This is a genomic window from Niabella sp. (assembly GCF_030150205.1).
Classification (GTDB): domain Bacteria; phylum Bacteroidota; class Bacteroidia; order Chitinophagales; family Chitinophagaceae; genus Niabella.
This window is the reverse complement of the sequence record NZ_JASLGT010000002.1, coordinates 346,029-461,371: the sequence shown is the minus strand read 5'-3', so window position 1 is coordinate 461,371 and position 115,343 is coordinate 346,029. Positions and strand designations below refer to the sequence as shown.

Sequence of the window (115,343 nt, the reverse complement as noted above, 5' to 3'; positions counted from 1 at the left end):
TTCAAGCGGACGATAAAATGGCAGCTTAAGGGGCACTTCCGCTCTTTTAAAGTTATGAAACCCCAGTAATTGCGCTACAAGATTCTTTAGTTTACCGTTGTAATGAATTTTGTGTGGGTATTTATTAAACCGGAAGACAAGGATGATTAAACAAAAAAAACGCGCGAATAGCGCCTGTATAAATGTGGAATCCAATAATCGTTTTTCGGTTCCTTCTTTCCACAGGTAATATTTTCGCACCAGCCGGAAACATGCCGTATAATTGATCCGGTCGATTCTTTGGGTAAACTTTCTTGAACTCATTATATCCTTATTTCAGCAAGGCTGATATCAAATTTACTTTGACAAATCTGAATCAGCCTGGTTTAAAGCCCCAGATGCTTTTTTAAAACATTCAGATAGGCATACCCATGCAAGGTATCCGGCTCTACATAATTTCCTTCGGCCCATTCGTTCCAGGATTTAAGGATCACAAACCGGTCGCTCATTTCTCTGCTGTTTATATAATCGATGGCCCGGAGCACTTGCGTTTCAAATAACTGAGGGCTGGTGTTCGCTATCACCACTCCGTTTTTACCACTCCGGGGCGTATTATCCCAGTTGGGCATCACCATGGGATAAATATCGCCCTTACACTCCTCAAAGCGGATCGCTTTTACAAGTGCTTCCTGGTCGATGCAGGTAACGCCCCGGTAACGACGATCCCAAAAAATCCGGTAAAAAAAGCGGTGCAGTTTTTTATGTATCCGTCTTCTTGATTTCTTGATTAACCGGTATTGTTCCTTATGATAGGCATAGGATACCTTTCCGTCAAAACCCGCCTGCGCAAAATCCCATTTGTCAGTATTAATATTCGATGCCATAATGTATAAGCCTTCGAAGCCCCGCCTTACGGCTTCTGCCCTCAGCTTATCGGTATAGGCTTTGCTGTCGGGCAGGCCCAGGCCGTCAAAGATCATCAATAATGGACGCCCATCTATCTTTATATATCTTGGGTCGCTAAAAAGTTTTGTCAGGTAGTCAAAATGCAATGCAATATCCTCATCACCGGGATACTCCTGCTTAATTAATATTCTATCCGGCGCGCCATGCCATATACCGCTCCAGGTTTGATTGGCCCAACAGATGCAGAACGGGAAATCGGGGGTTCCGGAAGCCACTACTTCGTTTAACGGACGTTCCAGAAGCTGTTTGCCATTTCCAAACCAGTAATGATAGTAAATGAACCCGTGCACGCCATGCTGTTTTGCCATCTCCGCCTGCGCTTCCCTTACCTCAGGCACCCTTAAATCATAATACCCAAGATCTGCAGGAAATACGGGCTGGCGATGTCCTTTAAATAAGGGTGTAGCTTTGGTCACATTGGTCCACTCCGTAAATCCTTTTCCCCACCATTGATCATTTTCAGGTATGGGATGATATTGTGGGAGATAAAAGGCCAGGCATTTGATACCTGCGCTTCCATCCTTTTTTTCTATAGAATCCATACTGCCGTTTCACTTTTTAAGAGAATGCCTTTCGAATAATCCTCTTCTGATCAAATATATTTATTTCCGGATTTTTATTTTTAAAAAACCGCGAATACAGTTCTTTCAATAAAAAACGGTGAAAAAGTTAAAGCGACAGAAGCTTCTGCGTGATTGCAACGAGAAACAATTGCCCGGCTTCAATTTACTTTTATGTATTTTGGTACCAGTCTATTTTGGTGGTGTTACGGAACAACCGGCGATCAGGCCTCCACATACCCATTGGGCCGGTAGGTGTACTTAAACTGTACCGTTTCCCGGTAAATCAACTCATTCGGTACAAAATTGGCCCTGGAGCTTAGCGGATGAAAAATATGATACCCGATCGCCGCCATCTTTACGCGTTTCTTTTTTACGCCTACATTGATCAGCCGCTCTCCAAATTCATAATCTTCCCATCCCCATCCTTCAAACCCGCTGTAATACCCGTTTACTTTTACATAGTCACCCTTCCAAAAAGCCAGATTGCACCCCTTTACATTGTGGGAGCTATATGGATCTACCTTAAAAAAAGAGGAAAACAGGGGCATCCTTACAGCATTAAACCGGCTGTACAACCCTTTCATAAGCGGGTGAAGCCGGTTTATTTTTCTTGTTTTAAGCAGTAGCTTGCTTTTCCATTCGGTAAGCATGGTACGGCTTCCCTGCACAAAATACCCGGTTTTTGCTGCATTGATATGGTCAGCTATAAAATTGCGGTGCATGATAATGTCACCATCAATTTCAATAATATAATCCGACTCGATCTCTTTTATGGCCTTATTCAGGATCAGACTTTTACGAAAACCACGGTCTTCATGATACACATGCTTTACCGGTATGCTGTGGAGCTTTTTAAAATCCCCGATGCACCAGGCAGTACGTGTGTCATCTCCATCCTCTGCAATAATGATCTCATCCGGTTGCCGGCTCTGGTACAATACACTTTGCAATACAAGCTGCAAAGCCTCCGGCCATTTATAGGTTGAGATCAATAATGCGACCTTAAAAGGAGTTTTTTTCATATTTTTTCTGTCTTTCTGCTTTTTTGGGTTTAGACCGGCTTACTGATACGACCATCTCCCTCCAAAACAACGTAAAAAACCGTTGTTTCGCAACACTTTTGTCAGTTTGATTTATCCCGAATGCCAAATTTATCAATTCTTTTACAACTTACGGTTCGCTCCGGCACGAAAAGACGGAGGCGATAAACCTTTTTAAGCCTGCAACGTTTTCCTCTGTGAGTTTTTGTTTAGGCCGCAAAGATAGTTTTTTTACAATATCCCGGTACAGAAATCGCGGCTTCAGCCACTGAAAGGGACGCATCATTTATGAAACTATTATTAAATTTGTCACTTATTCATTGATTTTATGCAATTAACAGCCTTAGATAAATTCGATCATCTTAGCCCGGAAGATTTTAAAAAGAACTATTACCAGCAAAACAAACCGGTTGTGATCCGGGACCTGGCACGCCAATGGCCGGCGTTTTCCCGCTGGAACTGGGATTATTTTATAAACATTGTAGGCAATAAGGAAGTAGGTGTTTACAATAATGTAAAAAGCGACTCTTATACCCCAATCAATACAGCAGACGCCTACATGAAGTTTGGTGCATACCTGGAGATGGTGAAAAAAGGCCCTGTGGAACTGCGGATCTTTCTATTTAACATTTTCCAGCATGCCCCCCAGATCGTTTCCGATTTTTCCTGGCCCGATGCCTATATGAAAGGATTCGTGAAAAAATTCCCCATGTTGTTTGTAGGCGGCGAGGGATCCATAACCCATATGCACTTCGATATCGATCTCAGCCATATCCTTCACACGCAATTTATCGGAAGAAAAAGGGTGCTGCTCTTTCCGTTTGAAGAGCAGCACAAATTATACCGGAAACCCTGGGAGGTATTAAGCCTGGCGAATTTTGCATCGTATTATGAAAAGTTTGACTACGAAAAGTTCCCGGCTACAAAAAATGCCCGGGGGTACGAGGTGATCCTGGAGCATGGAGATACCCTGTTTATGCCTGCCGGATACTGGCACCATATGGAATATATAGATGCAGGCTTTGCCATGAGTCTCAGGGCTTTACAAAGCAGCGTTTCGGGCAAATTAAAAGGCGTATGGAACTTGTTCGGAATGCGGAATATCGATACGCTCATGAAAAAAACCGCTCCTAAATGGTGGTATGATCGTAAGGTGAAGCAGTTATATACGGACGCGGAACACACGATGAAGACAATGTGAAAATGTGGAAATGTGGGAATGTGCTGATTTGAAAATTTGAAAATGGGATGATTTGAAATGGCTTCTTGCCCTGGAACCGATATTCCCGCTCTAACGATCCATTCATATTCCAGCCCGGCTTTTCCTGATATTGGTTTGAAAATCCTATTCATTTTCAAATCTTCAAATTCACCAATTATCAAATTATTCCGCGTTCCAGATATTCCAGCTCAGCTCTGCCTGTCCTACCAGCATATCATAGCCGTTTTTGATCACTGCGCCCCGCTCCTGCCCCTCTTTTAAAAAAGCCGTCAGCGGCGGGTTGTACACAAGATCGTAGAGGTAGTGCCGGGGAGTGATGAGCGCATACGGCAGCTCCGGCTTCCCTTCCGTTTTGGGATAGCTGCCCAGCGGCGTGGTATTGATGATTAAAGGATAGGCTTCCATTGTGGCGGCATCGAGATCGTTATACCCCAGGTCATCCGGCCCCGGTGTGCGCGATACATACCGGTAAGCAATTCCCAGTTTTTCTAACGTATACCGTACGGCACGCGCAGCACCGCCGGTTCCCAGGATCAATGCCTGGGTATGATGCGGCTGCAGTTGTTGCAACAAAGTGGTTTCAAAAGCTGCGGCATCCGTATTGTATCCCTTTAACCGTCCATCACTGATCCGGATGCAATTACAGGCTCCGATGGAAGCCGCTTCCCCATCCAGTTCCTGCAAAAACGCCATCACATCCTGCTTGTAAGGAATGGTAACATTAAAGCCCGCCAGCTCCGGGTGCTGTTGCAGTAAGGCCGGCAGGTGCTCAATGGAAGGAATTTCAAAGGCTTCGTACCGGCAATTGCCGATCCCTTCTTTTTCAAACTTCTCCGTAAAATATCGTTTTGAAAAAGACTGACTCAGCGGAAATCCTATTAAACCAAACAGTCGCATTAAAACGCGGTTTTATTATCCAGGTATAAGCTAAAGGAATCGCCCCGCAGGCCAATACGCATGGCTTCCAGTGCAATAACCTCGTTGGGAGGAATATTTCCCAGGTTTACATTACAGCCGATCAGCTCCAGGAAATACAGCTGCTGGGCTTTTTGCGGTGCTTCCCAAATGATCTTTTCCGAAGGGATCTGGGTAAGAATCTCCTGAACCAGTCCTTCCCGTACTTCGCCGGTACCCCGGTAAATACCCACGTTTCCTGCTTCGCGGGCTTCCGCAATTACATAAGAGGACCCGGCTTCCAGCTCTGCCTTCATCAACTCGATCCATTTATAAGGGGGAATGATATGGGTGGCATCCTTGCTGCCTACCTCGCTCAAAACGGTGCCATGTTGTGTCAGCTTTTCGATGTAACCGCATTTCTCTGCATGGGGAATGCTGATGGAGCCATCGCTTACCTCCATGTAATCGATCCCAAAATGTTTACAGATGGCAATATAGTCATCTACCTGGTTCCTTACAAGATAGGCTTCAAACAACGTGCCTCCAAAATAAACCGGAATATCATAGGAGCGATACACCTCAATCTTTTTTTCCAGGTTGGGGGTTACTACCGCTGTACCAAATCCCAATTTCAATACATCTACATGGGGATAAGAAACACTCATAAAACTCTTTGCCTCATCGATACTCAATCCCTTATCCATTACCATTGTAATGCCGTTTGTACGTGGACGAACGTACCGTTCCGGCATCTGCGTCAAATTAAACTTCATTCGGTATCAGTTATTAATCGTCGCAAAAGTAACCATTTTGCGGAAGTTTGAGCCATTCATAAAATGAAGCCTCAGGAAAATGCATTGAAAATGAGGGATCAATTGATAAAACCGCCTTAAATTATCGATCGAATTTCCGTTTATCGGAAGGCATTTACTTATTTTTGGTACCAGATTTTATTATAAACAATTCAATGTCGTTTCCTTAAAGCCACAGATGTGCAGATTTGGTGCCGGCTTTAAATACAACACTGTCGCAGAAAAGCGCCGCAGGCGCAATCAGCGTATTTGCGGCAACCATAAAAATTGCCTAAGGAAACGGGATTGATAAACAATTTATCATTTATATATGAAGAAATCCGTTCGTATTTTTTGGCGAATTTTTTTCATTTTATTCGGAGCAGGTATTTTAACCGTGCTGTTGGCCAACTGGGGTGTATTTGGCAAAATGCCGTCACTGGCAGAACTGGAGAACCCTACCATTACGCAGGCTTCTGAAGTACTGGCGGCCGATGGCACCCTGATGGGTAAATATTACCTCCCGAACGGAAACCGATCCCTTGTAAAGTACCGCGATATTTCCCCGAATGTGATCAATGCCCTGATTGCAACGGAAGACAAGCGTTTTTACGATCATGCCGGTATTGATCTGAAGGGCACGCTGCGGGCCATCTTTTTACTGGGAAAAGAAGGGGGCGGCAGTACCATTACCCAACAGCTGGCACTGGCCCTGTTTAACCAGCGGGCGAGCAATAAAGCGCTGCGGGTGATCCAGAAATTAAAAGAATGGATCATTTCAGTAAAACTGGAGCGCAATTTTACCAAGGAAGAGATCGTTGCTTTATACCTCAACGCTGTTCCTTTCAGCGATAACGTATATGGCATCCGCAATGCAGCCCGTACCTGGTTTCAGAAAGAGCCGGATCGCCTGAGTGTGGATGAAGCAGCCTTACTGGTGGGGATGATCAACGGACCGGGGATCTATAACCCCCGGCGGAATCCCAAACTGGCCATCGACCGCCGCAACCTGGTGATTGCCCGTATGGTGGAAAACGGCAACCTGTCGTCTGCAGAAGGCGAACGGATGTCGGCCATGCCCATGAAGCTCAACTATAAAAAGATGGATGAAACCACCGGTTTTGCACCGTATTTCCGGGATGTACTGCGCGATGACCTAAAAACGATCCTGAAAGATCCGGGCCTGAAAAAACCGGATGGTTCTTCTTACAGTCTTTATGAAGATGGATTAAAAATTTATACCACCATCAATCCGCAGATGCAGCAATATGCAGAAGAAGCGGTGTATATGCAGGTACCCAACCTGCAGCGCGCCCTGGTACGCCAGTCGTTTATAAAAAACGGCGATGTATGGAAAGGCCGGGAAAATGTGCTGCTACGGGCCATGAAGGAAAGCGACCGCTGGCGGAATATGGCGGATGATGGTTTTTCCGATAAAGAGATCAAGGCCAGTTTTTACAAGAAAGTGCCCATGAAAATATTTGCCTGGGACGCCAAATATAAGGGCAAAGACACGGTAATGGCCCCTTATGATTCGATCAAGTATCACCGCACTATGGTACAGTCTGCCTTTATGGTAATGGACCCGGTAACCGGTGAGGTAAAAGCCTGGGTAGGCGGTATTGATTTTAAGACCTACAAATACGATCACGTAAACCTGAGAACCAAACGCCAGGTAGGATCTACCATTAAACCGCTGTTATACGCCGAAGCGATTGAAGAAAGAGGGATGACGCCGGAATCGATGGTGGAAGATGTGCAGCAGAATTTTGGCAATGGCCAGCTGGTACCGGCCACCGGAAGAACCTGTACCGGCCGCACCATGACGATGGCCTCTGCCCTGGCATGGTCCCGCAACTGTGCTACCGCGTATATCATGAAGATCGTGGGGCCGGCCCAATTCGCTAATTTTTTACAACGGATCAATATCCCCACAAAAGTAGCCCCCTTCCCTTCTATTGCCCTGGGTGCCTGCGAACTTTCGCTTTTTGAAATGCTTTGGGGGTATTCCATGTTCGGAGGACGGGGATTTTCCACCAAACCTTATTTTATCAGCCGTATTGAAGACCGCAACGGGAACGTGATCAAGCGGTTTGATTATAGTGTGAACCGTAAAGAAGCCATCAGCGAAGCCACCGCCTACACCATGAGCCGCATGATGCAGGGCATAGTAGATAAAGGTACCGCCGCCGGATTGCGTGCCCGCCTGGGTGCTGCTGAAATGGCCGGCAAAACCGGTACTACCAACGACAACAGTGATGCCTGGTTTATGGGCTTTACTCCCCAGTTGCTGGGTGGTGTTTGGGTTGGTTGCGACGACCGTTTTATCCGCAATGAAGGCAAGGGTGGTTTTGGTGGTGAAGCCGCACGCCCCATATGGGAAGCGTTCTTTAAAAAAGTATATGCCGATAAAGCCCTGGGCATTAATAAAGATGAAAAATTTGCAGAACCGGCCACCATGGAAAACGAAATGCTCAGCGCCGATCCTTCACAATATGTAACTTCAGAAAACCCGGAACCCACTGCTGAAGGTGCGGATGCCGGGCTGGGTACAGAGCAGGATTATATGCAAAATAACAACGAGTACATTGGTCCGGAATCTAAACCGGTTACCGATGAAAAAGGCCCGGTTAAGGATACCACTAAAAAAGAACCGTCGAAAGCCGTACAGGGCAAACCCATCGGATCCAGTGATGAGCCCAAAAAGAAAAAAGGGTTCCTGGGTGGTCTCTTTAAGAAAAAAGATAAAAATAAAAACCCCGAGCCGGAGAAGTAGCACTCAGCTATCAGCCATTAGCTTTCAGTAGACACAGCTGATGGCTAAAGGCTACCGGCTGATAGCTAACAGCTAATGGCTGATAGCTAACAGCTAATGGCTGATAGCTGACGCCTGACGCCTGAACTATCGTATATTTGCGCATTATTTTATTTAAAATCGAATCATTATATGGCAGACATTTTTGAGCGGCTATTAAAAAATTACGGACCCATTGGTCAACACCGGGAACGGGCACACGGTTATTTTGCGTTTCCAAAACTGGAGGGAGAGATTGGCAGTGTTATGAAATTCCGGGGTAACGACGTTATTGTATGGAGCCTGAATAACTACCTGGGACTGGCCAATCACCCTGAAATCAGGAAGGCCGATGCCGATGGCGCTGCTCAATATGGTCTTGCATTACCCATGGGTGCCCGCATGATGAGCGGAAACTCTAACCTGCACGAACAGCTGGAAGCGGAACTGGCCGCCTTTGTAAGTAAGGAAGATGCCGTACTACTGAATTTTGGCTACCAGGGTATGGTAAGCATCATTGATGTGCTGTGCAGCCGTCATGATGTGATCGTTTATGATGCCGAAAGTCATGCCTGCATCATCGACGGGTTAAGACTGCATCCGGGCCATCGTTTTGTTTTCAAACACAACAATATTGAAGACTTTGAAAAACAAATGGAACGGGCCACGGCGCTGATCGAAAAACAAAAATCAGGCGGTATCCTGGTAATCACCGAAGGCGTTTTTGGCATGGCCGGAGACCAGGGTAAACTGAAAGAAATTACGGCATTAAAAGGCAAATACGATTTCCGCCTGCTGGTGGATGATGCGCACGGGTTTGGTACCCTGGGTAAAACCGGTGCCGGTGCCGGTGAAGAGCAGGGCGTACAGGACCAGATCGATATTTATTTTTCCACCTTTGCAAAATCAATGGCCTCCATCGGTGCTTTTGTTGCCGGCGATCGCCAGATCATTGATTATATCCGTTACAATATCCGCAGCCAGATCTTTGCCAAAAGCCTGCCCATGCCGCTGGTAGTGGGCAACCTGAAACGGCTGGAGCTTTTGCGCACCCGTCCCGAATTAAAACAACAGCTTTGGGACAATGCGTTAAAACTGCAAAACGGTTTAAGAGAACGCGGCTTTGACATTGGTACTACCGACTCGGTGGTTACACCGATCTATATGAAAGGCGGTGTTGAAGAAGCTACAGCAATGGTAATGGACCTCCGGGAAAATTACCGCATCTTCTGCTCCATTGTAGTATACCCGGTCATTCCGAAAGGACATATTATTTACCGCCTCATTCCAACTGCCAGTCATACCGATGCGGATATTGAAGCTACTTTAGAAGCATTCTCTGCAGTAAAAGAAAAACTGGATATCGGCGCCTACAAAACAAACGCCATTCCGGATATGGCAGAGCGCTCGTAATACAGCCATCTTATTCAATCATAAAAAAATGAGCGGTTATTCTCAAAGAATGTCGCTCATTTTTTTTGCCCGTTATCATCTTTACCGAAATTCCTTTTCAAAAATTTGTGTCGCAAAGAAGAACGAGGTGATGATAAATCCCGCTATCGTCATCCTGACCGGAAAGATCTCATACTTGTCGGGCCGCTCACCAATACCCGGATGTTTAGTCTGCGCCTCAACATGACAAAACAATGATGGATCTTTAGAAGATAAAACACCTTACCATCAAGCATTTTTACGAGAACCTCAGCTTTGGCAAGGACTAAACGCGCTATCGTCATCCTGACCGAAGCAAAGCGGAGCGGAAGGATCTCATTTTTCTCGAGGCGCTCAGCTATACGGGTATGTTTCCCCGCCTACCAACCGCCGAGGGCTGTGCTGCAACTTTCCCAACCATCACAGGCCATTTGTTTTTACAAGGGGTTTATAAGATGAACGTGAATGCCGGTTCATGATGGCATAAAAAAGAGCCGTCCTTATGGACAGCTCCTGCGTTTTAACAACGATTATTTACTGGTTATTTTACTACCTCGTTTACAACAACCACTTCAACTGTTTTGGCAGATTTGCTGATGTTGTATACTTTAACGGTGTTATTCTTTACATCGCTTACTTCAAAAGTCAGCTTTACGTTTGCGGGTAACTGCGTATCGAACCGGTAGTTCCGTACGATCTTAGCACCTGAAACCGTTTCATTGTACAACAGCTCACCGGTTTCATCTTTAATAGCAACGGCATATGTACCCTTGTTCAGGTTGTTTAAACGCAGCTGGTAAATTGGAGACTCTGTATTTGCGTTGTTGATGTATTTTAACTCAACAGGAGCATCCACATTGTCGTTTGCGATTACATTGTTTGCAGCAATAGTAGTGGCCAAAACTGCAGCTAAAACGATTGATAATACTTTAATTTTCATGGTAATTGTTTTTATGATTTTTTATTAAGGTTCTAGTTTATAAATACATCTGCTATTTAATGTAGATGTTCTTTGTGGTAATGGTATTGGAAAATAAGATTCCCAACTGGTAGGCTGCATTTGCAGCTTTTGTTAATAAAGCTTTCATTTTACGTCTCCTTTTGTTTATTCTTTACAATAATTTCTTCTATGGTCAATATCGCCGGGCGGCAAACAAAAACGAGACAAGCGAATCCTGGTTGTTGAGCTCAATGGAGTGCGTTGTAATGCACTTTTTTTAAATTGATAACACAAAGCTACGGCCTGCAAAAGGCTGAATAAAACCAATATTTGATCGTTTATAGGGTGTGCAGCAACACCTGATTAACTATAAAAAGATAAAAATCAATTAGTTACAAAAATACTCATCATGATATCCAACCAAAAATAAAAGTCAGCAAATTACGGTCCTCACCTGCAAAAAGGGGCATTTTTCTGCTATATAACGCATAACCCTGCCCCGAATAAAAAGCCATTGCAGCTACTTAAAAGCCATTGACGCATCCATGACCAGGTGCGTTATACCGGCGGATATGGACAGAAAAGCGCACGTCCGCTTTTCATAGATTGTTTTTTTATCATGCGACGGATTTACCGTATCTTACGTCGCCGAAACGTATTCAGCCATGCTCAAACATAAAACCTCTGTGTTGTTTGTTAATAATTCTGGCAAGGAAAAAAAAGCGATCCAGGTTCCTACGGCCTTGCTGCTATCATGGCGGAAATATCTGATCGGCGGCATCATACTCATGCTTCTTTTATGCGCATCGCTTTGCTTTTTTATCTTTAAAAAAACAAGCCATTTTTATACCCTTGCTTATAAAAGCCGGCTGGAACAGGTGCATCGCATACAGGAAGCCGTCAATGTAGATAAAGTAAAGGCCACCTTCAAATCGATCGATCAGCGGATGCAGCAGATCAACCAGTTGCTTACAGACAGGGGATTATCGAAGCTGGTCGTGAAGAATGCCGGCGGCCCGGCAAACTTTGATATGACGGATATTGACGCGGTAGCCAGCTTCTACGATACGGAGCTGGTGAAGGCCGAAGAGGTGATCCGCCATACCCCTATCGGACGTCCTCATTTTGGAGAACAGACGTCGGGATTCGGACATCGCTACAATCCGTTCGGAACGGGCTCGGTAGAAGGCCACACCGGTCTTGATTTTAGCGGGGAGACCGGGGAAACCGTAAAAACGACCGCAGACGGCATCGTTGTCTTTGCGGGGGTAAAGGGCGGATATGGAAACTGTGTGATCGTGCAGCATCAGCACGGCTTTCAGACCTTATACGGACACTTATCAAAAATAAACGTAAAACAACAACAACAGATACGCTCCGGTGACAAGATTGGAGAAGTGGGCAGCACGGGTAGAAGTACCGGTCCGCATCTGCATTATGAGATCCTGATCAACGGGGTGCGAACAGATCCTTCGCCTTATACAAAACTGTAACGCTATGTTTCAAAAGAATACATCCAGGGATAAAAAAACAAATCTGGACAATATTGCCATCAACACGGTGATTGATGAAGGCATGCTTATTAAAGGCAATATATCCGGTGAAGGCGCCATCCGCATCGATGGGAAAGTAGAAGGGAATATTGAACTTAAGGAAGGCATTATTCTTGGAGAAAAATCGGAGATTAAAGGTTCCGTAACAAGCAATATTATAGTCGTGCACGGGAAGCTATATGGCAATATCCATTGCCGCTACCTGTATATTAAAAGCACCGGCCTGATCGACGGAGACATCGAAGTAGCGGCCTTTGAAGTAGAGCTGGGCGGCCAGTACAACGGCACGCTTAAAATGACCGGTCCGGAGCCGGCAAGTAACGGCGTGGCAAAACCTCAAAAGGCAGCAGTGGCCGGCTAAGAAACAAAGACCTTCATAATACCGGAACTTACTGCCGCCTGTGGCCCGCTCCAACAAATCCAGTTATTGTATTTCATCACAAAATAAAATCGTTTTAACAGGGTGTTTCCCTGCAGGATCCCCTATTTTTATCATCCATTTTTATAAAACAACGTTATGCATATCAAAACTCCGATCCTTCTTTCGGCTTCCTTCTTTCTTACCGGTGCAGCGGCTACAGCAGGCAACAAACCGTTTCTGATGCATCCTGCAGATACCCTGCCTGCTGTAGAAACCAAAGCGCCCAACAGCGATTACAAACCCGCGTTCAGCGGACAAACCCGGATAAAAGGTGTTAAAACCACTGCAAGCTACAAGGTGACAAAAATTGCGGAAAAAATAAGTGCCCCTTTTGCCATTGTAGCCATGCCTGATGGCCGGCTGATGGTTACGGTAAAATCGGGCCATATGGAAATACGCAATGGCGATGGAACCCTGGTAAAAACCATTACCGGTTTTCCGGCAGTTGACCTATCGGGCCAGGGCGGATTACTGGATGTGGCCTTTGACCCTAATTATGCCCGCAATAAAATGATTTACTGGACCTATGCTGAAAAACAGGGGAAGGGCAACTTAACCGCCGTAGCCAGGGGCAATTTGAATGAAGCCGCAGGGAAAGTGGAAAATGTATCCGTGATCTTCCGTGCCACACCGGCGTTGAACAGCAATCTGCACTTTGGCTCGCGCATCGTTTTTGATGCATCCGGGAACCTCCTGGTAGCGGTGGGCGAACGATCCATCCTTGAAGGCCGGGCACAGGCGCAGCTATTGCAGTCCGGGCTTGGAAAAATATTCAGGATCACTACCAGTGGTAAACCAGCGGCAGGCAATCCGTTCCTGAAGAAAGCGGATGCTATGCCGGAGATATACAGCTACGGGCATCGCAATCCCCAGGGATTGGATATAAATCCTGCAACGGGAGAAGCATGGGAGGCCGAATTTGGTCCCCGGGGCGGTGATGAGATCAATATCGTACGTGCCGGAAGAAATTATGGCTGGCCGGTGATCACCTATGGTATCGAATACAACGGTTCAAAAGTGGGCGACGCCCTGCAACAGCACAAAGGAATGGAACAGCCGGTTTATTACTGGGACCCGGTTATTTCGCCCAGCGGTATCTGTTTCTACCGGGGTAATGCGATCCCTGAATGGAAAAACAATTTGTTTGTGGCTTCCCTCAGCGGACAGCATGTTGACCGGCTGGTGATCAAAAACAATAAAGTGGTTGGCGAAGAGCGGTTACTGACCAACAGGGACGAGCGCTTCCGCGATATTGCCTGTGTAAATGGCACGCTTTATACCATTACGGATAAGGGAAATATTTACAGGATCGGCCGGTAATTTTACCCGGACAGATACCCGTTTGGATGCGGCGGCGCTCCCGGATCATTTTTCTTAACAGGCAGATTGGCCGGTTGCCGGGGCGTCACCGCCTTTAAAACCGGAATGGCAGCAGATGCCGTTCCGGTTTCGGGATCAGCTATCTCATTATTGGCGGCCTCCTTCTGTAGCCGGATCTTATGGGCTTCCAGCTCCAATATCACTGAGGACAGTTGCTCAAGGCTTACTTCCAGGCATTGCAGGCTCGTTTCTTTTTCTATCAACCGTTCCGGCTTTCGCTTTTCTCTACGTTCTTCCAGCAACAATATATCCAGCTGCAGCCGCGCCTGTTCATGTTCCCGTTTTTTCCGGGCCTTTTCCGGCAGGCCGTCGATACCCATGGAAACCCGCTGCAGGTCCACGCTTTTTCTATATAATAAGTCGTCTATTTCAGATACGGCATCCAAATGATGCTCTATCTGCAATTCGAGCCCCAGTTTCTTCCATAAAAAAGTCTTTTGCTTTCTATATGCCTGCTTCAATGAGGCTTCGCATGCCGAAAGATTGGTTACCTGGGAAAGGGACAGGGTTAACATAGCCGTTGTTTTGCTTAAAGGATATCCTAAGCTACAACCGCGGGAAGCCCTTTCGCTCAGCAAAAATATATTTATAATTTCTTTAACATTTAAACCTTCAGGCGTCCTTTCCATTCCTGTAAAAGATACACAGCAACACAATGTATATCAATTAATTCAATTAAACCAGGTATTAACCTAAGGAAGCTTCAGAAGCCCTTAAAACTCATTAAATTATTTTATAATTTATTTTTAGAGCGTAAACCGGGTACCTGCTCATGCAAACACGCGCAAGATTAACCCACGGCGGACAACCTGGCGCGCCTCGCGGTTAAAAATAAACCGCAAGGGACACAAGGAACACGCGAAGGACGCCATACCATCGGCCACCGGCTATTCCACTGCAATCTTTGCGGATACGTTGCGCGCCTCGCGGTTAAAACAAATCATGTAGACCATCAGCCTACTTGCTGCCCGTTAAAAAAAGCGCTACTTTCGCAGCCCCTGAAGAAAGCAGAAAAGCAATGAGCATAAACACAGCAGCGTTTCATACAGGCAGTAACTGTATTGAAGTAGAATATTTTTTTGAAGAAGCCACGCATTTAATGGATGCGCTGGTGCAGAATAAATGCGAGTATGAATTACTGGCGTTGGTACGGGAAGTAGCATCCCGTCTCAAATTGCGCGTTATCATTGAAACAGCACCGCTGCTGGAAAAGGGATTCAAACGGCGCTTTAGAGTAACATTAAAAAAAGAAACAAAAACGGCAGCGGCAGCCGTTACCATCGCTACGGCAGCCCTGGTGGCAGTAATTACTTCGCCATTGTCGGCTTCTGCAGGTGATAGTGCCCGCAAGCTGATTGAACAGCTGATGGAAACCGCAGCGTTTATGCCGGCCGATAACGAACGGCTGCGGCTGCAGATTGAAAAGCTGAAGCTGCAGTTGATCGCCAGTTGCGAAAACCTCGACACCAGCAATATCATTAAAAAGCGGCGGTCGAATTTCTTTGAACTGCTGACCCGGTATTCCAAAATTACCAGCGTGCGCTTTACAGCCCTGGAAGAGCATGAAGCTTCCGCCACACAGGAAAAAAGACTGACCCGGCATGAATTTGGCGCCTATATACTTACCACCAATAAGCTGGAACCCGAAGAAGTGGATGATGTGGATATCGAAATCATTTCACCGGTATTAAAAAAGAGCAGTTACAAATGGACCGGTATGTACCAGGGACGCCCCCGCTCCTTTACCATGCAATCTAAGGAATTTAAAAAACTGGTGCAATCCGGAAAAGTCCAGTTCAAAAACGGTACTGCCATCAACTGCCAGCTAACCATTCATAAAAAAATGAACAATGAAGGCACAGAACGGGTAACCGGCATTGATATTAACCGGGTAAACCATTATTTTGAAAATGACAAACCCGTTGAGACAGTAGAAGGCAAAAAACAAAAAAAGCAACCCGAAGCAGAGATCATGCAGCTGGCCCTGTTTATGTAAACATCCGGCCATTACACCCAACCGGTATCAACAATAGCTTTATCAATTTATGCACGGTCAGTGAGAATACTGCCCGCGGCACAAGTCATGATTTGTGTCTCCACAAACCTTTTAAGAGCACAACCATTTTAATAAATAGATACCAGTCTGTTATCAATGGATTATTAGCTTTAAAGTGCCGGCATCCCAGCCCCGCATCTGCGACCGGTTCCGTTTAATGACCTGGCATTCACTTCCTTTCATAGATAGATAATCGCGTAAAAAAGAATATCCTTCAAAACTTTCATGCCAACATGAAAGCTGAAGGATATTCCCATTAAAAGCAGTTAGTTCCGGAATACTTAACCGGCGCAAAGATACATTACAAATAAAATGCATCTTGTCATGAATAATCGTGACAGAGATTTATAAGATCCATTCCCCTTTAAAATAAAAATGCGCCCACAAAATTGTGAGCGCATCAAAAGCATAGCGCAGGATTGTATTAGTTTTTAACAACCGCTATAATTTTAGAATAGCTGTTGTGTCCATCTGCATCTACCTGTTCAATACGTATAAATGCTTTTCGGTTACCTGCTTCCGTATCCACCGCGGTGCCGCTTTTATTGCAGGAAATGGCAACCATTCCAATCAGCACATAACCCAATACTGCAGACATGAATAGTTTCCGGTTTCTGCGGGCCCCACCCAACGCCAGGGCAGCCACAGCCAGTGCAGAAAGGCCCAGTAATGCGGTATTGCCGTTTTTATCGATGCGCACCGCATAATTGGTAGCACCCGTAAACACCGTACCTGCATGCCTGGATTTTACAGTAGCGATGGTTTCGAAATCGGTACCATTCTCTGAAGCCTGTATATTAAAATGATCGTTATTGATTTCTTCCAGGGTGGTAAAGTTTACGGTTACATCATTGCCGTTTACAGTAGCCGCCACAGCTTCGAACTGTACCGGCAGTGATTGCATTAATGTGATCACTATACGTCCGTTACCGCCGTTGCCAGCAGTAGAGTTGGTGTTATTTCTGCGGCCACCGCCACCACCACCGGGCGCATTGCCATTAACGCCGTTACTGTTGCCGCTAATTGCACCATCGCCGCCGTTACCGCCACCGGCACCTTTTGTAGGGCCGCCTGTTGTACCAGTTCCGTTTTCCCCGGCTCCGTTGGCATCTGCCGCGCCGCCGCCACCGCCGCCGGTATTGTTGGTGCCATTGGCTCCGTTACCACCTGCGAAATTTTTGATCCCTGTTCCACTATTTGTGCTCCAGGTGCTGGTACTTGCCTGGGCAACTCCACCAGCAGCACCGGTGAGGGTCGTAGTGGAACTACCTCCATTCGCCGTAACCGTAAAGCTGGAATAGGGTGCTCGAGCAGGTACGGTAAAAGAAGAATTGCCTCCTGTTGAATTAGCAGTATTACCGCCTCCACCTACTACCAGGTTACAAACCCCATTTTTGGCCAGTGCAATAGTCACTTCGGAATAAGCGCCGCCGCCGCCGCCGCCGCTGCTATTTGCGCCATCTCCCCCTTGTCCACCGGCGCCCCAAACCTGTATTTTATATAAACCACTTGAGGATGGAGTAAAACTGGAGTTACCGGGGGTTGAATACGTTGTTTGTGCCGATGCCGTTGCCAGCAATAAGGATAAAGAACCAACAAGAGCAGACCGGATACCCGCTCTCTTTAAAAGCCAAGATTTCATTTTTTGTGCAGTTTTAGAAATTAAAATAATAGAATCAGTACCAGTGAATGACAGCTGGTAAAGAGGGGCATTAATATTCAAAAAGATCCGGCACACGAAGGGGGCTCAGCGATAGTTTTGAGTGGCAGTATCAGAGGATCATATCATAGAATCATTCTTCAAAGGGCCTTTGCCGAATGTATTGTTTTGTATATCCAATATGTTGGATTCTTCAGAGGGAGCACATGATCCGCAGCGGATCACTATCGGTTAGTTTGGAGGGTATATCAGTTGCTTTGTTTTCTAGAGTACCGATGCCGGCAAAAGTACAGCAACAACAAGCCTCCGTCAATACCGCTAATGGGGTATTTTTCGGAACAGCACATTTGTGGTTTCCCCGTAAGCATACCAAAAAAAAAGCTGCTTCTCTTTAAGAAGCAGCTCATCGCCGGTATTCGGTTTACATTTACGGCTAATAAATTGCAGTTTTATGTACAGGATATCCGTGCAGGTCTGCGACGCAGTCACCACTTCATAAAGGGCTGCCCTTGCAGACAGCCCCCCTGTCATCCTGGTTTTACTGCACCTTAATCATTAACTACCGTTATTACTTTTGAGTAAGCAGGGATATTGGAGTCCTTATCATATTGCGCGATACGGATATAGCCAACAGATCCTTTCTCCACATCTACTGATTTACCATCTTTCAAACAGGAAACAGCCGCCACTACAATTACCAGCAAGGCCAGTACTCTTGCCCACCGCGATCTTACAAGCGTAAGCATGAATAAACCACCCAGTCCCAGTGCAGCCATAGAAACCGGTAACCCGATCGTCAGGCTGTAATCCAGGGGCTCTGAAGAAATACCATTCACGGCTTTTGAATCTACCTTGCCAATAGCCGTCCAGCTCACATTGTCAGAGGAGCCTTCTACCACATATTCTTTGCTGTTGTTTTCCGAAGCTGTGGTAAAGTTCACCTGCAGCTGGTTGTTCTTTTTTAAAGCAGTGATGCTTTCGAACGTAACGGGCAGCGGGCCACCACCGATTACTACGGATGAATTGCCGCATTGTGCGGAACCGCAGGAACCGGTACGGGGTATAAATACAGCCTTTAAGGTATTCAAGCCCGTAGCACAGGTGGCTAGGGTATACGTCTTGGTACCAGTGCCGGATACCTGGAAACAGTCGGTAAGAATCACTGTATTGCCGCAATACACGGTTAGCTCCAGCGTTTTATTACCACTGGTAGTATAGTCCAGATCCAGCTCCCAGGAAGTACTGCTGAGACCACTCCCGGGATCGAGGTTTACAAACTTGGCATTGGTTAATTTAAGACAATTTTGCGCTGCGCCTGTAAAGACCATAAATGCGCCGATAATGAAGAGGAATAAATGTTTGTTCATTGTGTGCAGTTTTAAGAATTAAGAAATAAAAAATCAGTTACCAAATGACATCTGGTAAAGAGGGGTACGGGTATTCAAAAAAATGCAGGATACGCAGTTGGTGTATCGCAATAGTTTTGAGCGGGGTTAACGGCATTCATGCACATGTCAGATACACGAAGTCACAGCACGTATAACCATACGGTTTGCTTTCAAGGTCGGCGGTAACATCCGCAACGGATGTTGTCAATTGATTTGGAGGGAATAGGTACGAACGATTAGCCCGTAGAGGTAAGCTTATGAATACAAAATTATCACATATACCGTACCCGGAAAATCCCTGAAAATGGTGATGCCATAACACCGGTACGGATACCGTTATAGATTGGATGCATATTCAGGTAACACAGCGTTGGTCATTTTGAAGAAACCACAGTTAGTAAATTACGGCATTCTCATCAGGACGAAACCCGCGTCCTGTCTGACCTTCCGTCATACAACACCTGCATACGAACCTTACAGCAGCTATTTCATTCAAACATACTTATATATAATATATAAAACATACAAATTTCGCCGGATACCCTTTTTTTATCGGCAGATCCATTTCCAGGATGGATGAAATCAAAATAAAAAGGGCTGCCTTTTCAGACAGCCCGGTCATCCTGACTTTTACTGCACCTTAGTCATTAACTACCGTAATTACTTTTGAATACGCAGGAATATTAGAATCTTTATCATACTGTGCAATGCGGATATAGCCAACAGATCCTTTCTCCACATCTACTGATTTACCATCTTTCAAACAGGAAACAGCCGCCACTACAATCACCAGCAAGGCCAGTACTCTTGCCCACCGCGATCTTACCAGGGTAAGCATGAATAAACCACCCAATCCCAGTGCAGCCACAGAAACCGGTAACCCGATCGTCAGGCTGTAATCCAACGGCTCTGAAGAAATACCATTCACCGCTTTTGAATCCACCTTACCAATAGCTGTCCAGTTCACATTATCAGAGGAGCCTTCCACCACATATTCTTTGCTGTTGTTTTCCGAAGCAGTAGTCCAGTTGATCTGGATCTGGTTGTTCTTTTTTACAGCCGTTATACTTTCGAAAGTAACGGGCAGCGGTCCACCGCCTATCACCACTGAAGAGTTGCCGCATTGTGCCGATCCGCAGGAACCGGTACGGGGTATAAATACCGCTTTCATCGCAGATAACCCGGTTGCGCACATGAGGCCGGTATATTGTTTTGTGCCATTGCCATTACTTTGAAAACAGTCCTGGAAAATGAGCACATTATTACAATAGACGTAGACTTCAAGTGTTTTGTTACCACTGGCATTATAAGCCAGATCCAGCTGCCAGGTTTGACCATCATTACTGGGGTTTGAAAACTTAGCGCTGGTTAATTGAAGACAGTTTTGCGCCGTGCCTATAAAGACGATAAATGCGCCGATAATAGAGAGTAAAAAACGTTTGTTCATTGTGTGCAGTTTTAAGAATTAAGAAATAAAAAATCAGTTACCAAAATGACAGCTGGTAAAGAGGGTACGGTATTCAAAAAAATGCAGGATACGAATCAATGTATCGCAATAGTTTTGAGTGGGGTTCACAGTACGGGTGCACATCTATCACAACCAGGTAATGAAGTCAATAGAACAAGTCACAGCACATAAACCAATATTGTTTGCTTTCAAGGGTTGGCGGTAACATCCGCAACGGATGTTGTCAATTGATTTGGAGGGAATAGATACGAAGCGGTCAGGCAATAGCGGATCAGGCATATGCAAAACGATTACATATACAACACCCAGCATATTTATAAAAACGGAAATGCAATTACATTTACGCATGTTACACACATGCTCAATAAACACAACTCCGGTCACTTAAAGGAATAACAGTTAGCGCATCAACCAGTTTTCCAAATAAGACGGAGCCCGCGCCCTGCCTGGTTTTCCGTTATACAACACGTGTACACCAGTGTTGTCCAACAGATCTTCTATGCAAATTTACTTACATACAGAAGATCGTATTATGTAAATTCGTTGAACACCCTTTTTTACTCGTTAGATTCATTTTTCAGAAGGACAAACCAGGGGTAAAAAAGAGCAGATAAAAACCACCGATTCATTTTAAGGTTGGTGTACGCCGATTCGTTTTGAACCATTCTTGGTGTTGTTTGAGCGCAGCCGGCCCGTTTAAATAAATCACGCGTTATAACAGGCATTTAAGAAAACAGCAAAACAGATCGTTTAAAGAAATGTTTCAGCGTCATATATTCAACTTCTGTAAGGAGCGGAATGATTGTATCAGATTTTAAAAAAAAGTGGGCTGTATAACCGGATAAACCGGAGCTTGTGCGATTCATTTTTTAATAATGATACACCGGTCATTGACAGCGGGCTTTTGTCCACTTACTTTTATTTGATAAGCCTGGAGGAAGCTACCAATTGTAAGGGGCCTATACTAAAGTGTTTTTATTATCTTGATACCCTAATAAATGCAGATCCTGTTATTGCTCCATGGATGCCGCTATGAAAATTGAAAACCGGGCATAACAAGTGGAGGGCTTTGAAGAGGTCCGCGCTTTAAAAGCGGCTAGTTTTTTTGAATATGGATGGATACAGGCCCTTTAACAATTCCATCGGCCATATTGCTGCGCGCAATGATCAGTGTATACATTCCTTTTTTGCCGGTCTTATATTGCATGGTACGGCCAAAGGGGCCATCGGTTTTTCCGTCGGGCATTTCGATCTGACTGATGCGAACGTTCCGCTCACGCCCTTCCGGCTCCAGCTGCACGGCCAGCTGCCGGGTACCGGCTACCGGAATTTTTACATGTATTTGCTGATAATCTTTCCGGATGTCTGCATGTAATGTTGCCTTGCCTTCTGTGGCCTCCAGCACAATAATGGAATCTGCTGGTTCCGGGTTGTTAGCGGCCAGGGAATCTTCAATGTGGCCATGCGTTAGGGTATCCGGCAGCGGGGTATGCGTTGCTGCGGCACTGTCTTGTGGCACCTGTTTAGAATCGCCCGAAGAGCCGCAGGCGCAAAGACACCATAAGAAGAAGGGGATATAGCGGTGTGTGTTTAGCATCATTCGTAAAATTTTGTAGGTTTACAAAAATATCAAATCTACCATGAACGCAAAATTTATCCTTTCCACCACGGCAACCATCCACCTGAAGGGTGCTGAAATTGTAGAATATTGTGGAATCGTATCCGGTGAAACGGTTATCGGTGCCAATATCGTACGGGATTTTTTTGCCGGCATCCGTGATATCGTGGGTGGCCGTTCGGGCTCGTATGAAGCGGTATTGCGGGAGGCGAAAGAAACGGCCATCCGTGAAATGCAGGAACATGCGTTACGACTGGGTGCGAACGGCGTTATTGGTGTGGACCTGGATTATGAAACGGTTGGACAAAGCATGCTGATGGTAGCTGCCAGCGGAACTGCAGTTAAAATTGAGGGGATCTGATACCAGCGGGTTTTCCGGCTGCTGGCAATAGCCCCGGAGAACAGACAGGGGGAATCCATCCGTTCCGGCAGCCCCGGCATCCAGGGAAAACACTTCGTGAACAAACAATCGTTTTTACCCGATAAAAAATATTGATTTCCAGGCAACCAGGGCATCTCTTCCAGCGTCTAATTTCCGATTGAATAATAAACAAGGGGTAAAAAAAAATCCCCAACACTGTTACACGTTGGGGACCTTCATCAAAAACCATTAACCATTAAACCTTATCCTATGAAAATTCAATCTCAAATTTATAAACAATTTCCTATATTTCAAAAGTAATATTTTGAAGTGTGGGAAATTTTCACATTTTATTATCAATTTATTTCCTGCCAAACCCCTAATAAGCTAAAAATCAATGAAAAGAAAAGTTGTAGTAGCCATTACCGGTGCCAGTGGTTCCATTTATCCTTCCAGACTGCTGTCTAAGTTTTTACAGATACGGGAGCAATGGGATGAAATCGGGGTGGTGGTTACCAACAATGCCAAAGAAGTATGGCAGGTAGAAACGGGTACTGCTTTTACCCCGGAATCGTCCTTTTCTTATTACGCTACAACCGACTTTAATGCGCCCTTTGCATCCGGCAGTGGCCGGTTCGATACCATGATCATTGTGCCCTGTTCTATGGGCGTACTGGGCCGCATCGCCACCGGAATTTCCAATGACCTGATTACCCGGGCGGCCGATGTGGTGCTGAAGGAACGGCGCAAACTGATCTGCGTGGTGCGTGAAACGCCCTATAGCCTGGTACATATAAAGAATATGGAGTTTCTTACCCTTGCAGGTGGCATTGTTTGCCCGGCAACTCCTTCCTTTTACAGCAAGCCTCCAACCATTGAGGCTGTAGCCGATACCGTGGTAGACCGGGTACTGGACCTCGCGGGTTTTAACATCCCCTCCTATCGCTGGGGCAGCACTGAAAAAGAGTAACCGCCTGCTTCTGGCCTCTAATAAATGCAGTGAGGAAGATCTACAGCAAGCCTTCGCGTTTTTTCTTGCTGAGATGGCCAAAGAAGCGCTGAAACACTGAAAGGTTTGTAATGCGGGTATAAAAGAAGCTAAGACTTCATGAAACACAAAGCTCAGATCACACGCATTTATTTGCGCTTCGCCTGTATGTTTAGATTTCGATAGCAGCCTTGCTGCAAGATGGCTTCAAATATAAAGGCCACCTACAGGAGATGGCCTTTTGCTATTGTTGATTTCATTTTATCCTAACGGAACATTGAAAGGAATTTTCTTTGGAGGCTTGCATTGCTTATCATCACAGGTCTGGTATTCTACTGTTCCTGAAAGCGCTGTTTTTGCAGCGGCCTTTAAGGTTACTTTCTGTATAAACGTTACCGTGTTTGCATATTGATGTGCAGTAGAGTTGGTGCTGGCGTCATGAAATTTTTCCATTTTCCCCACTTCCTTTACGTTGCCGGTCCGCACGATCAACGGATTATTGGCAAATCCTACTTTTGTGGGGTAGGCGATGGCATCCTTGGGTTGTGTTTGTGAATACAGGTGCCAGCCGCTTCTGAGGGTAGCTGTCATCTGAACTTCATAAACCTTTTCACTGATCTTTTTTGCAGTAAATTTCCAGCTCGCAGGATCGTCCTGCGCCCGGGCAGTAGCCAAACTCAGCACCGCCAATAATCCCAATACAATACTTTTCATTTTTTTATTTTTTCTCTTTCAGGTGCAAAGGTACCCTCCCATTTCTTTATAAAAGCTTAAAACAGGATGCTATAAAAGGACGTGTCAATCAGGAAACCAGTTGCCTGGCCATCAGCAGGGATGTAAGGATTTTTTTACCATCTTCATTACCCAAAACGGCACTGCAGGCCCGTTCGGGGTGCGGCATCATACCAAACACATTCCGCCGGGCATTACAGATACCGGCAATATGATCGATGGCTCCATTCGGATTGCTATCGGGCGTTTCGTTACCAGCTTCATCACAGTACCGGAAAAGGATTTGCCCGTTTGCTTTCAGTGCTTCAAGCGTTTGCGGGTCAGCATAAAACCGGCCTTCCCCATGTGCAATGGGTATTTTATATACTTCCTGGAAGCGTTCCGCATCTTCTTTCAGTTGCTCCCGGTAAAGTCCTTCGGGTTTGATAAAAATATTCTTACAGATGTATTGCTGGCGTTCATTCCGCAATAAAGCACCCGGCAGCAAGCCCGATTCACAAAGGATCTGAAAGCCGTTGCACACACCATATACTTTTCCACCGTTATGGGCAAATTCAATCACCTGCTTCATAACCGGGCTGAAACGCGCAATGGCGCCACACCGCAGGTAATCTCCATAAGAAAATCCTCCGGGCAGTACAATGCAATCTTCGGTGGTAAAGGCGCTGATGTCTTCACTCTTATGCCAAAGCGGAATCACTTCCTGGTTCAAATCGTATTGTAAGGCATCCAGCATGTCGCGGTCGCAATTGGACCCGGGAAATATAACTACTCCAAATTTCATTCGTATCATGTTTTATCCAGATCGCAAAGATAGCCTTATTTCACCGTCCTGGCGGAATTTGAAGATTTGAAAATTTGAAAATATGAAAATGTGGGAAATGTGGAAATGAGTCAATGGTCAATAGACCTTTGGGTATGAAAAATCTAACCTGGAACTTTAAACGTTGAACCTGGAACAAAGACTTGCCTCACCGGAAACCCGCAATTTCTACCGCAATAATATACCCTACGGTGAGCCAGAATGCAATTACGGGATATAGCCGCACTTCACTGTTCAGGTAGCCAAACCCATGTACGGCAGCACAGGGTACCAGCACCAATACCCAATTGGTAAACCCGGGTCCGGGATTCACAAAGGCAATGCCAACGGCCGCCACAAAGTACAGCAGAAAAAGGAACCACCCCTTCCGCACCTGGATCAGCATTTTTGAAGAAAGCACATTGATCGAATAGATTCCGGCCAGCAGGGGAAGGATCGTTAAAAACAGGGCGCCTGCAAACCAAAGCCGCTGTTTTCCAAGATTGATTCCCACCGAAAACGGCTCCAGCATCGTGTATATGACTGGCCACTGATCGGTTAAAAACAGGTAGATCAGGTAAAAATAGTAGGGAGTAAAAAAACCCAGCAGCAATAACAACCATTCGTTCACCCGAAAAGGTCTTAATATTCCCAAAGCCAGCAACCCCCATGCAAGAAAAAATACGGAAGGCTGAAAAAACATGGTGGCTGCGCCCAATACGAGTCCGCAGTTAAAAATAAGCCCCTTGGCATTGGGATGATTGTGGGCCTTGAAAATAAAGATAAACGACAACAGGAACAGGAAGGAAACGATCAGCGGGGCCGACAGGTAATTGAACTCCGGTATAAAAGAAGATACCAGCATCAATGCCATTCCCGGCAGGTAATTGGCCCGGTTTACCAATCGTTGGTTATTGATGAAATTGGTCAGCAGGTAGGCCTGCCAAAATAAAAGCAAAAAGGCCGCCATGGCAAAAAAGGATGGGAATACCGCCACAACAGGTTCCAGCAACCGGAGCAACTGATCATAAAGAAACCCATCCTGCGGGCGGATCACCACCGCCTGTTTGCCGTTTTGTGCAGCAGACAGGAAAAACCAGGGCAATTTCAGCAATAGCCCCAGAATGAAAATCATAATAAGATTTCCCGGGTTCTTTTGTTTAAAAACTCCAATCACAATAACAGTCAGTCATACTTATTTGAGCTCCCTTAAGAGTTAGAAGTCAACCTTCGCAAATGAAATATTCTTTTTATATACGTAAGGAATGATCATGCTGGCGGGCCCTACCTGTTTGCCGTACCGGGGCATAAAGTTAACATATTTGTCCTTTGCCTCTAGCGGCTCTGCTTCAGTCATTTGACCATCCTCTGTAATGATTACATCATCCAGGTCGGAGATCTTTGCAGCCCGGTTTAATACAAAATGCATACGGTCTCCGTCTACCAGCACCTGGTAAGAAATGGTACCATCGGTTTCTACTTCCGACTGATTCTTAAAAATAATATTTTCGGCGGTGCGGTTACCCGATTTATCGAATGAAAAGACACCGATATTGCCCGCATTGTACCGGGCATATCCGCCTCCATACCCGTAGCCGGCACCCCACCAGTAGCTTCTGTAAAAGAAGGGCGAATAATAGGCATACGGCGACCAGTATCCCCTGCCCCACGAGCCCCAGCCGCCCCAGCCTCCGTAAAAGCCATAAGGGCCGCCATAGAAGCCGTAGGGACCGCCCCAATAATTCCACCGGTCCCACATTCCGCCGGCATTAGTGGTATAAAGCGCCTCTGCACCGATGGAGAAACCGCCGTTCTGATGAATGATAATACTATTTATGAAAAGATCATTAAATGCGGTCTTTCCCCCGCTTTTACCCCCCATTTTCTTCCGCAGCTCATCGTTGAACGGGGTTACGGTTTCAAAAAGTTGTTCCCGGCTATCCAGGCTCAGCGCATAGTTATAAATACCTGCGATATTGCCTCTTTTCTGCTGCGCATAGAAGGAACTTAATAAATAACGGTTGTTGCCCTCATCTATTTTCAGTTTAATATCATCGAGGTACAGCTCATTTACCGAAAGCGGATATTCATTGCAGATATCACTGTTTTCCGGTTTTACCATAAGAGATGCTTCCTGGATATTGCCGCTGGTAAGCCGGTTATACTTTACAAAGGCAAAATCGCCATTATTGGCCAGGCTGTAACCGCTCAGGAAATCCCCGCCTTTCACCATGGATACCGTGTAACGGCTTTCCTTGATCAGGTTCAGCTCGCCATCATAAAGCCGGGTTTTAAAAACATGGTGGGCCGGATCCTTTTTATTGATCTTGAACAGGAGGATTTTGTTGCCGTCACTGCTTTTTACAGAGCTGTTGATCTTCCGGTCTGCTGTGTAAGCGATAATGGTCGTATCCAGTGTAACCGGTTCCTGGAGAATTTTCCCGTTTGCCTCCACCCGTACGGCATTGCAGTAAACAACGTTGCCTTTCTGGAACTGGTACAGCAGGTAGGCATAATTATGAAACGGGTAAAAGGTCAGATCCAGCAAATCTTTCTTTTTGGGGAGTATGGTGATGGGTACCGACTCCAGCAGCTGCATACTTTCGTTAAAGACATTGACCTGGTGATTTCCTTTCACCTCTTTATAGATGAGGTAATTGTTGGCCAGCTTTCCTATGATTTCAAAATTCATCCGCTGCACGTCCGCCTTATTTACATCGGCGTACACAATACTTTGCGCATTTGCAGCGTTTATAAGGCTGAAACTAAGTAGTAACAGACTAAAAATCAATTTTTTCATACATTTTCAATATTCAGTTATATAAAGTTACAGCTTTCTTTTAATACCCAACCTCCTTTTAACAAAGCCTGTTACGGGGGGAAAAATATAGTGAAAGGCGGTAATAAAATAAGTTTTTTGTTTATTAATCTTTATTTAAACTTTGCTGCTTTATTGCAGAAAAAAAGGACTCATAGCAAGTGAAAGCTTCGACAAACAAAATGACGGCCGCCGGCCTGCTAGTTGCATTGGGAATTATCTATGGGGATATCGGCACTTCCCCGCTTTACGTATTTAATGCAATTATCGGGAACCGGGAGGTGAACGAACTGCTGGTAATCGGATCGCTGTCCTGTATCATCTGGACCCTTACCTTACAAACAACCATCAAATACGTTGTGCTTATTTTAAGGGCAGACAACCGGGGGGAGGGCGGTACCTTCGCCTTATTTGCCCTGGTCCGGCGCCGACGAAAATGGCTGGTGCTTCCCGCGATGATTGGCGGTGCCGCCATGATCGCCGATGGAATCATCACCCCGCCTATGACCGTTACGGCAGCCATTGAAGGCCTTGAAATTCTGCCTAGTTTAAGACACATACCCACCAGCACGATTGTTATTATTGTACTTTGCGTTCTTTGTCTTTTGTTTTTTTTACAGCAGTTTGGAACAGCTTCCATCGGACGGATCTTTGGTCCGATCATGTTCATTTGGTTTACCATGCTCGCTGTTTTGGGAGTCTTTCATGTATTCGACGATCTTGCCATCTTTCGCGCCCTAAGTCCTCATTACGCTATCGATTTCCTCATTACCTATCCTCATGGTTTTTGGCTGCTGGGCGCTGTCTTTCTTTGTACAACGGGCGCAGAAGCATTGTATAGTGACCTCGGACACTGCGGCAAAGACAATATCCGGGTTTCCTGGATGTATGTAAAGTTTTGCCTGCTTTTGAATTATTTTGGTCAGGGAGCCTATCTGCTATCCCATCACAACGGAATCACCATAACCGAATCTGTTAAAAAAACGCTTGGAATTAATGCATTCTATAACCTGATGCCGGAGTGGTTTATTGTGCCGGGGGTAACAATTGCCACCATAGCTGCTGTTATCGCCAGCCAGGCCATGATTTCCGGGGCATTTACCCTCATCAGTGAGGCCATCCGGCTGAACCTCTGGCCCAAAATGCGGATCCGTTATCCGTCGGAGGAAAAAGGTCAGTTATTCATCCCGGCCATTAATACTTTATTATTTGTTGGCTGTATCGGAGTGGTGCTTTATTTTCAGCAATCATCCCGCATGGAAGCGGCTTATGGCCTGGCCATTATCGTTACCATGCTGACCACTACCATCCTGTTTGCCAATTACCTGGTATTGAAACGGATCAAACCGCTTTGGGTATACATTTTTATCATCGGTTATGCCACCGTTGAGATTGCCTACCTGATTGCACTGCTTGCCAAATTTGTACATGGCGGTTATATTACCATCATGATCGGCGGCCTGATGTTTATTGTGATGTACGTATGGTTCCGCGCGCGCAAGATCAAGAACCGTTATGTGGAGTTTGTACGCATGGAGCATTATATTCCCAAAATGCAGGAATTGAGTGCAGACCGTTCCATTGCCAAATACGCCACGCACCTGATCTATCTTACCAGTGCCGATAACCCCCGGGAAATTGAGCATAAGATCATTTACTCCATCCTGAATAAGAAACCCAAGCGCGCCGACATTTACTGGTTTGTGCATGTAGACACGCTGGATGACCCGTATACAGCGGAGTACAAGGTAGAGCATATCATTCCCAATGATATCATCCGCATCGATTTCCGCCTGGGCTTCCGCATACAGCCCCGCATCAATATCATGTTTAAAAAAGTGGTGGAAGACCTGGTGGTGAATAATGAAGTAAACATCATCAGCCGCTATGAAAGTTTAGCCAGCAGTAATACGGTGGGCGATTTCCAGTTTATGGTGATGGAAAAATACCTCAGTCCGGATAATGACCTCCCCTTTATGGAAAAGATCATTATGAAGCTGCACTTCCTGATCAAGCAGATCAGTCTTTCGGAAGAAAAAGGATTCGGGCTGGATCTTTCCAATGTAACCGTAGAAAAATTCCCGCTCATTGTGGCGCCGGTTACCAGCGTAAAGCTGAACAGGATCCAGGATCCGGAGTGATAGATTTTTGTTTAAGGTTTTAGAGTTCCACGTTAGATTTCGTTTCATACTTTGATACTGAAAACTGAAGACATTGACGATCGCCCTTGCTTGGGGGGACATGCAGACAGGGGGGAGCAGGGGAATTTTTCAAACATATAAAACGATTCATGCTTACGAGTACTGAAAGCAGATCGCCGAAAACTGATGACCGTTTAAGTCGATTTCTGACAATCCGCGATAGAAGCCAGCAACCTGATACCGGACGTAACCAACTGATTGCTGAGAACTGAAGACTGATAACTAATCGATGATCCAGATCATTGACTTATTTCCATGGTTAATCCGCCTCACCCGATCGGTATCACATTGGGCGATGGTTTTTTCTTCAGTTGTTCGGGCACGGCCAGCAGGATCTCTTCCCGGAGCGCTTTTACCAGTTTTTCCTTTAAAAAATCGCGGTGTACGGCCAGGCTTACCTCCCGCACCGGTACCGGTTTCTTAAAATGCCGGATCAGTTGCTGCTGGCTTTTGGGCATCTGCAGGGTTACCAGTTCGGGTACAATGGTAACCCCATCACTGATCTCCACCATCCGCTTGAGGGTTTCCAGGCTGCCGGCCTCATATTCCAAACCGGAATGTTCCCGGCTTTGTTTCTGCAATTCACAGATGGAAAGGATCTGCGAACGGAAACAATGCCCCTCCTCCAGCAGCCAGAGTTTGCTGGTATCAATATCCCTGGGCAGGATGTATTGCTTTTCATAAGCCCGGTTCTTTTTGGAAGTAAACACCATCAGCTCTTCATAAAATAATACATGCTCGGTAATGCCTGCTTCATTCAGCGGAGTTACCAGGATGCCGGCATCGATCTTTTCATCTTTCAAATAAGAAACGATGTGCTCGGTCATCAGCTCATGAATGATGAGTTTGATATCCGGGTATTTTTTTATGAAGGCCGGAACAAAGATGGGTAACAGGTACGGTGCCAGCGTGGGGATGATGCCGATGCGCAGTTGCCCGGAGATCTTTCCTTTCTGGTCTTCGATAAAGCGGTTGAGTTCGTTGCGGGCATGTAACACGCGTCGCGCATGTTCCAGTATCCCCTGTCCGGTAGCTGTAGGCACCACCGGCAGCTTGCTGCGGTCAAAGATCTTTACCCCCAGCTCTTCCTCCAGTTTTTGAATCTGCATACTTAATGTAGGCTGGGTGATATAACAGGAGTCCGCGGCCTTTATAAAGTTCCGGTGTGTATCTACCGCCAGGATATATTCCAGTTGCTGCAGGGTCATAATGCATCTATTTTGTCGATAAAAATAAGCAATTCATTGATTTTAGCTATAAAGCCGCTGAAGCGCTGAAGCTTTTACGATAGCAACAGTGCAAGGCACGCTTACGCATAAATGGTTTCACGCAACGTCGCAAACGAGCAAAGACGCGGCGGTTTCGAATGCGACGGGGCGATAGGCATTAATAAGCACAACCCGGATGCTGTATTTCTATGGTTTCACGCAACGACGCAACGGAGCAACGGCGCGGCGGTTTCGAATGCGATGGGGCGATAGGCATTAATAAGCACAAGCCGGATGCTGTATCTCTATGGTTTCACGCAGCGTCGCAGAGGAGCAACGGCGCGGCGGTTTCTGTGCGATGATTCTATAACATCAATAAGCACAACAAAAGATCTGTGCTTCTGTGGCAACTGAAAAGAAGCTATTGACACTTACCAACAGTTCTAACCAGACCAGGGTTTCACGCCACGACGCAACGGAGCAAAGACGCAGCGGTTTCTGAGCAATGCCGTTATACGCATCAATTGGGAGCTGTGTTTCTGTGCCGCTGAAACACTGAAGATTTTATCACAGCAATGTTGCAAACGACGACGTTACTTTCTTATTAGTGTGGGCGGGCGCCAGCACAAACGGTTTCACGCCACGACGCAAAGGAGCAAAGACGCAGCGGTTTCGATGCGATGGAGGTGATAAGCGTTTCTGTGCCTCTGCGGCAACCTTATAATTCTTCCAGCAATACTTTTTTATCAACGGTAAGCTGGTAATGACCACCCACTTTCAGGGCATAGTTCTCACTGTCATGACTTACAGGAAAATCGAAACACACGGGATAACCATACTCCTTTACCTTGTCCCAAAGCAGCTCCTGGATCGAGGTCCCAAAAGGCCTTGTAGTATCCTGCAGATCGGTAAACCCGCCAAAGATCATTCCTGCCAGCCGGCTTAATTTTCCGCTCCGCTTCATCTGGTATAACATCCGGTCGATACTATATTTCTGTTCACCAATATCCTCTATAAATAAAATAGTGCCATTGGTGGATATATCGGACCGGGTGCCGATCGCGTTCACCAGCAGGGATAAATTGCCTCCCACCAGGGTTCCTGTTGCCGTTCCCCGCCGGTTGTACTTTGAACCGGCAACGCGGTACGCTGCTTTTTCTCCGGAAAGCGCTTGTCGCAGCGACTGCACATACCGGTTTTTATACCCGCCATCGTTAAACGCCGCCGCCATTGGCGCATGCAGCCCCGCAATACCAAAATTGCGATAGATATGATTGTGCAAAATCGTAATATCACTGTAACCGATCACCCATTTCGGATGTTTCCGGAATTTCTTAAAACTGATCTGGTCAATAATACGTCCCGTTCCATAACCGCCCCTGCCGCAAAGCACCGCCTGTATGCCATCATCATCCAGCATTTGCTGCAGGTCCTGCAGGCGCTCCGCATCGGTTCCGGAGAAATAGGTTTCCGATCCGCCGCCGAGGGACGCACCGGTTTTCACCTGGTATCCCCATTGCTTCAATGTTTTTATACAGGTTTCAGCTTTAGCAGCATCCATGTATCCGGCGGGGCACGCGATCCCGATGGTATCACCTTTTTTCAGATAAGGGGGTAGTATTACACTCATAAGTAGATGGTTTTATATACTGGTTAATGTAGCTCCGCCCGCAGCAACCGTCAGCTGGTGCTTTGTGCCGCAACGCAGTGCATAGTTATTGATCTGGTGGCCTACCGGAAAATCAAAACAAACCGGGTAGTTATACTCCTTTATTTTTTCCAGCACGATATCGTAAATATTTTTTCCAAACTGTTCATCCAGAGGGTCCTGCTTTACCTTCATGCCGCCCACGATCAAACCCGCCAGCCGCGCCAGTTTGCCGGTACGTTTCAGGTTCCAGAACATGCGGTCGATACTATACAAATATTCCCCGGTATCTTCCACAAAAAGGATCTTACCATCTGTATTCATATCAGAAGCCGACCCGGCCAGGCTTTCAAGGGTTTTGAGATTTCCGCCAACCAGGGCACCGGTGGCCGTTCCCGGCCGGTTGAGGCTGTTAAAAGCCTCCGCAGTATAGGTCATCCGTTCTCCTGTAAGTGCTTTCCGGATCGATTCGATGGTATCTTTCTGCAGCGGGTCCGCGGTATCCCATACATCCGGGAAACTATTACACATTTTTGAATGAATGGTAGCAATACCAAAATTCCGCTGGATATGTGCATGCAGCACCGTAATATCACTAAACCCGATGATCCATTTGGGATGTGCTTTAAACCGGTCCCAGTTCAGGCCATCTACGATCCGTACCGACCCATAGCCTCCGCGGGCACACATAATGGCCTTTACCTGCGGATCATCCAGCATCTGCTGAAGATCGCTCAGCCGTTCCGCGTCTGTTCCGCCAAAGGTAAAGTCGCGCTTGCCGATGGTATAGCCCACCCGTATCTTAAATCCCCATTGCTGCATAAGGGTAGCTGCCGGAATGATTCCTTCTCTTAAAATAAAGCCGGCCGGTGAAGTAATACCAATCATATCGCCGGGCTTCAGGTAAGGGGGCAGCGTTTCCCTGCTATCTGACAGCGGTATATGGGCACGGGCGATTGCCGGTATACCCGCGGCGGCCATCAGGGCCATGGATGATTGAACAAAGGTTTTACGGTTCATGCCTGCTAAGATAGGGGATGTTATATTTTAAATACAAAATATCAAATTCTAAATAACGGAGACCAATTTCAAAGATCAAATTTCAAAATTCAAAAAACAGATCTGAACGGCCTGTATAGATTTAGCGGTCAGTCTTCAGTTATCAGCCATCAGCTTTCAGTTGATTCGTCCGGGATCGATGATCTGACATCTTGCATTGAGTATGAAACGACATTCAACTCGAAGCTTGGACCTTAAACCTGAAACGGCATTGAGTTATCAGCAATCAGTTGATTACGTACGGGATCGGGATTTGACGCATGGCATCAAGTGTTAAACCGAGCTGAAACTTTAAACATTAGACCAGAAACCGCATTGAGCTTTCAGTTTTCATTGAGCTTTCAGTGATCAGTTTTCAGCTTGCACATCAAATAATCAGCGAATCAGCGGCTAATATCACCACAGCCGCAGATGCACAGATTTTAAGATCTTTAACAATTGCAGGGGATGCTGTTTTAAATTAGTTTGAAAGTCCTTTAAACCACACCAATAATCTGCGAATCAGCGGCTAATATCACCACAGCCGCAGATACGCAGATTTTGAGATCTTCAACAATTGCAAGGGGTGCTGTTTTAAATTGGTTTGAAGGTCCTTTAAACCACACCAAATAATCTGCGAATCAGCGGCTAATAATCAAACAGCCGCAGATGCGCAGATTTTGAGATCTTTAACAATTGCAGGGGATGCTGTTTAAAATAATTTGGAAATTCCTTGGGGCTTTTCAGCAATCAGTGATCAAACCCCGTTTTATATATCTGCAAAACATCCTGGTCTTCCTATCTCCCAAAAGCAAGGCAGCAGCGAATAATCAGTGGTGAATAGATCATCAGTCAGCCATCAGCTTTCAGTTTTCAGTTTTCAGATGATTAGGTCCGGGATCTATGATCTGACATTCTATGCAAAAAAACAGGGAACTGTACTCCGCTCATCAAGTAAGAAACGTAGTCTAACGTGGGACTTGAAACTTTAAACCTGGAACTTCTCTCCCATGACGCGGGTAACGACCATGGCGGCTACGGTATTGCCCGTTGCATTCAGGATGGTAGCCAGGGGATCTACCAGGGTACCAATGATCATAACGGCAGGTATGGCTTCTGTTGGCAGGTGATAAGCCGAAATCATCAGCAGCTCGCCAATATATCCCCCGTTGGGGATACCGCCTTCTACCATACTGCACAGGATGGTGATGCCCAGGGCCAGCAAGAGGTTTTGCGGATCAAAAAAGTTCCATCCCAGCATTTGGAACACCACATAAATTTTTACAATGGCCGAAATGGATGAACCGTTTTTATGTAAGGTGGTTCCCAGTGGAATAACCACATTGGCAATAGACGCAGGTATACCGATGCGATCGGCCGCTACCAGGTTGGCCGGCATGGTAGCCAAACTGCTGCAGGTACTTACCGCGGTCAGTGAAGGAATGATATTGTTCTTCCAGAACAGGCGTATGCCTTTGCGTCCATTGGCCAAAAAGGCATACAGGGTAAAAAAAATAAAGAAATACAGCACCCCGGTTCCGTAATACAAGGCCATCGGCTTTGCATAAAACCCGAATAGCTGAGGCCCCAGATCGGCCGCCTGGTAGGCAATATAAGCCCCCAGCCCTACCGGCGCGCCTTTCATGATCAGCAGTAACAGGTTTTTCATTACCTCATTTGCCGCTACCAGGAAAGCATAAAAAGGTTTGGCCACGGCGCCAGATTTGCGAACGGCCGTACCCAGCAACAAGGAAAATACAAGCAGCGCCAGCATGTTCTGCCTCGACAATAACTGATAAAACTCGCCTACTGTAAAAAAAGATACCAGGCGCTCGCCCCAGGTTTTATGATCGCCTTCGGCAACCGCCATACCGGCACTTTGCGCGGCCGGGGATATGGTCAGTGGAAACAGCCAGGCCATCAGTATGGTGAACAGCGCCGCCAACACCACAAATACCAGGAAGGTAAGGGCCATGGCGCCCAGCACCCGCCCCAGCTGATGCTTTTGTTCGATAGCGGCTACCGATACCGCTATAGCAAAAAAAACAAGGGGCACCACAGTAACAAAAAGCAGGTTCAGGAACACATCGCCCAGGGGTTTCAGGAAAACCACCGACCCCGGAAAGAAAATACCGACGAAGCCTCCGATCAGCATCCCTGCCAATAACAGCATGATACCGGAATAGCTGCTCCATAATTGTTGCCTGGAAAATTTTGTCATAACGCGGATCTATACCTATAAAAATAAAAAAAATCGGAATCATTTATCCGGATCTTTCAGGGGTTTGTTGGAGGTTGTTATAATCATGTCATCCCTTCGGGATTTTTATATATCGGGTTTGCTGGAGCTATCACATGATACCCCTCCAGGGTTTATCTCCTGGTTGAAGGTTATTATAATTATAATCATGTCATCCCTTCGGGATTTTCTCAAGACCGGCGCATGCGCAAACCAACGATTGGCCATAATTGAATAAAATCCGTACCTTTGCAATTCACCAATTATTTTTTCATACGCTCATGTAGTCGATTCTTTCTTTTAAGATCATCAAAAAACGGGCATGCTCCCAAAGCAGCCGCTTTATTTCATCCTTAAAGAAAGAAACATGTTGACGCTTCATAACCTATCCTATGTCCACCCGGACAAAGAGCCACTATTCAGCAATCTCCATCTTACCGTAAACCGGGGCGATAAAATCGCTTTGACCGGGAATAATGGTGCGGGGAAATCGACCCTGCTCCGGGTAATCGCCGGGCAATTGCCTTCATCGGGCGGCTATATCGATACTGATGTAGTTCCTTATTATGTACCCCAGGCATTTGGGCAATATGATCATCTTACCATAGCAGCAGCCCTGGGCATTGAAAAAAAGCACCATGCACTACAGGAAATATTGAGCGGGAATACCGCTGATGAACATTTTGCGGCGCTCGATGATGACTGGACAATTGAAGAGCGATGCCGGGAAGTGTTGCAGCAATGGCAGCTGGAAGACCTGGATCTTTCCGGGAAAATGCAGCTATTGAGTGGTGGTCAAAAGACCAAAGTATTCCTGGCCGGGATGGCCATTCACCACTCCGGCATCCTGCTGCTGGATGAGCCCAGCAATCACCTGGATGCTGGCGGCAGACAACAACTATACGACTTTATTGCGGGTACACCGGCAACCGTCATCCTTGTAAGTCACGACCGGAAGCTGCTGAACCGTTTGAATACGGTATGCGAACTGGATAAACGCGGCCTTACCGTTTATGGCGGTAATTATGATTTTTATGTAGCCCAGAAACAAGCCGAACAAGATGCACTGAGCCAGGATATTCAGAGCAGGGAAAAAGCACTCCGGAAGGCAAAAGAGAAGGAACGCGAAAGCATGGAACGCCAGCAGAAACTGGATGCCCGCGGTAAAGGGAAACAGGAAAAAGCCGGTGTAGCCCGCATTATGATGAATACACTCCGGAACAACGCGGAGCAAAGTACTGCAAAAGCCAAACAGGTACATGCCGAAAAGATCGGTGGCATTTCGCAGGACCTGCAGGAGCTGCGTGCGGCATTGCCCGATATCGATAAAATGAAATTCGGCTTTGAACATTCTGCCTTACATAAAGGTAAGATCCTCTTCTCCGCTGCCGCGATCCATTACAGCTATAATGACCGCCTGCTGTGGAAGGATCCGTTGACCCTGCAGATCTGCAGCGGGGACCGACTGGCCATAAAAGGCCCGAACGGATCGGGCAAAACCACGCTGATCAAACTGATCACCGGTGCCTTATCGCCTACCAGGGGTACCGTTTACAATGCGGGCATTCAACCGGTTTATATCGACCAGGATTATTCGCTGGTAAACAATCAGCGGAGCGTTTATGAACAGGCGCAACAGTTCAATACGGGTGCTTTACAGGAACATGAGATCAAAATACGGCTGAGCCGGTTTTTGTTCACTTCCGGATACTGGAACAAATCCTGCAAGATGCTGAGCGGAGGAGAACGGATGCGGTTATTGCTTTGCTGCCTGACCATCAGCAGCAAGGCTCCGGATATGATCATCCTGGATGAGCCAACCAACAACCTGGATCTTCAAAACATCAGGATCCTGACCGCGGCGATTAATGCCTACCAGGGTACATTGATCGTCGTATCGCATGACGAAGATTTCCTGGAGCAGGTCCATATCGGAAGGTCGATACTACTGGTCTCCTGAAACGGCTTTCTTTTCCCGGTAATCGGATGTAAGCATTCCTGAAAATCCCCAGTTGTCTGCCTCAATTTCCTGGATCACAATATGAATATGTTCTGGCTTTTTTCCTAAGACAAGGACCAGGGTTTGGGTAAACTGTTGTATGATCTGTTCCTTCTGATCCCTGGATATTGCCGGGGTCACCTGTAAATTAATATATGGCATAATAAAATTGATATCTTTTGCAGCAGCACTTAAAACGGCACACAAAACTTCGTGAAACCACGATTCCAAAGTGCTAAATGATCTCCCAGTCTTCAATAGCTCCCGGTACCACATCAAACAGGCGGTTCACTTCAATATCACTTTGATGTTGCAGCTGTTTGAATTTTTCCGGGTCCCTTATTTTTAATTTTTTCAGCAAATGTTGAAACTCATAGTTCAACTGCCCCTCCTGTACCCTTATGCGCACCCTGGAAGATACCGGGCCGATCTTTGTCTGATCAAACCGGTATCCCCTGCCCGACGCCTCTTCATAAATGGTCGTAAGATAGGCATTGATGGCCTCTACGGGGCTTTTCAGGTTTTTAAAACGGTTTAGCTGCGGATGGTTTTTATACCCCGTTGTGCGCCCTTCCAGCACATGTTTGGCCAGCAGGGTTTCCCGCCACAACGCTACTATTCCTTTTGCATCCAGGTATTTGGGGTGTAATGACCAGATCCGCATATATTACTGTTTAATACTTGAGGCCGGGATCCGTTCCCGGAATCCACACAAATACAGGTTGCCGGCGCACCCCGATTCACGTGATTCCAACATACGAATCTTTCTCCGGGATACAACCTAACGCATTTGGCCCCTGAAACGTTCAAAAAAAATTATTTAATTTATTAATCAAAATATTATTTATATATGAAAATGTTCGTACCTTTAGCCCAGTGTTTTTCATAGGTTAGCAACGGCCAGCTCTTTTTAGGGCAGGCCTTTTTTGTATATATTTGATTTTAATGTATTTATCATCGGTTGCAAAGCAGCTCTACCTGCTTTCACCGAAAGTGTCAACACTTGCAGCAACGATTGCCAACGGAAAAACATAGAAGCTATTGCTTATTTTTTCTTTCTCAGGATTTCATTATATGCTGATAAAAGGGCTTCTGTTACCCATTCTACGGCAACCTTGTTGAGTTCGAATATTGTGGCGCCTTTTTCACCCCATTTGTTGGGAACGGGGTAAATATGCTTCGGATCCATTTGACAAAAAACAGGTTGTTCTATGGGTGTTAAGAAAATAGTTGCGGTATTGTCTTTTTCAAGATAGGTAGCAAACATCCGCTTACCGGTGATCTTAAAACCCGTCCGGTCAAAATGCGGTTGCGTTTCCGTGCCGGGGAAAGAAAGGGCCAGGGTTGTAAATGCTTTTTTTGTGATCATCATGTGCTTTTGATAATGAATATTACCAGGATTGTACATATTTTACAACGTTCGCCGGCTACCAGCCCTGCCTGGCATATGGACTGCTTTGTTGCTTTAGGGTGACGAGGCAACATTGGGGGACTATTTACCGTTACCGGATGCATACCAATGGTTTCATATACACCTGCCCGCCGGCTACCATTATGTTGAAAATACAAAACTTTTTTTAAGCTGAGACATTACAGGGATTCCCGCAGATGCAAACCGTTTTCCTATGCGGATCGTACCACCCGTATGCTTCCGCATCTTTATATACGTCTCAGTTCGCAGCAGTACCGGCTTTTCATTATATTTACGGGCCTTATTGATCCATACCATTAAATCGTTCTCTTAACAATGAATAAGTATTCCGGCCTGCTGCTGGCCCTCGTTTTTTATATTCAGTCAAGTGCCCAGTCGCGTGTTCTTTCCGGTATCATCGCAGACAGTGCCACCCATATTCCGTTGGATGCCGCTTCCGTCATTTCCTATCAGAACAACCAGGCAGGAACTGCGGTTACAGCTCAAAAAAACGGGCATTTTACGATCCGGGTTCCATCCGGTGCACCAGCCACCCTCCTGGTATCGCATAACGGCTACCAGACGCGGAAACTGGATCTTTCTGTTTCCCGGCCCCTGGATATGGATACCATTTACCTGCAACCGGTTGCTACTTCACTGGAGGCGGTGATTGTACAGGGAAAGAAGCCCCCGGTATCTTTTAAGGTAGACCGCCAGGTATACAATGCCGCACAGTTCGGCAATGCCGCTTCTGGAACGGGTGTAGATGTGATCCGGAACCTGCCTTCTGTTTCCGTAAATGCACTGGGGGAAATCAGCTTCAGGGGCTCCTCCAGCTTTTTAGTACTCATCAACGGCAAACCCGCCCAGGGAGATCCGGCAACCGTGTTGAGCCAGCTTCCCGCAGCCGCCATAGAAAATATTGAAGTGATCACCAGTCCTTCGGCGGCCTATGATGCCGACGGTAAAACGGGTATCCTCAATGTAGTTACCAAAACCGGGGTTGAAGATGGCTGGATGCTGCAATCCAGCGTGATGTATGGAATGCCCCCGGTAAATGATTTTGGCAATGCCCATCATCCGCAACGGTTTGGAGCCGATATCAGCGCTGGTTACCGCAAAAATAAATGGGATATCAGCGGCGGGCTGAACTATCTTCGGAACGACATAGCGGGCTACCGTGAAGGCGATGTGTATACCATCCGGGACGGTGTTAAAACCGCGTTCCCGTCAACCGGCGAACGGAGCTTTAACCGATATAATTATGGCGGACGGTTCACCGCCAGCTATCAGGCCGATGCCCGTAACCTCATCAGTGCCGGGTTTTATATGGGCAAAAAATTCCAGTCTCGGGAAGCCGACCTGGTCTACCACAATTACCGGCAGCAGTTACAAACCGGTGAGGTCTTTGCGCCCTTTACCTATTACAATGCCAATACCCAGGAAAAAGAGGGATTGTTCAGCCTTGCAAACCTGGATTATACCCATCGCTTTAGCAAAACTTCCAGCCTTACGGTTTCCGCGCTTTATGAGCATGCCGGCCTGTCCGGTAACACCTATAACCGGAACCTTTATTATCCTAATACTTCAGATACGATACAGTTTACACATAACCCCAACAGCAACCCGCTGGATGCGTATCGGATAAAAGCAGATTATACCAAAAAACTGGGCGAGCGGTATACCTTGCAAGGCGGCTACCAGTTCCGCTATGATACACAGGACGGGATCTTTACCTATTACACAAAAATCCTGGGCACTCCTGACTATGCGGTCGACCCGGAGTTTACCAGTCGCGTAAAGACCGCCAACCGCATCCATGCCGGGTACCTTCAGCTGAACGGACAGGCCCGAAAACTGAATTATAACCTGGGCGCGCGGCTGGAATATTCAGAGCGGGATCTGCGCTTTTCAAAAGACGAAGCACAGCAACAGCTGATCCTGAATAATTTCTTCCCTTCTGCCCAATTCCGTTATACAGTTACGGACCGCGCTGCAGTGAAGGCCGGTTACAACCGCAGGATCAAACGGACCAACAACTATGAGCTTAACCCATTTCCGGAGCGGGAGCATTCCGAAACCCTGGAGCAGGGCGATCCGCATTTATTGCCGGAGCTGACGGGAACCTATGAACTGGGATGGGAGCAAAAGCTGGGGCGTGGTTCATTTTTCCTGACCCTGTATCATCAACGGATCCAAAATCCCATACAACGGGTAAACAAGGTATACAACGATTCCATCCTTAACCGGGTGTTTACCAATGCCGGGAAAGCCCTGCAAACCGGTTTGGAAACCAACCTCAGTATTTCTGTTACGCCCTGGTGGCAATGCGTATTGGGCGGTAATGTGTACAAATACAAAATTGACGGCAACATTTTTAACGGCACCCTGCCGGTTTCCAACAGCAGCTGGGTGTATTCCATTAACAGCAGTCAGAGTTTTACACTTCCATCCAACTGGCTGCTGCAATTGAGCGTGAACTATCTTTCGGAGCGCGTAACGGCCCAGGGTGAGGACAGCCGTTTTTTAACGCCCCATTTCACCGTTAAAAAAACAACAAAAGATAAACGCTGGTATTTCCAGCTGCAATGGCTGAATATTGATGCGGGCATGAAGGAATCGAACCGGCAGCGTATTACTACTTACGGCAGCAATTTTTATACCACCACTAATTATATTTATGAGCCCGACCAGTTCCAGCTCTCCGTGGGTTTCAATCTTTCCCGCCGTAACCGGAAGATCAGTTTGCCGCAAAGTGAAATGGGCGAAAAAGAGTTTTAGCAGCAGCATAGGCCTTCAAGGTTTTAAAAGCCTTGAAGGTGTGGCCCGGTAAAAATAAATTAACTTGCATTTTATTTTAAAACCCGTTCTATTTTGCATCCGAAGGACCTGAATATCGCAGATTTCACTTACGAACTTCCCGAAGAAAAGATCGCCTTTTTTCCCTTAACTCAAAGAGACGCCTCCCGCCTGCTCGTTTATAAAGCGGGCGCTATAACGGCCGATACCTACCAGCGTATTGATCAATACATCCCGGAGCATTCGCTGGCTATTTTCAATAACACAAAGGTAGTTGAAGCCCGGATCCTGTTTAAAAAGCCTACGGGCGGACAGATCGAGGTCTTTTGCCTGGAGCCGCATGAAAGTTATGCAGATATTACCACGGCCATGACACAGCAGGGAAAAGTGCTGTGGCTTTGCCTGATTGGCGGCGCTTCTAAATGGAAAAGCGGACAGGTACTCACCCGCTCCATTGCGGGGCCGGGCGGGGAAACCGTTCTGGAGGCACGTTTCCTGGAAAAACGCAACGACAGCTTTCTCATAGAGCTGAGCTGGACACCGGCCGCACTGAGCTTTGCAGAGATCCTGCATGCCACCGGACAGATCCCCCTGCCTCCCTATATAAAAAGAATGGCCGAAGCGGCAGATGAAGAACGGTATCAGACCGTATACGCGGCACATGATGGCTCTGTAGCTGCGCCTACAGCCGGCTTACATTTCACGCATGAGGTATTGCAAAAGCTGGATCACAAAAAGATTGCCACCGGTTTTGTGACCCTTCATGTGGGCGCTGGTACTTTTAAACCGGTAAAAGCGGAAGTGATGAATGATCATGAAATGCATGCAGAGTTCATTTCGGTATCTCCGCAATTGATCCGGAGCATTGCCGGTAAACAAGCGCATCCATTGATAGCAGTGGGTACCACTTCCCTCCGGACCCTGGAATCCCTGTACTGGCTGGGAGCCAAATTGCTACGGGATCCGCAGGCCTTTGATAACAGCATGCCTTATATTAACCAATGGGAAGCCTACGAGGAAGCGCTGCAGCAGTACCCGCTGGCCGACGCGCTGGAGGCCTTAACCAGTTACCTGTTGCAAAAACAATTGACCACCCTGGTTGCCAAAACACAGATCCTTATTGCTCCCGGTTACACTTTTAAAATCGTTGATGCACTGGTTACCAATTTTCACCAGCCTTCTTCCACCCTGTTGCTGCTGGTGGCCGCATTTATAGGTGAAGACTGGCGGAAAGTATATGCATATGCCCTGGAAAATAATTTCCGTTTTCTCAGTTATGGAGATGGAAGTTTGCTATGGCGGAAATAAGCAAAATTGAAATACAACAAGTTATGAACCTCTGGGAACTTTATTAGCGAACCTGGTTTAAATTTTGTAAATTGCAGTAATAGAAATTAACAGCACATGCAAACATCGGTATCAAAAACACCCTTTCAGGAACGTACGGCTGAATACTTTGCCCAAAAGTCTCAAAAAGCAAAAGGCAAAGAGAAGTTGCTGGTCGCCCTGGAAATGAGCAAGTATCTTACGGCGGCAAGAACGCACGGTTTATCCTTTGAAGAACTTGAAAAAGCAGGTTTTAAATTTGCAACAGTACCCAACATTAAAAATTAGTGAAAAGTTATACACTTTCACTACCAACATTGGCTGCGAATATCATTGTTATTTTTTTGACCTTTCTGCTGCCTTTTCTGAATTTCCCGGGTTAGCACCGAAGGTTTTTGGATTTAACCTCGAGTTAAGATCCAAACCGGAACATTTAACCAAAATTCCACCAGACCCGCAAATCGCGGTTACGGTTACTACCATTATCAAAACATTTTTAAATGAAAACGAGCACGCAGTCGTATACATTTGCGATTATAGTGACAACAGGGAAAAGGCCCGATTTCATAAATTCACCAACTGGTTCAGGCGATTCAATGACGGCTCTGTTGTGCAACTTAAAGGAGTTATCCGGGCCGGCGGAACAGATATCCTGAATGCATTACTGATCAACCGGGAAAATCCGCTGCTTAATGATTTCATTGAAGCCTATGAAATACTTACCGGTTTTTACACTAAACCCGATGAGGATTATCTGAATAATATTCTAAATGACGGAGATTGGTAGCAATCACTATTGGTATATCCCGTACAGAAACAAATGATCGCAGCACTGAAAGAATCGAAGGAATGATGCATAAAAAAAGGGCGCCTTACCAGACGCCCTGCTTATTTCATTAAATATATGTTACCGCAGCCGGTCCAGGTCCCTGATCAGTTTCTGATCCCTGCGGATGCCCTTTAAGGCAAAAAAGAAGCCCACCACTACCAGTAAGGTCAGTATAGCAGTAATGGCAATACCACCTGTATGGAACTCTTTAATATAGCTGGCATACAATGCAATCAATCCTATTGAAGCTGCCAGCCCCAGGAAGGTTAGCTTCAATTGTTGTTTCCGGTTCTTATAAAGAAAAATAGTGATCAATCCCAATGCCGCAACGGCGCCCGTAAGCAGGGTGAGCCAGATATTGCTGGCGGCATTCATATCTGCACCGGCAATACCTTCCATGCCGTTCACGGTACCGTTATAAAAAGGAAACTTAAATGTAAGCCCGGCACAGATCACGGACAATAACAGCCACAGTGTTTGTTTTCTTTGGATCATGATAAATAGTTTGAGGTTTGAGGTTTAAGGTTTGAAGTTTTCTTTAAGCATCGAACAGTTGCATAAACCGGCACATCAAACAATAAACATTAAACGATAAATCAGGACAATTCCGGGTACAGGGGGAACTGTTGCATAAATGTTTTCACCTCTTCTTTCACGGATGCGATCACGTTTTCGTCATCGGCATTCATCAATACCTTATCGATCAGTTCCGCCACCTGGGTTACATCTGCCTCCTTCATACCCCGTGTGGTTACCGCCGGAACGCCTACACGGATACCGGAAGTTACAAACGGCGATTTATCATCAAACGGCACGGCATTCTTATTTAAGGTGATATGTGCTTTGTCCAGTGTTTCCTGTGCTTTTTTACCGGTCAGGTTTTTATTGCGCAGGTCGATCAGCATCAGGTGGTTGTCGGTACCATCACTGATCAGCTTATAGCCCTTGTCTACAAAAGCTTTCGCCATCGCCTGGGCATTGGCAATGATCTGTTTTCCGTAGGTCTTCCAGTCATCCGATAAGATTTTTCCAAAGGCTACGGCTTTCGCTGCAATGATATGTTCCAGCGGTCCACCCTGCATGCCGGGGAAAACGGCCAGGTCCAGCAGCTGGCTCATGGTACGTGTATTGCCTTTGGGGTCTTTATGTCCCCAGGGATTTTCAAAATCATTCCGCAGCATGATGATCCCGCCACGGGGTCCGCGCAGGGTTTTGTGCGTGGTACTGGTTACGATATGACAATGCTCAAAGGGATCATTCAGGAGTCCGGCAGCGATCAGTCCGGCCGGGTGCGCGATATCGGCCATTACCAGGGCACCTACTTTATCGGCAACCGCGCGAATGCGGGCATAATCCCAGTCGCGGCTGTATGCAGAAGCACCGCAGATGATCATCTTTGGTTTTTCCGCCAGGGCCTTTGCTTCCAGGTCTTCATAATCTACCAGTCCGGTTTCCTTTACCACTCCATAGGAAATCACCTGGTAGTGTTTTCCGCTGAAGTTTACCGGGCTGCCATGGGTCAGGTGTCCGCCCATGCTTAGGTTCAGTCCCATGATCTTATCGCCGGGATTCAGCGCTGCAAAGAATACTGCAGCATTGGCTTGCGCTCCGCTATGCGGCTGTACGTTAGCCCAGCTCAGGTTAAATACTTTTTTTAACCGGTCGATCGCCAGGGTTTCAATTTCATCAACGATCTCGCATCCGCCATAATAGCGTTTGCCGGGATAGCCTTCTGCGTATTTATTGGTTAATACGGTTCCCATGGCCTTAATAACGGGCAGGGAAGCAAAGTTTTCTGAAGCGATCAGTTCAATGCCATTGCGCTGGCGGTCTAATTCCTTATTAATAAGGTCAAATACTGTATTATCCTGTTGCATGGCGCAAAGTTAAGGGGGTACGGGGATGTTGAAAAGTTTATGGGTTGAAAAGTTATCCGGTAAGGTGCGAACGCACCGTCCTGGAAATGAGCGGGCAACTATTCGTTAACACAAGGCCTGGCTCCTGCTTCTGCTGTTACTGCTGATAATGGTTGATCGTCGTCTTTTTGACATTGACGACAAATGCACTACCAACCGTTCGTATCCGTTCTGTTTCCAAAAGCGGGTCACCTACAAAAACACTTGTCGTACACGCTATACCGGTTATCACAGGTTATTTTGTACGATTCATCGATCTTCGCGCAACAATTATACGAGGCATCGAAGTTTAATGGCTTCCTTCGCAGTTTTAAAACCAGTTTTTTATGAATCGCTATGTCCTGCTTATGCTCCTGTTTGCTTTTTCCGCTGCAAAAGCCCAGGTATCTGAAAAGAAATTAAAAAAGCATATCTATTATTTAGCGGCCGACAACATGAAAGGGCGCCAAACAGGGAGCCAGGAAGTTGAAAAGGCGGCCAGCTATATTGAAAGACAATTTAAAAAATACGGGCTTAAGCCCATGGGGCAGGATGGGTTTCGCCAGCATTTTGAAGCAACGATTAAAAGGGTTACAGTGGCAGACAGTATCCGGAAAGCAGATAATATTATCGGGTTCATCGATAACGGCGCGGCCGCTACTATTGTGGTAGGTGCGCATTATGACCACATCGGGTATGGCGATTTGGGCAATAGCAAAGACTCGCTGAACATCGGTAAAATACATAACGGGGCTGATGATAATGCATCCGGTGTTGCCGGGCTCCTGGAGCTTGCAAAATATTATGCAAAAAACAGTACCAAAGAGCGCTTCAACCTCCTCTTTATTGCTTTTGGAGCGGAGGAACTGGGGCTGGTAGGCTCCAGGTATTTTGTGGAGCACCCGGTTATTCCTTTAAATACCATTCACTGGATGCTGAATATGGATATGATCGGGCGATATAATCCGGGTAACGGCGTGGCCGTAATAGGCTATGGCACCAGTCCTTCCTTCCCCGATATTTTCAAGGGCATTACATCCGATATCAAATTTTATACAGGCAAAGACGGAAGCGGCGGTTCTGACCAGACATCCTTTTACAAAAAGGATATCCCGGTTTTATTTTTTCATACCGGCGGTCACCCGGATTATCACAAAACAGGTGACGATCCCTCCAAAATAGACTTCAAAGCGCTGAAATCTATTTTGGAACTGGAGGTCAGGGTCATTGACCGATCGATGGATGTTTCGAAAATGGAATTTACGAGGACGAATTAGGGGAGTTATTTTATTGATACAATACCTATTTTTCATCCGGGTCTCTCCCTAAGCATTGCGTGTAGCAGTGGACTGACGAAGGCCGGTTGCCAGTTTTTCGAAAAACTTCTGTTCAATTAAAATTAACTTTCTGCCAATCGTTTCAATCTGGTTGGTCCATTTATAAGAAGGATTACAGGATTTAGGCGAATGCAACAGCGGCGATTGGTTGTTACTAATTTTATAGTTTAAGCTTTAGGTATACGCGATTAGGCAACAGGTTAGGTTTGCCATTTTGTTGCTTATCCGTCGGTGTTTCTTAAATATGTAATAAATAGCAAAAATTCTATACACTGTTAAAGAGCTCTGTTATATTATTTCTATACCTATTTCATTTCTCCATGTATACAATGATCATTCCATAAAAATCTCTCGCTTACAGATTTAGTTGTATCGTTCCATACTCCTCATCATTGTCTACCTAATAAATTAGAAGGTGCCAATGCAATACCTCCAGTGATTTGGCGTAAATTGTCTCTTATGTAGGTAGAAGTCGACCATATTGGATATGTAGCAAAAAATGAAATATCCTTGGTACTTAAAGAAACCCGCATTTGTAATAATCCAAAATCCGAAATATTGAGCTTGTTTAAAAGTGATTTACTCCCAGTAAAATAACATGCTTGTACGTCAAGTGAAGCAATAGCACCTACACTATTTTTCTCATCAAAAAAACTCAAATCAACATGAGCCTTTATTCCAGGTTGCCAAGTAAGTCCAATAGACGAGGAATCTGAAACAAAATAGGAAGCAGAATTAAATGACCAATTATTAGTAACGGACGCACTCAAATGAAAGCTGTTATCCTTCGAGCTTTGATATATAATCGGCATGTCAAAATTGAAGAACAAATTACCTCCATTCTGTAATATGTTTTGTAGTTTAGATTTTATCTTGTTGGAAGTTGCTGTATCTCCTGTCGTTTTAAAACTACCTCCAATACCAAATCGAGTAGGAAAACTATGGCAGTAAAAACTTAAAAACTCAGGAGCTATATAAGTATTTTTGCCAAATAGTTGAGTATTTACCGTTTGGAGAAATAGATTCGAAGTGGCATTATCGCCATATATTTTTTTGTAAAAAGTATTTACGTAATTTTTATTGCGATAATTATCCCTTTTACAAAACTGTATTATAGTGAGTATTTGCTTATCAGCACATTTTTCATTCCTCCCAGCATTAGCTGTATCGCTGCGTTGAGGCGGGATAAATGGAACAGTATATTGAGCCATCGCCTCAAAAACCGTAAATTGAGTCAAAATAATAACTGCAATAAATGTATTCGTTTTCATTTCATTTTCTTTTTTATTAATTAGTTATTCACTATATCTTCCCTTTAGCCAGTACATCAGAGCTTTGTAAAAATGAATATCCCAGAATTGCCATTACGACTCTCCTGCCAGTTTTTCACACCGCATAAGGATAAAGATTATGTCCTGTGTCCTTTACTTTTATCTTTTTTATACGATCATTGTACTTTTGAAATTGATCACCTAAAAAACGGGCTAGCATTTAAAATATCCTTATCCTCCTGTTGCAGGATGCAATTGGGATAGGAGGCATATCCCGTCCACATGATGGCCCGGGGATTTTCGTTGGCAGGGTGCGGCAGGCCAAAAGCATGGCCCAATTCATGTCCGCCACCACCTACCCAGCGGTTCGGATCCCACCATTCCGGGTTGATGCCCAGCAGGCCTTTTAAATCCTGGTCGCCCATAGCACAAAAACCTTTGCTGCCGGCCCCGCCTCCCGGTGCTGCTACATAAATAAAATAGGCATAGCTGCTGGTATTAAAGCTGCTGCCCAGCAGCTGCTGCATCTCATAAAAGGCATTGTAATACCCATAGTACCGGGGGTCATTACCGCTATAGGTACCGTTGTAACTATTGTACCACACGCTGTCATGCAGGCCCGTGAGGGTATCCAGGATCATGGGATTGGTAACAAATGTTTTGTTATTGCCCATTTGCGCTTTATACCAGGCCTGTAAGCTCAATACTTCATTTTTTAGGATATCATAATATGCCTGGTTCATTTTTTTATCCCGGGGTGTAATGAGATATACAACCACCGAGTTTAAAATGGGCGTTACGGTTACCTGTTTGGTTATGCTATCACTGCCCGCCGGGTTGGTAGCCACCAGTTTTACCATATAATTCCGGGGCTGATTATATAAGACCATTGGATGCTTGTCGGTAGAAGTGCTGCCATCTGAGAAATACCATTTATAGGTGGCGGCATTAACAGATGTGTTGGTAAAGCTGGCATTACAGGGAACCCGGGAGGCATTGCCTAATGCCACGGTGAAATTGGCTACGGGTTTATTAATAGTTATGGTTACCGGTATCGTGATACTATCCTTTCCCACGGCACTTGAAGCCACCAGTTTTACATTAAATGTTTTTGCAGTAAAAAAGCTATCCGTCGGATTTTGCTCCGTGGATATATCCCCGTTATCAAATACCCATTTATAGCTTGCAGCTGTTGTAGAAGTATTGGTAAACCGGATATGCACGGGGTAGTTACCGGGATCCAGGATGGTATAGGAAAAAGAGGCTTTCGGTGCTGTAAAATGAATCGGGAGCGGTTTGGTTACCGTATCAGAACCGGCCGCATTGGTGGCAATTAATTTTACTGTATAGGTCTTCGCTGTATAAAAGCTATCCGTGGGGTTTTCAACCAGGGAGCTGTCACCGTTATCAAACAGCCATTTAAAAGTAGCACCTCCTGTTGTGGTATTGGCAAATCGCACATGCGTGGGGTATGCCCCGCTATCGATAAGGCTGTAACTGAAAGCTGCTTTGGGCCTGGATTGTATAATCTCTACCGTTTTGGTCATACTGTCTTTTCCCGCCGCACCATTGACCACCAGTTTTACCGTATAGGTCCGGGCTTCCTTATATACATTCACGGGATTCAACGCCGTACTGGTATTTCCGTCCCCAAAATCCCAAAAATATGCGGTGGCATGGGTGGCGGTTGACGTAAAATTGACAGTTGTGGGCAGTACGCCCGCATTGGCCATTGTAAACGTAAAATCGGCCCTGGGCGGTTCTTTCGTTTCCGGAACATCTTTTTTACAGGCCAGGCTCATGCAAAGCAGCAGGCAGATACAGTAAATGGTTTTAGCATCCATCATCATTGGTTTAAATTTTAGTTCGGTTCAACCCCGGCGATCCCGGCTGTTATGGCGTGTAAAACACCTTATATACCAAAAGCTCTTTTAAAGAATTACAGTTTAGTTTGCGCATGAGGTTCTTGCGATGGGTTTTAACGGTATCCAGTGCAATACCCAGCTTTGCCGCTACCTGCTTATTAGACAGGGCTCCGATCACCAGCCGCAGTATCTCTTTCTCCCGCATAGAAAGTGCATCAAAAAGCGGCTGCCGGGTATGGATGAAGTTCCTGGCCTGATCCATTTGTTCCCTATTGGTTGCCAGTAACAGGGCGATATCTTCCAGGCGGATATCCATAGTGATCCTTAAAACCCCTTCGCGGCTCAGGCATTCTACTTTCCATCGGGTTTCCATCCGCAAGGTTTGGTTTTATCTGATCAATTGGTTCTATCCGGCTGTCCGTTAAAACGGCACTTCGTTCTCTTAAGCAGTCAGCCCTGGTTATCTTATTCAAAAATATCATTTGCAACTTCCATCTGCAATACCACCCGCGTGGGTATTTTGGAGGTAGCAGCCGTTCTGCCGCATAAGTTCCTGTCTTCACAACACTAAAGTACACCGGAGGTTGGGGCCTTCTGAGCGGCATTGAGCAGAATCCTGCTGTGGGCGGATGAAATGCCGGATTCAGCAAATAAACGCTGGGAGCAGGACCTGTTTTGAACACCGGGTACCAGCAGCCCTGTTGGGGAACAGATCCTATACCCCGTCGAGGGTATTTTCGAGTAAACTAGATAAAATAATTGGACTTTCCCTTTTTACAGCGTAACTTGTCTATATCCGTCAGTGGTAAAACAAACTGCAATGAACTGCTTACATATGCACATTTGTCTTTTACTCGACCAACGATACAATTGGTCCATAAACAGCTGCTGTTCGCTCAATAAGCCATTAAATCACTTTTGACAGCATGTAAATTTATCAAAACTCCCAATATTACATATGCTATGAGCAAAGCCGCTACTACACATACACCCTTTTATCACCAAACTATAAATTATGAAACATTTACCCCTGCTAGGCATCTTTATCATCCTTAAAAGCATGAATCCCCTACATATCAATGCCCAGAACGATATTAGCGCTTTTTGTGATCTAAAAGAAATCGGTTTCAAGTATGGAGACTTAACACGTGATGACAATAAATACAGTTATAGTATATATGATTTAAACCGCGGGAGAACCGGTTTCAAAGAAAATATTAAACATAAAGTTTCTAATCAATCACTAATTCCTGCCGTGGTACATGTATCCGTACAGCAATTGGCTAGTTGGACATCCCTTATAAACAAGACATTTGATAGCCGCATCAAACCAGAGGACCACAGGGGTATAAAAATGTCATATGGTCTTACGCAAGCAAATAAGCTCATTATCATTTTCCAGCCTGTATTACTTGTTAAGAGAACGAATCGTAATGAAACACATTATGATATCAAGTATGTAAATGTCCAATATCTGCAAAAAAGTGATGGAAGCTTCGAGGAAACCGACGACGCCCAAACATATACTAACGCTTATCAAAAAAATACGATTTTCAAACGTAAGAATGGATCTTTTTCAGATTTCAATGATTTTGAGTTTGATTATGACAAGGGTGATACGAAATCCTGTATCATGCCACTGCTTCAAATTAAAGACATGTATTTTGCCAACAATCACAACCTATGCAATGCAAAAGACTCAATTACCTTTGAGGCAATTGCAAATAATTATTTTAGGGTAAATCGCCGCTCTATTAAGAACTACAAAGTACATATTGTCGCCTATATATCCGGCAAGATATCGGACAATACGATTAAAACTCTGACGACAGATGACTATAAAGAGCTTGGTGCAGATTTCGGACAGATGGATCCTCCCAATAAAGACTACGTTGATCTCCCGGATGAAATCCATGTCTATCTTAAAGAGAAAAAAAGACAACCAATTAACCCATTGCATTGAACTTTATATTGGGCATATCAGGATACATAGTCGCATTAGTGACGGGGCTTTGGTGTTACAAAAGCCCCGTCATGACGTTTAGGTGGCTCCTGATTCAAACAGCACTGGCACTTTCGGTAGAATGTATCGGCTACTTTCATCTAACAAACTACCTAACTAAAACAAATGTTCCTTTATACAACATATATTTGCTCTTTGACTTTGTTTTTCCATTGCTAATCGCATACTTATTCTGCCATAGAAAAGATCTTTTAAAACAGGTACTCCTGTTAACAGGAACTTACATTATTGTATGGATTTTTTCCATATGGTATATTAATATAGATACTTTTTTTTCCTTCTTATACATATTAGATTCCTTTATTCTATTATTAACCTATTGTTATCTATTATATCAGGAAAGTCTTCATTTTAAAAAAGCGATTATTCAATCTCCCATTTTTTGGCTCTGCGTTGGCACGATCTTATTTTATGGAGTCAATCTCCCTTTTTTTTCATTACTTCCATTTTTGAGTAAAAATTTGACCACGCTACAATTTAGGAAATTACACAACCTGCTGCTTCTATTGATTCAGATCAGATATTTTGCCATTGCCTATAGTTTCTATTTAGTTCATAAAAATACGAGGTCATGAATGGAACAACTATTTGGATTGGAGTTATTGTTGCAATTTTTGTCATTGCCCTCCTCATAGGTATTATCATAACGGTCATCCTCCTTGCCCGCAAACAAAAGCTATCCCAGCTCTTAAAGGAAGCCCAGTTGCAGGCGCGTATCAATGATGTGAACTTTGCGGCCCTGAGCAGCCAGATGAACCCGCATTTTATTTTTAATTGTCTCAACAGCATCAAACTTTATACGGAACAAAATAACAGCGAGGCGGCGGGCGCATACCTGGGTATGTTCGCCCGCCTCATTCGCATTACCCTGCACAATGCACGGAGGGAAAAGGTACCGCTCAGCGAGGAAATCGATACCCTTGCATTATACCTTCAGCTGGAAGCCATGCGGTTTAAAGAAAAACTGTCTTATGAATTGCAGGTAGATGACAATGTAGACAGCGAATTTATAGAAATCCCTCCCATGCTGGTTCAACCCTATATCGAAAATGCCATCTGGCACGGACTGATGCATAAAAAAGAAGGCGGAACCATATCGATCCGTTTTTCACAGGATCATGCACAGGAAACCCTGGTCATCTCCATCCACGATAATGGCATTGGCCGCCAAAAAGCTGCGGAACTGAAAAGCAAACCGGCCGAAACCTACAAATCCTACGGCACGCAAATCACCGGTGAACGCATGGCGCTGATCAAGGAAAAATATGGAATTGCTGCACAGGTAACCACTACCGATCTTTATGAAAATGATCAGCCGGCGGGTACATTGGTCATACTAAAATTACCATTAAATGAGCACAGCATTAACAGCCATACTGGTAGATGATGAGCCAGACAGCACGGCGCTGCTGGAACTTCAGCTGGCGAAACATTGTCCCGGCGTATCCGTATTGCACAGCAGCAATGATCCGCAGCAGGCCCTGCCCGCAATTCTTTCACTACAGCCGCAACTACTGTTCCTGGATATTGAAATGCCCGGCCTTAACGGTTTTCAGCTGCTGGAACGGCTGCCTTATAAACCGGCTGTTATTTTTGTTACGGCTTATAACCAATATGCCATCCGGGCCTTTCGGTACAATGCCCTGGATTACCTGGTAAAACCGGTGCTGGCTACCGACCTGGTGGAAGCAGTGGATAAAGCGGCGCGGCACCAAAGTCCGTCAACAACACAACTCAGCCAGGTACAGCGGCAGCTGCTTGGGGAACCGGTTACAAAAATGGCCGTTTCCACCCAGTCCGGCGTCATCTTTATCAACCTGAAGGAAATTGTTTGCGCGGAAGCCAGTGGTAATTATTCCGTTTTTATACTGGAGGATGGCAGCCGCTTTGTGGTTTCAAAAACCCTGAAGGAAGTGCAGGACCTGCTGGAAGACGGACATTTTTTTCGCATTCACCGGCAATATATTGTCAACCTGAATAAAGTCAATCATTTCGACCGGATCGATTTCATCCTCACACTTGATAATAAGATGCAATTACCCGTAGCCCGCGCCCAGAAGGATAAACTAAGTGAACGTTTTAAATGGTTATAGTTCGTCATTGACCGTTTACATTTCTTCGTGAGGATATTCGATGAAATTGTTCCCAGGTTAGATTCCGTTTGATGCTTGATGATCTATTGACCATTGACTATTGACTATTCACCATTGCCCTTGTTGTTGGGAGGCATATTGACCGGGAGGACCGGGACTTTTTAGCTATACAAAACGATTTATGGTTTAAGAACAAATCTATGATCCCGTACCGCATCAACTGATAACTGATGGCTGATAGCTGAAAACTAAAAAACTGATAATTTCGTTTCTTCCCTGATGATCTATTCCCCATTGCCTGCCTCCCTCCCCGTTACATGCTTTACAATCCCCGGCAGCAACAGTCCCTGTCCCAGGATGGTAATAATGACCACTACGGTGGCAATAAAGATGATATCGTTACGCATGGGAAGCGGAGTACCGTCTTTCAGGTGTGTAGGCAAGCCGAGGGCAATGGCCAAAGAAACGATGCCCCGCATACCGGACCAGCTGATGATGACACTTTCCTGGAAACTCAACAGTGCCGACTCGGTAATGGCGCGCCGCGAATGTTGCATCTTGGGATTGCGGAAGCCCTTCTCCAGCCGCCGGCGCTGTGTAAACACCCGCATCATCCGGATCAGGATGGTAACAATAGTGATCAGGAATGCATAACCGATATAGGGCAAAAACCGCGAAGAGTCGATATTGCGGATCACAATGGGAAATTCCAGTCCGATAAAGATGAAGATCAGCCCGTTTAAAAGGTATACGATCACCTCCCAGATGGTTTTGGATTGATGCCGCAGGCCTGTAGAAAACTGGCGTTCGCTGAGCATGGAAACGCCAAAGCCCAGGATCACCACGGCAATCACCCCCGACACCTCCAGTTCCTCCGCAACCAGGTAAGTGGTGAATGGCGCCAGCAGGGTAAAGGCCAGCACGGCCATGGTATTCTTTCTTACATAGCGTAAGATCACCGCCAGCAATTTGCCCAATACCAATCCTACCAGGAAGCCTCCACCCATCAGCAGGATAAATGTGAGCGAGGCCTTCCACCACACAAAGGTGGTGCCCATCACTGCTGCCACGGCAAAACGATAGGCCACCAGCGCCGATGCATCGTTGATCAGGCTCTCTCCTTCCAGTATCGTAACCGTATGCCGCGGAAGTCCCAGGTTGCGGGTAATGCTGATGGCAGCCACCGCATCCGTTGCCGCCAGGATGGCACCCAGCACAAAGGCCAGCGGCCAGGTCATGCCCGGTATGAGGTAATAGGATAATACGGCCACCCCGGCGGTGGTCAGAAATACCAACCCGATGGCCAGCGCGCTGATCGTTCCCAGGTTCTCGCGAAAATCTTTAAAATGAATATTAAATGCGGCATCATAAAGCAGCGGCGGCAGAAATAATAGAAAAATAATCTCCGGGTCTATTTCCGGTACCGGCATATCCGGAATAAACCCCACGGCAATGCCGGCGATGATCAGCACAATGGGAGCAGCGATCTTTATACGGTCGGCCACTACATTCAGTAATACCATCAGCCCCAGCAATATCAGTATGATCGTATAATTGGTCATGATGCAACGCGTTTTCCTGTTTAAAGCACAATATCCCTGTAAGATAAAAAGATCGGCGCATTTTTTCCACCTGTTTTTTTCGCGCCATAGCCGCCCCACCATTACTGATACAGCAACGCCGGGCGGCGGTTCTGCCGTACAAAAGAAAATGCTTACCTTCACCCATCGAATGAGCCGGACCCTTTTCTTTTTCAGCTCATTGATAATTTAATTGATAACGACTATTTAAATACATGAAGGCGATCATTCCTGTAGCAGGAGCCGGAACAAAACTACGACCACAGAGCTATACGCAACCCAAGGCGTTGATTCCCCTGGCGGGTAAAACGGTGTTGAGCTTTATCATCGATCAGCTAAAGGAAGCGGGTATAGAGGAGTTTATTTTTATTGTGGGCTTCCTGGGTGACAAGATTTCCGATTATGTAAAAGAACATCATCCGGATATCCTGGCGCATTATGTAAGCCAGCAGGAGCGTCGTGGCATCGGCCATGCTGTAAATCTTACCCGGAACATTGTGGATGGTGACGAAGTTTTTATTTCGCTGGGCGATACCATCTGCGAATATGATGTGGCATCCGTTTTAAACAACGAACATTCCATGGTGGGCATCCGGAAGGTAGATAACCCCCGCGATTTTGGGGTAGCGGAGATCGATCCCCATGGATTTATTGAATCGGTGGTAGAAAAGCCGCATATCCCAAAATCCAATATGGCCATGGTGGGTATTTACAAGATCCGCGAAAGCGAGCTCCTGTTCGAATGCCTGGCATCCAATATCCGCAAGGGACTGCTTACTCATGGAGAGTTTAATATTACCGATGCGCTGCATTGCATGATCCATAACGGCGTAAAGTTTGAAGCATTTAAGGTAGACAACTGGTTTGATGCCGGCAATAAGGAAACCCTGCTGCGTTCCAATGCCACGCTTTTGCGCAAATACAAAGCAACTGCTGACGCCTCCCAGTTTGAAAATACCGTCATTGTTCCGCCCGTAAGCATTGGCAGCGGATGTGTGATCCGGAACTCGATCATCGGGCCCAATGTTACCCTGGGTGAAAACACCTTCCTGGACCAATCCATTGTCCGGAATTCCATCGTAGGCGCCTTCTCCAATTTATTTGATATTGTACTGGAACATTCGGTTATAGGTTCCGACTCCAGCATTAAAGGCGAAACCCGCAGTTTGAATATCGGGGATAATACGAGTATTGATTTGGGGTGAATTTGAGATGAATTTGAAAATTTGAAGATGTGGGAATGTGGGAATGAAGCAATAGTGAATTGTCCAAAAGCTTTAAGCCATTAGTTTTCAGTCTTCAGTTTTCAGTTGATCACGTTCGGGATTGGAGATCCGGTATTGAATGATAAACCGAGCATCCCCTTGAACTGTGAATCGTTTTGTGTTTGAAACAGTCCCGGGTTCCCCCAGTCTATATGTCCCCCCAAAGTAAATAGCCCATTGTGAATAAATCATCGGGTGTAAAACGCATCCAACCAGGAACGGCTTTCAGTTATCAGCAGTCAGCCATCAGCCGATTCCGCCCGGGATCGCAGATTTGTCTGTTCTCCTTATGTATAAAACGGATCCAACCTGGAACTTTGAACATTAAACCTGGAACCGCATCGGGCAGACGTAACTTAAACATTGAGCTTCAAACGTTAAACGGTAAACCCGGAACCCCGAAACTTCCGTATCTTTGCCCTTCGCCTGTAAAAGGCTGTCAAAATGGCTTAAAAAGGATATAGCACTGTTTTTGAAGGATCACTGTTTTTAATAAAATATCGCGATAATTATATGTTTGGTTTTCTATCTAAAATGTTCGGTGGCAGCAAATCAGAAAAAGACGTTAAAAAGCTTGCACCTGTCATTGAACAAATCAACAAAAATTTTGCTCAGTACCAATCACTTAGCAACGACGAACTGCGTAATAAGACCCATGAATTCCGCCAGCGCATCCAGGACCGGCTGGGCGAAATTGATGCAAAAGTAACGGCCCTTAACGAGCAGGCCGACCAGCTTCCCCATGAGGAATTACTGCAAAAAGACGCCATTTACAAACAGATTGACGATCTGAAAAAGGATCGGGATAAAGAAATTGAAAAAGTGCTGGAGGAGATCCTTCCTGAAGCATTTGCCGTGGTAAAAGAAACCGCCCGCCGCTTTACCGGTAATACAGAACTGGTTTCCAAAGCAACCGAACTGGACCGGCAGCTGGCGCGTACGGCTGAATATATTACCATCGACGGGGATAATGCCATTTATCAAAACAGCTGGACCGCAGCGGGTGCAAAAATCACCTGGAACATGGTGCATTACGATGTGCAGCTGATCGGGGGTGCCGTTTTACACTCCGGTAAGATCGCTGAAATGGCCACGGGTGAGGGAAAGACCCTGGTGTCTACCCTGCCGGCCTACCTGAACGCATTAGCCGGAGAAGGTGTACACGTAGTTACCGTGAATGACTACCTGGCACGTCGTGACCAGGAATGGAACGGACCGGTGTTTGAGTGGCTGGGCCTGCGGGTGGATTGTATTGATAAACACCAGCCCAATTCCGAAGCCCGTCGCAACGCTTACCTGGCAGATATTACCTACGGTACCAATAATGAATTTGGTTTTGATTACCTGCGGGATAATATGGTGCACAATGCCTCTGAAATGGTGCAGCGCAAGCACCACTATGCCATGGTGGATGAGGTGGATAGCGTATTGATCGATGATGCACGTACACCACTGATCATCAGCGGCCCGGTTGATAAAGGCGATGAGCAGCAATACCATATTCACAAACCCCGCGTACATCAGCTGTACCAGGAACAGGAGCGCATTGTTCGTACCAACCTGAACGAAGCCAAACGTCTTTTCGAAAAAGGAGAAGACGATCCTAAAACCGGTGGTTTGTATTTATACCGAGCCTTCCGCGGGCTGCCTAAATACGGGCCGCTGATTAAGTTCCTGAGTGAACCCGGCGTTAAGGTAAAAATGCAGAAAGCAGAAAATTACTACCTGCAGGAGCAGGAGCGCAATATGAAGATCGTGGATGCCGACCTGCTTTTTAGGATCGACGAAAAAACCAATTCGGTAGACCTGACCGAAAAAGGGTTGGCCATGATCACGAAGGTGGGCGAAGACGCTGACTTCTTTGTATTGCCGGATATCGGCGTTGCCCTGGCTGAAGTAGAAAAAAGCGATGCTCCATCAGAAGATAAACTCAAACAAAAAGAGGCATTGCTGAATGAGTATTCGCAAAAAGCGGATCGTATTCATTCGGTACAGCAATTATTAAAAGCCTATGCACTTTTTGAAAAAGATGATGAATATGTGGTCGTAGACGGCGCCATCAAGATCGTGGATGAGCAAACCGGACGTATCATGGAAGGCCGCCGTTATTCCGACGGTCTGCACCAGGCGCTGGAGGCAAAAGAAAATGTAAAAATTGAAGCTGCCACGCAAACCTATGCTACCATTACCCTGCAGAACTTCTTCCGTATGTATCATAAGCTGGCGGGTATGACCGGTACCGCAGAAACGGAAGCCGGTGAATTGTGGAGCATTTATAAATTAGATGTGGTAACCATCCCCACCAATGTGCCCATTATCCGGAAAGACCTTCAGGATATGGTGTATAAGACCAAGCGCGAAAAATACAAGGCGGTAATCGATGAAATTGAGCAATTGCGTGCTGCCGGCCGGCCGGTGCTGGTGGGTACCACCTCGGTAGAGATCAGCGAATTGCTCAGCCGGATGCTGCTGCAGAAAAAAATCCCTCATAATGTATTAAACGCCAAACAACACTCACGCGAGGCGCAGATCGTTGCCGAAGCGGGTTTGGCCGGAGCCGTAACCATTGCCACCAACATGGCGGGTCGTGGTACCGATATCAAACTGGGACCAGGCGTAAAAGAAGCCGGCGGGTTAGCCATCATTGGTACCGAACGCCATGAAAGCCGCCGTGTAGACCGCCAGCTAAGAGGTCGTGCCGGTCGTCAGGGTGACCCCGGAAGCTCCTTGTTCTATGTATCCCTGGAAGATGACCTGATGCGGATGTTTGGTAGCGACCGTATTGCCAGCATGATGGATAAAATGGGTTATAAGGAAGGCGATGTGATCCAGCACAGCATGATCAGCAACAGCATTCAGCGTGCCCAGAAAAAAGTAGAGGAAAACAACTTTGGTATCCGTAAACGCTTACTGGAATACGATGATGTAATGAACAAGCAGCGGAATGCCGTATATGAAAAGCGGAACCACGCACTGTTTGGAGAGCGCCTGTCGCTGGATATTGACAATGCCTTCTCTATTGTAGCAGAAAGCCTGTGTTCTTCGTTTAAAGAGCAGGAAGACTTTGAAGGCTTTAAGCTGGCCAGCATTGTAAACTTTGGTATGGACACTTCTATTAACGAAGAAACCTTCCACAGTACGGATGCTACCAAACTGGCCGACCGGTTATATGCAGAAGCCCTGGACCGCTACACCGAACATAAACAGCTGATCCAAAAGCAGGCAGTTCCGGTATTCCAGAATATCCGCGAAACACAGGGGCCGCATATCGAAAGCGTGGTAGTACCCTTTATGGATGGTCGCAAAGCCATCAACGTACTGGCCCCGCTCGACAAAACGATAACCTCCGAAGGCCGTGAGCTGGTTTCCAGCATGGAAAAGTCCATTACCCTTGCGGTGATCGATGATGCCTGGAAAGAGCACCTGCGTGCCATGGATGACCTGAAGCAGAGTGTACAGACCGCTTACCTGGAACAAAAAGATCCGTTGGTGATTTATAAGGTAGAAGCCTTCCAGCTGTTCAATAATATGACCACCAGCCTGAACAAGGATATCATCTCCTTCCTTACACAGGCCAACCTGCCGGCGCAGGAGGAAGCGCCCCGGTTCCAGGAAGGCCGTGAAGAGCGGACGGACTTAAGCAAGATGCGGATCAACAAGGATGAGATTGATGCCGCCGGTGAAGACTATGGTGCCAACGAACGGGATTATTTTGATCCCTCGCAGCCCCCGGTAAAACAGGAGCCGATCCGCGTAGCGCCAAAAGTAGGCCGCAACGATCTTTGTCCCTGCGGCAGCGGTAAGAAATATAAGAACTGCCACGGCAGAAACGAATAACCCTCCAATCCCCGCCTCTCCGGTGGGGATTTTTTTTATCTTATAAAGGCGTTGTACCGCGCCATCGGCAGCACGCTACAAACAATCTTCCTGGTATACCGCCCCTCTGCCGGCAACACAGAATTGCAACCATTCCTGTATTAAAAGCCATATCACTATACCGCATCCTTTGTAAACTAAAAAAACAACCTTATTTTCAGTTTTTTATTAACGACAACTACATATGAAACGATCGCTGCAGGTCCAATTATCCGCCATGATGTTCCTGGAATTTTTTATGAAAGGGTCCTGGTTTGTAACCCTGGGCACCTACTTAAAAAGTAACCTGGGGGCCGCTCCCCTGGAAGTTTCCAATATTTTCTCCACCCAATCACTGGGCGCCGTGGCAGCCCCGTTCTTTATCGGTTTCATTGCAGACCGATTCTTTAATGCCGAACGGGTGATGGGGATACTGCACCTGATCGGAGCCGGCTTGCTGCTGCTGATGTACAAGGCCGGCAACGCAGCCAGCTTTTATCCCTATGTGCTCCTGTATTTCATCGCTTATATGTCTACCCTGGCCCTTACCAGCTCAGTTTCTTTCCGGAATCTCAGCGATCCCAAAAAGCAATATCCATTCATCCGCCTGTTTGGAACCATGGGTTGGATGGTAGCCGGCTGGTCTATCAGCTATGTGTTTCATTGGGATACAAAGGAAGCCGTGGCATCCGGACAATTGCACAATACGTTTCTGCTGGGCGCCGCCTGTTCACTGGCACTCGGCCTCCTCTGCTTCCTGCTTCCGGCTACACCGCCCTTAAAGAAAAATCAAAAATTTTACTGGGGCGATGCGCTGGGATTGCAGGCCCTTGGCTTGTTAAAACAAAAAGGGTTCCGGGTGTTCTTTATCACGGCCATCATCATCTGTATTCCCATTTCGTTTTATTACCAGCATGCCAATCCCTTCCTGGTGGCTACCGGCCTGCCCAACCCCACGGGCAAAATGGCGCTGGGGCAGCTTTCGGAGATCATCTGCCTGCTGCTGATCCCGTTTTTCTTTGCTCGGCTTGGGTATAAAAAAATGATGCTGATCGGTATCAGCGCCTGGGCGCTGCGTTACCTGCTCTTTGCGTTTGGCGATGGGCAGGACCTGGCGTTTATGCTGATCCTGGGCATCCTGCTGCACGGTGTTTGTTATGACTTTATGTTCGTGGTCGGACAGATCTATACCGACGCCATTGCAGGTAAACAATACCGGTCATCTGCCCAGGGCCTGGTAACCGTGGCCATGTACGGGATCGGGATGCTGATCGGCTTTTGGGTAGCCGGGTTCATTTCCGAAGCACTTAAGGCATATGAAGGCACTACTTACTGGCGTTACATATGGTTGTCACCGGCTGCCATGGCCATTGTTTGTATGCTCATCTTCCTGGTACTGTTTAAGGAACAGCCAACACAGGAACCGGCCGCACCGCAAGCAGCCTGACAGGGTGAGGATCATACCCGATCCGCAGTATACAGCAGCCCTGCCTGTTTTTTCAGCAGATCCTGTTTCAATATAAAATAGCCGCGCCCGATCAGAAATCCATAGTGATTTAAACTATCAAGCAAGAGTTGTAATACGGCATCGTCATAATGATCCACTACATAATAGGACTGGTCATTTCCCAGGTACCGGGTTAAGGTATCCTTCATTTCCACGGTGCGTGCCGGTTCGTAAAGCGGATCTTCCAGCACCGTTTTTAATTGTACTTTAAACTCCTGTTCTATAGGTTTTAGTTGCTCAAAATTTGACTGGATAACGCTATGCGGCGTTGCCTCATAAATAAAAGCCAACCGGCTCCAAATGTTGCGACAGGTTTCCAGCCGGGTGTCGAAAGACTGCTCATAAGCAAAAAGCCGGCTATACGCTTCTTTGATCGTTCCTGCACAACCCCGTTGTTCTGCGATAAAAAGTAAATGCCTGAAAATATTGAGGTCATTCTCATGAATACCCTGGTTAATGGCATCAAGGCTAATCTTTAACTGCTGTTGCACCGCCGCGGCCTCTGTCTTTTTATATTTAACCCCATCATAGTCAAATGTTTTCACCTTGACTTCCTGGTCTGTAATCTGCTGCAATATTTCAATATCATTTTTCAGCGCCACCGCTGTATACACCCTGTCTACATTCGCTTCGCCAAAAAAATCTGTATCGGCCTGCTGCGAAGCATTGATGGTTTCGATATCAAAAACATCGATGTTCTTGTCATCATAATAAGACCGGAACACAGGGTCAAATGTATGCTCCAGGTAGTTACGGCTGTAGTCTGCTTCAAATGCCTGCAGCGGATAGCGCTCCACCGAATCTGTATATTTCACATTCCGGAATATCTGGTCGGTAAAATATTCCTGGTAATGCTCCAGTTGCTTTACCATTTCATTGGCCGGTGCACGATTATACTGCCTGTTTCCCTGCTGCAATGCTTCCATACGCGCCACCCGCTCTTCTGTAGAAGGATGTGAAGCCCATTGGTTATTCAGTTTCAGTCGCGATTTATTGAATTTTGCGCGATGAACGGGTGTTACCATCGGCAGCCCGTCTTCAAAAAGAATACCGTCTGCACGCGCCTGGAACCGGCTGATATAATCCTGCTCCGGGTATACATTGGTACTCCTGGTATTCGCGGTAATCTTTTGTTCATAGAACCGTAAAACAGCGGCAAATGCATAATCCGAAAGATCCATACGCCACAATGCATTTTGCAGGGGGGCCGCACCGGCAACCGTTGCCGCTATTTCATCTGCATGGTATTCCATCTCCCGCGAAAGGCCCAGATAACTCAGGTTTACCACCTGGTACATTTTGCCCAATATCCATTGAATGCCTCCCACGATCTTTACCCCCATCGCCACAAAAACGGCAAAATACCCGCTGGCATTGCTCCATTTCTGCATCAGGCTGTTGTAGGAGTTATTTTCATACAGCATATTAAAGATGATCTGGTTCACATTATAAACATAGCTCCCCACTTTCATGGTGCGCTGGGAAAAATGTCCGAACTCGTGTGCAAGAATTGCCTTTAACTCGTCCTTTGATACTGTGTTGACCAATCCCAATCCGATCTGCAGATTTTTCTGCACCGGTAAAAACATGCTCCAGAAACTGGAATCATAGAACACGGCCGCATTTACTTCAGAAGAGAGATATACATTTTTTGGAGGAAGGGTATTTACACCGGCAACAATTGCGTCGATCATCTCAAACAGTTCCGGTTCATCACGGCGTTCGATCTTCAATAAATGAGACCGGTCTGTTTTTTTTGAGCTGAAAATAAATTTAAACAGGAACATCAATACAAACAGACCGAGGGCCGCCAGGCCAATCCCCAACATAACCGTAGCAAACCGGGGTATATGAGCCACTAGTTCAATGGCAACATATACACAGGCAACCGCAAATGCCAGTCCTAAAAGCACGAGCAAAAGATACACCAGGATAAACGCTATAATCGAAAAAATGGCCTGCCGGGTACGGCGACGGAAATCATCCGTTAATTGAATATTCTTCATTACAGTTTTAGTTTTTAGCGAGCCAAGGCCCCTGCTACAAAGATTGACACTTTCCGGCAAATACAAAAATATTTTATCTCCCCGTTGCTTCACCGCATTGACCTAATTTTACATGCTTCAATCATCAACATATGAACAAACAGTTGCAGGAAGATCTTTCTTCGCTCGAAAAAATCATTCAATTGGTCGGCCGGCAGGGACTGGATTATTTACAACAACTCGACCAGCGCTATACTTCCGCAAACAAGGAGGCACCGCAGGAAGGGAGCCTGCCTGAAAAAGGCATGGGCGCTATCGAAGCCCTGCAACAGTTCAACAACCGATGGGAACCCTTGATGGTGGCAGCTTCGGGCCCGCGTTACTGGGGCTTTGTAACCGGCGGTACCACCCCTGCTGCTATAGCCGGCGACTGGCTCACCACCATTTATGATCAAAATACCCAAGCCATAAAGGGCTACGGCGATATCTCTGCCGCTATTGAACTGGAAACCGTTCGCCTGCTGCAGGAATTGCTGGAGCTGCCGGAGGATTTCCTGGGCGGCTTTGTAACCGGCGCCACCATGTCGAACTTTACCTGTTTGGCCGTAGCCCGCCAATGGCTGGGACAACAACAAGGCACCGATATCGCAAAAGACGGTGTAAAAGCGCCGCTGCCGGTGCTTACCGCAACCCCACATTCTTCCTCCGTAAAATCGCTGGCCTTACTGGGTTTTGGCAGCAGTCATATCACCACCATCAAAACCAAGGAAGGGAACCGTGAAGCAATGGATATGGCCGACCTCGAAGCAAAGATCCTCCAGCTGAATGGCCAACCTTTTATATTGATCGCTAGCGCAGGTACCGTAAATACCGTGGACTTCGACGATTTCACTGCGATCGCTGCGTTAAAAAAGAAGCATGCGTTCTGGTGGCATATCGATGCTGCCTTTGGCGGATTTGCGATCCTGTCTGATGTCTACCGTCATTTACTGAAGGGCTGGGAGCAGGCAGATAGCATTACGGTAGATTGCCATAAATGGCTGAACGTTCCTTATGAGAACGCCGTATTCCTTATCAAACGTATGCACCGCCTGTTGCAGGTGAGCACTTTTCAAAACTCGAACGCGCCTTACCTTGGAGATCCGCTGGAACAATTTAATTACCTGAACCTTCTTCCGGAAAATTCAAGACGCCTGAAAGCCCTTCCGGCCTGGTTTACCCTGAACGCCTATGGCCGCGAAGGATACCGCTCTATTATTGAAAACAGCATACGGCAGGCCCTGAGTTTCGGCGCCTTTATCGAAGCCTGTCCGCAACTTCAATTGCTGGCACCTGTACGTTTGAATATCGTTTGTTTCTCCCTCGCCGGTGCCACTGAAGATCCGGAAAAAGTGGCCGCCTTTCTTTCTGCATTGAATAAAACCGGCGATGTTTTTATGACCCCAACACAATATAAAGGACAGGCCGGGATCCGTGCGGCCTTCGTCAATTTCCGAACTACAGCGAAAGATATCGAACGGGTGAAAGCATATATACTTCAGTTGCTGGCTGCTGGTATATAATATCATGCATGTAAAACAGAGGCGGCTGTGGCAACAAGGTTGAAACTCTGGCCAACGCACCTGTATCAGCGCTGTTGCTTCTCACGCAACAGCGCCAAGGAACAGCAAATGCGGCCCTTTGCGTTCTGTATGAAGACTGCCCTATTTCAATACCAACAGCCACGATCAGTTCCGGAAAACAATAACTTATTGAATTTTCAATATTTTTTGAAAATTCAATAATAACATATATCTTTGTATCCGAAACATACATCCAATGAGTTTAGAAACATCCAAACAAAAATTTATCGATACTTGGGGCGCACTGGGCACGGAGTGGGGCATTAATAAATCGGTGGCCCAGGTACAGGCCCTGTTACTGGTTTCGGACAACCCGCTTTCAACGGACGAGATCATGGAAACACTGACCATTTCCCGCGGCAATGCCAATATGAGCCTGCGGCAATTGCTGGACTATGGTATTATTTATAAAAAAGTGATCGCCGGCGACCGGAAGGAATATTTTGTGGCGGAAAAGGACATCTGGAAATGGGCGCTTAAAATCGCGCTGATGCGCAAGCAAAAAGAAATTGATCCGGTGTTAAATGTGCTGACGGAACTGGAAGCGGAGACAAAAAAAGACAAAACTGCGGAGGGAAAGGCCCTGCATCAGACGATACACGATATACAGGCATTTACGGGGCAGCTGAGCACGCTGGTAGAACGGGTAGCCGGTTCTAACCGGGGTGAGCTACTGTTAAAATTACTCAAAATCATTGCATAGCCATGAACTACAATATCCTTGCCTACTGCATCTACGCCTCCATCACCATTTACATTATTTGTTGGGTTGGACGGCTATTTCACCGGAACGGCAGGATATTTATTCTACGGCTTTTTCATTATCATGCGGCGCAGGCAGATGCCACCAATAATATCCTCCTCATTGCCTATTACCTGTTCAACATCGGCTACGCCATTGTGCAATTCAGCAACTGGAAAACCGTGCTTACGATTCCCATGCTCATTGCTTCCATCGCCGGCAAAACCGCTATCCTGGTAAGCATCCTGGCAATGACCCATTATTTCAACATGGGGCTCATCTATCTTCTGTCCAGGCGGAAACTTCATTATTCATCATAAAACACATCATCATGAAAAACTTGACTGTAATAGCGTACCTGGTTTACTTACCAGTGGTGATCCTTCTTACCTTTTATGTAGCCCACAGCCTGTTTCGCAACAGCCTGGTATACATGAAGGACATCTTCAACGGGCGCGATGAAATAGCCGTTGCTACCAACACCCTTTTCAAGATCGGCTTCTACCTACTCAATCTTGGGTTTGGTCTTTATATCCTGGAGATCGCCCAGCATCTTGAAACACCCCAGGCCGCCATCGAGGCCCTGAGCGTTAAGATCGGAGGTTTCAGCATTTACCTGGGCGTTATGCTGTTCCTGAACCTGTACCTGTTCTTCAGGGGTAAAAAAGTTGCCCGGCAAAAAAGGCTGAGCGCGGGCTTTGTTACGCAGCAGCATATACCCCAGGTATAAACAACCGGAACCCGGATGCGGCAACATAGAAAGGAGGTATCAGACATTCCGGGAGCCCTTCAGGATGAAGTGCAGCTTTGATACCGCCTTTCTTCTAAAAAAATACACGATGAAACAAAAAATAGTGATTGCAGGCGGAAGCGGGTTTATTGGCCAGTACCTGCTGAAACGGTTCAGGGAAGCAGGCTACGATGTACGGTTGATTTCCCGTGATGCCGCTTACATTACCTGGTCTGATATCAATAAAATACAAGCAGCCCTGGAAGGTGCGGAACTGCTGATTAACCTCGCCGGGAAATCGGTCGATTGCCGGTATACGAATGCCAACAAACACGCCATACTGGATTCCCGTGTAGCCACCACCAAACGGCTTCAGCAGGCAGTTGACCAGTGTGAGCATCCGCCCAAACTATGGATCAACTCCAGCACCGCCACTATTTACCGCCATGCAACGGACCGTCCTATGGATGAAAACAGCGGTGAGATTGGAACCGGTTTTTCCGTAAAAGTAGCCAGGGCCTGGGAGCAAGCCTTTTTTGAAATCCACAGCACCCCAACCCGTAAAGTAGCATTACGGATGGCCATTGTATTGGGAAACGGAGGTGGGGTTATGCAGCCATATAGCAACCTCGTTCGTTTTGGACTGGGAGGTGTACAGGGTAGCGGCCGGCAGGTGTTCAGCTGGATCCATATAGAAGATGTGTACCGTATTGTACGCTTTATGATGCAACAACCCGCACTGGAAGGCATCTACAATACTTCGGCACCGCACCCCGTTCTCAACAAACAATTTATGCAGGCATTAAGAGCACGAATCAAACCGATGGTCTATTTTTCATCCCCCGAATGGTTATTAAAGCTGGGAGCAGCGGTTATCGGAACAGAAACGGAGCTGGTATTAAAAAGCAGATGGGTCATTCCAAAAAGATTACAGGAGGCCGGCTTTTCTTTTCAATATCCTACGATCGATGCAGCGCTGGATGAGATTTTTTTAATTTGATATACATATTGGCCTTCTTTTTAGGGAACAGGGAGACCAGGGGGACCGGGGGCTTGCAAACAGACAAAACAATTCATGGTTTAAGAGTGATACCCGGCTTTCCATTTGGTGCCGGATCTCCAATCCCAGACATAAACAACTGATTGCTGAAAACTGAAAGCTGAAAACTGATGATTTCGTTTGATACCTGATGATCTATTAACTCATTTCCACATCTTCAAATTTTCAAATTCCCTCAATCCACCAGCAAACTATTTGCAAACTTTTCCGAAACGGTAAGCTTATCCTTTCCCACCTGCAGGGTCATGGAACCATCAAAGGAGATCTTTTCCATCACTTTGATCTTTGTACCAATACCGATGGACAATTGCTCCAGGTATTGCAAAAAAACGGGGGATGTATCTTTTACAGCAGCCACCGTACAAAACTGCTGCACCGTCACTGACGAAAGCAAGGTAGTGGCCCGGGGCGGCATTTTGCCATTGGACTTGGGAATGGGATCCCCATGCGGATCATAATCCGGATAGTTTAAAAATTTATCCAGCCGCTCCGTAAGCTTGTCTGATTGGATATGTTCCAGTTGTTCCGCCACTTCATGCACCTCGTCCCAGCTAAACTCCAGTACCTCGCAAAGAAAGGTTTCCCATAAACGGTGCTTACGCATCACAAATATGGCAATATCCCGGCCCGGGCGGGTAAGCGAGATCTTCCCATATTTTTTATAGCTTACATATCCCTTTTCCTTCAACCGCTTCAGCATATCGTTTACGGTTGCCGGCTTCAGTCCCAGGTGCGTTGCAAGATCATTGGTTCCCGCCTCTTTTTTGCCGGCATCCTCAGCTGTAAGATAAAGCAAAGCCTTTAGATAATTTTCTTCGGTATTGGATAACATCTTTCAAAACTACCAAAAAACGCTATACAAAAGTTAGATCCTCCTAACATTATTCCGGCCATACAGGTTAGCAACCGCTGATATTTTTTTTGTCCCTTCGGCCTGTAAAATGCATCCTGTGTATTAAATTGCAGCATCCATTATGCGTTTACTCTTCTTATCTTTTTTCCTGCTGACCGCAGTTTGCACCCGGAGCCAGACCGGCCTTCAACAACCGTTCAACGCCTGTGGTGTAACGGGCAGTACCACCATATTTGATCTAAAACACAACCGTTGGCTGATCACCGACAGCACGGATGCCGGAACAGGTACGCAACCGGCCTCTACCTTTAAGATCATCAACCTGCTGATTGCCCTGGAAACCGGTGTAATCCGGGACGAGCACACGATTGTAAAATGGCCAGGGCACACGGACACCACATTGTACGGATACCGGCCCGATATTTACAGGGATATGAGCGTAAAGGAAGCCTTTGAGGTGTCTGCAGGATGGGTGTTTGTAGAACTGGCCAAACGCATTGACCGGAAAAAATATCAATACTACCTGGACCGGTGTCATTATGGCAATGGCAACCTTACCGAAAAAGGAGCCGACTTCTGGAATTTTGGCGCCTTTGCTATTACCCCAAAAAACCAGGTAACCTTCCTGATTAAGGTGTATAAGGAACAATTACCGTTTTCAAAAAGGAACCTGGCCATCCTGAAAAATGTAATGATCACCGAAACCAATGATCAGTACACGATCCGCTCAAAAACAGGATGGACGCGGATTGCAGAAAAAAATATCGGCTGGTGGACGGGATACCTTACCACCCATGACAATGTATACTTTTTTGCCACACGTATTATAAATGACCGGGCGGCAAACAATCCTGACTTTAGCAATTGCCGGAAGACCATCACCCGTCATTTTCTCCGCCAGGTGGGCGCATTAACGGACTAAGATCCGGGTGAACAGCCAGCTGGTAAAAAAAACCTATCATTGCTATAGAAAAACAACATTCCATGGCACTCCTGTCTTTTATTTGTACAACCTGTGGTACCGGCTATGCCCCGGCAACCCAACCTCCTGCTACCTGTGCAGTTTGCGAAGATGAACGTCAGTATGTAAACCCCTTGGGACAAAGCTGGACCACGCTTAAACAGCTTAACCGTACCCATAAAAACATCATCGATAAGGTGGGTGAAGGACTGTATGCGCTTTATACCGCATCCGATTTTGCCATCGGACAGCGGGCACACCTGCTAAAAACGCCGGATGGTAATATCCTTTGGGATTGTATTGCCAACCTCGATGCCACAACGATGGAACTGATCCACGCACTGGGCGGGATTCAAAAAATGGCCCTCTCGCATCCGCATTATTATACCACCATGGCTGAATGGAGCCAGGCCTTTCGGGCACCAGTGTATATTCATCAGCGGGATGCCGGCTGGATCCCCCGCAGGGATTTTGACCTGCAACTATGGGATGGATTGAAAACGGAACTACTTCCCGGTGTTACATTAATCAACAGTGCCGGCCATTTTGATGGCGGTGCTGTTTTGCATTATGACCGGCTTTTATTAGTGGGCGATATTATACAGGTAGCCCCCAACCTGAAAACGGCAAGCTTTATGTACAGCTATCCCAACAACATACCGCTCGATAAAAAAAGCATCCTGCATATCCGGGACTCGCTGGAAGGGGTTACTTTCGATGCCATGTATGGTGCCTTCGGCCGGTATATTACACAACAGGCCAGAAAGGCCTTTGATGATTCTATTGCACGCTATCTGAAGATCTTTGAATTGTAACCGGACTTTAAGAGGCCGTATAACAATAGCTTCACATAAAAAGGAATGTTGATTCTTTCACGCAGGTAGCAAGAACAAGCGCAGGAAAGCATCAGTTGGCGATCTGCGGAAAGCATCTGCGAAAACCGGTCTTCAGTTAAAAACGCCATGCTTGCTTTACTGCGGTTTATAGGCTACCTTTACTTTATAAAACGCCTGAATCTATGTCCGCAACCACACAAAATTTTGCAAAGGCAGAAATGCTGATTCGCAAACCCGTTGCAATGGTTTTTGAAGCCTTTATCGATCCGGCGGTCACCACGAAGATCTGGTTCACGAAGAGCTCGGGGAAACTGGAACCCGGAAAAACAATTGAATGGATATGGGAAATGTATAACCATACGGTTCCCGTGAATGTGACCGATATTGAACCCAACCGGAAGATCGAAATTCAATGGGGTAATTATGAAGCGCAAACAACGGTAACCTGGACCTTTACGGCCATTGATGACGACAGGACCTTTGTAAGCATTATAAACAGCGGTTTTAAGGGAGATACGGATCAGCTTATGGCACAGGTGCGGGACTCCACAGAAGGATTTACATTGGTGCTTGCCAATCTGAAAGCATTGCTGGAGCACAACATCCGGTTAAACCTGGTGGCGGACCGTTTTCCAAAAGAAATGCAATAACCCGGCACAATGATACCTTCCTGCGAGCCCCCTGCCCCAGGCAGATTCAGCAGGAACAGCGGTATATCATTGCTACATTGTTTTGCAGCTATAATCGTTTACCGGTATAACGGACAGGTCATTTGAATGCCCCTTATCATCCGTGTTCAAAATAGCTTTTAATTTTTTTATCGTATATTCCCCATTTACATAAAACCATGAATATGCAGGAAGCGCCCACCATTAACTGGTCGGATTTTACAAAAATTGAAATGCGCGTAGGAACTATTACGCATGCGGAAGTTTTTAAAGAAGCACATAAACCCGCGTATAAGCTCACCATTGATTTTGGAGCATATGGCCTTTACAAATCCTCTGCACAGATCACCACTCTTTATAGTGCTGAGGCATTACCGGGTAAACAGGTGATTGCGGTTCTGAATTTTCCACCCAAACAGATCGCTAATTTTTACAGCGAATGCCTGGTATTGGGCACGGTTGGGGAAGCCAATACCATTACCCTGCTTTCCCCGGAGCAACCCGTACCCAACGGCCTCAGGATCGGATAATCAAACAGGCATTAAACCAATGTATATGATCGAAGTGATCTCCGGCGACATTACAAAAATCAAAGCGGATGCCATCGTAAATGCAGCCAACACTTCTTTAATGGGCGGCGGTGGTGTGGATGGTGCCATTCATCGCGCCGGCGGACCGGAGATCCTGGCGGCCTGCAGAGAGATCGTTGCCCGCCAGGGAGGCTGTAAAACCGGGGAAGCGGTTGTTACCACTGCCGGACGTCTTCCGGCGACCTATGTGATCCACACCGTTGGCCCTGTGTGGAACGGCGGCCAAAGAAAGGAAGCGGAAATGCTGCATGCCTGCTATACCCATTCGCTGGAACGGGCTGTGGAATACGGCTGCCAAAGCATTGCCTTTCCGGGCATCAGTACCGGTATTTATGGTTACCCTAAGCAAGAAGCCGCTGCTATTGCCGTAGCCGCCGTAATGCAATTTCTCGAACAGGCGTCCACCATTAAAAAAGTGCTCTTTGTATGTTTTGATGCGGAATATGAGCAGTATATCCGGCGGGAATGCAACCGGTATTAACCGGCAGCCATCCGTTCCGGACGCGCCCGTTTTGATCAGGGCTCATAATCCAGCGGAAGCATATCGCCCACCCGGTTGCTCCAGCCCCAGTAACCCGAGGTGATCAGATCTTGCGGCAACGACCAATTGCCCCGTTCGTCAATAACGATCGGGCCCTTCAGCTGTAACAGGGAACGCGGATACCCGGTTGAACGGTTCGGCGCTCCGATATATTGCAGGTATTCCGGATCTTCCATAACACCGTGGTACGTAATGGCCAGGAAATGATCCCAGTTCACGATCTTATAATTATCGACCGTTCCTGTAAGTATGCTATCGGTCTTTAACGACGCCCGGGCATAATAATCCGTATAGTCAGCCTGACTCAATACCTTTTGATAATAGGCTGCCGAATCCTGCAACTGATCTTTCATAATGCCCGTTCTCGTCAATTGAAGCGCCCGCACTGCTGCAATTCTTCGCACCCGCTCTTTTTCCGTATTCGGTACCCGTACCATCCGTTGTACCTCAAATTCTTGTACCGCCAGCTGGTCTTTATACAGCGCTCTCATAAAATGCATGGCGGAGCCATAATAGGCCTTTTTCCGGTTCCGGGCTGCAGCCCTGCGCGATGTTTTTTCCCGGTCTAAAAATAAGGCGTAGCCAGAATAATACGAATGAGGTTCGTTAAAACTGATTTTAAAATCCTGAAGATCGTACCGGATGATGTATCCCAGCTGCGGGTTCTCAATCATCAATGGCAGATCGGCAACGGCCTCTAACAGTCCCTTATCTTTATAGTAACGGAAACGGATCACTTCTTTATTCTGCAGGATGCATTTGCGGGCCACCGGCGTTCTTCCTAAAAAGTTCTCCAAAAAAGTCTGGCCCCATTTTTCCCAGGTTTCCACAATATAGCCGCCCACCGTCACATTCTCCAGTTCCTTTATTTTGGGTTTCAATTCAAATTGCAGGCTCAGGGGCGTTGTACCAGGCTTAACGGTATATACCAGTGTTTCAAAGCTCACTCCCGAAACGATCAGCTCCCCGGCGGGCACCTCTGCCAAATGAAAACTACCATCTGTAGCTGTAACGGTTCCCACCGAACTGTTGTTTACAAAAACACTGATCCCTGCAATGGGTTGCCCGGAGCCTTCGGCTACTACGCGCCCCGAAACCGGCCGTTGCCCCGCTGCCGGCAATATGCAACAATAAAAGAAAGCAATTAGTGCATACCTCATACCTTAAATATACCCACAATCATGCATACAACAGAAGCATCCCGTCATAAAATTTCGCGGCATATATTAACATATCGCCGGTTCAAATGGGTACCATAAAGGGAAACGCCGCCATCCGGTATCAGGACTATGCAGCTTTTCTTAATTATAGAAAAAGTATTGGGTTAGCACCATGCGATGTCCGATCTCTATAAGATCCTGTCGTTACAGGCAGTGCTGAACCGGCTGCTTATTTTTTATCGAGTAATGTGGCCAGCTTCTGCTCCAGGTCTTCACCACGGAGATCTTTGGCCAGGATCTTTCCATCGGGGCCAACCAGCAGGTTCCGTGGAATGGCGGTAATCCGGTATTTCTGGGCTACTTCATTTTCCCAACCCTTCAGATCGCTTACCTGCGTCCAGGTCAGCTCATCTTTTTTAATGGCCGCCAGCCAGCGGTCCTGCTCTTCATCGAGCGATACGCCCAGTACGGTAAAATTTTTGTCTTTGTATTTTTTAAAGGTCTTCACCAGGTTTACATTCTCTCTCCGGCAGGGTCCGCACCAGCTTGCCCAAAAATCAACCAGTACATATTTACCACGGAATTGTGCCAGCGATACATCCCGGCCGCTGGTATCTTTTTGTGTAAAATCGGTTGCCGTACTTCCCACCGCATTAAAACGGGCATCGATCAGCGCTTTCTTTAGCTGTCCGCCAATGGCCGTGCCCATCGCTTCACTGGTAAGCATCTTCGCTCTTTTTTCCAGTACTGAAACATCTTCTGTAAAACCGATGGTAGACAGGATCACCATGGCACTTACCGGCGAAGAGGGATGTTTGGCTACAAACTGGTCTACCGATTTTTGAATATCGTCTATCTGTACTTTCATTGCATCACTCAGTCCCTTGTTTTCGGCACCCGATTGTAATTGCATACCCAGCTGATCGATCTTTTCAAACTTGGGAATAAACTGGTCCTGGAATTCGGTAAACGCATCCTGGGTCTTTGAACCGGTAAACTTCCAGTCATCGATCTTTGTTTTTACAGATCCGGCCACTTTTACTTGCTCGTTTCCCAGGAATACAGCCGTTTTCATTGTATCGCCCACCATCAGCCCTAATAAAGTAGCCGCTTCCAGTTTGCTGCTTAATGTAAACGCGCCCCCTTTCGATTTGGTTTCGCCCAGCGGAGAAGAGCCATTTTCAAGGTCGATCAATACCACAGCAGTATTATCGGGCAATCCTTCCACGGATCCGGTTAATGTTAACTTTTGAGCCATGGTGTATAACGGCAATACCAATGCAAGAAGAAGACTGATTTTGTTCATTTAGATCTATTTTTTATAGTATGATGTTCCTAAGAACATATTCCCAGTAAAACAAGATTACGATTTTTTTGTTGCGCCTGTTTAACCCGAATGCAGCATTTACTACCGGTAGTTGTCTGCATTTGCTTTTTAATACCGGTAACGCGTTGATTACCTGACGTGCACCACTGCGTATGGGTACTGGCCGCCCATATGATTTAGCAAAACATTAAGTAAGTACAGGGCATGCAATGGTGACGCAATGCATCAGCCCAAAACGTTTTTGATAAAATTGCGGGTAGTGGCCGCCAGATCCGTTTGGCCATCCAGTGCCTTGATATAGGCAGAACCGATGATGGCTCCGTTGGCATACTTACAGGCCCTGGAAAACGTTTCCTGGTCTTTTATACCAAAACCAACCAGTACAGGATTGTTTAACCCGTAGTTTTTTAAACGCTCGAGGTATTGTTCCACCGCCGAAAAATCCTTTTCATTACCAGTGGTTGAAGAGGAAGATACTGCATATAAAAAGCCGCTGCTGAGTGCGTCCAGCTGGCGTACCCTTGCTTCGGAGGTTTCGGGGGTTACAAGAAAAATAAAGTTGAGTCCATACCGGTCCACGATCGCTTTATACGTCGTTTCAAATTCAAAGGGTGGCAGGTCCGGAAGGATCAGTCCGTCTACACCTGCGGCTGCAGCATCTGCGCAGAATTTTTCAAAGCCGTATTGCAACACCGGGTTCATATATCCCATCAATACAACGGGTATATGGATACGGTTCCGCATAGACTGTAATTGCTCAAACAACAGGGAAAGGGTCATGCCCCCCTGCAGCGCAATAGAGCTGCTGTTCTGGATCACCTCTCCATCTGCCAGCGGGTCGCTGTAAGGCATTCCCAGTTCAATAATATCCGCTCCGCTTTCCTGCAACGCCTCCATCACCGGCAGGGTACTGTTTACCTGCGGGAAGCCGGCGGTACAATATACATTTAATACGTTCTTTTCTTTTTTTGCAAATAGCTCTTTTAAGCGGCTCATCAATATTCTTTTATTAATCTTTCTCTTCGTTAAGTTATTTCATTTTTAAAACGGCGTCCTCTTCACCGATCAGGTGTCGTCTGGAATTTTCAAAATCCACAGCATTGATCAGTTCTATATCTGCATATACCAGTCCCATAGTTTAACCATTTACCCTGTAAAGTTACGCTTTAGTGCCCATGGCCTTCATATAGGTTTCCATATCCTTATCGCCACGGCCGCTCAGGCAAACCACGATATGATCTTCCTTTGCAAAGGAAACCTTATTGAGGGCCGCCAGCGCATGCGCGCTTTCCAGGGCAGGGATGATACCTTCCAGTTTGGCCAGTTCAAAGGCCGCATCCAGCGCTTCCTGATCCGTGGCGTTTAAAAAGGTGCCCCTTCCGGTTACAAACAGGTTGGCATGCATGGGCCCGATCCCCGGATAGTCTAACCCCGCAGAAATGCTGTAGGGTTCTTCCACCTGGCCGTCTGCGGTTTGCATCAGGAAGCTTTTACTTCCATGCAGGATGCCGGGTTTTCCCAGCTGGGTTGCCGCTGCGCTCATATGGGTATCAATACCACAGCCCGCAGCTTCCACCGCATAAATACCTACTGAAGGTTCATCCAGGAAATGATAAAAGGTTCCGGCAGCATTGCTACCGCCCCCCACACAGGCAATCACCGCACGGGGCAGTTCGGTTCCGATTTTCTCCGCCAGCTGTGTTCTTATTTCTTGGCTGATCACGCTCTGGAACCGGGCTACCATATCCGGGTAAGGATGCGGCCCCACCACACTGCCAATGATATAAAACGTATCATTGGGATTATTGATCCAGTCGCGGATGGCTTCATTGGTAGCATCTTTTAGTGTTTTGCTGCCGCTTTTTGCCGGGATCACGGTGGCGCCCAGCATCTTCATCCGGGCCACATTGGGTGCCTGGCGTTCAATATCTTTTTCGCCCATGTATACAATACATTCCAGTCCTTTCAGCGCGCATACAGTGGCCGTGGCCACCCCGTGCTGTCCGGCGCCGGTTTCTGCAATGATGCGCTTCTTGCCCAGGCGTTCGGCTACCAGGATCTGGCCGATGGTATTGTTTACCTTGTGTGCGCCCGTATGGCAAAGATCTTCCCGCTTCAGGTATACGTTTGTGCCGTACTTTTCACTCAGCCTTGCCGCATAGTACAGCGGCGTTGGCCTTCCGGCATAATCTGTAAGCAAGAGTTGATATTCTTTCTGAAAAGCCGGATCTGCAATAATGTTAAGATACTGCTCGCGCAGCTCCTCTACATTCCGGTACAACATTTCGGGGATATAAGCCCCTCCAAATTCCCCATAATAGCCCTGCTCATCCGGTTGTTTATATGATACCTGCATATTTGTTTATTCGAAATATTTTTTTGTGAGGCGTAAAGATACATGAAATGTGCTTTATTCCCTTGCAGCTGAGGTCCTCCTTTGGGGTTGGTTTTTACCGCGGAGGCGCGGGGGCGCAAAGGTTACGCCGAGATTTGGTTAATGCTCCTGAAATAAAAACTGCGATCCTCCCTACCTCCTTTCTCTGCGCTTGATTTTACCGCGGAGGCGCGGGGGGGGCGCAAAGGTTACGCCGAGATTTGGGCAAAAACTCCTAAAATAAAAACTGCGATCCTCCCCTACCTCCCTTCTCTGCGCTTGATTTTACCGCGGAGGCGCGGGGGGCGCAAAGGTTACGCGGAGATTTGGGCAAAAACTCCTAAAATAAAAACTGCGATCCTCCCTACCTCCTTTCTCTGCGGTTGGTTTTACCGCGGAGACGCGGAGAACGCTAAGGTTGCGCGGAGATTTACATAAAGCTCCTGAAACAAAAACAGCGAATACTCAGCGGCCTCCTTTCTCTGCGGTTAACTTTTACCGCGGGGAACGCTGAGATTACGCGGAGATTTGGGAAAACTGCTAAAATAAAACCTGCGTACATTCTGCGGCCTCTGTTCTCTGCGGTTCGTTTTCTCGCAATTACATGACACTAAACTCCATACCCCTATCAATGCCATTTCCTTAAACAATTTTTATGGTTGCCGCAGATACGCTGATTGCGCCTGCAGCGCTTTTCTGCGACATTGTTGTCGTTAAAGCCGATACCAAATCTGCGCATCTGTGGCTTTAAGGAAACGACATTGATACCCCTATGTGCAAAGAAAAATTTTGAACCGCCTTTTTGAGGGTGTATATTTATACGCCCCATTATAACCGGGAGTCATGAGAGTCATTTTAGACGATAACAGCGCGCACCCCGAAAAGGATGCGCATCAGTCGGCTTTTTTGAATAATATCAGTTTTACAGCAGACGCCATTGTTCATCTTACAGGAACAACAACCCTTTTCAACATTTCAGAATGGATATGGCATATTGAAATCATCGACGGCAGGGAATGGTACATCGTAACGGATAAAAAAGCCTGAAACAGTAAGGCCCGCAAGGGCACAGCGCTATAAGGTCTGTAGCAACAGACCTCATCGTCCAGGCTATTGCATAAGATCATACTTTGTTTTCGGCCGCTCCGCTTCCCGCCATTTAAAATCGGGTAACCGCATTTCATTTGGCGATTTATCTTTCAGCGGATAAAGGGTGCCGCTGGCATCGGACCTTAACACCACTTTCTTCAGCGTTTTATTGGCGAAATAGGCATCCAGGATATCGGATTTGGTCTGATTTACACCAATATACGAGCTATCGGCATCCTGCACATAATAAATACATTCCGTAGAGCCTTTCGCCCGTACAGAATCCATATTGCCCTCCGTAAAATAACCATCCAGCCGGGTGGCCTTTACCTGGTTATAAGCCTGGTCTTCTATATGGTTGATCATAAAGCCGCGCTTGTAGGCTTCAAAACGGTTGATCTGTTTGTTCCTGGTATGCAGCATGATAGTATCACCGGTTATCTGACTGGCCTGCCCCCAAACAACAGGATCCTGGTAAAGCCGGAATGTGGAATCTTTAAAGGAATAGAACAGGCTGTCGCAAATGGCCTGCAGGGAATCACTGTAGATCCGCACATTGTGAAACGCCTCAAAGTACCGGTTGGTACTGTCATTCGCCGCTGCCGTGCTCTTCGATGGCGGCAGTGCTTTTGCGCCTTCCTTGGGAGCTGTGGCTACATTACCGGGCTTCATTACCACTTTATCCAGCGCTTTGGGTACATCTGTAAGGGCTTTTCCCGGTATACTATCCCTAACAGCTGCCTTATGTTCCGGATCCGTTGAGGAAGGCAGGGGAATCCCTTTTTCCCGGGTTACTTGTTTTGCAGGTCCTGCGGAAGCTTCCCGCGCCTTTGCCAATGCCTTTTCCGCACCGCTCCTGTTCTTTGCCTGTATACTGTCGGCAACCGCTATCGCTGCGGATTTTACTACCGTTGAATCGTTTCCGGTAAGGGCCGCTTTGCTGGCGGAAATTTCCAGCGCCGTTTGGGCACCCAGGGAATCCAGCGGCTTCCCGTTCAGGCTATCCGGTTTTATCTGGATACTGTCGCCCCCCAGCGCCGGAGATACTACATACAGATCTGTAAGTTTCGCACTGAACAGGGTATCCCCCGTAATAAAGATCGAATCTTCCCCCTGTTTGATGATCATCAGGGGTTTTAATGTAGCCAGCACGGCTTCCGTAACCCGGTTCTGGTAAATCAGGTTTCCTATGATGGTTGTTTTGCGTATGGTATCAATCACCACCGCATTTCCCTCTGCTTTGGCAAAACCCTTGTCCAGTGATACCTTGTCTGCTTCCACCGTAACGCCCTTTCCATCATTGATCAGCGGGCGCTGGCCAAACTGGGCATCGCCGCTTTTGAGGTTATAATATCCTTCCCGGGTATCAATGGAGGCACTGGTGCTATCCTTGATATGGGTCATCGCAATAAAACGGGCCACCTGGTTTTCTGTATTATACAACAGGGAATCTGTAGTAATCTTGTACCCGGGATCATTTACGAACACGTTTTTTTTGAAGTAAACGTCCTTGATATCCGTATAATAAAACGCTTCCTTACTGGTGATTACCGTACGCCGGTTTACGACCTTTCCGCCATTTTTATAGGTGGCAATATTGGTGGTCATATTGTACTCCATATCCGGCGTGGTCAGCGTGGCATGTCCATCGGTTAGCTTTACATCCTTATCCAGGTATGCGATCTGCTTATCGGTAAGGTACCTTAAATGCCCGGAATAGATATTGGTGGTATCCGAATCGTTGATGTGCACATTGCCCCAGGCCTCAAAGGTCCGGAGCCGGTCATTGCGCACACAACGGTCACATTTAAACGTAGTGTTTCCCTGCTTCATTACCACATTCCCCACCAGGATGGTCAGCGTGGTGCTGTCATTTTCTTTCTTTATCGAAAGGCTGTCTGCATGTATGATATCGATGGGCGTTCCTCCCCCGGGCGAAGCCTGCTGTGCACGGATCACTCCCGTCCATACCAGCAACAGGAACAGGAAACTGTATCTTTTTAAAAGGGAAGTCTGCATGTTAATGAGGAACGGTATCCTTTATGGCAGGAGCTGTAAGTTCTCCCGCTTTATTTTTTTTGCCAAAAACAGAAATATTCACATAACGTTTCGGATGCACGCGAATGTCGTCTAACAGGATCTCTGCGCTTAAGGCTACCTCGTTCAGCCGGTTGTATAACTGCCGGTCACTCATCAACGCTCCAATGCTGCCTTCGGGGCTGGAGATCTTCGTTACGGCATCACGCAGGGCAGACACCGTGGTAGTTAAGGTATCCATTGTTTGCTGCAGTTGCAGGCGGGAAAGATTTCCGGTTAATGTGGTTACATTCCCCAGGATCTGGTCTACCTGGCCATTATTCCGTTTTAAGGACTCGGTAAATACGCTCATATTATCAAGAGAGGCTGCCAGGGGTTTTTGTACACCGGTCAGCAACAGGTTGAGTGAAGCGATGGTATTCTTTAAATTTGCGATCGCCTCCTGCAAATTGCGCTGGGTGGGTACATCCAGTGTATTGTTTACATTTGATAATAACAGGGTGAGCGAATCGGCTACCGTCCTTACTTTTCCCATCAGCGGTTTGGCTTCTGAAGAAAGGTTGCCCAGCAATCCTTCCTCTACCTTGGTATTGATCTTGTCTTCATCCCCCAGGAATTTGGTTGAATTTCCTTTGTCGATCACCACTTCGGAAGCACCCAGCAGGCTGCCGGAAATATAGGCTACCGAATTACTGGGAATATTCACATCTTCTGTGATGCTGAGGGTTACTTTAATGGCATCTACGTTTGCATCCGCCGGTTCAATTTTATACACCGACCCGATGGCCAGTCCGTTGATCTTTACGAAATTGGATTTTTCCAGTCCTCCTACCGACTTAAAAATGGCGTAAATCTTTGGGTTATGATTAAAAATATCCTTCCCTTTCAAAAACCTGAACCCGAATATTAAGGCGGTAATAGCCAGTACAGCCAAGGCGCCCACTTTAAGTTCATTTGATATTTTCATGAAACATGGTTTAAATTCTCTCTGAAGCCAACTAACTCAATTAAACTGCAAATAACGTCCGAAAAAATTAAAAACCAGCGTATTTATACCAAAAACTCATTATCGGAATCGTTAATTCTTTGCATCATCCCCGATCCGCACCCTCTTATTCCGCCCTGTTTGCAACCGCCAGGGATCCCGGCGCTGCAGTGCTGTATTTTTCAATATAAGTTTTAACAGCGGAAAGGATGCTGTTTACAATTTCTTCCTGGCCCTCTGCGCTCATCAGGTAAGCCTCATCTTCCTTATTGCTGATAAAGCCCATTTCTACAAGGATGCTGGGCATTCCGGTAGCCTGCAGTACCCAGATTCCTTTGTGGTTCCGTTGCTGTACGCCCCGGCTGAGCCTTCCGCCGGCAATAAAATTCTTTTCTACCAGCGCAGCCAGCGAATAACTTTTGCGGAAATAGTTCTGTGCATAAATAAGCATGCGCACCCGTTCAGCGGGGTCGTTCACATCCGGCAATGGAGGCGCTTCCGCACCGTCGCCTGTTTCTTCATTATAGTAATCCTTATCCTCGTCCTCATCGATATTTTTCATCGAATTCACCTTCTGCTCATTTTTTCCTACGGCCCAGATATAGGTTTCTGTACCTCTTGCCTTATTTTCTACCCATACGTCCTCATATTTATTAACGTAAAAGGTTTTTTTAACTTTCTTTTTCTTTTTTCCCTTTCCTACGGTTACCGTTTTTGTATGGGCTTCCCGGCCGATGACCTTTTTTACATACCAGCCGCCCGGTCTTCTGCCCGCCGCATTGCAATGCAGGGAAATAAACAGGTCGCCATTGCTCCGGTTGGCAAAATCGGCCCGGTACCGGTTGGCTGCAACAGAGTTGGTGAGCCCGCCCGGCAGTGCAGATGTGGTTCTTGTTTCCAGGATATTGATCCCTTTAAGCTGGTTTCGCAGGGCAGTGGCCAGTTTTCGGGCTACCTGCAGGGTAATGGCCGCTTCATTGGTCTGGGTTCCCTCCGCTCCCACATCGCTGCCTCCATGTCCTGCATCCACTATAATGGTCTTTACGGCTCCCGATTTTGCCCCCGATGTTCCCTGTTGGGCCGAAATACCGGAAAAACAACCTACTGCAACTATAAATAGAATAAACCGAATGATACTTTTCTTCATTTTTTTTCAGGCTTGGATGTAATATCTGATTTTAGTTTCAAGCTTCACAAAATCTTTACTATGTTATTTATACATTTGCGCCGTACTTTGGCTCAAACCCTAATGCGCAAATTTAAAAGAATTTATTTTGTTGTCCCTTTTCTAACAGCTATGATATCCATGGCTGGTAAAAAAGATGTTGCCGCTTTTGTTCTTCCGGGGCATTCGGATACAAGAGGCGGTCTTTTTCAGAAAGACACCATTCCTCAAAAATCCATAAAAGATACCCTTCCGGTAAAAGACGGCCTAAAGATAGCCGATTCTGCCAAACTGGCAACAGATACCGGGGCCCGGGCAAAAACAGACACCTTCCGGCTCAAGATTTCAAAAGACACCCTTTCCGGCCCTGTAAAGTATTCCGGAAATGATTCCATAGTTGGTTTTTTAGATTCGAAAAAAATCAACCTGTACGGGAAAGCGAAAACAGAATACCTGGATATGACCCTGACGGCTCCGGAGATCGGGATCGATCAGACCAATCATATTGTAACGGCCAAGGCCGGCAAGGACAGCGTTGGAGAGATATCGGATTATGCCGAAATGAAGCAGGGAGAGGAATCCTACAAAAGCGAGGGCATGGAGTACAATATAAAAACGCAGCAGGGTATTACCAAGGGTACCATTACCCAGCAGGGCGAAATGTATGTGCACTCCGAAATCGCCAAAAAAATAGATGCCCGTACCATGTACGGACAGGGTACTTTTTTTACCACCTGTAACCTGGATCACCCGCACTTTGGCTTCCGGGCCCGCCGTGCTAAAATCGTTAACAAAAAATTAGCGATTACCGGGGCTGTACGTCCGGAGTTTGATTCGGTTCCGGTACCTATTTACCTGCCCTTTGGTATTTATCCCCTGTCGCAGGGCCGCCATTCGGGGTTTATGTCGCCCTCCTTTGAGCGCAACGACCAAATGGGCCTGGGGCTCTCCCGCCTGGGATATTACCAGGTGATTGACGAACATTGGGATGTACAGGTGTATGGAAACGTGTACTCTTACGGAAGCTGGTCGGTAAATATGCTGCCCTCCTACCGGAAGATTTACAAATACCAGGGGTCTTTTAATTTCGGACTGCAGCGTACGCGGCGCAATTTCAGAGGCGATCCTGACTTTTTTAAGCAAAGTACCTATACGCTAAACTGGGCACACTCTTCCGACTCGCGTTCCCGGCCCGGTACGAACTTTTCGGCCAACGTGAATATGAGCTCTACCCGGTACAATGAAAATGTGCCCAACAGTAACCTGATGAACATGGCCAATAATACGGCCGGGTCTTCTATTACTTATGCAAAAAACTGGCAGGACAGGCCGTTTAACTTTACAGCAAGTTTTAACCATAACCAGAACAACGCGCAACGCCTGGTAACCTTCAATTTCCCGAACATGGCGTTTACGGTGAATACCATTTACCCGTTTCAGAAGAAGAATGCCGCCGGGTCAAAAAAATGGTATGAGCAGCTGGGTGTCGGGTTTCAGACAGGATTCCAGAACTCCATGTCGTACTATGAATATTCCGACCGACAAAAAGATTCGCTTAAAGGGCTGAACCTTTATCAAAATGCCTTTGCCCGCATGTGGGACACGGCACAATGGAATGCCAACCAAAGCATCCCGATCTCGCTGTCACTGCCCCCGATCCTGGGCGGAGCGGTGATGATTTCGCCCTCTGTTTCCTACTCGCAGAACATTGTGAGCCGGGTTGCCACTTACAACGTAGAGCAGCGCACCATGCTGGATCCACTGGGACAAAGCCATACCTACGATACCATCATTGCCCATATGGCTAAGCAGGTGGGCCTGAATAAGCAGATGAGCATGGGTATTAGCTTTAACACGGCGCTATACGGAACCTACCAGTTTAAAAACAAGCAGGTGCAGGCGATCCGGCATGTGATACGCCCCACCGTATCCCTCAACTACACACCCGATCTCAATAAAGATAATTTCCAGGCGGTTCGGGTGCGGGGCAAGGGGGTAGATTCTAATGTTGTTTCTACGGTTTATTACGACCGGCTGGCCGGTCTGGGAGCGCAATCCGTACCCCGGTATGTGCCCCGCCGGTTCGGAGGTATTAATTTTGGCATCGACAATAACCTGGAAATGAAGGTAAAGGCCCGCAAGAAAAAGAAGGCGGAAAGCGATAGTACCGATGCCGGTACAAATACAAATTCAGACAGTAAAGTAGATGAGAACGGGTTTAAAAAAATACGCCTGATCGAAGGATTTGGGTTTACTTCCGGGTACAATATGTTTGCGGACAGCAATTCCTATAAGCTGGCACCCTTTAACCTGTATTTCCGGACCAACCTGTTTGAAAAGATCAACCTCAGTGCCAATGGTACGTTGATGCCGTACAAGCTGGATGCGAACGGGTACCCCATGTGGCAGCATTATGCCTGGGAAGGCAAGAAGTTTAATATAGGTACGCTTACCAATGCCAGCGTTACGATGAGTACCAGCTTCCAGAGTAAACCCAAGGACCCTCAAAAAGCCAAGCAACGGCAAGAGGCGCTCGACAAACAGCTGAATGATCCGATGTTGCAATCACAGCAACAGCGCCTGCTGGAATATATGCGTCAGAACCCTGCAGAATTTGTAGATTTCAATACCCAGTGGTCCGTTAATATTTCCTACTCCCTCACGTACGCCAAACCAAACCGGACCTCCGGTGGCTATGCCGGCAACGGGATCAATTCCAGTACCAATTTTAATGGCAGTTTTAACCTTACGCCTAAATGGAATTTTAATGTAAATGGGGCCTATGATTTTAAAACAAAGCAGATCCAGACAGTTGGGTTTACCATTTCGCGGGATCTGCATTGCTGGCAGTTTTCAGCCAGTGTTTCTCCTGTGGGCATTTATAAATACTACAACTTTACCATCAGTCCCAAATCGGGCATGCTGCAGGATCTGAAGATCAACCGGAACCGCTCCTTCTTTAACGGGGGACCAAGGTATTAGAGGGTTTTAAGGCGAACTCCGTATAATGTTTAATAATGGATAACTTAAATTCTAAATATTAAACATTAAATTCTAAAGGGTCCAAAAATCAAAAAATAAGATCCAAATCTCAAAACCGGATTGCCGGGCAGGGCACGCTGGGCAGGTTTAACGTTCAGCATTCCAGTTGATGATCTATTGCCTATTCACATTCACTATTGCTTTTCGGGGGACATGCAGACCGGGGAGCCCCTGGAGTTTTTCAGACATACCAGACGATGAACTATTGACTATTGACCATTGACACATTCCCACATTTTCATATTTCCACCTTCTCAAATTTTCAAATTCTCTCCGCCAAATACTTCTCCATAATCCTAAACACCTCTTCTTTCAGCGCCGCGGTATTCCTTCCGTTTACTTCAATGGGTTTGAGAAAATGGATCTCCAGGGTGCGGGGCAAAAAGAAAAAAGGTTTATTCAGGGGAACCGCCTGCTTGGTGCCCAGGATCACGCCCGGGATAATGGAACGGCCGGTATCCTCTGCCAGCTTAAAGGCGCCGTTATAAAACGGCTTCAGCAATGCCTCCGTACGGTTCCGCGTTCCTTCCGGGTAAATGCACATATGCATGCCCTGCCTCAGGACCGCTTTCATTTTTTCGATGCTTCGCTTGCGGCTCGTTTCACTTTTACGGTCTACCAGTACCGACCCCTTTGTATAGTACCATCCAAAAATGGGAATTTTTGCAAAACTGCTTTTAGCAATGGTTTTATTGGGGCCGGGAATAAATGCAGACGACAACGGAATATCCAGTAAGGAATTGTGATTGCAGGTAACCACATACCCCTCCCCTTTTTTAAAATGCTCCGTACCCCGTATGCGGATGCGACAGCCGATTAAAAAGAACCAGATATGCATCCATATCTTAGACACCCTGATGAAGTAAGCGGTAGAAGCGGGTTCGGGGAACAGGTAAGAAAATAAAGCAAAGGGTAACACAAGAAGGAAGGTAATGATAAAAGTAACCAGCGCCCATGCCGCACAGATCCTGCCGGCGATTTCTTTAAATATCCGCATACTCCGCAATTATACAATCAAAAATAGCAGTTTTTGATACAGGAGCTTTGAATCTTTTGGCCAATACCTCCGGCCCAGGCATCAAACTATCGCGCATAAAAAAGCGCTGATCATTCCATCAGCGCCGGATCGGTCTTGTATACATTATTTTTACCTGCCGCTTTTGCCACCGGTCTGGCTGCAGATATTTTCGATTATGGCGATCAGTTCTTTTGAAATATTATTAAAATTATCGAACTCGTAGGCCTTACCACCGATGTTACCGACAATCAGGTGCAGTTTATAATTGGCCGGATAGGTAGGGTTCCCTTTAAATGTGGTTAACAAAATACATTGAACACCCATGCTATTGGCCGTGGCGGCCAGTGCATCCAGGTAGGTATCATCTGCTGCGGTGGCATTATCATCATCGCCACTGGCTGGTGCATCGGTAATGATCACGGCCAGTTTGGTAATATTGCCGCTGCGCCAGGTTCCGGCAAACTGGTTGCTGAGGATCTCATGCAGCAGCAGGTCGCCGGGCTCCGGTCCTCCGATTCCCGCGCCCAGTTTCATGGCCAACGGATTGTTGAGCTTTGCCAGCTGCGTACTGAACGTGGTTTTATTTGCCGGTGCAAATTTTTCCATCATGGTCAGGTACTGGTTAGTGGTAGGTCCGGTGGTAATGATCTTTTTCTGGTTGGCCGGCAGCGTTACATAGTCCGGAGCATTCACATACATCGGCAGGGGAAAACCACCGCCTTCTTTTGTATACTCATCAAACAGGGATAAGGATAAGCGGTAATCGCCGCCCGATTCGGTTACAATGGTATTGGCAATATTGTTTACTTCTTTTTTTACAGAATCGATCGCCGGGCCCATGCTTCCGGTATAATCCAGCAGGAAGGCCACATCCATACCGGCATTGCAGCCCTGGGGCGCCGGCTCCGGTGTGGTATACTCACAAACGCCATTCTTACTGCAGGAGGTGGGCAGGCATAGCGCCATTGCGGCAAAACAGCTCAAAATAAGGATCCGGGCAGGTTGCTTAATAAATACGTATCGGGTTGTCTTTTTCATTTTTTTGTTTTTAATGGTGAGGCAGGGATGCAGGATCAAAAGGCAGGCACCGGCGGTGTTCATAGCTTCTGCCGGGCCTGCGGGGATTTATCTGGGACAGATGACTTTCATTTCGGTACGCCGGTTGAACTGGTGTTCTGCTTCGGAACAGTTTACGCCATCGGCGCAACGGTTCAGCAAGCGGGTTTCTCCATATCCTTTGGCCACGATCCGGTCCCTGGCAATGCCTTTGGAAACCAGGTAGGCCTTAGCCGCATCCGCCCGGTTTTGCGAAAGCGTTTGATTGTAGGCATGCGATGCCCTAGAGTCCGTATGGGAAGAAAGTTCCACCCGCACACCCGGGTTGTCGTTCATAAACTGCACCAGCCGGTTCAATTCAGGCTTGGCATCCTCCCGGATAAAATATTTGTCGAGGTCGTAATGAATATTCTCCAGCCGGATCGCCTTATCGCAATCTGCTACTTCCATACACATTTCCAGTTTTACAAACAAGGTGGTATTGCGGTTATAGTCGGCGGCAGCGATGTTCACCATTTGAGAAAAGTATTTTTCTTTGCGGCCATACACGGTTATTTCCGATTTCTGTTTCAGGTGAAATAAAAAGGCTCCGCTGGCATCGGTCTGGGTATTTTTTTCAACGGAACTGTTCCGGTCTCTCAGCACCACCGTAACACCCGGCAATGCCGTAGCGGTATTGCATACCACCGCATTCCCCTGCAGGATAAAATTTTCATCGGTATACAACAGTTCTTTTTGCAACGTACCATTGGGTATAAATTCTGCCCGGGCAGCCGCTGCCGGAGCCAGGTCTACCTCGTATAATTTTCCATTAATGGTATACGCGCCCGGGCTCATATTCTGGAACACCACTACGCCAAATGCATTGGTAACGCCAGACCGTACAATATTGCCGCCGGCATCCTTTACCGCCACATCGGTATACGGTAATACTTGCTTTGTATATTGATCACGGGCCGTTACCGCCAGTGCATATACTTCACAGGCATTGCAGCTTTCTACACGGGGTTCAGGTGCCTTCTCCTTCCGACGCTGTGGTAAACGGAGGGTAACACCTGCAAAGGCACCGATAGAAGCAATATCACAATTGCAGCTGTTACCGATCATGCGCAGGTCTTTTTCTTTAAAAGCGCGTACCCCATTGTTATCCGGTTCAAAAGCCCGGTAAGCCGCGGAATAACCGCCGGGCCCCACCTGGTCCTTCGCCTGGAAATGCCGCATATAATAGGCGCCAATATGCATGCCCCATACATCATTGAAGAAATAACGGGCGGTTAATGATCCTTTTACACTGAATACATTACTGAGGTTATAACCGCCATGATAGTTGAGCACCTGGCTGGTTGAGCCGGTTTCCCCGGTAAGTGCCAGGCTGCCTCCTTTGATGGATGCAAAGCCGGCCCTGCCGTTCAGCTCCACCGAAAACCGGCCCTGCCGGCCGGTATAATGCACACCGGGACCGATACCATAAAAAATGCGGGTAATACCCTGTTTGGTGAGGGTAAAATCATTGATCAGTACATTGTTGACCGGGTCAAAAACCGAATCGGCGGGATACTTATTCTGCGGACTGTTTTTAATATAATCCACATCCGCGCCTACGCTGAGCCATTTCCAGTAATAGCCGGCGGTAATGCCGGCATTCAGTCCGCCCTGGTAGCGGATATACGGCGTATTGTTTTTATAATCCGGGAACAGGTCATAACCGCCGTTCAATCCGAAGCGGAATCCTTTGCCTGATAATGGGGCGTCTTTTAATGCAGAGCTGGTTTGGGCAAAGCTGCCCAGGAACAATAGCAGCAGGGCCATCGCAAAAACAAAATAAAGAACAGGCTGAAGGCCGGATGGGCGGTACCGGCGAAGCAGGATTACAGGTTTCGTTTGCATAGTATAAAATTTAAATGATGGTTGTTGTTTATACCATATCCACGAATGTTCTTTTTTGTTACCCCTGTCCTGAAGAAAAAATTATGGAAGTAGTTGTTGCGGAAGTGCCCAGGGGTGCCATGTACATGACCCTCAGCTGATGCCTGAACGTGGTGATGTTGTCATTGGCAGCACCATCGTCATTTCGGGCGCAGCCGAGAAATCTTTACGCATCATATTGTTTACAAATAAATTTAAAAAACACCTTTACCTGGATGATTTCGAAGGGACCTCTCCGCTACGGTCGAGGTGACGATAAGCTTTTCTTGCTTGCCCGGGCGTAGTGATGTTGTCATTGGCTGCACCACCGTCATTTCGAGCGCAGCCGAGAAATCCTTACGCATCATATTGTTAAGGGAAAAGTCTGAACATCCCAAATCATATTAAAAAATACTATCATTCAATTTATGTCCACAGGGACCTGTACCAGGATACCGTTAGCGCACTGGTAAGCAATTCATTAGAAAAGACACCGTTTTGATGCCTCCGCATGCAAAACCGCTTAAATGTTAAATAATTCTTAAAACATTTTTTATTGAAGCGATCGGCTCCCGGCGGGTGTAGCTTGTAAGTATTCTTTCACCCCAAAACCAACGTTATGGTTAACCTTTCATTCCACCACATCACCAACATCTCCCAATGCGAAGACATCCTGAAGCAGACGTACCGCGATCAAAAGACCCTGTTGTGGAAAAAGCTGGGCCTCGAACTGCAGATTGAGCGCCGGTTGGATCATTTAGCCGCAACTAAAGACCAGCTCCGGTCAAAAGAACTGGAACTGGAGCATGCCCGTAATGTAGCGGCCCAGCTGGAGGAGCACGATCCCGGACGGGAAGCGTACCTCCATTCTGCTACCGGCTTCCAGTACCAGGCAGCGCTGCTGGAAATCCGTATAGAAAAAATGCGGCCGCAATGGCTGCTGCGCAAAGAGACGCAGCTCGCCTGTATTGAAGTTTCGCTGGAAAAAATGACCTTACTGATCCTGGAGCTGGAAACGCATAAGGCCTGGCTGCTGAAACAGGCAGCACTGGAGCAACCAGTGGCCGAAGCGCCCATAGCAGAACCCGAAGAGCAGCCGGCTCCAGTTGCTGTGCCGGTAATGAAAACGGTGCACATTCAAAAAGAGGCAAGCCCGCATATCAAAAGAAGAAATCCAAAGAATGACAGGCCGCTGAATGGGTATCAGTCCGGATAAGGAGGAGTATTTAACCGCGAAGGCGCAGGGACGCAGTGATTCGCTGAGAGACTGTATTGAGCACTCCATTATCGTTGCTCCATGCGGTAAAAATTTAAACGCGAACGCCAGGTTTTTTCGCAATGTTCGCAAAGCATTTGCGGCAGGCACTAGCTGCGTGAGACTTCCAGTCTCACGCCTTTATCCTATCGCCTCCGGCGACTATGTATTTTCCAGTTCTGATAAAAAATCTTCAAGCAATTCCATATCCTTTATACCCGGAACCGTTTCAAACTTACTGTTCACATCCAGGGCGTATACGTCATGGTCTTTCAGAAATGCCTGCAGCGCATTTACATCATCCGGGCCGATGCCGCCGCTTAAAAAATACGGACGTTCCAATTGCGCCGCCTGTAAGCCCGACCAGTCAAATTTTTTGCCGGTGCCGCCATAGGCTGCCGCCTTTGTATCAAACAAAAAAGCATCCGTCACCTCCGCATAAGGATTTGTCATCAGCACTATGTCTTCATCACCTGCCACCCGGAATACTTTTACAAGCTCCGCGGTACCCGCCAGCCGGCTGCAATACTCCGGAGATTCATCGCCGTGCAACTGTACCATATCCAGTCCGTACGCCGCTATTTTCTCCAGCACTTCTTCCACGGGTGCATTGACAAATACTCCCGCTTTTTTTATCCCGGTCAGTTGCTTTAGTGCAGCCGGATCTATTTTATCACCCACATACCGGGGAGAAGGCGCATAAAAGATAAAGCCTGCATAGTCCACACCCAGTGCCACAAGCTGTGTCACCTGCTGCAGCTGCGTCATTCCGCAAACCTTTACCAGGGGCCGGTTCATGCTTTTTCTTTTAAACGGTTTACAAACGCTTCAAATGCCAGCGGCGGCTGTTCCTGGCGCATAAAATACTCGCCAATTAAAAAGCCCTTAAAACCGTTTTCGCGAAACAGCAGGATGTCTTCAATTTTATCAATACCACTCTCGGCTATTTTTATTTTATCGGCCGGGATCTTTTCGGCCATCCGCAGACTGCGTTCTATATCTACCGAAAATGTTTTTAAATCCCGGTTATTGATGCCTACAATTTTTGTAGCCGCACAAACATGCTCCAGCTCTTCCTCCGCATGCAGTTCCAGTATCGTTTCCAGTCCCAGCGAGTTGGCAAATACCGCCAGCCGTTCTACTTCCGCCGGTGTAAGACAGGCCGCTATCAAAAGAATAATATCGGCCCCTATCGATTTGGCCTCCACAATCTGGTATTCGTCTACAATAAAGTCTTTCCGCAAAACCGGGATATCGTTCTTCCGCGCTTCGATCAGATCCGCAGAAGAACCGCCAAAAAAGGGCTCATCCGTTAATACGGACAGGGCCGCTGCGCCAAATTTTGTATAGGCTCCCGTAATGGTGGCCACATCCGCATCCTTATTAATAAACCCCTTAGAAGGCGATTTCCGTTTGAACTCCGCTATGATGCCCGTGCTTCCCGGTTGTTGCAGCGCCGCCGCCAGTGAACGTACGGGCAGCTGAAAGGCCGCCGTTGCTTCCAGCATTTTGTATGCTGTTTGTTGTTTCCGTTCGGCTACTTCTGTTCTTTTGTGCGCAATAATTGTATCTAATATATTCATAACCTTAAAAAATATCATTGTGGCGTACCTACGGCACGCTGTTAATTTATTTAATCATTTTTCTACCGACCGGATGCTCCTACGGAGCATTATAAGATGAAATATGCAAGAGAGCAACAATAAAGAATCGTATTATCAATTTATAACACGTCCCACTATGCCTTTAAAATTTTATATCCCTTATTTTATACTTCCAATTGGCTTTACGCGAAGCTCTATTCACTATCGGATGCTCCTACGGAGCATTATAAGACGGAATATGCAAAAGATCAACAATAAAGAATTGTATTATCAATTTATAACGCGTACCACTCTCTCTTTAAAATTTTATATCCCTTATTTTATATTTCCAATTGGCTTTACGCGAAGCTCTATTCACTATTCATCATTGACTCTTTTTATTGCAACGCAATCAACCGCTGCAAACACTCATGTGCCCGGCCAGACCGCAGGCTTTCTTTGGCCGCTTCAAACGCATCCGCATAGTTGGGATACACGCCCGTTACCTGCAATGCCACGGCAGAATTTGCCAGTACCACGGCTTCCTGTTCCGGTGTTCCCTTTCCCTGTATGATATCCAAAAAGATCTTCGCGGCGGCCTCTACGGTATCCCCACCCCTGATGGATTCCGGTTTTACTTCCATCCCTCCCAGTTCGGTGGCCGATACAATCCGCTCGCCCTTTTCCGTAATGATCTTTGTATCGCCCGTAAGGGAAATTTCATCATAGCCATCCAGTCCGTGTACGATCGCAAAATCTTTTGACTGCTGCTGCATCAGGTAATTGTACAGTCGCGCCATTTCCAGGTTATACACCCCGATGATGCTGAACGCCGGGAACGCCGGGTTTACCAATGGGCCCAGCATATTAAAGAAGGTTCGCATACCCAGGTTCTTTCGGATCGGTCCTACATTTTTCAGCGCCGGGTGAAACTGCGGTGCATGTAAAAAGCAAATATGCGCGGCTTCCAGTTCCCGCCGCAGCGCCGTGTTATCATTCTTAAATTTATAGCCCATCGATTCTATCACGTTCGAAGAACCACTGATGGTGGATGCACCATAGTTGCCATGCTTGGTCACCTTCTGCCCCGTGCCGGCCACGATAAAGCAAGACAGTGTGGAAATATTAAAAGTATTCTTTCCATCGCCCCCGGTACCCACGATATCGATGGCATCCACTCCATCAAACTCCATCGGCAAACAAAGCTCCAGCAGCGCATCCTGGAAGCCCTGCAACTCCTGCAGGGTGATGCTGCGCATGAGGTATACCGTCATAAACGCGGTTACCTCATGTTCATTGTATACACCTTTGCCGATATTTACCAGCACTTCTTTTGCAGCAGCCCGGTCCAGGGTCTTATGTTCAAATAACAGGGATAATATTTTTTTCATATCATTGTTTTTGTGCCGGCGGCAGTGCTGATGGCATCTGCCTTGGAGTCTGTCCCGCAAAAAGCGGGATCGCACCCTTCATCGTTCCGGCTATCGATCGACAGAACACTGCTATGTGTCGGTTTTCCCGGTCATCCAGTGCCCCATTTTCACATCTTCACATTCCCACATTTTCACATTCTCAAATTTTCAAATTTCTAAATTTCCAAATTACTCTGCCAGCCAGTTGCGGATGATCGTTTCTCCCATCGGGGTCAACACACTTTCCGGGTGAAACTGCACGCCCTGTACATCGTAGGTCTTATGCCGCAGGGCCATGATCATATCCTGGTTGTCGACTGCTGTTATTTCCAGCTCTTCCGGAAAATTTTCGCGGGACACCACCCAGGAATGGTAGCGGCCGATCTCAAAATGGTCCGGCATATGGTTGAACAGGTTACCGCTGCGTTTGATGATGGTACAATCTGTAGCCACGCCATGGTATACCTGGGGCAGGTTATACAGGGTTCCGCCAAATGTTTCGCCGATGGCCTGCTGGCCCAAACATACGCCCAGTATCGATTTGGAAGGTGCGTACTCTTTTATCAGCGGCAGCAGCAAGCCGGATTCTACCGGGATACCCGGCCCCGGCGACAGGATGATTTTATCATATTGTTTTACGTCCTCCAATGGGATCTGGTCATTCCGGAACACATCCACTTTTTGATGCAGGATCTTTTCCACCATATGCACCAGGTTGTACGTAAACGAATCGTAATTATCAAACACGAGTAATTTCATATCGGAATTTCTAATTTCTTATTTAAGTTCAATTAAAGCCTGCTTTTCCACAACATCTCACTACATACATCTCACTATACACTTCTCACTATACACTTCTCACTATACACTTCTCACTATCAAGCTGCCCCTTGCACTCCAGCACAAGTGTGCGACGCAAGGATGCTGCCATATGCACTACAGCCCGGCTCCTAATCATTTACAAGATCTTCTCAGCCTCCACGATGGCCTTTTTCAAAGCCCCCAGTTTGTTGTTCACTTCCTGCAGCTCACCTTCGGGATTGCTGGCCGCCACAATACCGCCGCCGGCCTGACAGGTAAGGGTATTGTTCCGGCTTAAAAAAGTACGGATCATGATGGCCTGGTTGCAACTGCCGTCAAAGCCCATAAACCCGATGGCTCCGCCATAAAAACTGCGCGCTGTAGGTTCCAGTCCGCTGATCAGTTCCATCGCCTTTATTTTGGGCGCACCGCTCAGTGTGCCGGCCGGGAAGGTTTTTCCAAAAAGATCGAAGGGATGCGTTTGCGGATATACCGTTCCGTTTACTTCGCTCACCAGGTGAATGACGTGCGAATAATAATGCGGCTCCTTAAAATGGCTTACGTGTACATCGCCGCAGCCACGGCTCAGGTCATTCCGCGCCAGGTCTACCAGCATTACGTGTTCGGCATTTTCCTTGGGATCTGCCTGCAGGGTCTTTGTTTGTTCGGCATCGGTTTTATCATCACCCGTGCGCCGGATGGTGCCCGCGATGGGATGAATGGTGGCCTTGCCGTTGTTAATGATCAGTTGCGACTCGGGCGAAGAGCCCATTAATTTGTAGTCGCCATAATCAAAAAAGAACAGGTAAGGCGAGGGATTGATATTGCGCAGGCTGCGGTATACATTGAATTCATCCCCCGTGAATTTTTGTGTAAAGCGACGGCTTAGTACGATCTGGAACACATCGCCCCGGTGGCAATGCGCAATACCGGAGCGCACCATGGCACGGTGCTCTTCATCCGACATGTTCGATGCCTCTTCCCCTTCTTTACGGAACGGATACACGGGCACATCGCGGCCCATGATCAGGGATTGCAACGCCGCCCGGTCGCTGTCAACACCATCTATTTTATTTTCGAGGATCAGCATTTCATCCCTGAAATGGTTGATGGCGATCACATACTGGTACAGGCGGTACCGCATCAGCGGGATATCGCTGCTGCTGTTTTTAAACTGGCTGCCGGGTATGGTTTCAAAAAACTGGATGGCATCGTAGGTGGTATAGCCATAAAGGCCCTGTGCATAGCGGGCTTCCCTGCGTTCGCCGGGTGTGGCCTCAAACCGGCTCATAAAGCCGGCCAGCACATCCGTGATCTTCTGCGTTCCGGAGAGCCGGATCTTTTCGGCCGTACGGCCCGGTAATTTCAGATCAATGGTATCCCCGGAGATCATTTCAATACCCGCAATAGCATTTACGCCTATAAACGACCAGCTGTTATTGGTGGCATTGTTGTCTGCGCTTTCCAGGAGAATGGTGTCCCGGAAACGGTCGCGCAGGCGCAAATAGATGCCTACCGGCGTAAAAATATCGGCCAGCAGTGCCTGTACTTCTGTTTGGATCCTAATTTTTTGCATAATTTATGTTCGTTCGGTCAAAGAAAAACCCCGGTGAGTACCGGGGTTCAACTATATTGTTACAACAATGACAATAGCATTAACGCCCCTTGAAAGAGTTATTATGCCACCACCAATTGTTATTTTTAAGATTATTCATTTGAAGCAAATATAAATTTGAAAAACAATACCAACAAATTTTTTCCATAACAGATTGCCAGGAAGTATTTAGTGACCCGGATTGGATTCGAACCAATGACCTACTGCTTAGAAGGCAGTTGCTCTATCCAGCTGAGCTACCGGGCCTAAAAAATGCGCATCTTATTTTTTTATGGCTTGCGCTCTTCCTACCATGGAATCAAAGAATGGGCGCAAATATAGACTAATTTTATCTGTTTTTGGAAAAACATTGGCAACAAGGTCTAAAAAATTTCAGGGTTTATTGTCGCTGAATAAAAATTCAAATCATTTAATGCCCCGGATCATCGCTGGAGCCGGAGCTGATCCAGTAGGCGACATCAACAATCAGCGTTCTACTAAAAGAGAACAAGGTCATCGATTCAAATCCGATCCGGCTTCCACCAAAAGCTTAGGCAACTAAAATTCAACCATTTGCAATACCTTATTTACCGGATCGATAAATTGATGAAAGCTATCCGGACAGCAAAGAACAATGCAGCAATTGCGTCCGTAGGAACATAAGCCGGTCCTGGAACATTGGTAAAATGGGTGGGCACAGCTGGATAGCACATCCCGCCCTCAAGGCGGGAAAGTCATTGGTTCGAATCCAATCCGGATCACCTTGATAATAAAGGGTTTCAGCAATTGGAACCCTTTATTGTTTGGTAACCTGCCATATAATTGAAGGAATCGTGGATCTCATTGTAATGTTTGTGCATCCGAAGCAGTATAGCCGGGAATAAATCTTCTGCAATAATCGGGCGCCATACAGATGAACCGCCATACTGAACCAGGGAATATGACCACAAAAATCAAAACAACTCTTTCAGCAATCGGCTGGTACCAGCTTGCCGGTGGAGTAACGGGAGCGTTGATGATCCTGTATGCTTTTTTTAAGCAGCCTCCCGCAGGATTGAACCTGCTCATTTACCTGTTGATGCTGCTGTTTTTTGCCTACTCATTTTTTTGCGGGATCTGTTGCTTAAAGCACAAAGACCATGCGTTGACACATGCATTCATCAACCAATCCTTACAGTTAATAGGATTTGCGGCGCTCGGTTTTGCGTTCAGTTATACAGCCGGGGTTTATGTATCCATCGGACTTGACCTTTCGAATGCATTCAACATTAAGCTTGGTGCCGGCATCTCTAAATTCACCTTCAATATCAACCGTGAACATGCAAGATCCGAAATCAGCCTCAATCTGGCAGCACTTTGGCTTATTTACCGGATCGATAAACTGAAGAAAGCCATCAGCACCGCAAACGAAAATACGGCCATTGCATCCATCAGTGAATAGAGTGCTCAGGATCTATAAGTCCTCAATGTGCTGATTGTTTCGTTGTTTATCGTTTACCAAAAAATTGATTATCTTCAGGCAGCATCTTGAAAGATGTTCGGATCCTTTGGACATAGGAGCAAGCGAATGATTTGTTGTGCAATTGACGGACACCCGTTGATTTCAATTTTACACCAATAGAAACACTGTTATTATGAAACGTTATTTATTGCTTTTATTGACACTGTCTTTTTTTGCCTCCTCCGGGATACTTGCCCAAACAAATCCAGGCAGCGTAAAATCGCCGCCGGCAAAAGAATGCTATGCAGAAAAAAATGAACCGGATTATATGGATCCGTTGAAAACAGCTATAGAACGGGCGGCCTACTACAAAGGAACTCCCGAGCAATCATTGCCAGCGTTTGCAGGCATCAGGGTTGAAGAAGTTTTTACCGGCACTACACGGCCAAATTACTATAAGGATTCTGTGATTGCCGCCTTTGTTATTAACCAGGACGCAACAATGAGTAACCTAACCCTATCAGGTAACAACGCGTCTTTTAAAAAGGTCGTGCAAAAACATGTACAACAATCGGCCTGCGGCTGGAGAACAGCCGAACATAACGGGAAAGCGGTTGCCTGCCTGGTTCGTATGAAATTTCTTCTAAAAATCGACAACCTTACCGAGGCGAACAAGTCTACATCCTCCATCAGTTGGTCTTATATTGAGAAATAACGTTTATAAAGGACGCAATTACCAAGCGGTATGCATTACTGTATTTTCCTTCCGTTGGCTAAATATCAGGCAAACGATATTCCCGGGCTGATCAAATACCATTCCTGTTCATCAGCAAACCATAAAGCAGGATCAAACGCAGCTTACGGCGCATCATAGTACGCCACCTTAAAGCTACCCGACAACTCTTTGGATTCGGTAAACCCACACCGGTTATCGATAAAGAATACCGTTCCGGTTACATTACCCTCCACAAAATCGTCTGTACTATTGGTTAAGGTTAGCTTGCCACTGAATTGCTCCCCCTCTGAGCAAGACTGATAATAGCTCCAGAACATAACCCGTGGCGTTCCCTCGCCATAGGTCATATAAAATTCGCCGGCTCCCTTACCGCCATTATAAACCGTTCCTTTTAATCCGTTGCAGTAAATATTGATGCCGGTACCGGCTTTTGTATCCCTGCCATCGATCTGCAGATTGAGTGCCCGTACCCTTGCGCCGGTCAGATCAAAATTAAAAGGCTTTCCTCCAACGGTTCCCTTGAAATAGGAATCCGGAGAAAGTTTGATCGACGTTAAAAAGAGCATCTTCCCGATCGGACGTTTCCCGCCCGGATACCCCGGATCGGGCAGGGTTCCTTTAGAGGTCACTTCCACCTGTATGGTTACGGTTTTACTTTCGGAGATAATTTCAGGAGCCGTGTAAAGCGCCTTTGCCATAACGCCTTTCGTATTTTTCCGCACCTCCAGCTTCCCCGGTCCCTCCACGATCTTCCATTGCAGGGTGGTGTATTTTGTGGGCTCAAGATCCTGGAGCAGCGACAAGGGCAGTGCATCTGCGTCCCCGTTTCCCGGGATCGTTAGCGGCGCCAATAAACTCGTCTCCAGTAAGTCCAGTTCAACCTGATCCTTCTTTTCTACAAGTTCCCGGTTCTTCCGGAGCGTAAGATCTTCAAAGAACATCCAGTCGCTGAAATGACTGGTGGTAACCGTTACCGTTTTGCTTTCCGTATTCACCGATGTAGGTTTGGCGCACCAGGCGCCGTCTGCCCGCTGGTAAGCGATCATCAATACCTTTTCAGCCCCTTCGGTTACCATCCGGTCTTCATAGTTGAACGTCAGCGTCACCGGCTTCAACAATTTCTTCCCCTGGGCTTCAATCCGGTAGGCATTTCTCCCGGAGCCCTCCTCCAGGGTATTGGAGATGGGCTGGATGCTGACCTCCGTAGCTTCCGCAAAACTTCCGCGCGGTATGGATACCTGCAGGTTATCGTCTTCGCTTGTAATAGATCCTCCATCTGTACCGATCAGCTTCTTTACCGGCGCACCCATGGGCTCCCCTTTGGGTTTAAACGAAGGAATGCCCCGCTCCCATTCACCGGGACCGGGCTCCCGATCATTCTGCGGAACTTTTTTACAGCCGCATATCAAAAACAGGATAGCAGCGATCAGCCAGACAAAAAAAACAGTTCTTTTCATGTTGGTATTTTTAATTTGATTATAGCATTTTCACAAGTGTGCTTTCATTTCGGATCATTTTTAGCGCATTAGCAGATGTATGACCGACATAGCAGTTCCCGGAAACCCGTTGCAAACGGGACCGCGGTAATTCTTTTTAATTTGTTGATGCATAAGCTAAGGTAGTCAGCCTGGTAACAGCATATCCGATGACTCGACGAACAGCCAATTAAACCGTTCAACGGATCAGCCGGCCGTTCAGTAGCAATGGTATAAGACCGATCAATGCTGTTTAGTGCACATCCGGTGCTTAACTTTCCAGCACACGATTGTTGAGCTGGTACTCCCGGCATAAGGTTTCCATTTTTTTTGCGAAGGCCTTACGGTAATAGACAGGCATCTGTGTGTCATGGCGGAAAAACTGCCGGTACTTTTCCAGCAGATGCGGATAGTGTTTTTCAACAGCGCGTAATACAAGGGTTTTGCTATCGGAAGATTCCGAACCAAATAACGTAAGAGTTGAGCGAAGGATATAATTAACCCCAACGGCTTTCAGGGTCTGAAACAGCTGCTCCAGTTGTGCCGCTGTATCCGTTATAAAAGGCAGCATGGGCATCAGACTAACGCCACTGTAAAGCCCTTTTTCAAGCGCCAGTGCTAAAGCACCCAGCCGTTTGGAAGGAGGCGTGGCACCTGGCTCAAAAATACGGGCAACGGGATCTTCAAGTGTGGAAAAGGAAAAGGTGACCAATGCTTTGTGGGTCATCTTATCACTCAGATCATCGGGGAGGATGCTTTCCCGGTCGATGGCCTGCAACAGATCGAAGTCTCTGCTGACGAGGTCCGATTTGGTGATCACATGCACGGGAAAACGGTAATGCAGGATCACCTCCAGGATACGCCGGGTAAGCAGTGTTGTTTTTTCCAGCTGCAGGTAAGGATCGGTAGCAGAGGACAACACAATGAAGCCATATTGTTTTTTACGGGCCCGCGCAGCCAGCTGCCGCTCCAGCAATTCCACTGCATTGCTTTTTACGCTAAGCTTCTCCTCCATATTGATCCCGTATTTACTGCCCCTGATATAACAGTACAGGCAATTGAAGGAGCACCCGCTATAGGGATTAACCGTATAATCATCCAGGAACCAGGGATCCCTGCGTTTTGTTTTATTGACTATCGATTGAGCGATGATGGTGCGTGTCATGCTTCGTATGCGCCTGCATTATGGTTGCATGCAGTTTATAAAGTTAAGGCGCTTAATCCTATAATACAGCCCCGCTTTCATTTATTTCCCGGATGCAACTTACAGCGGCAGGTTTTATTTTTAGTACGGCCGCTACCTTTTCTTTATTCACTGCCCCGGCAGGCAGGTGCAGCGCCAGATGGTTCAGCTGGCGGATCCTTCGTCCGGTCATTTTTAATCGCCGATTTTCAAATACGATCTCTTTCAAAAGAAGGCCTTCGCCTGCATACAGGCGGATAATGGTATAAGGATTCGAGCAGGGTCCGGTTTCTGTATTCCAGTAATTTCCGGTGGTTCCGGAATGAGGAGCAGCCATTGCCGGTAAACTATATAAGAAGACGGCCAAAAACACTGTGCTTATTTTTTTCATATACGTTATTTTTGATTCAGGCAACTGTATGGACCGGTTGCCATTGATACTTACCAGAGTGCGCCGGACGACGGCAGCCCGTACCATTCGTTGATACGTCACACTAAGGTAGCTCAGACAGCAACAGCATACCCGGAGATTCGATGAACAACCAAATAAATCGTCAAACGGATCCGGAAGCCGTTGAGCAACGATGGTATCAGCGTAACAAAGTAAAGGCGGGTATTGATGCCGCGTTTTATTGGCCCGTATACGGTTTTAGATGCGCCTGCATTCCGGTGATCGTTTCCGTTTCTTTAAACCGGATTCCGTCCATCGATATCTGAATAAGCGTATATGATCCTGCAACCGGGCTTATGACAGGTCTTGTCATTTCAAAATGGTTTCTTTATTCACATGCTTAACAAATAGCGTTGAAGAGCTCCGGCTTTTATACCAGCACATTGAGCAGCAGCACCCCAATCAAACCCGCAATGCCGATAATGGACTCCATCACCGTCCAGGTTTTGAAGGTATCGCCAATACTGAGCCCCAGGTATTCTTTAAACATCCAGAAACCGGTATCATTCACATGCGAGCACATCAGGCTTCCGGCTCCAATGGCCAATACCATCAGTTCCGGTTTTACATGCATCGATGCAATAAGCGGCTGCACAATACCCGCTGCGGTCAATGCCGCCACAGTAGCAGACCCAACGGCAATCCGGATCAGGGTGGCTACCAGCCAGCCCAGGAATAATGGTGCCAGGGATATTTTTTGAAAAAAAAGCGTGATGGCGTCTGCGGTCTTACTCTGGATAAGTACTTCCTTTAAAGCCCCTCCCGCAGCGATAACCAGCACAATGGTGGCAATGGCATTCAGCGACCCGCTGGTGCGATCCATCAGCAATTTGATAGAAATACCGCGAAACACGCCTAAAAAGAAAAGGGCGCAGATAACGGCGATCAGCATTGCCATGCCCGGGTCGCCCGCAAACTGCAGGATCCGTATGCCTGTACGCCCCTGATCTTTTTCAAATGCGGCCGATACCGCAGCCGCGGCCATCAGTAACACCGGTATCAATGCCGTAAATAAACTGATACCAAAACCGGGCAATGTGGATGCAATCATCTTTTCACCGCCAAAAATTCCGGCAGGAGGAGCCGCTTTTATCTTCCGTATCCGTTCGGGAAAAAACACGCCGGCCAGCAACAGGGTGGGCACCGCGATACACAATCCATATAGCAGGATTTTGCCCATATCTGCTTTAAACAAAATGGCGATGGCCGTTGGCCCGGGATGGGGCGGCAGAAAACCGTGTGTAATAGAAAGCGGGGCGGCCATGGCAATGGCAAGATAGGCTAATGGCAACCCTGTTTGCCGGGCCACCACAAAAACCAGCGGAATCAATACGATGAAACCGGCATTATAAAATAAGGCCAGTCCCACAGCAAAACCGGTAACGGCAAGCGCGATCTTTGCCCTGGCGGGACCAAATACCCGGATCAATCCATTACAGATCTGCTGTGTAGCACCGGTTTCCGTCAGCAAGGCCCCCAGCAACACACCCATGCCCAACACAAGAATGAGGGAACCAAGGGTATCCCCGATGCCTTTACTGATGGCGGTAACGACCTGCGGCGGAGCCATGCCGTTTGCCAGGGCTATAAAAAGGGCAACCACCGTTAATGCAATAAATGCGTTGAGCTTTACAACCGTAATGAGTAACAACAGCAATACAATTCCAAGTATCAGGATCAACAGGGCCATGGCAGGTATTTATGTCTAAAATACAGTTATTGCGTGAATACACCATGGATCAGTAAAATCCGCGCTGCTTTAACAAGCGGCCGATTTCCTCCAATTCCTCCGGAAGACCGGTGACCGGAATGGTGATACAGTCGGCCTCGGCAACGGTTGGTTCTTCCAGTGTTTCAAACTGGCTTTGCAGTAAACCGGCCGGCATAAAATGGCCCTTTCGTGTTTGCAGCAATGCCTGCACCTGTTCAAAATCACCTTTCAAATACAGGAACAAAACGGATACTCCGTGTTGCCGCAATACCTCCCGGTATGTTTTTTTGAGCGCCGAGCAAGCCACTACAATGGATACACCGGCGGCATTCTGTATCTGCATTTCCTGGTTGATGCGCTGCAGCCATCCCCAGCGATCGGCATCTGTTAACGGGATCCCCGAACGCATTTTCGATACATTGGCCGGTGGATGCAGGTCGTCTCCATCCACAAAGCGCCAATGATGCCCGGCAGCCAACGCTTTACCAACCGTCGTTTTACCACTGCCGGATACCCCCATCACAATAATACTTTTGCCTGTTGCATGAAACATTCCCTAATTTACGTTCAATAACGTTATACCGGGCTTTTTTCTTCTTCCGCGTTTCCTGCTGTTTTTTATCACTGGGTATTTGCCGGTTTACAGCAGATCGTTTATGGGAATATCCCCGGTACGGGAAGCTATTTCCGGGTAAAGACCCCCTTAACCCACCCGGACGGTGCCTGTGTTTTTCAGGAACCGGTTAACGATGCAGGGGGCATGGGTTAGCCCTCGTTCCGATAATCAACCATTTTGGGATTTAGCAGCACCAGTTGCAGGATCACCGCCACAAAAACGATAACGGCCAGCACGGTAAAATCGCGTGCCAGATGGCCGGCATCAACCGATTTGCCCAACAGATCGGTGACCAGCGCACCAAAAAATACGCTGACCATGTTCATCAGGCCATACGCCGTAGCCCGGTACCGGGGCGCCACCAGCTGACAAAGGATGGGCATATTGTTCGCATCGAACATGCCAAAGCCAAAGCCAAAACAAAACGCCCCACAAAAGAGCAGGATAAACGTATGTCCATAACCCAGCAGCAACAGGGCCGGTATGGTAAGCAGCACCCCAAAAGCACTGATATATACACGGCCTTTCAGATTTTTTTGCACCCAGTGGTCCGACAGCAGTCCGCCGGTAATCACTCCCAGCAGCGAAGCCACGGCAATGGTAATGGTAGCCCTGGGTCCCGCCGTACTCATATCCATGCCAAGGTGATCAGAAAAAAGCGTGGGCAACCAGTTTTTCACCGCCCATCCCGGGATACTGGGCACGGTAAAATACAGGAGCAACACCCAAAAAGAGAAGTTGGCAAAAAGTATTTTAAATCCTTTGAAGCCCGATGAAGCGTCCGTTTTTACCGGGGCTGCCGGACGGTGTTCCCTTAAAAACAGGATCAGCACAATAGCATAAATAACGCCAACGATCCCAAAAACATGAAAGGTAGCCTGCCACGAATAGGCTTGTGCAACCGTGGCACCAAAACCGCCAAAGGCCTGCCCGGCATACAGCCCGATCATATGAATGCCTACGGCGATTGAACGTGTCTTTGAAGAATGATAGTCGGCAATCAGCGACAGGGCCGCCGGTATATACAGTGCTTCGCTAACGCCCATGATCGCCCGCAAGCCATACAATTCGTTAAAGGAAGTGGCAACACCCATCAGCAAGGTAACAGCCGACCATACAAATAAGCTACCCGCTATCAGCCATTTCCGGTTGAGCCGGTCGGCTATAAGACCCGATACCGGCGACATAAGCCCGTAGATCCAGAGGAAGATCGCCATCAGGTGTCCGAAAGTAGCCGCACTCTCCAGCGCTGCAATATCAATTTGCATAGCAGGCCGCATAGTAGAGAGCATTTGCCTGTCCAGATAATTGAGCAGGGCTACCACCCACAGCAAGGCTACTACAACCCATTTATAATATTTCCGTTCTTTCAACAGCATGGTTGGTTATTGTTCTGTTGTCATTATTTTTTTAAAATCCACAACACTTCCGGCGTACGGATCCCCGGCTTTATTTCCCCGCCGGGGATCACCCATTGATCGCCCCATAAAACCGCCGTTGTGGTTACGGGAATCATGGGCATATCGGCTTTTGTATACCGAAGCTCCGACCAGGTATTTTTCCGGCAATCGTATACCAGCATTTTTTTACTAAAGCCCGGATGTGCTTCACGCAGATCTTTGCCGGCATTACTGCCATCATCTCCCCCAAAAAGAAAGATCCGTTTTCCATCCTGCATCAGTGGCGAAGGCGCCGCTACTGCCGGGCGGGGAAGATCCGCAATCTTTGTCCAGCCGGTTCTTTCCGAAAAACGGTAGGCATCCCGGAGATACACTCGTTGCCCGTTTACCAGCTGGGCGCCGCTAAACAAATAAAAGCAATCACCAACGGCCGCTGCTACTCCCAACATACGCGAGGGACCCGGCCAGGCAGGAAGCTGCTTCCATTTTGCCTGTTTTAATCCATCTGACAGATCCAGTTCATAGAAAGCGGCAGCCGTTGTTTTTGCATCCGGCGTAGTGAGCCCTCCCGCTACATAAATTTTATTCCCCACCTGTGCACCGCAGGTATTGGCCAGTGCCTGCGGCAGGGGCTGCAGGGTATCTGTTTGCAGTACTCCATCCTTTACCTGCAATAATAACACCCCCGCAGTGTGCCCTTCCGCATTGCTGCCTCCGATGCAAAGTAACCCCCCGGGCAGTGAAACAGAAACGCCGTATCCCAGGGGCTGGGGCAGGTTCCCGATCTTTTTCCAGGATGCCGTTTTGTGCTCGAGCAGGAATACCTGGTCATACCATATTTTTTTTGATCCCAGCCAGGGCGCACCGCCACCGGGAAAATTACTGCCCCCGGCTACAATTAACCGGTCATTGATCAGGCCGGCAAAAGAACCGGCAAAGCTTGTTGTATCCGGCAGCGCATTCCATTGTTCCATTTTAAATGGCTGCGCAGCCATCTTGTGTAACAGCATATGCATAACTATAAATAGTATGAACCAGCCTTTACCGTTCATATTGCATTCATTGTTCCTTCCTGCTGAACCTGGTGCAGGTTTTCAAAAAAACGAATAGATTCAAGAAATTGTTGCACCCGCTGCTTTTGACCGGCTGTTAATGCGGTTAATGGCAAACGGCAGGGACCTAATTCCAGTCCGCCCAAACCTACAATTGCTTTTTGAGTGGGGATTGGCCCATACTCTGTTAAGCAGGAGATCATTTGTACGGCCTGCCATTGCAGGCTCCTTGCCTTTTCAAGGTCGCCCTGTTCAAATGCCCGGATAACGGCGTTGTACAGCGGCGCGGCAAAGGTATAGGTGCTTCCGATGGCGCCCATTGCACCTACAGACAGTGCCGGCAATAATAACTCGTCGTACCCAAAAAGGATATCGTATTTACCATTCTTGTAGTTTAAGCAACGCTGGTATTCGTGCAATGTTGCGGCGGTATATTTTATCCCCGCAAAGTTGGGGATCTTTTCCTCCGCCAGCTCCAGGAAGCGGATCATATCTACAGCGATGCCGGTGATGGCTGGAATATGGTAATAATAGAAAGGGATATCCGGTGCCGCTCCGGCAATAGCGGCCATACAATCGGCCAGGTTGTCGACAGAAGCCGGTTTAAAATAAAAACCAGCCACGGCGGATATGGCATCTGCTCCGATAGCACTGGCATGTTTTGCCAGCTGACGCGATTCGGTAATGGCCGTATGACCTACATGTACCAATACCCGTATGCGCTTGTTCACCGCTTTTACATAGGCTTCCGCCACCTGCATGCGCTCTTCCACGGTAAGATTGGGACCTTCTCCATTGGTTCCGCAAATAAATACGCCCTGTACGCCATCCGCTACCAGTTTCTCTACCAGTAGCGGGATCATCTCAAAATCTACTGAGCCGTCTGCCTGCAGCGTACTGAAGGTTGCGGCGATTAATCCTTTTATTTTCATTCGTATATTTTCTTTTTTGAGCCGGCCTATTAATTTTTTGCCGGCATATATCATCCGGTTATTTTTTTTGAAACCATTTTGCCGGCAGCTTTTTTAATACCAGCTTGTAATTAAAATCACGGTCTTTTCCTGCAGTCTCATACAAACAATAAACCGTTCCGTTTTTATCTACGGCCAGGTCGCTGTAACCCGAAGGCCCCGGGTCGATGACCTTGTTAAAACCCCAGGTGGCGCCTTCATCAAAGGACAGTTTTGCAGACAGGTTCCGGCGGGGATGCTTTTCAATATCCCGGCTATCAGGATTTACAAATAACAATGCGGCCTTCCCTTCCGGCCTAAGTTTGGGCAATGCGATGATGGGCGCCATACAGGTAGGATCAAATAAAGCATTTGCAAATTGCGTTCCCGTCCAACCGCCGGAACCGGTGGCACTTTTACTAAACGCTCTTCGCTGTTGTTTTGACGGGCTCCGGATACTCATCAACACCGATCCGTCAGCCAATTGTACCGGCATGCTTTCATTGGGATTGGCAATCTGTGCGGAACTATCGGCTATAATAGCGCCCCGTTTCCAGGTTTTGCCCTGGTCATCGCTGTAAATCGTCGCCACACAGGAAGGGGAATGACTTCTGCGTGGCGTTAACCGTGCAGAATTGGCCAGCCATACCGCGCTGAGCAATCGTCCGTTTTTCAGCTGGATGCCATGCCCTGGCCCCGGGGCCAGCACCTTCCAGTCATATTCCGGCCTGAATGCGTTGTAGGTCTCCGTAATATTTACCGGCTTCGACCAGGAGTTGCCATCATCCTTTGAGCAGGTATAAAATCCTTCCGCATAATCACGCTGGTATAACAAATGAATCGTTCCATCCGCATCAACGATGGGCGTTGGATTTCCAACCGGGCCACCCTTCATGGAGTCTATAATTACGATCGGCTCCCAATTGTTGCCCCCATCCTTACTGCGACGCATGATCAGGTTCATATCGGCCCAGTCACTGGCCGTGCCGATACGGCCTTCACAAAATGCCAGTAAAGCCCCCTGCTTTGTGTACACCAGCGCCGGTATACGGGTTGATTTATATACCGCACCGGGTTCAAAAACCGTAACCGGCTGCTCCACTGCAGTATGCAAACGTGCGCTGCAGGCATGCATACACAAGACCATGCCCGTAAATGCTACCCAGTTTAACAGCCTGCCATATCCCTTGCTTTTTATACAGGATCGTACCGCTCTTTCCATCATTAATATTTAAACAGGTTTGTGATTTCGCTATCGTTTAATGCCCTTTTGTAAACAATCAATTCATCCAGCTTCCCGATAAAGTAATTACTAAAGCTACTGGTTCCCTCCTGCATACCGATCTTGAAGTCGGCTGTATTGGAAACATCTTTTACACCATTGCCGGAGTTGCGTTCGCCTATTTTCTGACCGTTAATATAAAGCTTTGTTGTCAATCCCGACCGAACGGCCACTACATGATACCATTTACCATCCGCAATATTTCCGGGATCTGCCAGCGTCAGGCTGGATCCCCCCGCCGCATCTTCTGTATTAAACACGGTATATTGCGTGGCAGAGCTGTTCAGGCGTAACCAGGCCTGGTTATCCGCCGTTCCTTTTTTACCGCTTTCCTGCCAGATCATCATCCGCACCGTGCTGGTGGATTGCACCCATACGGCAACCGTAAAGTCGCCGGTACCCATATTAAAATCCGGGTTATCCGCCACAACGATTCCGCCGCTGCCATCAAAACTGCCCACTCCGGTAGTGCTTCCATTTCTGCCGGCCTGTACCACACCTACCTGTCCCCTCTTTGTAACCGGAAGCTTTAACGGCCCCTCATCATTGATCGAATGATTGAACGGGAAATACCCCACGAGGCCATTGGCGGGAATCACACGGATAAACCGTTCCATGGTTTTTGAGTGCGCGGCCACATCATTTTTAATACTTAAGGTTACGGTATAGATGCCCGCCTTATCAAATTGAATGGAAGGATTTTGTTCTGAAGACCGGAGCGTTCCCCCATCGCCGGTAATCTCCCAGGCCCATTCTTTTGCAATGCCCAGGGATTGATCGGTGAACTGTACGCGCTGCCCTTCATATATGGAGGGCACATCTGCATCAAATGCCGCCGCCAGTGTATACGGATCAATGATGTGCAGCGCTTTCTCTTTCACAAGGGTATCACTGTAATCCGGGTTGGATGCGATCAGGCGGATATTATAAAAACCGGTATCGGCAAAATTGACCTGCGGATGCTGTTTATCCGAGCCGATGACAGCGCCCGTTTCCAGGGCGGTAAATTCCCATTTCCACGCAGTGGGAGATCCGGTACTGATGTCTGTAAACTGCAGTTTTTCGTTTTGAAGCGCTACTGCTTTTTGCTGGGTGAAACCGGCTTTAACACGGCTATGGCCTACCGAGATCATCTTTTCTTTTTTAAGGATCGCCTCACCGGCCGCATTGCTCAACGTTAACGTTACGGAATACGTTCCGGGTTCCTTATAGGTTACCGTAGGCCCGGAGAGATTCGATGTTGCCGGTTCTCCGCCCTCAAACTCCCAATGCCAGTTTGAAACGGTGCCCTGCGCCAGCTCCCTGAATGTAATGCTGTCGCCAGCCGTAAGGGCCACTTTACTGGCCGCAAAATCGACGATTATGGCCGTATTGACTTTGTCTTTTTTACATCCCGCCAGTAACAGGGCGATCATTAAAACCAGGCCGGATACATAATTCATAATTTTCATACTGCAATTATTGAAGGTTGGACAAAGGGATACGTTTAAAATAGATCCGGTCGTAAGGATTTTTATCGCCGTTTTCAAAGATCAGTCCTACATGCCGGTCGTCCAGCAGGGCCATATCGGAATAGGCCGAAGCACCATAAAAAACGGTGTAGGACCGGCTCCAGGTTTTTCCGTCATCGTCTGACTGTTTCACGGCCATATTTGTACGCGTTTGCGCCGCCGCATTGCTTTGCAATAATACCCAGCTTCCATTTTGCTTAAAACTGATCATACTGCCCTGGCATTTAGGATCCGGCAGCTCCGGTTGCAGCTGATTATTTCCCCAGGTTAAACCGCCATCGGTACTTGTTGTAAAAACACGTGCGTTGGATACCGAAGAGCGCATATTGAGCAATAATCCGGCATTCGTTTCCGCTACTGTGCATTCGCCCACATCGCCCTGTTTGGTCAGCGCACCTTTTTTCCAGGTAGCGCCATGATCATCTGAGTAAACAGAAAAAGAATAGCTCTTGTTTCCCAGGTTGGTTGCAGTGGTATAGGTAGGTGCAATCAGCCGGCCTTTATTGGGGCCTTCCGTTAATTGAATACCGTGCACCGGGCCAGTTGCATACCAGGTCCAGCCCACATCTTTTACGTTGGCAGTGATCTCCTGGGGTGCTGACCAGGTAAGTCCTTCGTCGGTTGACCGGGTTACAAATGCCCGGGTATTATTCCAGCTCATTAATAAATGAATGGTACCTGTTTCTTCGTCTACGATCGGCACGGGATTGCCGCAGGTATTTTCCCCATCATCCCAGATCACCATCAGATCGCCCCAGGTTTTGCCACCATCGGTACTTCTCTTCAGCACCATATTAATATCGCCGGCGTCCCCACATGTTCCGCACATGCGTCCTTCGGCAAAGGCCAGCAACGTGCCGGATTTTGCACGTACGATTGCCGGTATGCGAAACAATGCATAGCCTTTATATCCCCGCTCGAAGAGCTTTACATATTTATTTGAATCTGCAAGTCCCGGTGCATTCGGATTCACCGGGTCAAATCCAACAAGACCTTGTTTTTTGCAACCGATCGCTATCAGTACCAGGCTGCAAAATCCTATTGAAAAAAGCGTTTTTGTAAGCATCGTATTAAAATTTAATATCCTTCAGTCTGAATCAAATTTGGGTTTATATCTATTTGTGCTTTGGGTATGGGGAAGAACAGCGGTACAGACGCGTTCATATTGGCCACTTCCGCACGCACATCAATTACGCCTTCAAAATGAAAACGCAGCAGGTCCGGCCAGCGTTTCAGCTCCAGGTACAGTTCCCGGAACCGCTCGTTGAGTATTTCCCGTTCTACCGATAGTTTGTCTGTTGCACCTTTATAATTGCCGGTACCGGCACGCACCCTTATTTTATCCAGTTCTGTAATGGCTTCTGTTGTACGCCCCAGGGCAGCCAGCGCCTCGGCTTTAAAAAGAATTAACTCACCCAGGCGATATACAATAATATCATTATCATAGTAGCGGTTATCCGGGTAAACAGTTCCACGCATTTTATTGTCAAATACACCAATCACCGCATTATTAGCCCCGGTGGCCACAATAAAGGAAGCTGCGGCTCTTTTGTCATTTGCATTTACCTTAAAAGCCTGCTGCAATTTATCGGAAGGGGCATACTGGCTGCGGGCTCCGCTAACGGCATAGGGAATATCATTTTTATTGAGCGCGGACTGTACAAAAATGTCACGCGGTTTAAGCTGTTTGCTATACTGATCCGACTTTTCATCCTTCGCAAAATGCAGCGCAAACAACACTTCCTTACCCTTCCGGTTATCGGTACTGAATACCTTCGAAAAATCATCTTCCAGGCTTAGTCCCACCGCCGCTTTATCAGCAGCAGTAATAGCTTCGGTAAGATCCGTTGCGCCTCCGTTCAATACTTTTGCGCGCCACAACAGTACATCTGCCTTTAAGGCATAAGCGGCCTGCCTGGAAGCAAGGTCTTTATCTTTTATATTATCCTCCGGAAATGTATTGATGGCCTCATCAATATCTTTTAAAACAAAAGCGATAACCTCCGATGCCTTTGCTCTTACAGGCAGGGGCATTTCGGCACTTTCGGTAGGTGCGGTAACAATGGGCACATCGCCCCAGCAACGTAGCAGGGTAAAATATATATGCGCCCGGATAAACTTCACCTGTGCCAAAACCCGGTTTTTATTCGCTTCCTGTCCAAAAGCAATCCCAGGTGCATACTTTAATACCAGGTTACAATGATGCACCACATTATAAAAATCCAGCCAGTTCGGTGCATTCTGGGGTGTTAAATTTTGCTGCCAGGCAGAGGACATCCCGGACTCCAGTCCCGGGCTGAATGCATCACCCCGGTCTTCCAGGTAATAGGTATTATTCATCACGTCCCGGTACTTCGTGTAGATGCCGGTAAGGTACCCCGTTACATCGCCCTCCGCATTCCAGTAATTTTCGGCAGTGATGGCAGAGTCGGGTTTTATATCGATCAGTTTTTCACAGGCCGGGAACAGCGATAACCCGGCAAGTAAAAAAACAAGCATATAATAATTTTTCATCCGCATGTCTTTTATTTTATTTAATGGTCCGATGGAACTCCGCATATATACCCTCCTGTGAGGTGGTGATCCTGCTTTGTTTCATCTGTATATTTTTTATTGATTTTGGCTCGTATCATTTAAAAGGTTGCATTAATTCCAAAGATCACCTGTCTTGGTCTTGGATATAAACCCGGGTCCGATCCCGTATACACTTCCGGCATCAGCCCGCTATAATGAGTGAGGTACCCCAGGTTGTATACCGAGCCAAATGCTTCCAGGTTCTGCAGAAAAATTCCGGTGATTATTTTTTTCGGAAAACGATAGCTCAGCGTTATTTCACGAAATGCGAGGAAATCACCTTTTGAATAATACAATGAGTTATTCGATCCATCCGAATTACCGATACCGTTATCCCAGCGGAGATGATTCCTGAAATTATAATCATAATCGCTTTGCACGGTGTATTTCGGAACGGTTGCCTTGTCTCCCTGCTGCTTCCATACATCCGGGGCCATTACATCCGGCAACGCCGAATTATTATTGCGGGCGCTTCCCATAACATCGGCTTTGAACTTGTTATCAATCACATGCCCCGTTGCCCAATCACCCACAAAACGCAGCGAAAGATTTTTATAGGTAACGGTATTTACAAAGCCGCCCATTTTGTCCGGACGTATATATCCCATAAAGATCATGTCGTTATTATCAATAATGCCGTTCCCATCCAGATCATCCCAGATCGCATCGCCACCCAGTTTTACACGGCCGCTGGCGTTGAGGTCACGGGGTGCATTGGCCGCATCCTCGTCTGTTGCATAAGCGCCCAGCAGGTGATAGGCCCAGCGTTGCCCAAAACGTTCCCCTTCTGCCAAACCGCCCACTTTCATATAGGTGCCCGAAGCAGGATCATAGACATAATTTCCGCCGACGCGGTTTTTATCTTCCTGGTTAGCGGGCAGCTTTACGACTACGCCTTTATTATAGGAAAAGGTAGCGTTAACCTTCCAGGAAAAATCGCGGGTCTGTATGGGCAGGGCCTCCAACTCAATTTCAAACCCACTGTTGCGGATGGACCCGTAATTGCTTTTGATGGAAGCAAACCCGCTCGTAGCATCCAGCGGCTTGTCAAAAAGCCGGTTAGAGGTTAATTTATTATAATAATCCAGGATCAGTGTTACGCGGTTGTTCAGGAAACCGATCTCAGCGCCCGCATCAAATGACGCCGTTTTTTCCCACACCAGGATATCGTTTTTAAGTGTGGTATTCAATATCCCTACCTGGCCATCGTAATTATACCCGGTGGCATACTGGCCGTATGCATCATAGGCACCGATATTGTTATTCCCTACCATACCCAGGCTGGAGCGCAGTTTCAGCGAGCTGATCGTTTT

The 115,343-nt window shown here is 47.0% G+C and carries 95 protein-coding genes and 1 tRNA gene (2 of these 96 cut by a window edge); 37 read left to right on the top strand and 59 right to left on the bottom strand.

Going from position 1 to position 115,343, the window contains the following annotated elements:
* The 3 genes from Q1V85_RS02485 to Q1V85_RS02475 all read right to left on the bottom strand — a co-directional run.
* Positions 1-303, bottom strand: partial view of a glycosyltransferase gene (locus Q1V85_RS02485; protein WP_300597093.1) — the beginning only. It extends 1,908 nt beyond the left edge of the window; 303 of the gene's 2,211 nt are visible here — the first part of the coding sequence; its start codon is at positions 301-303; its stop codon lies off the left edge, out of view.
* A 62-nt stretch (positions 304-365) separates the two neighbouring features.
* Positions 366-1,487, bottom strand: a complete 1,122-nt coding sequence (locus Q1V85_RS02480) for a glycoside hydrolase family 99-like domain-containing protein (RefSeq protein WP_300597091.1) — start codon at positions 1,485-1,487, stop codon at positions 366-368.
* A gap of 242 nt (positions 1,488-1,729) precedes the next feature.
* Positions 1,730-2,530: a glycosyltransferase family 2 protein gene (locus tag Q1V85_RS02475; RefSeq protein WP_300597089.1), complete on the bottom strand. Its 801-nt coding sequence runs from the start codon at positions 2,528-2,530 to the stop codon at positions 1,730-1,732.
* A gap of 346 nt (positions 2,531-2,876) precedes the next feature.
* Here Q1V85_RS02475 and Q1V85_RS02470 point away from each other — a divergent pair, with 346 nt between their 5' ends.
* On the top strand, positions 2,877-3,749 hold the full coding sequence (locus tag Q1V85_RS02470; RefSeq protein WP_300597087.1) for a cupin-like domain-containing protein: 873 nt from the start codon (positions 2,877-2,879) through the stop codon (positions 3,747-3,749).
* A gap of 183 nt (positions 3,750-3,932) precedes the next feature.
* Here the strand turns inward: Q1V85_RS02470 and Q1V85_RS02465 are convergent, their stop codons facing one another.
* Together Q1V85_RS02465 and Q1V85_RS02460 are read right to left on the bottom strand one after the other, a co-directional pair.
* Positions 3,933-4,667: a shikimate dehydrogenase gene (locus tag Q1V85_RS02465; RefSeq protein WP_300597085.1), complete on the bottom strand. Its 735-nt coding sequence runs from the start codon at positions 4,665-4,667 to the stop codon at positions 3,933-3,935.
* Complete coding sequence (locus Q1V85_RS02460) at positions 4,667-5,440, bottom strand: phosphosulfolactate synthase (RefSeq protein ID WP_300597083.1); 774 nt, start codon at positions 5,438-5,440, stop codon at positions 4,667-4,669. The genes Q1V85_RS02465 and Q1V85_RS02460 overlap by 1 nt, the downstream gene beginning before the upstream one ends.
* A 349-nt stretch (positions 5,441-5,789) precedes the next feature.
* Between Q1V85_RS02460 and Q1V85_RS02455 the strand changes: the two genes are divergently transcribed.
* Together Q1V85_RS02455 and Q1V85_RS02450 are read left to right on the top strand one after the other, a co-directional pair.
* Complete coding sequence (locus tag Q1V85_RS02455) at positions 5,790-8,234, top strand: transglycosylase domain-containing protein (protein WP_300597081.1); 2,445 nt, start codon at positions 5,790-5,792, stop codon at positions 8,232-8,234.
* Between the two features lie 171 nt (positions 8,235-8,405).
* A complete protein-coding gene (locus Q1V85_RS02450) occupies positions 8,406-9,665 on the top strand; it encodes an aminotransferase class I/II-fold pyridoxal phosphate-dependent enzyme (RefSeq protein WP_300597079.1) in 1,260 nt (419 codons plus the stop codon).
* 559 nt (positions 9,666-10,224) lie between these two features.
* Here the strand turns inward: Q1V85_RS02450 and Q1V85_RS02445 are convergent.
* Positions 10,225-10,623 (bottom strand): hypothetical protein, encoded by a 399-nt coding sequence (locus Q1V85_RS02445; protein ID WP_300597077.1) that lies wholly within the window; start codon positions 10,621-10,623, stop codon positions 10,225-10,227.
* 665 nt (positions 10,624-11,288) lie between these two features.
* Here Q1V85_RS02445 and Q1V85_RS02440 point away from each other — a divergent pair.
* The 3 genes from Q1V85_RS02440 (at position 11,289) to Q1V85_RS02430 (ending at position 13,917) form a co-directional block, all read left to right on the top strand.
* Positions 11,289-12,116 (top strand): M23 family metallopeptidase, encoded by an 828-nt coding sequence (locus Q1V85_RS02440; RefSeq protein WP_300597075.1) that lies wholly within the window; start codon positions 11,289-11,291, stop codon positions 12,114-12,116.
* 4 nt (positions 12,117-12,120) lie between these two features.
* Positions 12,121-12,537 carry a polymer-forming cytoskeletal protein gene (locus Q1V85_RS02435; protein ID WP_300597074.1) on the top strand — a complete coding sequence of 139 codons (417 nt, stop codon included), beginning with the start codon at positions 12,121-12,123 and terminating at the stop codon, positions 12,535-12,537.
* A 156-nt stretch (positions 12,538-12,693) separates the two neighbouring features.
* Positions 12,694-13,917, top strand: coding sequence for a PQQ-dependent sugar dehydrogenase (locus Q1V85_RS02430; protein WP_300597072.1), 1,224 nt, complete (start codon positions 12,694-12,696; stop codon positions 13,915-13,917).
* A 2-nt stretch (positions 13,918-13,919) separates the two neighbouring features.
* On the opposite strand, the gene Q1V85_RS02425 is transcribed toward Q1V85_RS02430, so the two are convergent.
* A complete protein-coding gene (locus Q1V85_RS02425) occupies positions 13,920-14,492 on the bottom strand; it encodes a hypothetical protein (protein ID WP_300597070.1) in 573 nt (190 codons plus the stop codon).
* A 503-nt stretch (positions 14,493-14,995) separates the two neighbouring features.
* On the opposite strand from Q1V85_RS02425, the gene Q1V85_RS02420 reads away from it, so the two are divergent.
* On the top strand, positions 14,996-15,973 hold the full coding sequence (locus Q1V85_RS02420; RefSeq protein WP_300597068.1) for a hypothetical protein: 978 nt from the start codon (positions 14,996-14,998) through the stop codon (positions 15,971-15,973).
* A gap of 484 nt (positions 15,974-16,457) precedes the next feature.
* Here the strand turns inward: Q1V85_RS02420 and Q1V85_RS02415 are convergent, their stop codons facing one another.
* The 4 genes from Q1V85_RS02415 to Q1V85_RS02400 form a co-directional block, all read right to left on the bottom strand.
* Entirely contained in the window at positions 16,458-17,675 is a 1,218-nt protein-coding gene (locus Q1V85_RS02415; protein WP_300597066.1) for a hypothetical protein, read from the bottom strand.
* A gap of 566 nt (positions 17,676-18,241) precedes the next feature.
* Positions 18,242-19,060: a hypothetical protein gene (locus tag Q1V85_RS02410; protein WP_300597064.1), complete on the bottom strand. Its 819-nt coding sequence runs from the start codon at positions 19,058-19,060 to the stop codon at positions 18,242-18,244.
* A 661-nt stretch (positions 19,061-19,721) separates the two neighbouring features.
* Positions 19,722-20,528: a hypothetical protein gene (locus Q1V85_RS02405; protein WP_300597062.1), complete on the bottom strand. Its 807-nt coding sequence runs from the start codon at positions 20,526-20,528 to the stop codon at positions 19,722-19,724.
* 1,117 nt (positions 20,529-21,645) lie between these two features.
* Positions 21,646-22,149, bottom strand: coding sequence for a hypothetical protein (locus tag Q1V85_RS02400; RefSeq protein WP_300597060.1), 504 nt, complete (start codon positions 22,147-22,149; stop codon positions 21,646-21,648).
* 40 nt (positions 22,150-22,189) lie between these two features.
* Here Q1V85_RS02400 and Q1V85_RS02395 point away from each other — a divergent pair, with 40 nt between their 5' ends.
* Together Q1V85_RS02395 and Q1V85_RS02390 are read left to right on the top strand one after the other, a co-directional pair.
* Positions 22,190-22,528, top strand: coding sequence for a YbjQ family protein (locus tag Q1V85_RS02395; protein WP_300597058.1), 339 nt, complete (start codon positions 22,190-22,192; stop codon positions 22,526-22,528).
* Between the two features lie 397 nt (positions 22,529-22,925).
* Positions 22,926-23,498 carry a UbiX family flavin prenyltransferase gene (locus Q1V85_RS02390; RefSeq protein ID WP_300597056.1) on the top strand — a complete coding sequence of 191 codons (573 nt, stop codon included), beginning with the start codon at positions 22,926-22,928 and terminating at the stop codon, positions 23,496-23,498.
* 279 nt (positions 23,499-23,777) lie between these two features.
* Here Q1V85_RS02390 and Q1V85_RS02385 read toward each other — a convergent pair whose 3' ends face one another.
* The 4 genes from Q1V85_RS02385 to Q1V85_RS02370 form a co-directional block, all read right to left on the bottom strand.
* The gene (locus Q1V85_RS02385; RefSeq protein ID WP_300597054.1) at positions 23,778-24,230 is read right to left on the bottom strand and encodes a protein-disulfide reductase DsbD domain-containing protein; all 453 of its coding nucleotides are present in this window, start codon (positions 24,228-24,230) and stop codon (positions 23,778-23,780) included.
* An 88-nt stretch (positions 24,231-24,318) separates the two neighbouring features.
* Positions 24,319-25,041, bottom strand: a complete 723-nt coding sequence (gene purQ / locus Q1V85_RS02380) for a phosphoribosylformylglycinamidine synthase subunit PurQ (protein WP_300597052.1) — start codon at positions 25,039-25,041, stop codon at positions 24,319-24,321.
* Between the two features lie 178 nt (positions 25,042-25,219).
* Positions 25,220-26,185, bottom strand: coding sequence for a hypothetical protein (locus Q1V85_RS02375; RefSeq protein ID WP_300597050.1), 966 nt, complete (start codon positions 26,183-26,185; stop codon positions 25,220-25,222).
* Positions 26,186-26,266: 81 nt separating this feature from the next.
* Entirely contained in the window at positions 26,267-27,850 is a 1,584-nt protein-coding gene (locus Q1V85_RS02370) for a hypothetical protein (protein ID WP_300597048.1), read from the bottom strand.
* A gap of 200 nt (positions 27,851-28,050) precedes the next feature.
* Here Q1V85_RS02370 and Q1V85_RS02365 point away from each other — a divergent pair, with 200 nt between their 5' ends.
* Positions 28,051-30,009, top strand: a complete 1,959-nt coding sequence (locus Q1V85_RS02365) for a KUP/HAK/KT family potassium transporter (RefSeq protein ID WP_300597129.1) — start codon at positions 28,051-28,053, stop codon at positions 30,007-30,009.
* Positions 30,010-30,338: 329 nt separating this feature from the next.
* Here Q1V85_RS02365 and Q1V85_RS02360 read toward each other — a convergent pair whose 3' ends face one another.
* From Q1V85_RS02360 to Q1V85_RS02345, 4 genes are all read right to left on the bottom strand, one after another.
* Positions 30,339-31,277, bottom strand: a complete 939-nt coding sequence (locus tag Q1V85_RS02360; protein ID WP_300597046.1) for a hydrogen peroxide-inducible genes activator — start codon at positions 31,275-31,277, stop codon at positions 30,339-30,341.
* 718 nt (positions 31,278-31,995) lie between these two features.
* The gene (locus tag Q1V85_RS02355) at positions 31,996-32,907 is read right to left on the bottom strand and encodes an LD-carboxypeptidase (RefSeq protein WP_300597044.1); all 912 of its coding nucleotides are present in this window, start codon (positions 32,905-32,907) and stop codon (positions 31,996-31,998) included.
* A 12-nt stretch (positions 32,908-32,919) separates the two neighbouring features.
* The gene (locus Q1V85_RS02350) at positions 32,920-33,945 is read right to left on the bottom strand and encodes an LD-carboxypeptidase (RefSeq protein ID WP_300597042.1); all 1,026 of its coding nucleotides are present in this window, start codon (positions 33,943-33,945) and stop codon (positions 32,920-32,922) included.
* A gap of 1,006 nt (positions 33,946-34,951) precedes the next feature.
* On the bottom strand, positions 34,952-36,184 hold the full coding sequence (locus Q1V85_RS02345) for a dicarboxylate/amino acid:cation symporter (RefSeq protein WP_300597040.1): 1,233 nt from the start codon (positions 36,182-36,184) through the stop codon (positions 34,952-34,954).
* Between the two features lie 385 nt (positions 36,185-36,569).
* Here Q1V85_RS02345 and Q1V85_RS02340 point away from each other — a divergent pair, with 385 nt between their 5' ends.
* Complete coding sequence (locus Q1V85_RS02340; protein WP_300597038.1) at positions 36,570-38,162, top strand: ABC-F family ATP-binding cassette domain-containing protein; 1,593 nt, start codon at positions 36,570-36,572, stop codon at positions 38,160-38,162.
* Here the strand turns inward: Q1V85_RS02340 and Q1V85_RS02335 are convergent.
* From Q1V85_RS02335 to Q1V85_RS02325, 3 genes are all read right to left on the bottom strand, one after another.
* The gene (locus Q1V85_RS02335) at positions 38,148-38,363 is read right to left on the bottom strand and encodes a 4-oxalocrotonate tautomerase family protein (protein ID WP_300597036.1); all 216 of its coding nucleotides are present in this window, start codon (positions 38,361-38,363) and stop codon (positions 38,148-38,150) included. The genes Q1V85_RS02340 and Q1V85_RS02335 overlap by 15 nt on opposite strands.
* Positions 38,364-38,436: 73 nt before the next feature.
* On the bottom strand, positions 38,437-38,865 hold the full coding sequence (locus Q1V85_RS02330) for a pyrimidine dimer DNA glycosylase/endonuclease V (RefSeq protein ID WP_300597034.1): 429 nt from the start codon (positions 38,863-38,865) through the stop codon (positions 38,437-38,439).
* Between the two features lie 381 nt (positions 38,866-39,246).
* Positions 39,247-39,573, bottom strand: coding sequence for an MmcQ/YjbR family DNA-binding protein (locus tag Q1V85_RS02325; RefSeq protein ID WP_300597032.1), 327 nt, complete (start codon positions 39,571-39,573; stop codon positions 39,247-39,249).
* A 375-nt stretch (positions 39,574-39,948) separates the two neighbouring features.
* On the opposite strand from Q1V85_RS02325, the gene Q1V85_RS02320 reads away from it, so the two are divergent.
* The 4 genes from Q1V85_RS02320 (at position 39,949) to Q1V85_RS02305 (ending at position 44,524) form a co-directional block, all read left to right on the top strand.
* Positions 39,949-42,393, top strand: a complete 2,445-nt coding sequence (locus Q1V85_RS02320) for a TonB-dependent receptor (protein ID WP_300597030.1) — start codon at positions 39,949-39,951, stop codon at positions 42,391-42,393.
* Positions 42,394-42,486: 93 nt separating this feature from the next.
* Complete coding sequence (locus Q1V85_RS02315; protein WP_300597028.1) at positions 42,487-43,719, top strand: S-adenosylmethionine:tRNA ribosyltransferase-isomerase; 1,233 nt, start codon at positions 42,487-42,489, stop codon at positions 43,717-43,719.
* A 96-nt stretch (positions 43,720-43,815) separates the two neighbouring features.
* Complete coding sequence (locus tag Q1V85_RS02310) at positions 43,816-44,025, top strand: hypothetical protein (RefSeq protein ID WP_300597026.1); 210 nt, start codon at positions 43,816-43,818, stop codon at positions 44,023-44,025.
* The gene (locus Q1V85_RS02305; RefSeq protein WP_300597024.1) at positions 43,997-44,524 is read left to right on the top strand and encodes a DUF6169 family protein; all 528 of its coding nucleotides are present in this window, start codon (positions 43,997-43,999) and stop codon (positions 44,522-44,524) included. The genes Q1V85_RS02310 and Q1V85_RS02305 overlap by 29 nt, the downstream gene beginning before the upstream one ends.
* A 120-nt stretch (positions 44,525-44,644) precedes the next feature.
* Here Q1V85_RS02305 and Q1V85_RS02300 read toward each other — a convergent pair whose 3' ends face one another.
* Together Q1V85_RS02300 and glyA are read right to left on the bottom strand one after the other, a co-directional pair.
* Entirely contained in the window at positions 44,645-45,061 is a 417-nt protein-coding gene (locus Q1V85_RS02300; protein WP_300597022.1) for a DUF4293 domain-containing protein, read from the bottom strand.
* Positions 45,062-45,162: 101 nt separating this feature from the next.
* Positions 45,163-46,443 carry a serine hydroxymethyltransferase gene (gene glyA / locus Q1V85_RS02295; RefSeq protein ID WP_300597020.1) on the bottom strand — a complete coding sequence of 427 codons (1,281 nt, stop codon included), beginning with the start codon at positions 46,441-46,443 and terminating at the stop codon, positions 45,163-45,165.
* A 365-nt stretch (positions 46,444-46,808) separates the two neighbouring features.
* Here glyA and Q1V85_RS02290 point away from each other — a divergent pair, with 365 nt between their 5' ends.
* Entirely contained in the window at positions 46,809-47,738 is a 930-nt protein-coding gene (locus Q1V85_RS02290; RefSeq protein ID WP_300597018.1) for a M20/M25/M40 family metallo-hydrolase, read from the top strand.
* A 449-nt stretch (positions 47,739-48,187) separates the two neighbouring features.
* On the opposite strand, the gene Q1V85_RS02285 is transcribed toward Q1V85_RS02290, so the two are convergent.
* The 3 genes from Q1V85_RS02285 to Q1V85_RS02275 form a co-directional block, all read right to left on the bottom strand.
* On the bottom strand, positions 48,188-49,069 hold the full coding sequence (locus Q1V85_RS02285; RefSeq protein ID WP_300597016.1) for a hypothetical protein: 882 nt from the start codon (positions 49,067-49,069) through the stop codon (positions 48,188-48,190).
* Between the two features lie 197 nt (positions 49,070-49,266).
* A complete protein-coding gene (locus Q1V85_RS02280) occupies positions 49,267-50,919 on the bottom strand; it encodes a PKD domain-containing protein (protein ID WP_300597014.1) in 1,653 nt (550 codons plus the stop codon).
* Between the two features lie 43 nt (positions 50,920-50,962).
* A complete protein-coding gene (locus Q1V85_RS02275; protein ID WP_300597012.1) occupies positions 50,963-51,307 on the bottom strand; it encodes a helix-turn-helix transcriptional regulator in 345 nt (114 codons plus the stop codon).
* Between the two features lie 642 nt (positions 51,308-51,949).
* Between Q1V85_RS02275 and Q1V85_RS02270 the strand changes: the two genes are divergently transcribed.
* From Q1V85_RS02270 to Q1V85_RS02260, 3 genes are all read left to right on the top strand, one after another.
* Positions 51,950-52,897, top strand: coding sequence for a hypothetical protein (locus Q1V85_RS02270; protein WP_300597010.1), 948 nt, complete (start codon positions 51,950-51,952; stop codon positions 52,895-52,897).
* Between the two features lie 631 nt (positions 52,898-53,528).
* Positions 53,529-54,344, top strand: coding sequence for a histidine kinase (locus Q1V85_RS02265; RefSeq protein WP_300597008.1), 816 nt, complete (start codon positions 53,529-53,531; stop codon positions 54,342-54,344).
* Complete coding sequence (locus Q1V85_RS02260; RefSeq protein ID WP_300597006.1) at positions 54,310-55,050, top strand: LytTR family DNA-binding domain-containing protein; 741 nt, start codon at positions 54,310-54,312, stop codon at positions 55,048-55,050. The genes Q1V85_RS02265 and Q1V85_RS02260 overlap by 35 nt, the downstream gene beginning before the upstream one ends.
* 284 nt (positions 55,051-55,334) lie before the next feature.
* Here the strand turns inward: Q1V85_RS02260 and Q1V85_RS02255 are convergent, their stop codons facing one another.
* Positions 55,335-56,612: a Na+/H+ antiporter gene (locus tag Q1V85_RS02255; RefSeq protein WP_300597004.1), complete on the bottom strand. Its 1,278-nt coding sequence runs from the start codon at positions 56,610-56,612 to the stop codon at positions 55,335-55,337.
* A gap of 233 nt (positions 56,613-56,845) precedes the next feature.
* Between Q1V85_RS02255 and Q1V85_RS02250 the strand changes: the two genes are divergently transcribed.
* From Q1V85_RS02250 to Q1V85_RS02240, 3 genes are all read left to right on the top strand, one after another.
* Positions 56,846-57,835, top strand: coding sequence for a sugar phosphate nucleotidyltransferase (locus Q1V85_RS02250; protein WP_300597002.1), 990 nt, complete (start codon positions 56,846-56,848; stop codon positions 57,833-57,835).
* Between the two features lie 573 nt (positions 57,836-58,408).
* Positions 58,409-61,732, top strand: a complete 3,324-nt coding sequence (gene secA, locus Q1V85_RS02245; RefSeq protein WP_300597000.1) for a preprotein translocase subunit SecA — start codon at positions 58,409-58,411, stop codon at positions 61,730-61,732.
* 223 nt (positions 61,733-61,955) lie between these two features.
* Positions 61,956-63,197 (top strand): MFS transporter, encoded by a 1,242-nt coding sequence (locus tag Q1V85_RS02240; RefSeq protein WP_300596998.1) that lies wholly within the window; start codon positions 61,956-61,958, stop codon positions 63,195-63,197.
* An 11-nt stretch (positions 63,198-63,208) separates the two neighbouring features.
* Here Q1V85_RS02240 and Q1V85_RS02235 read toward each other — a convergent pair whose 3' ends face one another.
* Positions 63,209-65,263 carry a M48 family metalloprotease gene (locus Q1V85_RS02235; RefSeq protein ID WP_300596996.1) on the bottom strand — a complete coding sequence of 685 codons (2,055 nt, stop codon included), beginning with the start codon at positions 65,261-65,263 and terminating at the stop codon, positions 63,209-63,211.
* A 131-nt stretch (positions 65,264-65,394) separates the two neighbouring features.
* Here Q1V85_RS02235 and Q1V85_RS02230 point away from each other — a divergent pair, with 131 nt between their 5' ends.
* The 5 genes from Q1V85_RS02230 to Q1V85_RS02210 all read left to right on the top strand — a co-directional run bounded on the left by Q1V85_RS02230 (position 65,395) and on the right by Q1V85_RS02210 (position 69,336).
* Positions 65,395-66,804 (top strand): pyridoxal-dependent decarboxylase, encoded by a 1,410-nt coding sequence (locus Q1V85_RS02230; RefSeq protein WP_300596994.1) that lies wholly within the window; start codon positions 65,395-65,397, stop codon positions 66,802-66,804.
* Between the two features lie 256 nt (positions 66,805-67,060).
* Positions 67,061-67,567, top strand: coding sequence for an ArsR family transcriptional regulator (locus tag Q1V85_RS02225; RefSeq protein WP_300596993.1), 507 nt, complete (start codon positions 67,061-67,063; stop codon positions 67,565-67,567).
* 2 nt (positions 67,568-67,569) lie between these two features.
* Entirely contained in the window at positions 67,570-67,926 is a 357-nt protein-coding gene (locus Q1V85_RS02220; RefSeq protein WP_300596991.1) for a hypothetical protein, read from the top strand.
* Between the two features lie 11 nt (positions 67,927-67,937).
* Positions 67,938-68,336: a hypothetical protein gene (locus Q1V85_RS02215; protein ID WP_300596989.1), complete on the top strand. Its 399-nt coding sequence runs from the start codon at positions 67,938-67,940 to the stop codon at positions 68,334-68,336.
* A 109-nt stretch (positions 68,337-68,445) separates the two neighbouring features.
* Positions 68,446-69,336, top strand: a complete 891-nt coding sequence (locus Q1V85_RS02210; RefSeq protein ID WP_300596987.1) for a TIGR01777 family oxidoreductase — start codon at positions 68,446-68,448, stop codon at positions 69,334-69,336.
* A 235-nt stretch (positions 69,337-69,571) separates the two neighbouring features.
* Here Q1V85_RS02210 and Q1V85_RS02205 read toward each other — a convergent pair whose 3' ends face one another.
* On the bottom strand, positions 69,572-70,228 hold the full coding sequence (locus Q1V85_RS02205; RefSeq protein WP_300596985.1) for a metal-dependent transcriptional regulator: 657 nt from the start codon (positions 70,226-70,228) through the stop codon (positions 69,572-69,574).
* Positions 70,229-70,370: 142 nt separating this feature from the next.
* Between Q1V85_RS02205 and Q1V85_RS02200 the strand changes: the two genes are divergently transcribed.
* The 5 genes from Q1V85_RS02200 (at position 70,371) to Q1V85_RS02180 (ending at position 73,785) form a co-directional block, all read left to right on the top strand.
* A complete protein-coding gene (locus Q1V85_RS02200; protein ID WP_300596983.1) occupies positions 70,371-71,171 on the top strand; it encodes a penicillin-binding transpeptidase domain-containing protein in 801 nt (266 codons plus the stop codon).
* 62 nt (positions 71,172-71,233) lie between these two features.
* On the top strand, positions 71,234-72,025 hold the full coding sequence (locus Q1V85_RS02195) for an MBL fold metallo-hydrolase (RefSeq protein ID WP_300596981.1): 792 nt from the start codon (positions 71,234-71,236) through the stop codon (positions 72,023-72,025).
* A gap of 203 nt (positions 72,026-72,228) precedes the next feature.
* A complete protein-coding gene (locus Q1V85_RS02190) occupies positions 72,229-72,696 on the top strand; it encodes an SRPBCC family protein (protein ID WP_300596979.1) in 468 nt (155 codons plus the stop codon).
* Positions 72,697-72,899: 203 nt separating this feature from the next.
* Positions 72,900-73,244 carry a tRNA-binding protein gene (locus Q1V85_RS02185; protein ID WP_300596978.1) on the top strand — a complete coding sequence of 115 codons (345 nt, stop codon included), beginning with the start codon at positions 72,900-72,902 and terminating at the stop codon, positions 73,242-73,244.
* A 25-nt stretch (positions 73,245-73,269) separates the two neighbouring features.
* Complete coding sequence (locus Q1V85_RS02180) at positions 73,270-73,785, top strand: O-acetyl-ADP-ribose deacetylase (protein WP_300596976.1); 516 nt, start codon at positions 73,270-73,272, stop codon at positions 73,783-73,785.
* Between the two features lie 35 nt (positions 73,786-73,820).
* Here the strand turns inward: Q1V85_RS02180 and Q1V85_RS02175 are convergent, their stop codons facing one another.
* From Q1V85_RS02175 to trpB, 4 genes are all read right to left on the bottom strand, one after another.
* The gene (locus tag Q1V85_RS02175; RefSeq protein WP_300596974.1) at positions 73,821-75,005 is read right to left on the bottom strand and encodes a carboxypeptidase-like regulatory domain-containing protein; all 1,185 of its coding nucleotides are present in this window, start codon (positions 75,003-75,005) and stop codon (positions 73,821-73,823) included.
* A 229-nt stretch (positions 75,006-75,234) separates the two neighbouring features.
* Positions 75,235-76,311 carry a TlpA disulfide reductase family protein gene (locus Q1V85_RS02170; protein ID WP_300596972.1) on the bottom strand — a complete coding sequence of 359 codons (1,077 nt, stop codon included), beginning with the start codon at positions 76,309-76,311 and terminating at the stop codon, positions 75,235-75,237.
* 246 nt (positions 76,312-76,557) lie between these two features.
* Positions 76,558-77,328 carry a tryptophan synthase subunit alpha gene (gene trpA, locus Q1V85_RS02165; protein WP_300596970.1) on the bottom strand — a complete coding sequence of 257 codons (771 nt, stop codon included), beginning with the start codon at positions 77,326-77,328 and terminating at the stop codon, positions 76,558-76,560.
* Positions 77,329-77,491: 163 nt separating this feature from the next.
* A complete protein-coding gene (gene trpB / locus Q1V85_RS02160; protein WP_300596968.1) occupies positions 77,492-78,688 on the bottom strand; it encodes a tryptophan synthase subunit beta in 1,197 nt (398 codons plus the stop codon).
* Positions 78,689-79,549: 861 nt separating this feature from the next.
* Here trpB and Q1V85_RS02155 point away from each other — a divergent pair.
* Positions 79,550-79,753 (top strand): hypothetical protein, encoded by a 204-nt coding sequence (locus Q1V85_RS02155; protein ID WP_300596966.1) that lies wholly within the window; start codon positions 79,550-79,552, stop codon positions 79,751-79,753.
* 63 nt (positions 79,754-79,816) lie between these two features.
* Here the strand turns inward: Q1V85_RS02155 and Q1V85_RS02150 are convergent, their stop codons facing one another.
* The 3 genes from Q1V85_RS02150 to Q1V85_RS02140 form a co-directional block, all read right to left on the bottom strand.
* A complete protein-coding gene (locus tag Q1V85_RS02150; protein WP_300596965.1) occupies positions 79,817-81,814 on the bottom strand; it encodes an OstA-like protein in 1,998 nt (665 codons plus the stop codon).
* A gap of 1 nt (position 81,815) precedes the next feature.
* The gene (locus Q1V85_RS02145) at positions 81,816-82,799 is read right to left on the bottom strand and encodes an MlaD family protein (protein ID WP_300596963.1); all 984 of its coding nucleotides are present in this window, start codon (positions 82,797-82,799) and stop codon (positions 81,816-81,818) included.
* Between the two features lie 145 nt (positions 82,800-82,944).
* Positions 82,945-83,964, bottom strand: a complete 1,020-nt coding sequence (locus Q1V85_RS02140; RefSeq protein WP_300596961.1) for an N-acetylmuramoyl-L-alanine amidase — start codon at positions 83,962-83,964, stop codon at positions 82,945-82,947.
* 159 nt (positions 83,965-84,123) lie between these two features.
* Here Q1V85_RS02140 and Q1V85_RS02135 point away from each other — a divergent pair, with 159 nt between their 5' ends.
* Positions 84,124-86,964 (top strand): putative LPS assembly protein LptD, encoded by a 2,841-nt coding sequence (locus Q1V85_RS02135; RefSeq protein WP_300596959.1) that lies wholly within the window; start codon positions 84,124-84,126, stop codon positions 86,962-86,964.
* Positions 86,965-87,286: 322 nt separating this feature from the next.
* Here the strand turns inward: Q1V85_RS02135 and Q1V85_RS02130 are convergent, their stop codons facing one another.
* From Q1V85_RS02130 to Q1V85_RS02120, 3 genes are all read right to left on the bottom strand, one after another.
* Positions 87,287-88,021, bottom strand: coding sequence for a lysophospholipid acyltransferase family protein (locus tag Q1V85_RS02130; protein ID WP_300596957.1), 735 nt, complete (start codon positions 88,019-88,021; stop codon positions 87,287-87,289).
* Positions 88,022-88,171: 150 nt separating this feature from the next.
* The gene (locus tag Q1V85_RS02125; protein ID WP_300596955.1) at positions 88,172-89,080 is read right to left on the bottom strand and encodes a vWA domain-containing protein; all 909 of its coding nucleotides are present in this window, start codon (positions 89,078-89,080) and stop codon (positions 88,172-88,174) included.
* A gap of 87 nt (positions 89,081-89,167) precedes the next feature.
* Positions 89,168-90,985 carry an OmpA family protein gene (locus Q1V85_RS02120; RefSeq protein WP_300596953.1) on the bottom strand — a complete coding sequence of 606 codons (1,818 nt, stop codon included), beginning with the start codon at positions 90,983-90,985 and terminating at the stop codon, positions 89,168-89,170.
* A 637-nt stretch (positions 90,986-91,622) separates the two neighbouring features.
* Here Q1V85_RS02120 and Q1V85_RS02115 point away from each other — a divergent pair.
* The gene (locus Q1V85_RS02115) at positions 91,623-92,219 is read left to right on the top strand and encodes a hypothetical protein (protein WP_300596951.1); all 597 of its coding nucleotides are present in this window, start codon (positions 91,623-91,625) and stop codon (positions 92,217-92,219) included.
* Between the two features lie 201 nt (positions 92,220-92,420).
* Here the strand turns inward: Q1V85_RS02115 and Q1V85_RS02110 are convergent, their stop codons facing one another.
* The 6 genes from Q1V85_RS02110 to Q1V85_RS02085 form a co-directional block, all read right to left on the bottom strand.
* Positions 92,421-93,056 carry a phosphoribosylanthranilate isomerase gene (locus Q1V85_RS02110; RefSeq protein ID WP_300596949.1) on the bottom strand — a complete coding sequence of 212 codons (636 nt, stop codon included), beginning with the start codon at positions 93,054-93,056 and terminating at the stop codon, positions 92,421-92,423.
* Entirely contained in the window at positions 93,053-93,841 is a 789-nt protein-coding gene (gene trpC, locus Q1V85_RS02105) for an indole-3-glycerol phosphate synthase TrpC (protein WP_300596947.1), read from the bottom strand. Before trpC ends, Q1V85_RS02110 begins: the two co-directional genes overlap by 4 nt.
* 398 nt (positions 93,842-94,239) lie before the next feature.
* The gene (trpD, locus tag Q1V85_RS02100) at positions 94,240-95,232 is read right to left on the bottom strand and encodes an anthranilate phosphoribosyltransferase (RefSeq protein WP_300596945.1); all 993 of its coding nucleotides are present in this window, start codon (positions 95,230-95,232) and stop codon (positions 94,240-94,242) included.
* 210 nt (positions 95,233-95,442) lie between these two features.
* Entirely contained in the window at positions 95,443-96,012 is a 570-nt protein-coding gene (locus tag Q1V85_RS02095; RefSeq protein WP_300596943.1) for an aminodeoxychorismate/anthranilate synthase component II, read from the bottom strand.
* Positions 96,013-96,211: 199 nt separating this feature from the next.
* Positions 96,212-97,630 carry an anthranilate synthase component I family protein gene (locus tag Q1V85_RS02090; protein ID WP_300596941.1) on the bottom strand — a complete coding sequence of 473 codons (1,419 nt, stop codon included), beginning with the start codon at positions 97,628-97,630 and terminating at the stop codon, positions 96,212-96,214.
* Between the two features lie 211 nt (positions 97,631-97,841).
* A tRNA-Arg gene (locus Q1V85_RS02085) sits at positions 97,842-97,915 on the bottom strand.
* A 673-nt stretch (positions 97,916-98,588) separates the two neighbouring features.
* Here Q1V85_RS02085 and Q1V85_RS02080 point away from each other — a divergent pair.
* A complete protein-coding gene (locus tag Q1V85_RS02080; RefSeq protein ID WP_300596939.1) occupies positions 98,589-99,089 on the top strand; it encodes a hypothetical protein in 501 nt (166 codons plus the stop codon).
* Between the two features lie 193 nt (positions 99,090-99,282).
* Positions 99,283-99,804: a hypothetical protein gene (locus Q1V85_RS02075; RefSeq protein ID WP_300596937.1), complete on the top strand. Its 522-nt coding sequence runs from the start codon at positions 99,283-99,285 to the stop codon at positions 99,802-99,804.
* A gap of 143 nt (positions 99,805-99,947) precedes the next feature.
* On the opposite strand, the gene Q1V85_RS02070 is transcribed toward Q1V85_RS02075, so the two are convergent.
* The 13 genes from Q1V85_RS02070 to Q1V85_RS02010 all read right to left on the bottom strand — a co-directional run.
* On the bottom strand, positions 99,948-101,282 hold the full coding sequence (locus Q1V85_RS02070) for a hypothetical protein (RefSeq protein ID WP_300596934.1): 1,335 nt from the start codon (positions 101,280-101,282) through the stop codon (positions 99,948-99,950).
* 289 nt (positions 101,283-101,571) lie between these two features.
* A complete protein-coding gene (locus Q1V85_RS02065) occupies positions 101,572-102,465 on the bottom strand; it encodes a radical SAM protein (protein ID WP_300596931.1) in 894 nt (297 codons plus the stop codon).
* 58 nt (positions 102,466-102,523) lie between these two features.
* Entirely contained in the window at positions 102,524-102,874 is a 351-nt protein-coding gene (locus Q1V85_RS02060) for a hypothetical protein (RefSeq protein ID WP_300596929.1), read from the bottom strand.
* Between the two features lie 430 nt (positions 102,875-103,304).
* Positions 103,305-104,624: a gluconate:H+ symporter gene (locus tag Q1V85_RS02055; protein ID WP_300596927.1), complete on the bottom strand. Its 1,320-nt coding sequence runs from the start codon at positions 104,622-104,624 to the stop codon at positions 103,305-103,307.
* Between the two features lie 49 nt (positions 104,625-104,673).
* Entirely contained in the window at positions 104,674-105,198 is a 525-nt protein-coding gene (locus Q1V85_RS02050) for a gluconokinase (protein ID WP_300596925.1), read from the bottom strand.
* Between the two features lie 212 nt (positions 105,199-105,410).
* Positions 105,411-106,640, bottom strand: a complete 1,230-nt coding sequence (locus Q1V85_RS02045) for an MFS transporter (protein WP_300596923.1) — start codon at positions 106,638-106,640, stop codon at positions 105,411-105,413.
* Positions 106,641-106,663: 23 nt separating this feature from the next.
* Positions 106,664-107,671 (bottom strand): galactose oxidase, encoded by a 1,008-nt coding sequence (locus tag Q1V85_RS02040; RefSeq protein WP_300596921.1) that lies wholly within the window; start codon positions 107,669-107,671, stop codon positions 106,664-106,666.
* 38 nt (positions 107,672-107,709) lie between these two features.
* On the bottom strand, positions 107,710-108,645 hold the full coding sequence (locus Q1V85_RS02035) for a dihydrodipicolinate synthase family protein (RefSeq protein WP_300596919.1): 936 nt from the start codon (positions 108,643-108,645) through the stop codon (positions 107,710-107,712).
* 58 nt (positions 108,646-108,703) lie between these two features.
* Entirely contained in the window at positions 108,704-109,888 is a 1,185-nt protein-coding gene (locus tag Q1V85_RS02030) for a sialidase family protein (RefSeq protein ID WP_300596917.1), read from the bottom strand.
* Positions 109,888-111,396: a PKD domain-containing protein gene (locus tag Q1V85_RS02025; protein WP_300596915.1), complete on the bottom strand. Its 1,509-nt coding sequence runs from the start codon at positions 111,394-111,396 to the stop codon at positions 109,888-109,890. The genes Q1V85_RS02030 and Q1V85_RS02025 overlap by 1 nt, the downstream gene beginning before the upstream one ends.
* A gap of 7 nt (positions 111,397-111,403) precedes the next feature.
* Complete coding sequence (locus Q1V85_RS02020) at positions 111,404-112,522, bottom strand: sialidase family protein (protein ID WP_300596913.1); 1,119 nt, start codon at positions 112,520-112,522, stop codon at positions 111,404-111,406.
* 11 nt (positions 112,523-112,533) lie between these two features.
* The gene (locus tag Q1V85_RS02015; protein ID WP_300596912.1) at positions 112,534-113,955 is read right to left on the bottom strand and encodes a RagB/SusD family nutrient uptake outer membrane protein; all 1,422 of its coding nucleotides are present in this window, start codon (positions 113,953-113,955) and stop codon (positions 112,534-112,536) included.
* A gap of 134 nt (positions 113,956-114,089) precedes the next feature.
* Positions 114,090-115,343 carry the final stretch of a SusC/RagA family TonB-linked outer membrane protein gene (locus tag Q1V85_RS02010; protein WP_300596910.1) on the bottom strand. It continues 1,974 nt past the right edge of the window, so the window shows 1,254 of its 3,228 coding nt (coding positions 1,975-3,228); its start codon lies off the right edge, out of view; it ends in the stop codon at positions 114,090-114,092.

Bases quoted from the DNA above. Each gene is read 5' to 3' on its own strand.
- Q1V85_RS02480 (WP_300597091.1), bottom strand. From the start codon at position 1,487: ATGGATTCTATAGAAAAAAAGGATGGAAGCGCAGGTATCAAATGCCTG.
- Q1V85_RS02475 (WP_300597089.1), bottom strand. From the start codon at position 2,530: ATGAAAAAAACTCCTTTTAAGGTCGCATTATTGATCTCAACCTATAAA.
- Q1V85_RS02470 (WP_300597087.1), top strand. From the start codon at position 2,877: ATGCAATTAACAGCCTTAGATAAATTCGATCATCTTAGCCCGGAAGAT.
- Q1V85_RS02465 (WP_300597085.1), bottom strand. From the start codon at position 4,667: ATGCGACTGTTTGGTTTAATAGGATTTCCGCTGAGTCAGTCTTTTTCA.
- Q1V85_RS02460 (WP_300597083.1), bottom strand. From the start codon at position 5,440: ATGAAGTTTAATTTGACGCAGATGCCGGAACGGTACGTTCGTCCACGT.
- Q1V85_RS02455 (WP_300597081.1), top strand. From the start codon at position 5,790: ATGAAGAAATCCGTTCGTATTTTTTGGCGAATTTTTTTCATTTTATTC.
- Q1V85_RS02450 (WP_300597079.1), top strand. From the start codon at position 8,406: ATGGCAGACATTTTTGAGCGGCTATTAAAAAATTACGGACCCATTGGT.
- Q1V85_RS02445 (WP_300597077.1), bottom strand. From the start codon at position 10,623: ATGAAAATTAAAGTATTATCAATCGTTTTAGCTGCAGTTTTGGCCACT.
- Q1V85_RS02440 (WP_300597075.1), top strand. From the start codon at position 11,289: ATGCTCAAACATAAAACCTCTGTGTTGTTTGTTAATAATTCTGGCAAG.
- Q1V85_RS02435 (WP_300597074.1), top strand. From the start codon at position 12,121: ATGTTTCAAAAGAATACATCCAGGGATAAAAAAACAAATCTGGACAAT.
- Q1V85_RS02430 (WP_300597072.1), top strand. From the start codon at position 12,694: ATGCATATCAAAACTCCGATCCTTCTTTCGGCTTCCTTCTTTCTTACC.
- Q1V85_RS02425 (WP_300597070.1), bottom strand. From the start codon at position 14,492: ATGTTAACCCTGTCCCTTTCCCAGGTAACCAATCTTTCGGCATGCGAA.
- Q1V85_RS02420 (WP_300597068.1), top strand. From the start codon at position 14,996: ATGAGCATAAACACAGCAGCGTTTCATACAGGCAGTAACTGTATTGAA.
- Q1V85_RS02415 (WP_300597066.1), bottom strand. From the start codon at position 17,675: ATGAAATCTTGGCTTTTAAAGAGAGCGGGTATCCGGTCTGCTCTTGTT.
- Q1V85_RS02410 (WP_300597064.1), bottom strand. From the start codon at position 19,060: ATGAACAAACATTTATTCCTCTTCATTATCGGCGCATTTATGGTCTTT.
- Q1V85_RS02405 (WP_300597062.1), bottom strand. From the start codon at position 20,528: ATGAACAAACGTTTTTTACTCTCTATTATCGGCGCATTTATCGTCTTT.
- Q1V85_RS02400 (WP_300597060.1), bottom strand. From the start codon at position 22,149: ATGATGCTAAACACACACCGCTATATCCCCTTCTTCTTATGGTGTCTT.
- Q1V85_RS02395 (WP_300597058.1), top strand. From the start codon at position 22,190: ATGAACGCAAAATTTATCCTTTCCACCACGGCAACCATCCACCTGAAG.
- Q1V85_RS02390 (WP_300597056.1), top strand. From the start codon at position 22,926: ATGAAAAGAAAAGTTGTAGTAGCCATTACCGGTGCCAGTGGTTCCATT.
- Q1V85_RS02385 (WP_300597054.1), bottom strand. From the start codon at position 24,230: ATGAAAAGTATTGTATTGGGATTATTGGCGGTGCTGAGTTTGGCTACT.
- purQ (WP_300597052.1), bottom strand. From the start codon at position 25,041: ATGATACGAATGAAATTTGGAGTAGTTATATTTCCCGGGTCCAATTGC.
- Q1V85_RS02375 (WP_300597050.1), bottom strand. From the start codon at position 26,185: ATGATTTTCATTCTGGGGCTATTGCTGAAATTGCCCTGGTTTTTCCTG.
- Q1V85_RS02370 (WP_300597048.1), bottom strand. From the start codon at position 27,850: ATGAAAAAATTGATTTTTAGTCTGTTACTACTTAGTTTCAGCCTTATA.
- Q1V85_RS02365 (WP_300597129.1), top strand. From the start codon at position 28,051: ATGACGGCCGCCGGCCTGCTAGTTGCATTGGGAATTATCTATGGGGAT.
- Q1V85_RS02360 (WP_300597046.1), bottom strand. From the start codon at position 31,277: ATGACCCTGCAGCAACTGGAATATATCCTGGCGGTAGATACACACCGG.
- Q1V85_RS02355 (WP_300597044.1), bottom strand. From the start codon at position 32,907: ATGAGTGTAATACTACCCCCTTATCTGAAAAAAGGTGATACCATCGGG.
- Q1V85_RS02350 (WP_300597042.1), bottom strand. From the start codon at position 33,945: ATGAACCGTAAAACCTTTGTTCAATCATCCATGGCCCTGATGGCCGCC.
- Q1V85_RS02345 (WP_300597040.1), bottom strand. From the start codon at position 36,184: ATGACAAAATTTTCCAGGCAACAATTATGGAGCAGCTATTCCGGTATC.
- Q1V85_RS02340 (WP_300597038.1), top strand. From the start codon at position 36,570: ATGTTGACGCTTCATAACCTATCCTATGTCCACCCGGACAAAGAGCCA.
- Q1V85_RS02335 (WP_300597036.1), bottom strand. From the start codon at position 38,363: ATGCCATATATTAATTTACAGGTGACCCCGGCAATATCCAGGGATCAG.
- Q1V85_RS02330 (WP_300597034.1), bottom strand. From the start codon at position 38,865: ATGCGGATCTGGTCATTACACCCCAAATACCTGGATGCAAAAGGAATA.
- Q1V85_RS02325 (WP_300597032.1), bottom strand. From the start codon at position 39,573: ATGATGATCACAAAAAAAGCATTTACAACCCTGGCCCTTTCTTTCCCC.
- Q1V85_RS02320 (WP_300597030.1), top strand. From the start codon at position 39,949: ATGAATAAGTATTCCGGCCTGCTGCTGGCCCTCGTTTTTTATATTCAG.
- Q1V85_RS02310 (WP_300597026.1), top strand. From the start codon at position 43,816: ATGCAAACATCGGTATCAAAAACACCCTTTCAGGAACGTACGGCTGAA.
- Q1V85_RS02300 (WP_300597022.1), bottom strand. From the start codon at position 45,061: ATGATCCAAAGAAAACAAACACTGTGGCTGTTATTGTCCGTGATCTGT.
- glyA (WP_300597020.1), bottom strand. From the start codon at position 46,443: ATGCAACAGGATAATACAGTATTTGACCTTATTAATAAGGAATTAGAC.
- Q1V85_RS02290 (WP_300597018.1), top strand. From the start codon at position 46,809: ATGAATCGCTATGTCCTGCTTATGCTCCTGTTTGCTTTTTCCGCTGCA.
- Q1V85_RS02285 (WP_300597016.1), bottom strand. From the start codon at position 49,069: ATGAAAACGAATACATTTATTGCAGTTATTATTTTGACTCAATTTACG.
- Q1V85_RS02280 (WP_300597014.1), bottom strand. From the start codon at position 50,919: ATGATGATGGATGCTAAAACCATTTACTGTATCTGCCTGCTGCTTTGC.
- Q1V85_RS02275 (WP_300597012.1), bottom strand. From the start codon at position 51,307: ATGGAAACCCGATGGAAAGTAGAATGCCTGAGCCGCGAAGGGGTTTTA.
- Q1V85_RS02270 (WP_300597010.1), top strand. From the start codon at position 51,950: ATGAAACATTTACCCCTGCTAGGCATCTTTATCATCCTTAAAAGCATG.
- Q1V85_RS02265 (WP_300597008.1), top strand. From the start codon at position 53,529: ATGAATGGAACAACTATTTGGATTGGAGTTATTGTTGCAATTTTTGTC.
- Q1V85_RS02260 (WP_300597006.1), top strand. From the start codon at position 54,310: ATGAGCACAGCATTAACAGCCATACTGGTAGATGATGAGCCAGACAGC.
- Q1V85_RS02255 (WP_300597004.1), bottom strand. From the start codon at position 56,612: ATGACCAATTATACGATCATACTGATATTGCTGGGGCTGATGGTATTA.
- Q1V85_RS02250 (WP_300597002.1), top strand. From the start codon at position 56,846: ATGAAGGCGATCATTCCTGTAGCAGGAGCCGGAACAAAACTACGACCA.
- secA (WP_300597000.1), top strand. From the start codon at position 58,409: ATGTTTGGTTTTCTATCTAAAATGTTCGGTGGCAGCAAATCAGAAAAA.
- Q1V85_RS02240 (WP_300596998.1), top strand. From the start codon at position 61,956: ATGAAACGATCGCTGCAGGTCCAATTATCCGCCATGATGTTCCTGGAA.
- Q1V85_RS02235 (WP_300596996.1), bottom strand. From the start codon at position 65,263: ATGAAGAATATTCAATTAACGGATGATTTCCGTCGCCGTACCCGGCAG.
- Q1V85_RS02230 (WP_300596994.1), top strand. From the start codon at position 65,395: ATGAACAAACAGTTGCAGGAAGATCTTTCTTCGCTCGAAAAAATCATT.
- Q1V85_RS02225 (WP_300596993.1), top strand. From the start codon at position 67,061: ATGAGTTTAGAAACATCCAAACAAAAATTTATCGATACTTGGGGCGCA.
- Q1V85_RS02220 (WP_300596991.1), top strand. From the start codon at position 67,570: ATGAACTACAATATCCTTGCCTACTGCATCTACGCCTCCATCACCATT.
- Q1V85_RS02215 (WP_300596989.1), top strand. From the start codon at position 67,938: ATGAAAAACTTGACTGTAATAGCGTACCTGGTTTACTTACCAGTGGTG.
- Q1V85_RS02210 (WP_300596987.1), top strand. From the start codon at position 68,446: ATGAAACAAAAAATAGTGATTGCAGGCGGAAGCGGGTTTATTGGCCAG.
- Q1V85_RS02205 (WP_300596985.1), bottom strand. From the start codon at position 70,228: ATGTTATCCAATACCGAAGAAAATTATCTAAAGGCTTTGCTTTATCTT.
- Q1V85_RS02200 (WP_300596983.1), top strand. From the start codon at position 70,371: ATGCGTTTACTCTTCTTATCTTTTTTCCTGCTGACCGCAGTTTGCACC.
- Q1V85_RS02195 (WP_300596981.1), top strand. From the start codon at position 71,234: ATGGCACTCCTGTCTTTTATTTGTACAACCTGTGGTACCGGCTATGCC.
- Q1V85_RS02190 (WP_300596979.1), top strand. From the start codon at position 72,229: ATGTCCGCAACCACACAAAATTTTGCAAAGGCAGAAATGCTGATTCGC.
- Q1V85_RS02185 (WP_300596978.1), top strand. From the start codon at position 72,900: ATGCAGGAAGCGCCCACCATTAACTGGTCGGATTTTACAAAAATTGAA.
- Q1V85_RS02180 (WP_300596976.1), top strand. From the start codon at position 73,270: ATGATCGAAGTGATCTCCGGCGACATTACAAAAATCAAAGCGGATGCC.
- Q1V85_RS02175 (WP_300596974.1), bottom strand. From the start codon at position 75,005: ATGAGGTATGCACTAATTGCTTTCTTTTATTGTTGCATATTGCCGGCA.
- Q1V85_RS02170 (WP_300596972.1), bottom strand. From the start codon at position 76,311: ATGAACAAAATCAGTCTTCTTCTTGCATTGGTATTGCCGTTATACACC.
- trpA (WP_300596970.1), bottom strand. From the start codon at position 77,328: ATGAGCCGCTTAAAAGAGCTATTTGCAAAAAAAGAAAAGAACGTATTA.
- trpB (WP_300596968.1), bottom strand. From the start codon at position 78,688: ATGCAGGTATCATATAAACAACCGGATGAGCAGGGCTATTATGGGGAA.
- Q1V85_RS02155 (WP_300596966.1), top strand. From the start codon at position 79,550: ATGAGAGTCATTTTAGACGATAACAGCGCGCACCCCGAAAAGGATGCG.
- Q1V85_RS02150 (WP_300596965.1), bottom strand. From the start codon at position 81,814: ATGCAGACTTCCCTTTTAAAAAGATACAGTTTCCTGTTCCTGTTGCTG.
- Q1V85_RS02145 (WP_300596963.1), bottom strand. From the start codon at position 82,799: ATGAAAATATCAAATGAACTTAAAGTGGGCGCCTTGGCTGTACTGGCT.
- Q1V85_RS02140 (WP_300596961.1), bottom strand. From the start codon at position 83,964: ATGAAGAAAAGTATCATTCGGTTTATTCTATTTATAGTTGCAGTAGGT.
- Q1V85_RS02135 (WP_300596959.1), top strand. From the start codon at position 84,124: ATGGCTGGTAAAAAAGATGTTGCCGCTTTTGTTCTTCCGGGGCATTCG.
- Q1V85_RS02130 (WP_300596957.1), bottom strand. From the start codon at position 88,021: ATGCGGATATTTAAAGAAATCGCCGGCAGGATCTGTGCGGCATGGGCG.
- Q1V85_RS02125 (WP_300596955.1), bottom strand. From the start codon at position 89,080: ATGAAAAAGACAACCCGATACGTATTTATTAAGCAACCTGCCCGGATC.
- Q1V85_RS02120 (WP_300596953.1), bottom strand. From the start codon at position 90,985: ATGCAAACGAAACCTGTAATCCTGCTTCGCCGGTACCGCCCATCCGGC.
- Q1V85_RS02115 (WP_300596951.1), top strand. From the start codon at position 91,623: ATGGTTAACCTTTCATTCCACCACATCACCAACATCTCCCAATGCGAA.
- Q1V85_RS02110 (WP_300596949.1), bottom strand. From the start codon at position 93,056: ATGAACCGGCCCCTGGTAAAGGTTTGCGGAATGACGCAGCTGCAGCAG.
- trpC (WP_300596947.1), bottom strand. From the start codon at position 93,841: ATGAATATATTAGATACAATTATTGCGCACAAAAGAACAGAAGTAGCC.
- trpD (WP_300596945.1), bottom strand. From the start codon at position 95,232: ATGAAAAAAATATTATCCCTGTTATTTGAACATAAGACCCTGGACCGG.
- Q1V85_RS02095 (WP_300596943.1), bottom strand. From the start codon at position 96,012: ATGAAATTACTCGTGTTTGATAATTACGATTCGTTTACGTACAACCTG.
- Q1V85_RS02090 (WP_300596941.1), bottom strand. From the start codon at position 97,630: ATGCAAAAAATTAGGATCCAAACAGAAGTACAGGCACTGCTGGCCGAT.
- Q1V85_RS02080 (WP_300596939.1), top strand. From the start codon at position 98,589: ATGACCACAAAAATCAAAACAACTCTTTCAGCAATCGGCTGGTACCAG.
- Q1V85_RS02075 (WP_300596937.1), top strand. From the start codon at position 99,283: ATGAAACGTTATTTATTGCTTTTATTGACACTGTCTTTTTTTGCCTCC.
- Q1V85_RS02070 (WP_300596934.1), bottom strand. From the start codon at position 101,282: ATGAAAAGAACTGTTTTTTTTGTCTGGCTGATCGCTGCTATCCTGTTT.
- Q1V85_RS02065 (WP_300596931.1), bottom strand. From the start codon at position 102,465: ATGACACGCACCATCATCGCTCAATCGATAGTCAATAAAACAAAACGC.
- Q1V85_RS02060 (WP_300596929.1), bottom strand. From the start codon at position 102,874: ATGAAAAAAATAAGCACAGTGTTTTTGGCCGTCTTCTTATATAGTTTA.
- Q1V85_RS02055 (WP_300596927.1), bottom strand. From the start codon at position 104,624: ATGGCCCTGTTGATCCTGATACTTGGAATTGTATTGCTGTTGTTACTC.
- Q1V85_RS02050 (WP_300596925.1), bottom strand. From the start codon at position 105,198: ATGTTTCATGCAACAGGCAAAAGTATTATTGTGATGGGGGTATCCGGC.
- Q1V85_RS02045 (WP_300596923.1), bottom strand. From the start codon at position 106,640: ATGCTGTTGAAAGAACGGAAATATTATAAATGGGTTGTAGTAGCCTTG.
- Q1V85_RS02040 (WP_300596921.1), bottom strand. From the start codon at position 107,671: ATGCTGTTACACAAGATGGCTGCGCAGCCATTTAAAATGGAACAATGG.
- Q1V85_RS02035 (WP_300596919.1), bottom strand. From the start codon at position 108,645: ATGAAAATAAAAGGATTAATCGCCGCAACCTTCAGTACGCTGCAGGCA.
- Q1V85_RS02030 (WP_300596917.1), bottom strand. From the start codon at position 109,888: ATGATGGAAAGAGCGGTACGATCCTGTATAAAAAGCAAGGGATATGGC.
- Q1V85_RS02025 (WP_300596915.1), bottom strand. From the start codon at position 111,396: ATGAAAATTATGAATTATGTATCCGGCCTGGTTTTAATGATCGCCCTG.
- Q1V85_RS02020 (WP_300596913.1), bottom strand. From the start codon at position 112,522: ATGCTTACAAAAACGCTTTTTTCAATAGGATTTTGCAGCCTGGTACTG.
- Q1V85_RS02015 (WP_300596912.1), bottom strand. From the start codon at position 113,955: ATGCTTGTTTTTTTACTTGCCGGGTTATCGCTGTTCCCGGCCTGTGAA.